Annotated in this window: 103 protein-coding genes and 3 pseudogenes; 66 read left to right on the top strand and 40 right to left on the bottom strand. The window is 74.4% G+C overall.

The genetic code is table 11. The annotated features are described in order from the left end of the window. Positions 1 to 192: 192 nt before the first annotated feature. Both ACWGJO_RS02075 and ACWGJO_RS02070 read right to left on the bottom strand, forming a co-directional pair. Positions 193 to 432 (bottom strand): hypothetical protein, encoded by a 240-nt coding sequence (locus tag ACWGJO_RS02075; RefSeq protein ID WP_452181715.1) that lies wholly within the window; start codon positions 430 to 432, stop codon positions 193 to 195. A 72-nt stretch (positions 433 to 504) separates the two neighbouring features. Next, on the bottom strand, positions 505 to 1,395 hold the full coding sequence (locus ACWGJO_RS02070; protein ID WP_452181714.1) for a DMT family transporter: 891 nt from the start codon (positions 1,393 to 1,395) through the stop codon (positions 505 to 507). Between the two features lie 866 nt (positions 1,396 to 2,261). On the opposite strand from ACWGJO_RS02070, the gene ACWGJO_RS02065 reads away from it, so the two are divergent. After that, entirely contained in the window at positions 2,262 to 2,834 is a 573-nt protein-coding gene (locus ACWGJO_RS02065; RefSeq protein ID WP_452181713.1) for a hypothetical protein, read from the top strand. Positions 2,835 to 3,388: 554 nt separating this feature from the next. Further along, positions 3,389 to 5,050, top strand: coding sequence for an APC family permease (locus tag ACWGJO_RS02060; RefSeq protein WP_452181712.1), 1,662 nt, complete (start codon positions 3,389 to 3,391; stop codon positions 5,048 to 5,050). A gap of 60 nt (positions 5,051 to 5,110) precedes the next feature. Here the strand turns inward: ACWGJO_RS02060 and ACWGJO_RS02055 are convergent, their stop codons facing one another. After that, positions 5,111 to 6,736 carry an FAD-dependent oxidoreductase gene (locus ACWGJO_RS02055; RefSeq protein WP_452181711.1) on the bottom strand — a complete coding sequence of 542 codons (1,626 nt, stop codon included), beginning with the start codon at positions 6,734 to 6,736 and terminating at the stop codon, positions 5,111 to 5,113. Positions 6,737 to 7,039: 303 nt separating this feature from the next. On the opposite strand from ACWGJO_RS02055, the gene ACWGJO_RS02050 reads away from it, so the two are divergent. The 9 genes from ACWGJO_RS02050 to ACWGJO_RS02010 all read left to right on the top strand — a co-directional run bounded on the left by ACWGJO_RS02050 (position 7,040) and on the right by ACWGJO_RS02010 (position 13,846). Beyond that, positions 7,040 to 8,215 carry a SchA/CurD-like domain-containing protein gene (locus ACWGJO_RS02050; RefSeq protein WP_452181710.1) on the top strand — a complete coding sequence of 392 codons (1,176 nt, stop codon included), beginning with the start codon at positions 7,040 to 7,042 and terminating at the stop codon, positions 8,213 to 8,215. A gap of 27 nt (positions 8,216 to 8,242) precedes the next feature. After that, positions 8,243 to 8,668, top strand: a complete 426-nt coding sequence (locus ACWGJO_RS02045; RefSeq protein ID WP_359912324.1) for a cupin domain-containing protein — start codon at positions 8,243 to 8,245, stop codon at positions 8,666 to 8,668. After that, positions 8,665 to 9,921: a beta-ketoacyl-[acyl-carrier-protein] synthase family protein gene (locus ACWGJO_RS02040; RefSeq protein ID WP_452181709.1), complete on the top strand. Its 1,257-nt coding sequence runs from the start codon at positions 8,665 to 8,667 to the stop codon at positions 9,919 to 9,921. Before ACWGJO_RS02045 ends, ACWGJO_RS02040 begins: the two co-directional genes overlap by 4 nt. A 5-nt stretch (positions 9,922 to 9,926) precedes the next feature. Beyond that, positions 9,927 to 11,165, top strand: a complete 1,239-nt coding sequence (locus ACWGJO_RS02035) for a beta-ketoacyl synthase N-terminal-like domain-containing protein (protein ID WP_452181708.1) — start codon at positions 9,927 to 9,929, stop codon at positions 11,163 to 11,165. Positions 11,166 to 11,194: 29 nt separating this feature from the next. Continuing rightward, positions 11,195 to 11,455 (top strand): acyl carrier protein, encoded by a 261-nt coding sequence (locus ACWGJO_RS02030; protein ID WP_359912333.1) that lies wholly within the window; start codon positions 11,195 to 11,197, stop codon positions 11,453 to 11,455. A 1-nt stretch (position 11,456) separates the two neighbouring features. After that, positions 11,457 to 11,912, top strand: coding sequence for an SRPBCC family protein (locus tag ACWGJO_RS02025; protein WP_452181707.1), 456 nt, complete (start codon positions 11,457 to 11,459; stop codon positions 11,910 to 11,912). Next, a complete protein-coding gene (locus ACWGJO_RS02020; protein WP_359912339.1) occupies positions 11,909 to 12,238 on the top strand; it encodes a TcmI family type II polyketide cyclase in 330 nt (109 codons plus the stop codon). Before ACWGJO_RS02025 ends, ACWGJO_RS02020 begins: the two co-directional genes overlap by 4 nt. 344 nt (positions 12,239 to 12,582) lie before the next feature. Beyond that, positions 12,583 to 13,050 carry a hypothetical protein gene (locus ACWGJO_RS02015; RefSeq protein ID WP_452181706.1) on the top strand — a complete coding sequence of 156 codons (468 nt, stop codon included), beginning with the start codon at positions 12,583 to 12,585 and terminating at the stop codon, positions 13,048 to 13,050. A gap of 103 nt (positions 13,051 to 13,153) precedes the next feature. After that, positions 13,154 to 13,846, top strand: a complete 693-nt coding sequence (locus ACWGJO_RS02010) for a class F sortase (RefSeq protein ID WP_452181705.1) — start codon at positions 13,154 to 13,156, stop codon at positions 13,844 to 13,846. Between the two features lie 113 nt (positions 13,847 to 13,959). Here the strand turns inward: ACWGJO_RS02010 and ACWGJO_RS02005 are convergent, their stop codons facing one another. The 3 genes from ACWGJO_RS02005 to ACWGJO_RS01995 form a co-directional block, all read right to left on the bottom strand. Continuing rightward, positions 13,960 to 14,994: a methyltransferase gene (locus tag ACWGJO_RS02005; protein ID WP_452181704.1), complete on the bottom strand. Its 1,035-nt coding sequence runs from the start codon at positions 14,992 to 14,994 to the stop codon at positions 13,960 to 13,962. Positions 14,995 to 15,143: 149 nt separating this feature from the next. Next, complete coding sequence (locus tag ACWGJO_RS02000) at positions 15,144 to 16,226, bottom strand: right-handed parallel beta-helix repeat-containing protein (RefSeq protein ID WP_452181703.1); 1,083 nt, start codon at positions 16,224 to 16,226, stop codon at positions 15,144 to 15,146. 385 nt (positions 16,227 to 16,611) lie between these two features. After that, positions 16,612 to 18,051: a cytochrome P450 family protein gene (locus ACWGJO_RS01995; RefSeq protein WP_452181702.1), complete on the bottom strand. Its 1,440-nt coding sequence runs from the start codon at positions 18,049 to 18,051 to the stop codon at positions 16,612 to 16,614. 222 nt (positions 18,052 to 18,273) lie between these two features. Here ACWGJO_RS01995 and ACWGJO_RS01990 point away from each other — a divergent pair, with 222 nt between their 5' ends. Next, positions 18,274 to 19,272, top strand: a complete 999-nt coding sequence (locus ACWGJO_RS01990) for a deoxyribonuclease IV (RefSeq protein ID WP_452181701.1) — start codon at positions 18,274 to 18,276, stop codon at positions 19,270 to 19,272. A 42-nt stretch (positions 19,273 to 19,314) separates the two neighbouring features. On the opposite strand, the gene ACWGJO_RS01985 is transcribed toward ACWGJO_RS01990, so the two are convergent. Continuing rightward, positions 19,315 to 19,530: a hypothetical protein gene (locus ACWGJO_RS01985; protein ID WP_359912359.1), complete on the bottom strand. Its 216-nt coding sequence runs from the start codon at positions 19,528 to 19,530 to the stop codon at positions 19,315 to 19,317. Positions 19,531 to 19,970: 440 nt separating this feature from the next. On the opposite strand from ACWGJO_RS01985, the gene ACWGJO_RS01980 reads away from it, so the two are divergent. The 8 genes from ACWGJO_RS01980 (at position 19,971) to ACWGJO_RS01945 (ending at position 28,094) form a co-directional block, all read left to right on the top strand. Continuing rightward, positions 19,971 to 21,371 carry an amino acid permease gene (locus tag ACWGJO_RS01980; RefSeq protein ID WP_452181700.1) on the top strand — a complete coding sequence of 467 codons (1,401 nt, stop codon included), beginning with the start codon at positions 19,971 to 19,973 and terminating at the stop codon, positions 21,369 to 21,371. A 189-nt stretch (positions 21,372 to 21,560) separates the two neighbouring features. Next, positions 21,561 to 22,208, top strand: coding sequence for an HNH endonuclease family protein (locus tag ACWGJO_RS01975; protein ID WP_452181699.1), 648 nt, complete (start codon positions 21,561 to 21,563; stop codon positions 22,206 to 22,208). 100 nt (positions 22,209 to 22,308) lie between these two features. Beyond that, positions 22,309 to 22,701, top strand: a complete 393-nt coding sequence (locus tag ACWGJO_RS01970) for a hypothetical protein (RefSeq protein WP_452181698.1) — start codon at positions 22,309 to 22,311, stop codon at positions 22,699 to 22,701. 137 nt (positions 22,702 to 22,838) lie between these two features. After that, a complete protein-coding gene (locus tag ACWGJO_RS01965) occupies positions 22,839 to 23,027 on the top strand; it encodes a YegP family protein (protein ID WP_387688102.1) in 189 nt (62 codons plus the stop codon). Positions 23,028 to 23,136: 109 nt separating this feature from the next. Continuing rightward, entirely contained in the window at positions 23,137 to 24,354 is a 1,218-nt protein-coding gene (locus tag ACWGJO_RS01960; RefSeq protein WP_452181697.1) for a glycosyltransferase family 4 protein, read from the top strand. After that, positions 24,351 to 25,697 (top strand): glycosyltransferase, encoded by a 1,347-nt coding sequence (locus ACWGJO_RS01955; RefSeq protein WP_452181696.1) that lies wholly within the window; start codon positions 24,351 to 24,353, stop codon positions 25,695 to 25,697. Before ACWGJO_RS01960 ends, ACWGJO_RS01955 begins: the two co-directional genes overlap by 4 nt. After that, positions 25,678 to 26,556 (top strand): SGNH/GDSL hydrolase family protein, encoded by an 879-nt coding sequence (locus ACWGJO_RS01950; RefSeq protein WP_452181695.1) that lies wholly within the window; start codon positions 25,678 to 25,680, stop codon positions 26,554 to 26,556. The genes ACWGJO_RS01955 and ACWGJO_RS01950 overlap by 20 nt, the downstream gene beginning before the upstream one ends. A 386-nt stretch (positions 26,557 to 26,942) precedes the next feature. Beyond that, positions 26,943 to 28,094: an NUDIX hydrolase gene (locus tag ACWGJO_RS01945; protein ID WP_452181694.1), complete on the top strand. Its 1,152-nt coding sequence runs from the start codon at positions 26,943 to 26,945 to the stop codon at positions 28,092 to 28,094. Between the two features lie 106 nt (positions 28,095 to 28,200). On the opposite strand, the gene ACWGJO_RS01940 is transcribed toward ACWGJO_RS01945, so the two are convergent. From ACWGJO_RS01940 to ACWGJO_RS01920, 5 genes are all read right to left on the bottom strand, one after another. Next, positions 28,201 to 28,575, bottom strand: a complete 375-nt coding sequence (locus ACWGJO_RS01940) for a hypothetical protein (RefSeq protein WP_359898244.1) — start codon at positions 28,573 to 28,575, stop codon at positions 28,201 to 28,203. Between the two features lie 90 nt (positions 28,576 to 28,665). After that, on the bottom strand, positions 28,666 to 29,061 hold the full coding sequence (locus ACWGJO_RS01935) for a roadblock/LC7 domain-containing protein (RefSeq protein ID WP_387688112.1): 396 nt from the start codon (positions 29,059 to 29,061) through the stop codon (positions 28,666 to 28,668). Between the two features lie 82 nt (positions 29,062 to 29,143). Continuing rightward, positions 29,144 to 30,280 carry a hypothetical protein gene (locus ACWGJO_RS01930; protein WP_452181693.1) on the bottom strand — a complete coding sequence of 379 codons (1,137 nt, stop codon included), beginning with the start codon at positions 30,278 to 30,280 and terminating at the stop codon, positions 29,144 to 29,146. A gap of 4 nt (positions 30,281 to 30,284) precedes the next feature. Beyond that, positions 30,285 to 30,668 (bottom strand): hypothetical protein, encoded by a 384-nt coding sequence (locus ACWGJO_RS01925; protein WP_359898247.1) that lies wholly within the window; start codon positions 30,666 to 30,668, stop codon positions 30,285 to 30,287. A 656-nt stretch (positions 30,669 to 31,324) separates the two neighbouring features. Continuing rightward, complete coding sequence (locus tag ACWGJO_RS01920; protein WP_452181692.1) at positions 31,325 to 31,933, bottom strand: TetR/AcrR family transcriptional regulator C-terminal domain-containing protein; 609 nt, start codon at positions 31,931 to 31,933, stop codon at positions 31,325 to 31,327. A 203-nt stretch (positions 31,934 to 32,136) separates the two neighbouring features. Between ACWGJO_RS01920 and ACWGJO_RS01915 the strand changes: the two genes are divergently transcribed. After that, on the top strand, positions 32,137 to 33,783 hold the full coding sequence (locus ACWGJO_RS01915) for an amidohydrolase (protein WP_452181691.1): 1,647 nt from the start codon (positions 32,137 to 32,139) through the stop codon (positions 33,781 to 33,783). A gap of 172 nt (positions 33,784 to 33,955) precedes the next feature. Continuing rightward, positions 33,956 to 35,521: an APC family permease gene (locus ACWGJO_RS01910; protein ID WP_452181690.1), complete on the top strand. Its 1,566-nt coding sequence runs from the start codon at positions 33,956 to 33,958 to the stop codon at positions 35,519 to 35,521. A 120-nt stretch (positions 35,522 to 35,641) separates the two neighbouring features. On the opposite strand, the gene ACWGJO_RS01905 is transcribed toward ACWGJO_RS01910, so the two are convergent. Both ACWGJO_RS01905 and ACWGJO_RS01900 read right to left on the bottom strand, forming a co-directional pair. Then, positions 35,642 to 36,649, bottom strand: a complete 1,008-nt coding sequence (locus ACWGJO_RS01905) for an LLM class flavin-dependent oxidoreductase (protein ID WP_387688299.1) — start codon at positions 36,647 to 36,649, stop codon at positions 35,642 to 35,644. 71 nt (positions 36,650 to 36,720) lie between these two features. After that, positions 36,721 to 37,422: a DUF2269 domain-containing protein gene (locus ACWGJO_RS01900; protein ID WP_452181745.1), complete on the bottom strand. Its 702-nt coding sequence runs from the start codon at positions 37,420 to 37,422 to the stop codon at positions 36,721 to 36,723. Between ACWGJO_RS01900 and ACWGJO_RS01895 the strand changes: the two genes are divergently transcribed. Continuing rightward, positions 37,362 to 37,493: a hypothetical protein gene (locus ACWGJO_RS01895; protein ID WP_452181689.1), complete on the top strand. Its 132-nt coding sequence runs from the start codon at positions 37,362 to 37,364 to the stop codon at positions 37,491 to 37,493. The genes ACWGJO_RS01900 and ACWGJO_RS01895 overlap by 61 nt on opposite strands. Positions 37,494 to 37,579: 86 nt before the next feature. On the opposite strand, the gene ACWGJO_RS01890 is transcribed toward ACWGJO_RS01895, so the two are convergent. Then, positions 37,580 to 38,773 (bottom strand): peptidoglycan-binding protein, encoded by a 1,194-nt coding sequence (locus ACWGJO_RS01890; protein ID WP_452181688.1) that lies wholly within the window; start codon positions 38,771 to 38,773, stop codon positions 37,580 to 37,582. Positions 38,774 to 39,132: 359 nt separating this feature from the next. Here ACWGJO_RS01890 and ACWGJO_RS01885 point away from each other — a divergent pair, with 359 nt between their 5' ends. The 14 genes and pseudogenes from ACWGJO_RS01885 (at position 39,133) to ACWGJO_RS01820 (ending at position 56,029) form a co-directional block, all read left to right on the top strand. Next, on the top strand, positions 39,133 to 40,500 hold the full coding sequence (locus tag ACWGJO_RS01885; protein ID WP_452181687.1) for a DUF6271 family protein: 1,368 nt from the start codon (positions 39,133 to 39,135) through the stop codon (positions 40,498 to 40,500). Further along, a complete protein-coding gene (locus ACWGJO_RS01880) occupies positions 40,497 to 40,994 on the top strand; it encodes a GNAT family N-acetyltransferase (protein ID WP_452181686.1) in 498 nt (165 codons plus the stop codon). The genes ACWGJO_RS01885 and ACWGJO_RS01880 overlap by 4 nt, the downstream gene beginning before the upstream one ends. Before the next feature lie 148 nt (positions 40,995 to 41,142). Further along, a complete protein-coding gene (adhP, locus tag ACWGJO_RS01875; protein WP_452181685.1) occupies positions 41,143 to 42,156 on the top strand; it encodes an alcohol dehydrogenase AdhP in 1,014 nt (337 codons plus the stop codon). 71 nt (positions 42,157 to 42,227) lie between these two features. After that, on the top strand, positions 42,228 to 43,541 hold the full coding sequence (locus tag ACWGJO_RS01870; protein ID WP_452181684.1) for a hypothetical protein: 1,314 nt from the start codon (positions 42,228 to 42,230) through the stop codon (positions 43,539 to 43,541). A gap of 349 nt (positions 43,542 to 43,890) precedes the next feature. Next, a complete protein-coding gene (locus tag ACWGJO_RS01865) occupies positions 43,891 to 44,943 on the top strand; it encodes a hypothetical protein (RefSeq protein WP_452181683.1) in 1,053 nt (350 codons plus the stop codon). A gap of 134 nt (positions 44,944 to 45,077) precedes the next feature. Beyond that, positions 45,078 to 46,685 (top strand): annotated as a pseudogene (locus ACWGJO_RS01860) (AMP-binding protein); the annotation flags it as partial. A gap of 36 nt (positions 46,686 to 46,721) precedes the next feature. After that, entirely contained in the window at positions 46,722 to 47,105 is a 384-nt protein-coding gene (locus tag ACWGJO_RS01855; protein ID WP_387728216.1) for an acyl-CoA thioesterase, read from the top strand. An 88-nt stretch (positions 47,106 to 47,193) separates the two neighbouring features. Next, positions 47,194 to 49,569, top strand: coding sequence for an oxidoreductase (locus tag ACWGJO_RS01850; RefSeq protein WP_452181682.1), 2,376 nt, complete (start codon positions 47,194 to 47,196; stop codon positions 49,567 to 49,569). A 9-nt stretch (positions 49,570 to 49,578) separates the two neighbouring features. Next, positions 49,579 to 50,550 carry a carbon-nitrogen hydrolase family protein gene (locus ACWGJO_RS01845; RefSeq protein ID WP_452181681.1) on the top strand — a complete coding sequence of 324 codons (972 nt, stop codon included), beginning with the start codon at positions 49,579 to 49,581 and terminating at the stop codon, positions 50,548 to 50,550. Beyond that, the gene (locus tag ACWGJO_RS01840) at positions 50,547 to 51,686 is read left to right on the top strand and encodes a cupin domain-containing protein (RefSeq protein ID WP_452181680.1); all 1,140 of its coding nucleotides are present in this window, start codon (positions 50,547 to 50,549) and stop codon (positions 51,684 to 51,686) included. Before ACWGJO_RS01845 ends, ACWGJO_RS01840 begins: the two co-directional genes overlap by 4 nt. A gap of 17 nt (positions 51,687 to 51,703) precedes the next feature. Further along, entirely contained in the window at positions 51,704 to 52,636 is a 933-nt protein-coding gene (locus tag ACWGJO_RS01835; protein ID WP_452181679.1) for a fumarylacetoacetate hydrolase family protein, read from the top strand. Positions 52,637 to 52,668: 32 nt separating this feature from the next. Then, positions 52,669 to 53,421, top strand: a complete 753-nt coding sequence (locus ACWGJO_RS01830) for a maleate cis-trans isomerase family protein (protein WP_452181678.1) — start codon at positions 52,669 to 52,671, stop codon at positions 53,419 to 53,421. A 92-nt stretch (positions 53,422 to 53,513) separates the two neighbouring features. Beyond that, positions 53,514 to 54,356, top strand: a complete 843-nt coding sequence (locus ACWGJO_RS01825) for a PaaX family transcriptional regulator (protein WP_452181677.1) — start codon at positions 53,514 to 53,516, stop codon at positions 54,354 to 54,356. Next, on the top strand, positions 54,353 to 56,029 hold the full coding sequence (locus tag ACWGJO_RS01820) for an amidohydrolase (protein WP_452181676.1): 1,677 nt from the start codon (positions 54,353 to 54,355) through the stop codon (positions 56,027 to 56,029). The genes ACWGJO_RS01825 and ACWGJO_RS01820 overlap by 4 nt, the downstream gene beginning before the upstream one ends. A gap of 7 nt (positions 56,030 to 56,036) precedes the next feature. On the opposite strand, the gene ACWGJO_RS01815 is transcribed toward ACWGJO_RS01820, so the two are convergent. Both ACWGJO_RS01815 and ACWGJO_RS01810 read right to left on the bottom strand, forming a co-directional pair. After that, positions 56,037 to 56,555: a universal stress protein gene (locus tag ACWGJO_RS01815; protein ID WP_452181675.1), complete on the bottom strand. Its 519-nt coding sequence runs from the start codon at positions 56,553 to 56,555 to the stop codon at positions 56,037 to 56,039. Positions 56,556 to 56,649: 94 nt separating this feature from the next. Then, positions 56,650 to 57,267, bottom strand: coding sequence for a hypothetical protein (locus tag ACWGJO_RS01810; protein ID WP_452181674.1), 618 nt, complete (start codon positions 57,265 to 57,267; stop codon positions 56,650 to 56,652). A gap of 599 nt (positions 57,268 to 57,866) precedes the next feature. Here ACWGJO_RS01810 and ACWGJO_RS01805 point away from each other — a divergent pair. From ACWGJO_RS01805 to ACWGJO_RS01785, 5 genes are all read left to right on the top strand, one after another. Further along, positions 57,867 to 58,574: a DUF1062 domain-containing protein gene (locus ACWGJO_RS01805; RefSeq protein ID WP_452181673.1), complete on the top strand. Its 708-nt coding sequence runs from the start codon at positions 57,867 to 57,869 to the stop codon at positions 58,572 to 58,574. 115 nt (positions 58,575 to 58,689) lie between these two features. Beyond that, positions 58,690 to 58,851: a hypothetical protein gene (locus ACWGJO_RS01800; RefSeq protein ID WP_452181672.1), complete on the top strand. Its 162-nt coding sequence runs from the start codon at positions 58,690 to 58,692 to the stop codon at positions 58,849 to 58,851. Positions 58,852 to 58,896: 45 nt separating this feature from the next. Then, entirely contained in the window at positions 58,897 to 59,538 is a 642-nt protein-coding gene (locus ACWGJO_RS01795; RefSeq protein ID WP_452181671.1) for an alpha-ketoglutarate-dependent dioxygenase AlkB, read from the top strand. A 121-nt stretch (positions 59,539 to 59,659) separates the two neighbouring features. Beyond that, positions 59,660 to 60,418 carry a VOC family protein gene (locus tag ACWGJO_RS01790; RefSeq protein ID WP_452181670.1) on the top strand — a complete coding sequence of 253 codons (759 nt, stop codon included), beginning with the start codon at positions 59,660 to 59,662 and terminating at the stop codon, positions 60,416 to 60,418. A gap of 207 nt (positions 60,419 to 60,625) precedes the next feature. After that, on the top strand, positions 60,626 to 61,237 hold the full coding sequence (locus ACWGJO_RS01785; protein ID WP_452181669.1) for a DUF7691 family protein: 612 nt from the start codon (positions 60,626 to 60,628) through the stop codon (positions 61,235 to 61,237). Positions 61,238 to 61,348: 111 nt separating this feature from the next. Here the strand turns inward: ACWGJO_RS01785 and ACWGJO_RS01780 are convergent, their stop codons facing one another. The 3 genes from ACWGJO_RS01780 to ACWGJO_RS01770 all read right to left on the bottom strand — a co-directional run bounded on the left by ACWGJO_RS01780 (position 61,349) and on the right by ACWGJO_RS01770 (position 64,806). Further along, the gene (locus ACWGJO_RS01780) at positions 61,349 to 62,173 is read right to left on the bottom strand and encodes a carbohydrate ABC transporter permease (protein WP_359907610.1); all 825 of its coding nucleotides are present in this window, start codon (positions 62,171 to 62,173) and stop codon (positions 61,349 to 61,351) included. A gap of 137 nt (positions 62,174 to 62,310) precedes the next feature. Next, positions 62,311 to 63,288: a carbohydrate ABC transporter permease gene (locus tag ACWGJO_RS01775; RefSeq protein WP_452181668.1), complete on the bottom strand. Its 978-nt coding sequence runs from the start codon at positions 63,286 to 63,288 to the stop codon at positions 62,311 to 62,313. Between the two features lie 207 nt (positions 63,289 to 63,495). Beyond that, on the bottom strand, positions 63,496 to 64,806 hold the full coding sequence (locus ACWGJO_RS01770) for an extracellular solute-binding protein (protein WP_401055121.1): 1,311 nt from the start codon (positions 64,804 to 64,806) through the stop codon (positions 63,496 to 63,498). A gap of 326 nt (positions 64,807 to 65,132) precedes the next feature. Here ACWGJO_RS01770 and ACWGJO_RS01765 point away from each other — a divergent pair, with 326 nt between their 5' ends. Next, positions 65,133 to 65,939, top strand: coding sequence for an IclR family transcriptional regulator (locus tag ACWGJO_RS01765; RefSeq protein ID WP_359907558.1), 807 nt, complete (start codon positions 65,133 to 65,135; stop codon positions 65,937 to 65,939). 286 nt (positions 65,940 to 66,225) lie between these two features. Beyond that, positions 66,226 to 66,948 carry an alpha/beta hydrolase family protein gene (locus ACWGJO_RS01760; RefSeq protein WP_452181667.1) on the top strand — a complete coding sequence of 241 codons (723 nt, stop codon included), beginning with the start codon at positions 66,226 to 66,228 and terminating at the stop codon, positions 66,946 to 66,948. A 40-nt stretch (positions 66,949 to 66,988) separates the two neighbouring features. On the opposite strand, the gene ACWGJO_RS01755 is transcribed toward ACWGJO_RS01760, so the two are convergent. Further along, positions 66,989 to 67,516, bottom strand: coding sequence for a universal stress protein (locus ACWGJO_RS01755; RefSeq protein WP_452181666.1), 528 nt, complete (start codon positions 67,514 to 67,516; stop codon positions 66,989 to 66,991). Between the two features lie 211 nt (positions 67,517 to 67,727). Continuing rightward, positions 67,728 to 68,465 carry a TetR/AcrR family transcriptional regulator gene (locus tag ACWGJO_RS01750; RefSeq protein WP_452181665.1) on the bottom strand — a complete coding sequence of 246 codons (738 nt, stop codon included), beginning with the start codon at positions 68,463 to 68,465 and terminating at the stop codon, positions 67,728 to 67,730. Between the two features lie 144 nt (positions 68,466 to 68,609). On the opposite strand from ACWGJO_RS01750, the gene ACWGJO_RS01745 reads away from it, so the two are divergent. Further along, positions 68,610 to 69,428 carry an MOSC domain-containing protein gene (locus ACWGJO_RS01745; RefSeq protein ID WP_452181664.1) on the top strand — a complete coding sequence of 273 codons (819 nt, stop codon included), beginning with the start codon at positions 68,610 to 68,612 and terminating at the stop codon, positions 69,426 to 69,428. A 181-nt stretch (positions 69,429 to 69,609) separates the two neighbouring features. On the opposite strand, the gene ACWGJO_RS01740 is transcribed toward ACWGJO_RS01745, so the two are convergent. After that, positions 69,610 to 70,002, bottom strand: a complete 393-nt coding sequence (locus ACWGJO_RS01740) for a ribonuclease (RefSeq protein WP_380356563.1) — start codon at positions 70,000 to 70,002, stop codon at positions 69,610 to 69,612. Between the two features lie 235 nt (positions 70,003 to 70,237). Here ACWGJO_RS01740 and ACWGJO_RS01735 point away from each other — a divergent pair, with 235 nt between their 5' ends. Together ACWGJO_RS01735 and ACWGJO_RS01730 are read left to right on the top strand one after the other, a co-directional pair. After that, a complete protein-coding gene (locus tag ACWGJO_RS01735) occupies positions 70,238 to 71,827 on the top strand; it encodes a carboxyl transferase domain-containing protein (RefSeq protein WP_452181663.1) in 1,590 nt (529 codons plus the stop codon). A 566-nt stretch (positions 71,828 to 72,393) separates the two neighbouring features. Beyond that, positions 72,394 to 72,768: an aggregation-promoting factor C-terminal-like domain-containing protein gene (locus ACWGJO_RS01730; protein ID WP_452181662.1), complete on the top strand. Its 375-nt coding sequence runs from the start codon at positions 72,394 to 72,396 to the stop codon at positions 72,766 to 72,768. 295 nt (positions 72,769 to 73,063) lie between these two features. On the opposite strand, the gene ACWGJO_RS01725 is transcribed toward ACWGJO_RS01730, so the two are convergent. After that, positions 73,064 to 73,522 (bottom strand): HD domain-containing protein, encoded by a 459-nt coding sequence (locus tag ACWGJO_RS01725; RefSeq protein WP_452181661.1) that lies wholly within the window; start codon positions 73,520 to 73,522, stop codon positions 73,064 to 73,066. Between the two features lie 286 nt (positions 73,523 to 73,808). Between ACWGJO_RS01725 and ACWGJO_RS01720 the strand changes: the two genes are divergently transcribed. After that, positions 73,809 to 74,735 carry an AEC family transporter gene (locus ACWGJO_RS01720; RefSeq protein ID WP_452181660.1) on the top strand — a complete coding sequence of 309 codons (927 nt, stop codon included), beginning with the start codon at positions 73,809 to 73,811 and terminating at the stop codon, positions 74,733 to 74,735. A gap of 10 nt (positions 74,736 to 74,745) precedes the next feature. Here ACWGJO_RS01720 and ACWGJO_RS01715 read toward each other — a convergent pair whose 3' ends face one another. After that, positions 74,746 to 75,201, bottom strand: a complete 456-nt coding sequence (locus ACWGJO_RS01715) for a MarR family winged helix-turn-helix transcriptional regulator (protein WP_380356556.1) — start codon at positions 75,199 to 75,201, stop codon at positions 74,746 to 74,748. A gap of 164 nt (positions 75,202 to 75,365) precedes the next feature. Here ACWGJO_RS01715 and ACWGJO_RS01710 point away from each other — a divergent pair, with 164 nt between their 5' ends. Beyond that, a complete protein-coding gene (locus tag ACWGJO_RS01710) occupies positions 75,366 to 76,235 on the top strand; it encodes an alpha/beta fold hydrolase (protein ID WP_452181659.1) in 870 nt (289 codons plus the stop codon). Between the two features lie 133 nt (positions 76,236 to 76,368). Beyond that, entirely contained in the window at positions 76,369 to 76,692 is a 324-nt protein-coding gene (locus tag ACWGJO_RS01705) for a hypothetical protein (protein ID WP_452181658.1), read from the top strand. Positions 76,693 to 77,062: 370 nt separating this feature from the next. On the opposite strand, the gene ACWGJO_RS01700 is transcribed toward ACWGJO_RS01705, so the two are convergent. Beyond that, positions 77,063 to 77,326, bottom strand: a complete 264-nt coding sequence (locus ACWGJO_RS01700; RefSeq protein WP_380546048.1) for a dsRBD fold-containing protein — start codon at positions 77,324 to 77,326, stop codon at positions 77,063 to 77,065. A 267-nt stretch (positions 77,327 to 77,593) separates the two neighbouring features. On the opposite strand from ACWGJO_RS01700, the pseudogene ACWGJO_RS01695 reads away from it, so the two are divergent. Continuing rightward, positions 77,594 to 78,433 (top strand): annotated as a pseudogene (locus ACWGJO_RS01695) (DMT family transporter); the annotation flags it as partial. Between the two features lie 308 nt (positions 78,434 to 78,741). Next, positions 78,742 to 79,311: a DUF6629 family protein gene (locus tag ACWGJO_RS01690; RefSeq protein ID WP_452181657.1), complete on the top strand. Its 570-nt coding sequence runs from the start codon at positions 78,742 to 78,744 to the stop codon at positions 79,309 to 79,311. Between the two features lie 19 nt (positions 79,312 to 79,330). Here ACWGJO_RS01690 and ACWGJO_RS01685 read toward each other — a convergent pair whose 3' ends face one another. Together ACWGJO_RS01685 and ACWGJO_RS01680 are read right to left on the bottom strand one after the other, a co-directional pair. Next, positions 79,331 to 80,689 carry an MFS transporter gene (locus ACWGJO_RS01685; protein ID WP_452181656.1) on the bottom strand — a complete coding sequence of 453 codons (1,359 nt, stop codon included), beginning with the start codon at positions 80,687 to 80,689 and terminating at the stop codon, positions 79,331 to 79,333. Beyond that, on the bottom strand, positions 80,686 to 81,303 hold the full coding sequence (locus tag ACWGJO_RS01680) for a helix-turn-helix domain-containing protein (RefSeq protein ID WP_452181655.1): 618 nt from the start codon (positions 81,301 to 81,303) through the stop codon (positions 80,686 to 80,688). Before ACWGJO_RS01680 ends, ACWGJO_RS01685 begins: the two co-directional genes overlap by 4 nt. A 279-nt stretch (positions 81,304 to 81,582) precedes the next feature. On the opposite strand from ACWGJO_RS01680, the gene ACWGJO_RS01675 reads away from it, so the two are divergent. Further along, complete coding sequence (locus tag ACWGJO_RS01675; protein WP_452181654.1) at positions 81,583 to 82,287, top strand: sensor histidine kinase; 705 nt, start codon at positions 81,583 to 81,585, stop codon at positions 82,285 to 82,287. A gap of 76 nt (positions 82,288 to 82,363) precedes the next feature. After that, positions 82,364 to 84,094, top strand: coding sequence for a DNA polymerase/3'-5' exonuclease PolX (gene polX, locus ACWGJO_RS01670; protein WP_452181653.1), 1,731 nt, complete (start codon positions 82,364 to 82,366; stop codon positions 84,092 to 84,094). 9 nt (positions 84,095 to 84,103) lie between these two features. On the opposite strand, the gene ACWGJO_RS01665 is transcribed toward polX, so the two are convergent. Together ACWGJO_RS01665 and ACWGJO_RS01660 are read right to left on the bottom strand one after the other, a co-directional pair. After that, positions 84,104 to 84,982, bottom strand: coding sequence for a carbohydrate kinase family protein (locus ACWGJO_RS01665; RefSeq protein WP_452181652.1), 879 nt, complete (start codon positions 84,980 to 84,982; stop codon positions 84,104 to 84,106). A gap of 3 nt (positions 84,983 to 84,985) precedes the next feature. After that, the gene (locus tag ACWGJO_RS01660; protein WP_452181651.1) at positions 84,986 to 86,008 is read right to left on the bottom strand and encodes a pseudouridine-5'-phosphate glycosidase; all 1,023 of its coding nucleotides are present in this window, start codon (positions 86,006 to 86,008) and stop codon (positions 84,986 to 84,988) included. Positions 86,009 to 86,089: 81 nt separating this feature from the next. Between ACWGJO_RS01660 and ACWGJO_RS01655 the strand changes: the two genes are divergently transcribed. Together ACWGJO_RS01655 and ACWGJO_RS01650 are read left to right on the top strand one after the other, a co-directional pair. Then, a complete protein-coding gene (locus tag ACWGJO_RS01655) occupies positions 86,090 to 86,308 on the top strand; it encodes a hypothetical protein (protein ID WP_452181650.1) in 219 nt (72 codons plus the stop codon). Positions 86,309 to 86,489: 181 nt separating this feature from the next. Beyond that, the gene (locus ACWGJO_RS01650; RefSeq protein WP_452181649.1) at positions 86,490 to 88,154 is read left to right on the top strand and encodes a peptide-N4-asparagine amidase; all 1,665 of its coding nucleotides are present in this window, start codon (positions 86,490 to 86,492) and stop codon (positions 88,152 to 88,154) included. A gap of 364 nt (positions 88,155 to 88,518) precedes the next feature. Here the strand turns inward: ACWGJO_RS01650 and ACWGJO_RS01645 are convergent, their stop codons facing one another. Continuing rightward, complete coding sequence (locus tag ACWGJO_RS01645; RefSeq protein ID WP_452181648.1) at positions 88,519 to 89,208, bottom strand: response regulator transcription factor; 690 nt, start codon at positions 89,206 to 89,208, stop codon at positions 88,519 to 88,521. 88 nt (positions 89,209 to 89,296) lie between these two features. Here ACWGJO_RS01645 and ACWGJO_RS01640 point away from each other — a divergent pair, with 88 nt between their 5' ends. After that, on the top strand, positions 89,297 to 90,880 hold the full coding sequence (locus ACWGJO_RS01640; protein WP_452181647.1) for a purple acid phosphatase family protein: 1,584 nt from the start codon (positions 89,297 to 89,299) through the stop codon (positions 90,878 to 90,880). Positions 90,881 to 91,049: 169 nt separating this feature from the next. Here the strand turns inward: ACWGJO_RS01640 and ACWGJO_RS01635 are convergent, their stop codons facing one another. Next, on the bottom strand, positions 91,050 to 92,321 hold the full coding sequence (locus tag ACWGJO_RS01635) for a sensor histidine kinase (protein ID WP_452181646.1): 1,272 nt from the start codon (positions 92,319 to 92,321) through the stop codon (positions 91,050 to 91,052). Between the two features lie 240 nt (positions 92,322 to 92,561). Here ACWGJO_RS01635 and ACWGJO_RS01630 point away from each other — a divergent pair, with 240 nt between their 5' ends. Next, positions 92,562 to 93,143 (top strand): hypothetical protein, encoded by a 582-nt coding sequence (locus ACWGJO_RS01630; RefSeq protein ID WP_452181645.1) that lies wholly within the window; start codon positions 92,562 to 92,564, stop codon positions 93,141 to 93,143. A gap of 178 nt (positions 93,144 to 93,321) precedes the next feature. Further along, complete coding sequence (locus ACWGJO_RS01625; RefSeq protein ID WP_452181644.1) at positions 93,322 to 94,071, top strand: (2Fe-2S)-binding protein; 750 nt, start codon at positions 93,322 to 93,324, stop codon at positions 94,069 to 94,071. A gap of 40 nt (positions 94,072 to 94,111) precedes the next feature. On the opposite strand, the gene ACWGJO_RS01620 is transcribed toward ACWGJO_RS01625, so the two are convergent. Both ACWGJO_RS01620 and ACWGJO_RS01615 read right to left on the bottom strand, forming a co-directional pair. Next, positions 94,112 to 94,933 carry a cache domain-containing protein gene (locus ACWGJO_RS01620; RefSeq protein WP_452181643.1) on the bottom strand — a complete coding sequence of 274 codons (822 nt, stop codon included), beginning with the start codon at positions 94,931 to 94,933 and terminating at the stop codon, positions 94,112 to 94,114. 51 nt (positions 94,934 to 94,984) lie between these two features. Then, positions 94,985 to 95,737: a FadR/GntR family transcriptional regulator gene (locus tag ACWGJO_RS01615; RefSeq protein ID WP_452181642.1), complete on the bottom strand. Its 753-nt coding sequence runs from the start codon at positions 95,735 to 95,737 to the stop codon at positions 94,985 to 94,987. Positions 95,738 to 95,978: 241 nt separating this feature from the next. Here ACWGJO_RS01615 and ACWGJO_RS01610 point away from each other — a divergent pair, with 241 nt between their 5' ends. The 3 genes and pseudogenes from ACWGJO_RS01610 to ACWGJO_RS01600 all read left to right on the top strand — a co-directional run. Beyond that, positions 95,979 to 97,502, top strand: a complete 1,524-nt coding sequence (locus ACWGJO_RS01610; protein WP_452181641.1) for an APC family permease — start codon at positions 95,979 to 95,981, stop codon at positions 97,500 to 97,502. Continuing rightward, positions 97,499 to 98,764 (top strand): CoA transferase, encoded by a 1,266-nt coding sequence (locus tag ACWGJO_RS01605; RefSeq protein ID WP_452181640.1) that lies wholly within the window; start codon positions 97,499 to 97,501, stop codon positions 98,762 to 98,764. The genes ACWGJO_RS01610 and ACWGJO_RS01605 overlap by 4 nt, the downstream gene beginning before the upstream one ends. Next, a pseudogene (locus ACWGJO_RS01600) lies at positions 98,761 to 98,982 on the top strand (acyl-CoA dehydrogenase family protein); the annotation flags it as partial. The gene ACWGJO_RS01605 and the pseudogene ACWGJO_RS01600, both read left to right, overlap by 4 nt. A gap of 146 nt (positions 98,983 to 99,128) precedes the next feature. Here ACWGJO_RS01600 and ACWGJO_RS01595 read toward each other — a convergent pair. The 5 genes from ACWGJO_RS01595 to ACWGJO_RS01575 all read right to left on the bottom strand — a co-directional run bounded on the left by ACWGJO_RS01595 (position 99,129) and on the right by ACWGJO_RS01575 (position 105,909). Further along, positions 99,129 to 100,190 (bottom strand): hypothetical protein, encoded by a 1,062-nt coding sequence (locus ACWGJO_RS01595; RefSeq protein ID WP_452181639.1) that lies wholly within the window; start codon positions 100,188 to 100,190, stop codon positions 99,129 to 99,131. A 191-nt stretch (positions 100,191 to 100,381) separates the two neighbouring features. After that, a complete protein-coding gene (locus tag ACWGJO_RS01590; RefSeq protein ID WP_452181638.1) occupies positions 100,382 to 101,986 on the bottom strand; it encodes an alpha-amylase family glycosyl hydrolase in 1,605 nt (534 codons plus the stop codon). A gap of 235 nt (positions 101,987 to 102,221) precedes the next feature. After that, positions 102,222 to 102,965, bottom strand: coding sequence for a bifunctional 4-hydroxy-2-oxoglutarate aldolase/2-dehydro-3-deoxy-phosphogluconate aldolase (locus ACWGJO_RS01585; protein WP_452181637.1), 744 nt, complete (start codon positions 102,963 to 102,965; stop codon positions 102,222 to 102,224). Then, entirely contained in the window at positions 102,962 to 104,608 is a 1,647-nt protein-coding gene (locus tag ACWGJO_RS01580) for an N-acyl-D-amino-acid deacylase family protein (protein ID WP_452181636.1), read from the bottom strand. Before ACWGJO_RS01580 ends, ACWGJO_RS01585 begins: the two co-directional genes overlap by 4 nt. Further along, a complete protein-coding gene (locus ACWGJO_RS01575) occupies positions 104,608 to 105,909 on the bottom strand; it encodes an amino acid deaminase (RefSeq protein ID WP_452181635.1) in 1,302 nt (433 codons plus the stop codon). Before ACWGJO_RS01575 ends, ACWGJO_RS01580 begins: the two co-directional genes overlap by 1 nt. 230 nt (positions 105,910 to 106,139) lie before the next feature. Here ACWGJO_RS01575 and ACWGJO_RS01570 point away from each other — a divergent pair, with 230 nt between their 5' ends. The 4 genes from ACWGJO_RS01570 (at position 106,140) to ACWGJO_RS01555 (ending at position 109,379) form a co-directional block, all read left to right on the top strand. Further along, positions 106,140 to 107,279 (top strand): sugar kinase, encoded by a 1,140-nt coding sequence (locus tag ACWGJO_RS01570; protein ID WP_452181634.1) that lies wholly within the window; start codon positions 106,140 to 106,142, stop codon positions 107,277 to 107,279. A gap of 31 nt (positions 107,280 to 107,310) precedes the next feature. Beyond that, the gene (locus tag ACWGJO_RS01565) at positions 107,311 to 108,060 is read left to right on the top strand and encodes an IclR family transcriptional regulator (protein WP_359907796.1); all 750 of its coding nucleotides are present in this window, start codon (positions 107,311 to 107,313) and stop codon (positions 108,058 to 108,060) included. A 34-nt stretch (positions 108,061 to 108,094) separates the two neighbouring features. Beyond that, positions 108,095 to 108,523, top strand: coding sequence for a RidA family protein (locus tag ACWGJO_RS01560; RefSeq protein WP_359907799.1), 429 nt, complete (start codon positions 108,095 to 108,097; stop codon positions 108,521 to 108,523). A gap of 136 nt (positions 108,524 to 108,659) precedes the next feature. Next, positions 108,660 to 109,379, top strand: coding sequence for a DUF2470 domain-containing protein (locus tag ACWGJO_RS01555; RefSeq protein WP_452181633.1), 720 nt, complete (start codon positions 108,660 to 108,662; stop codon positions 109,377 to 109,379). A 64-nt stretch (positions 109,380 to 109,443) separates the two neighbouring features. On the opposite strand, the gene ACWGJO_RS01550 is transcribed toward ACWGJO_RS01555, so the two are convergent. After that, the gene (locus ACWGJO_RS01550; RefSeq protein WP_452181632.1) at positions 109,444 to 110,994 is read right to left on the bottom strand and encodes an APC family permease; all 1,551 of its coding nucleotides are present in this window, start codon (positions 110,992 to 110,994) and stop codon (positions 109,444 to 109,446) included. Positions 110,995 to 111,185 lie beyond the last annotated feature (191 nt).

The following is a 111,185-nucleotide window of genomic DNA, read 5'->3' as shown; positions in this document are numbered from 1 at the left end:
CGGGCGCGGCGCGGTCCGGGGCCGGCGCCGGGGCGCCCCGCGCCCGGGGGGGGGGGTGGGCCCCGGACGGCCCGGGGCCGGGCGCCCGGCCCCGGGCAACGCACGGCCGAGCGCACCGGCCTCAACCGAGCACTCCGGCTTCAGGAGCGCCGTCGTCGTACCCTGCGCCCGGGGCGGGGCACCGGACCGCGCTCACTCCTCCCCGGGCCGCGGATCCGGGTTGATCGCCTGGCCGTCGATGGGCTGGCCCCAGCCGTCCTCACCGGCCGCGTCGACGCAGTAGCCGCTGCCCTCGACGTGCCCGCCCGCGCTCCGGCACGTGCCCGCGGTGACGTCCCGGCGCCCGCTCGCCGCCGCCGGACCGGCGGCGGCGGTGAGCAGGAGGACGGAGGCCGTCGCGGCGGCCACCCGGGCCGGGAGTGAGCTGTTCATGCGGACCACGACAGCACGCCGCCGGGCTCCCGGCGACCACGGGACGCCCGCCCGGGTGGCCGCCCGCCCCGGCTACTCCCGCGCCAGCACCGCGATGGCCGCGAGCAGCAGCGCCGAGCCCGCCAGCAGGCCCGCCGTCAGCGGCTCGCCGAGGAACAGCACGCCGATCACCGCCGCGGTCGCGGGCTCCAGCAGGACCAGCACCGCGGCCGTGGTGCCGGGCACGGCGGTCAGGCCGGTGAAGTACCAGCGGTAGGCGAACAGGGTGGGGACCGTACCGAGGAAGAGCAGCGCCACCGCGGTCACCACCGGGTCCCCGCCCGTCGGCAGGACGCCCTGGGCACCCTGGACGGCCGCGAGCGGGAGCAGGCAGAGCAGGCCGGTGGTGAAGGCGCCGGTGCCGGCCCGGGCCGAGCCGGCGCCGCGGGCCCAGAGGGTGAGGCCGCTCTGGCCGGCGCCGGCGAGGACGGCCAGCGCGACGCCGAGCGCCGGGCGCGGGCCCGCCGCCGGGGTGGCCACCAGGAGGGCGAGCCCGGCCAGGGCCAACGCCACCGCGGCCGCCGCTCGACGGGTCAGTCGCTCGCCGAGCAGCAGGTGGGCGCCGAGGCTGGTGAACACCGGCCCGGCGCCGATGGTGATCAGGGTGCCCAGCCCGAGCCCGGCGTACCGCACCGAGCCGAAGTAGGCGCACTGGCTGACCGCCAGGCCGAGCCCGGTCAGCACGGCGGCGCGCCACCGGGCGGCGCCCCGCTCACCGCCCCGCTCGCCGCGCGGTGCACGGTTCGGCAGCAGGGCCAGGCAGAGCGCGGCGACGCCGAAGCGCCAGCAGGAGACGCCCGCCGGGCCGAGCCCGCCGGTGCGCATCAGCAGCGCGGACAGGGCGCCGCCCACGCCCCAGGCGACGGCGGCGGCGGAAATGGACAGGAGGCCGTGCCGGAAGGGCACGGCGGCGTACGAGGTCATGCGTCGGTACTCCACGATGAGTTGCCGGTTCGGGTCCGCTGGGTGCGCGGGCGGCATTCATCGCCCCGGCCGCGGACTGGTCCGTCGGGCCGGAGTGGGTGGAGTTCGCCGCCCGCTAGCGGACCGGCGGCGGGAGGATCACGAGACGCATGGGAACAGCCTACGCCGCCGTTCGGTGATCGTTTCCGGCCCGCTCGGGCCGACTACGAGACACCACGGACCAGCCGACCTGCGACGAGATCGAGTCCCCCGGGCGTCGGACCCCCGTCGAGCACGCCGCTTCCACCGCGTCGGCCGCGCTGGACCAGGTGGACGGCGGGTGCATCGCCGTCCGGCTCCGCGGATCCGACGCCGATCCGTCGAGGCTGGTCGAAGTAGTCCGCTGAACCGTCAACCCTCCTGACGCCGAGAGCGACGTACGAGCACCGCGCCGATGGCGGCCCGCGCGGGCGGGTCGGAACCGGCGGCCTCCCCGAGGGCGGCAGCGGCGGGCACTCCCCGCGGCCACCCGACCCGGCACAGCCCCTCGGCGCGAACCTCGGTGCCCGCGATTTGGCATGCCGTCATTCCGGTCCGGCCACCGCAGACGAGCCGGCAGCACTCCAAATGAGCGAGCCGGCCCGGGCGCAATCTCACCGACCTCGTCCGAACCGTCAACTCGTCTTGGAATCAGGGGATTTGAGAAAACGTGACAGCCAGCCAAATCGACTGGGGAGGCAGTTCGATAGCGCATCTGACCACCCATTCGGCCCCCAGCGTCAACCATTTGGCGCGGATTAATATGACAGGCAGTTAGTCCGCCGATACGTTCATTCATGTCGGCACCAAGCCGATCCAGTCCAGAACAGGAAACCAGGAGAAGGTCCATGAAGAACATGACCACCGCCATTGTCCTCGCGGCGTCGGCGGCCGTGGCCGTGACCGGCATCACCTACGCGTCGGCCGCTTCCGAGCCCGTGGCGGCGGCCCCGGTCGTTCAGAAGGCCGCCCCGGCGGCCGCTCCCGCCCCGGCGGCGGCTCCCGCCCCGGCGGCCGCTCCCGCCCCGGCGGCCGCTCCCGCCCTGGCTCCGCTCGACGGCGGCACGAAGGGCAACGAGGGCAAGGACGAGGGGCGTCGCGAGCACCGCGGCATCATCCACGTCAACGAGCGGTCGTACTCCGCCGACGACTTCGGCTGCATCACCGTGATCAGCGGCCTGGGCGCGAAGTCGCTCAACGTCCGCAACGACAGCCACCGGACCATCGAGCTCTTCAGCGGCGCGGTCTGCGACAACGGCGCCCCCATCGCCACCGTCGGGCCCCACAGCTCCAGCGACGGTGTGCGCCCGCACCACCACGGTGAAGGCATCGAGGTCGAGGACGGCGTCGTCGGCAGCTTCCGGGTCGTGCACCACGGCTTCGGCTTCGGCGGCGGGCGCGACTACGACAGGAAGAACTGATCCAACGGCATAAGTGGAGCCCCGGCCCGCCGTAATCGGGCCGGGGCACCTATATGGGCATCCTCCCACAGGTCCACGCGCCCTGCCCGCGAACGATGATCACTGCGGCGGCGCAGCAGCGACCGCCCCGTGACCCGGAGAGCTGAACCCAGCACGTCCACGGCACATCGGGGCAACACTGCGTGGAGGTCCCGCGATCCGGTCGATCGGATCGCGGGACCTCTTCACGCCCACCCGCAACCGTCGCTCGACACCCACCGACCCACGTCCGCCGACCGGCATGACCATGCGGAAACCGTCACTTCCATGCATGGGCGCGTGCTCCATATTGCCGGAGCCCGAGAGGGAAGCTCAGTTCACGCTCAAATGGTGAACCTACTCACCAGTCACGTAACAGACAACTGAACAGACAGCCTCCTACCTGCAGGGACGTCCAGAAAAGAATGTAAATATTCAGTAATGAAATCTGTGCAGGGGCCGCTGAAAAGTCCTACTGTGTGGCAACTCTCATCGCTCCGCCCACCTCGGGGCCCCCACCCACAGAGAGATCGTTCATGGCTTCCCTCAACCAGATCTCCCCGCCCGATCAGGGCACCGGCTCCGAATCCGGGACCACCCACCGGTCGCTCAAGCGGCACGTCGGACTCATCGGCCTCATGTGGGCCTCGGTCGGATCGATCATCGGCTCCGGCTGGCTGTTCGGCGCGAAGGAGGGCGTCATGGCGGCGGGCCCGGCCGCCGTCCTGTCCTGGGGCATCGGCACCGTCGCGATCGTGCTGCTCGCGCTCGTGCACGCCGAGCTCGGCAGCATGTTCCCGGTCTCGGGCGGCACCGCGCGCTACCCGCACTACGCCTTCGGCGGCCTGGCCGGCATGTCCTTCGGCTGGTTCTCCTGGCTGCAGGCGGCCACCGTCGCGCCGATCGAGGTCGAGGCGATGATCGGCTACGCCCGGCACTGGTCCTGGGCGGGCGGCCTGCTCAACGACAACAACACCCTCACGGCCAGCGGCTTCGCCGTCTCCACCGTGCTCATGGCGGTGTTCGTCGCGGTGAACTTCCTCGGGGTGCGCGTCCTGGCCCGCACCAACAACATCGCCACCTGGCTGAAGATCTTCGTCCCGCTGCTCACCATCTTCGTGCTGGCCGCGACCAACTTCCACGGCTCCAACTTCACCTCGCACGGCTTCGCGCCGTTCGGCGCCCAGGGCGTGCTGGCGGCGATCAGCACCAGCGGCATCATCTTCGCCCTGCTCGGCTTCGAGCAGGCCATCCAGCTCGCAGGTGAGAGCCGCAACCCCAAGCGCGACATCCCCCGCGCCGTGCTCGGCTCGGTCGCCATCGGCAGCCTGATCTACACCCTGCTCCAGGTCGTCTTCATCGGCGCGCTGCCCGTCAGCGCCTTCGCCAACGGCTGGGACAAGCTCGACTTCCCCGGCATCGACGGCCCCTTCGCGGGCCTCGCCACCGTGGTCGGCCTCGGCTGGCTGGCGTGGGTGCTCTACATGGACGCCGTGATCTCCCCCGGCGGCAGCGGCCTGATCTACACCACCTCCACCTCGCGCATCTCCTACGGCCTGAGCCGCAACGGCTACGCCCCGCAGAGGTTCGAGGAGCTCGACAAGAACGGCGTGCCGTGGTTCGGCCTGGTCATCGCCTTCGTCACCGGCGTGATCTGCTTCCTGCCGTTCCCGAGCTGGCAGGAGCTGGTCGGCTTCATCACCTCCGCAAGCGTGCTGATGTACGCCGGCGCCCCGCTGGCCTTCGGCGCGATGCGCCGCCGCCTGCCCGAGCACGAGCGCCCCTACCGGCTGCCGGCGGGCGAGCTGATCTCCCCGGCCGCGTTCGTGGTCTCCAGCCTGATCATCTACTGGTCCGGCTGGCACACCCTCTCGCGCCTGGGCATCGCGATCGTGCTCGGCTACGTCCTGCTCGGCAGCTACGCCGCGTACGCGATCAAGAAGGGTCTGCCGAACGCGCCCCGGCTGAGCTGGAAGTCCGCCCAGTGGCTGCCGCCCTACCTGGTGGGCCTCGGCCTGATCTCCTGGCAGGGCAGCTTCGGGGACGGCACCGGCAACATCCCGATGTGGGCCGACATGGCCCTGGTGTCGGTGTTCTCGCTGGTCATCTACTACTGGGCGATCCGGGTGGCGCTGCCGACCGACGCGATCGAGCAGGAGATCGCCGACGTCGAGGTGGTCGACGAGGGCGGCCACTGACCGCCGCCGACCGACAGGAAGGGCCCGCCGGCCGTGCGACCGGCGGGCCCTTCCGCGTCCTCAGAGGCTCAGCACCGTCCGCAGCGCCGTGACGAGCTCGGCCTCCGCGTCCTGCGCCGGACCGGGCGAGCGCCAGGCGACGAAGCCGTCCGGGCGGACCAGCACCGCCCCCTGCGGGCCGATGCCGTGCAGCGCGGCGAAGTCCGCGCCCGGCTCCGGCGCCAGATCGTCCTCGGCGCCGTCGCCGATCCGGAAGCCGTCCAGCGGGACGGCCAGCCGGTCGGCCGCCCGCCTGCCGCCCGCCTGCCAGGCCCCGCCCTCGGGGCCGGTGAGCAGCACCATCGCCTGCTCGTACAGGTCCAGCGTGGAGAGCTTCACGCCCGCGCGCCGCAGCCACTGGTGCGGGGCCCGGCTGCCCGGTTCGCCCGCCGACTCGAACTGCTCGGGGACCACCGGCCCGGCCCGGTCCGCGCCGATCACCGCGCCCACCGGGTAGCGGTAGCCCAGCGCCACCGCCAGCACCCCGGCCTGCCGGCCCACGCCCGGCGCCACCGCGTAGCCCGGGTGGCTGTGCTCGGCGGACCGGGCCGAGGCCCGCTCTCCGGTCACCCGGGCCACCGGGAGGCGCTCCTGCCCGTACGTCTCCAGCAGCCGCGGCCCGGCCCAGCCGCACAGCACGGCGGCGACCTTCCAGGCCAGGTTGTGGGCGTCCTGGATGCCGGTGTTGGAACCGAACGCCCCGGTCGGGGACATCTCGTGGGCGGAGTCCCCGGCGAGGAAGACCCGCCCGGCGCCGTACCGCTCGGCCACCCGCTCGGCGGCGTGCCAGGGAGCCCGGCCGGTGACCTCGACGTCCAGCTCCGGCAGGCCGACGGCGGTGCGGATGTGCCGCTCGCAGCGCTCGTCGGTGAAGGCCTCCAGCGGCTCGCCGTCCTCCGGGTGCCAGGGCGCGTGGAAGACCCACTCCTCCTGGTTGTCCACCGGCAGCAGCGCGCCGTCCGCCTCCGGGTTGGTCAGGTAGCAGGCGATGAAGTGCCGGTCGCCGACCACCTCGGCCAGCCGCTTGGCCCGGAAGGTGATGCTGACGTTGTGGAACAGCTCGCCCTTGCCGGACCGGCCGATGCCCAGGCTCTCCCGGACCGGGCTGCGCGGGCCGTCCGCGGCGATCAGGAAGTCCGAGCGCACCACCCGCTCCTCGCCGCTCTCCCGGCAGCGCAGCACCGAGGTGACGCCGTCCGCGTCCTGCTCGAAGGAGATCAGCTCGGTGCTGAACCGCAGGGCGCCGCCCAGCTCGCGGGCCGCCCGCCGCAGCACCGGCTCCAGGTCGTTCTGGCTGCACAGGCACCAGGAGCTGGGGCTGAACCGGGCCAGCCGGCCGCCCGGGTCGATCTCCCGGAACAGCCACTCCTGCTCGGCGCCGGTCAGCGAGGGCGCCTGGAGGATGCCGTGGTTGGGGGCCAGGATCGAGGCCGCCTCGCGGATCGCCGGCTCGATCCCGGCCACCCGGAACAGCTCCATGGTCCGCACGTTGTTGCCGCGCCCCCGCGGGTGGTGCGAGGTGTCGGCGTGCTTCTCGACCAGCAGGTGCCGGACCCCGAGCCGGCCGAGGAAGAGTGAGGCCGACAGCCCGACCAGCGAGCCCCCCACGATCAGGACCGGCACCCGGTCGTCAATCTTCGGATTCATCGATTGCTCCGCCCTGTCAGGGGATTCCGCGGCCCGGCGACTGGGCTCGGCGCCGCCCTCGACGGGCCCGCTCAGCCGGGGCCCGGCTCTTCCATCCCCCGCCGGAGGCGGCCCGTGCCGCCCCTTCGCCCGGATGGCCCGCAAATCTCGCGCCGCGCCCGGTGCGCCGCCCACGATCGACCTCAGGCCTGGCGCCGACTCGCCCGGCCGAACCGCCGTCGCACCGCCCTCCCAGGCCGGGGAGCACCCGCCGGGCACGGCCGACACGGCCCGCAGCGTGCGGCCCAGAGCAGAAAGTGGATCATGACAACTCTGTCCGAACCCCAGCCGAAGCAGCAGGACGAGGCCGACACCCGGCTGCGAGTGGTGCTGATGCTGGAGATCCAGGACGGCGCCCAGCAGCGCTTCCTCGACGTGTACGAGCAGTTGCGCCACCAGGTGGCCTCGGTCCCGGGCCACGTCAGCGACCAGCTGTGCCAGTCGATCAACGACCCGCGCCAGTGGCTGATCACCAGCGAGTGGAAGGACCAGGAGACCTTCCTGGAGTGGGTGGACAGCCCGGCCCACCGGGAGATGGTCAAGCCGATGCACGGCTGCGTCAGCGACAACTTCCGCTCGCTGCGCTACGCCGTGCTGCGCGAGACCTCCGCCGCCGGCTCCACCGGCACCCGGGCACCGATGGAGGTGCCGCCCGGGCTGCCGCGCACCACCCCGGCCGGGCACGTCGGCCCGCCCAAGGCCCCGCCGGGCCCGGACGGCGTGGTCCGCCACGCGCTGACCTTCACCGTCAAGCCCGGCAGCGAGCCCGAGGTGGCCCGCATCCTGTCCGGCTATGCCTCCCCCCGGGCCGAGGTCGACGAGCACACCCGGCTGCGCCGCACCTCGCTGTTCATGCTCGGCAACCGGGTGGTCCGCGCCGTCGAGGTGGTCGGCAACCTCGGCGACGCGCTGCGCCACGTGGCGATGCAGCCCGAGGTGCGGGCCGTCGAGGAGGCGCTGAACCCGCACCTGGAGGAGGCCCGGCAGCTGGGCGACCCGCAGGCCGCCCGGGCGTTCTTCGCCAGGGCCGCACTGCCCGCCCGGCACCAGGCGATCGCCAGCTCCCCCGCCTCCGGCCGGCTGCACCGGCACGCCGTGCTCTACCCGGTCCGTCCGGGCCGCGGACAGGACGTGGCCGAACTGCTGGCCGAGCACGACAACCTGGCCACCGCCGACCCGACCGGGCCGGTCGCGGCCGCCACCGTCTTCCACCGCGAGGACGTGGTGGTGCGCCTGGTCGACCTGCGGGTGCCGGCCGAGGCCGACCCCGCCGCCGCCCTCGGCGTGGCCGACGACCGGCAGGCCGCCGTGCTCGCCGGACTGCTGGACCTCGGACCGCAGAGCGACCTGCGCACCGCCACCGGGCTCGGCGCCTTCCTCGCCGCCCGCGCCATGAACCCGGTCACCGACCGCAGTTCCGCCGACCCGATCAACAACTGACGCTCCGTCATCTCACGGGAGAACTCCATGACCACCCAGTCCCCACGGATCGTCAGCGTCCACGACGCGCCGGAGAACCGCCGCCACGGCGCCGAGCTGCGCACCATGCTCACCCCGACCAGCTGCGGCGCGACCAGCGGCTTCATGGGCCTGGCGATCGTCAAGCCCGGCGAGCGGATCCGCGAGCACTACCACCCGTACTCCGAGGAGTTCGTGTTCGTCGTCTGCGGCGACCTTGAGGTGGACCTGGACGGCGAGCCCCATCCGCTCAAGCCGGACCACGGCCTGATGATCCCGATCAACATGCGCCACCGCTTCCGCAACGTCGGCGACACCGAGGCCCGGATGGTCTTCCACCTCGGCCCGCTCGCCCCCCGCCCCGACCTCGGCCACGTGAGCACCGAGGGGACCGCGGCGTCCGGACCGCCGGAACACGCCAAGGTGGGCTCGTGACCCGGCGCGTCGCCGTCACCGGGATCGGTGTGGTCGCTCCCGGCGGGGTCGGCGTCCCGGCGTTCTGGGACCTGCTGACGGCCGGCCGCACCGCGACCCGGGGCATCACGCTCTTCGACCCCACCGGGTTCCGCTCCCGGATCGCCGCCGAGGTCGACTTCGACCCTGCGGCCCACGGACTGGGCCCGGCGGACGTCCAACGGGCCGACCGCTACGTGCAGTTCGCGATGGTCGCGGCCGACGAGGCGCTCGCCGACGCCGGCCTGGACCTGGCCGCCGAGGATCCGTGGCGGATCGCCGTCTCGCTCGGCACCGCCGTCGGCGGCACCACCCGGCTGGAGCACGACTACGCCCTGGTGAGCGCGGCCGGAGCCCGCTGGGACGTCGACCCCGGGCAGGCCGAGCCACAGCTGCACCGGGCCTTCGCACCCAGCACCCTGGCCTCCGCGGTGGCCGAGCGGACCGGCGCGCACGGCCCGGTGCAGACCGTCTCCACCGGATGCACCTCCGGCCTGGACGCGATCGGCTACGGCTTCCAGGCGGTCGAGGAGGGACGCGCCGACATCTGCGTCGCCGGTGCCTCCGACTCCCCGATCTCGCCGATCACCGTCGCCTGCTTCGACGCCATCAAGGCAACCAGCGAGCGCAACGACGACCCGCAGCACGCCTCCCGCCCCTTCGACGCCGGCCGGGACGGCTTCGTGCTCGGCGAGGGCGGCGCCGTCCTGATCCTGGAGGAGCTGGAGCACGCCCGCCGCCGCGGTGCCCGGATCTACGGCGAGATCGGCGGCTTCGCCACCTTCGGCAACGCCTACCACATGACCGGCCTCACCAAGGAGGGGCTGGAGATGTCCCGGGCGATCGACCACGCGCTCGCCCACGCCCGGGTGGACCGCACCGAGGTGGACTACGTCAACGCGCACGGCTCGGGCACCAAGCAGAACGACCGGCACGAGACCGCCGCGGTCAAGCGCTCGCTGGGCGCGCACGCCTTCAGGACGCCGATGAGCTCGATCAAGTCGATGGTCGGGCACTCGCTCGGCGCGATCGGCGCCATCGAGGTCGTCGCCTGCACCCTGGCGCTCGCCCACGGCGTCGTGCCGCCGACCGCCAACTACGAGACGCCGGACCCGGAGTGCGACCTCGACTACGTGCCGCGCACCGCGCGCGAGCTGCCGCTGAGCCACATCCTCTCGGTCGGCAGCGGATTCGGCGGATTCCAGTCCGCCGTCGTGCTCAACAGAACGGGGTGAGATCCATGACGTCACGTCAGCAGGGCCGCCGGGCGGTGGTCACCGGCCTCGGCGTGGTGGCACCGAACGGGGTCGGGGCCGATGCCTTCTGGAAGGCCACCCGGCAGGGCGTGAGCGTCCTCGACCGGATATCCCGCGAGGGCTGCACCGGGCTTCCGCTCCGGATCGCGGGCCAGGTGAACGGGTTCGATCCGCAGTCGACGATCGACAACCGATTCCTGGTGCAGACCGACCGTTTCACGCACTACGCGATGGCCGCCGCCGACCTCGCGGTGGCGGACGCCGGGTTCCGGCCCGACCCGGAACAGCCCTTCGCGGTCGGCGTGGTGACCGCGGCCGGCTCCGGCGGTGGCGAGTTCGGCCAGCGCGAACTCCAGCAACTCTGGGGCCAGGGACCGAAGTTCGTCGGCCCTTACCAGTCCATCGCCTGGTTCTACGCGGCCAGCACCGGCCAGATCTCGATCCGCGGCGGCTACAAGGGCCCCTGCGGAGTGGTCGCCAGCGACGAGGCCGGCGGGCTGGACGCCCTCGCACACGCCGTCCGCGCGATCGAGCGCGGCACCGACGCGGTGGTGGCCGGCGCCGCCGAGGCCCCGCTGGCGCCGTACTCGATGGTCTGCCAGCTCGGCTACCCCGAACTCAGCCTGGCCGAGCGGGCCGAGCTGGCGTACCTGCCGTTCACCGCGCAGGCCTGCGGCTTCGCCCCCGCCGAGGGCGGCGCGATGCTGCTGCTGGAGGACGAGCAGGCGGCCCGCCTGCGCGGCGCCCGGGTCCGGGCGCTGCTGGCCGGGCACGGCGCCACCTTCACCGGCGCCTCCCGCTGGGCGGAGTCCCGGGAGGGGCTGGCGGCCGCCATCCGGATCGCGCTGGACGAGGCCCGCATCGCGCCTGAGGAGATCGACGTGGTCTTCGCGGACGCCCTGGGGGTGCCGGCCGCCGACCGGGCGGAGGCCCTGGCGCTGGCCGACGCCCTCGGCCCGGCCGCCGAGCGCGTCCCGGTCACCGCACCCAAGACCGGTACGGGGCGGGCCTATTGCGGCGCCCCGCTGCTCGACGTGACCGCCGCCGTGCTGGCCATGGAGGACGGCGTGCTGCCGCCCACCCCCAACGTCACCGAGGTCTGCCACGACCTCGCCCTGGTGACCGGCCGCGCCCGCCCGGCCGAGCTGAACACCGCCCTGGTGCTCAGCCGCGGGCTGATGGGCTCCAACTCCGCGCTGGTCGTCCGGCGCGTGCGGCCCTGAACCACCCACACCTTCGAAGGGACACCCCTGTGAGCAACACCCTCAGTTATCCGGAACTCGCCGAGCTGCTCAAGGCCCGGGCGGGCGTCGCCGTCGACCCGGGCGACCTGGCGCGGCCGGGCGCGGAGTTCGACACCTTCGGCGTCGATTCGCTCGGCCTGCTCGGCGTGGTCGGCGAGCTGGAGAACCGGCACGGCCTCAAGGTCACCTCGGGCGCCGAATCGGCCAAGACCCCGGCCGAGTTCCTGGAGCTGATCAACTCCTCCCTCGCCACGAAGGCTGGTGCCTGAGATGCCCGGACACACCGACAACGAGATCGTCATCGCCGCTCCGCTCGACCTGGTCTGGGAGATGACCAACGACCTGGAGAACTGGCCGCAGCTGTTCAGCGAGTACGCCTCGGTGGAGGTGCTGGACCGGCAGGGCAGCCTCGTCCGGTTCCGGCTCACCATGCACCCCGACGAGAACGGCCAGGTGTGGAGCTGGGTCTCCGAGCGGGAACCCGACCGGGAGGCGCTCTCGGTGCGCGCCCGCCGGGTCGAACCCGGCCCGTTCGAGTTCATGGAGATCCGCTGGGAGTACGCCGAGGTGCCAGCCGGCACCAGGATGCGCTGGATCCAGGACTTCGCGATGAAGCCGACCGCCCCGGTCGACGACGCCGGCATGACCGGCCACATCGACCGGAACTCGAAGATCCAGATGCAGCTGATCCGGGAGAAGGTCGAGAAGCGGGCGGCGGAGCTGTGACCGGCGTCCACCGGGCGCTGATCGTCGCCCGGATGAAGCCCGAGGCCGCACCGGACATCGCCGAGGTGTTCGCCGAGTCCGACCAGGGCGAGCTGCCGCACCTGATCGGCGTCACCGGCCGCAGCCTCTTCCAGTTCGGCGATGTCTACCTGCATCTGATCGAGGCCGACCGCCCGCCGGGCCCGGCCGTCGCCAAGGTCGTCGGGCACCCGGACTTCCGGACCGTCAGCGACCGCCTGACCGCCTACGTGCAGGCGTACGACCCGGCCACCTGGCGGGAGCCCAAGGACGCGATGGCGCGGGAGTTCTACCGCTGGGACCGCTGACCCGGCGCCTCCCCGATGGGCCCGCCCCCGGCCGTGTGCCGGGGGCGGGCCCACGCATGCCCGGCGGGACCGCCCCGCCGCGGACCCGGCCGTCTCGGACCCCGCTCCGCTCGGAGCCCCCGCCCCGGGTTCGCCCGACTCGGATTCACCCGGATCACCCGGCCGTACGAGTGAACACACCCGCGGACTCCACCCGAAAAGCTCACTCTCCGTACCGACAATGTCACGCTCCGATGGCAATCGGCCCCACGGTGGATGACTGTGGATCAGGCGCACCCCTGCGACTCCCCTTGCCCGGCACCGTGCCGGCAGTCGCGGTCGTGTGCACCGGAAGGATCATCCTCATGCGTTCTGCACGCACACTGCTCGCCGGGGCGGCCGTCGCCGCCGTACTCACTGTCGGTACCCCCATGGCCTTCGCCGACGGCGCCGCCAACCAGGCCAAGAACCTGACCTGGCAGGAGAAGCAGGACAACCCCGAGAAGATCTCCGAGGACCACAGGGGCAACGACGAAGGCAGGGGCAACGGCGAAGGCCGGGGCAACGGCGAAGGCCGGGGCAACGGCGAGCACAAGGGCAACGACGAAGGCAGGGGCAACGGCGAAGGCCGGGGCAACGGCGAAGGCCGGGGCAACGGCGAAGGCCGGGATGAGGACCACAAGGGCCCGCACGGCGGCGTGCACACCGGTGGTGGCGGCATGGCGCTGGCCGGCGGCGGGCTCGCCTCCGGCGCGGTGCTGCTGATCGGCGGCCTCGGGGCGGGCGCGTACGCCCTGCGCCGCGGCCGCCGCGCGTCCGGCGCGGTCGCCTGACGCCAAGCCCTCTGATTCCACCGCCTCCGGGCGCCTCCCCGCCCGGGGGCAGGCGCACCGGGGGCGGTGGGCCGTCGTGGAACAGATCGAGCGGAGGACAGGAATGACGGGCGGTCCCACCTCTGGAGCATCCCGGCTGCTGCGCGCGGGGATGGGCACGGCAGCGGTTGGGCTGCTGCTGATCTACAACTCGGTCGGCACCGGCACGGACTTCGGCGCGGAGGACGGCAGGCCCGTTCCCCCGGCGGCCACCGCGCCGGCCGTCCCCGGTCCTGCGGGCGCCGCGGACGCGGACGCGGACGCGGACGCGGCATCGCGCACGCCGGCGCTCGGACGCGCCAAGCCGACCCGGCTGCGGATCCCGCAGATCGCCGTGGACGCGCCGTTCACCGAACTGACCGTCAACCCGGCCGGCCAACTCGACGCGCCACCACCGAACGACAAGAACCTGGTGGGCTGGTACCGGGACGGCGTCACCCCGGGAGAGCGCGGCAGCGCGGTCCTGGCCGGGCACGTGGACACCACCACCGGCCCGGCGGTGTTCCTGCTGCTGAGCTTCCTGCAGCCGGGCAACAAGGTCGAGGTGAGCCGCGAGGACGGGACGGTCGCGGTGTTCTCGGTCGACTCGGTGGAGACCTTCGCCAAGAACGCCTTCCCCGACGTCAAGGTGTACGGCAGGACCCCTGACGCACAGCTCCGGCTGATCACCTGCGGCGGCGCCTACGACAAGAAGCAGCGGGACTACCTGAACAACGTCGTGGTCTTCGCCCACCTGGAGTCCTCGCACCCGGGCTGACCGGCGCACACGACGACCGCCGGCCCCCTTCGCTCGGGGCCGGCGGTCGTGCGTGCCGGTGGCCGTACCGCCGTACCGTCATACGGCGGATGGCGGTGGCGGGTGGCGGTGGCTCAGCCCGTCACGACGGCCTCGAAGGCGTGCAGGTAGGGGTTGACCGGGCGGACCGCGGTGACCGTCAGCCCGGCCTCCGCCATCAGCCCGACCATGCTCTCCTCGGAGTGCTTGGCACCGCCCACGTTGAGCATCAGCATCAGGTCCATCGCGGTGGTGAACCGCATCGAGGGGCTGTTGTCGACCAGGTTCTCCACCACCACGACGCGGGCACCGGAGCCGGCCGCCTTGACCACGTTGGCGAGGGTGCGGCGGGTGCTGTCGTCGTCCCACTCCAGGATGTTCTTGATGATGTAGAGGTCGGCGCGGACCGGGATCTCCACCCGGCAGTCGCCCGGCACCAGGCGGGCCCGGGCGGAGAAGGCCCCGCCGTCCTGGAGCCGCGGGTCGGCGCCGGCCACCACCTTGGGCAGGTCCAGCAGGGTGCCGTGCAGCGCCGGGTGCCTCTCCAGCAGGCTGGCCAGCACGTGGCCCTGGCCGCCGCCGATGTCCGCCACCGAGTCGATTCCGGTGAGGTCCAGGTACTCGGCGAAGTCCTCGGCGGACTGCCGGCTGGAGGTGGTCATCGCCTTGTCGAAGACCTTCGCCGAGTCGCCGGCGTCGCTGTGCAGGTAGTCGAAGAACTCCTTGCCGAACAGCTCGGGGAAGACGTTGCGGCCGGAACGCACGGCCTCGTCCAGCCTCGGCCAGGCCTCCCAGGTCCAGGGCTCGGTGCACCAGAGGGAGATGTAGCGCAGCGAGTTGGGGGCGTCCTCGCGCAGCAGCCGGGACATCTCGGTGTGCTCGAAGCGGTCGTCGCCGCTCGCCTCGAAGATGCCGTAGCAGGCGAGCGCGCGCAGCAGGCGGCGCAGCTGGCGGGGCTCGGTGTCGAGTGCGACGGCGAGGTCGGTGACGGTGGTCGGGGTGTCGCCGAGCACGTCGGCGACACCGAGCCGGGCGGCCGCGCGGACGGCGGCGGCGCAGGCGGCGCCGAAGACGAGTTCGCGCAGGCGCATCGCGGCCTGAGGGCTGGTATGGACGGGTGCGGTGGTCATGGCGGGTTCCTCGGGTCCTTGGGGGTTCCTGGGGCGGCGGGCGGCGAGGGGCGACGGGCCGGCGGCGGGAGGCGGGCGGCCGAGGGCCGGCGGCGCGGGTGGGAAGGGGGATCGACGGGCCGGCGGCCTGGGTGAGGGGGCGCCGGGGCTCAGCAGCGGCCGGCCGGCTCGGAGCGCTCGCAGGTGTTGCGGGCGAAGGTGTTGTCGGCGCCGGCGTCGCGGTCGGCGAGGTCGGCCGGACCGTTGCCGCTCAGTTCGTTGTCGGTGATCACGGCGCGGGCGTTGGAGACGCCGACGACGCTCCGGAAGAGGACGATGCCGCCGGAGAAGTCCGAGGTGCCCGTGTTGTCGCGGACCTCGTTCTCCGTCACCCGGGTGTCCTCGGTGCCGGTGAGCACGATGCCGGCGCCCTGGATGGCGCCCAGGCGCGGGTTGGCCGGGCAGAACTTGTTGTTGCCGACGACGGTGTTGCGCCGGACGTCGAGGTTCCCGGCGCGGGGCACGCCCTCGTCGCCGACCACGAAGACGCCGGCGCAGTTGCCGCTGATCCCGTTGTCCTGGACGGCCAGCCCGCGCAACCGGCGGACGGTGACGCCCACCCGGTTGCCGGTCAGCTCGTTGCGCTCGACGACGGTGCCGCCGGTGTCGGGCGAGCCGCCCTCGCGGTTGGCGTAGTTGGCGAGGAAGACGCCGGACTGGCCGTTGTCGGTCGAGCGGTTGCCGCGGATGACGGCCCGGGTGGACATCTCCTGGCTGATGCCCTGCTGGGCGTTGTCGTGGACGTAGGTGCCGCTGACGGTCAGACCGGTGGTGCCGCTGGCGTCGATGCCGTTCTTGCGGAAGCCGGTGACGGCGAGGCCGTGGACGGTGACGTCGGACAGCGGGTGCTCCTCGGTGCCGACCACGCAGATGCCGTGGCCGGCGGCGGCGCAGGCGTTCTCGGTGCCGTCCCCCGGGACGATCACGCTGTCCCGGCCGGCGCCGCGCAGGGTGATGCCGGGGGTGGTGATGCGGACGCTGCCCCGGTAGGTGCCGGGGAACAGCTGGACGGTGTCACCGGGCCGGGCGGCGTCGACCGCCCGCTGAATCGATTCTCCTGGCCGGACGTGGTGCAGCGGGAGGCCTCCGTCGGCGCGGGCCGCGGGGGCGGCGGCCAGGGCGGCGAGGACGGTGGTCAGGGCGGTGGCGGCGGCGGTGGCCGCGGCGAGGTGGTGGACCCGTCGCGTGGACATGAGTGGTGACCTGTTTCTTTCGGCGCGCGCGGTGTTTCGTGCGGGTGTCGTGGTCCCCCGCACGGGCCGGCGGTGTGGGCTGACGCGCTGTGCGCGGGCGGTGACGGCCGGTGGGTGCGGCCGTGTCGACGGTACGGGCGGCCGGATGGGCCCGCCACCAGGGCTGGGCTACGGGACTGACGGGGCGTCGACCGGACGTGGGACGGCCCGGCGTGGCGCGGGGTGGTGGGGGGCGGGGTGGTGGGGGGCGGGCGTGCCGTGCGGCGGGTGGGCGGCTGCGGCAGTCGTGGCGACGCGCCCGACCACGAGGGCGGTCGGGCGCGTCGGGCGCTTCGGCAGCGGCGCTTCGGCAGTGGCGCTTCGGCAGCGGGCTCGGCGGCCCGGGTCAGCCCGCGGCCGGGGCCTGCGGCCCGAGGCGGACGGGCAGCGCGGCGAGATGCCAGGCGGCCGGGTTCGGTCCGCGCTCGACGGCCTCCGGGCCGACCGCGAGAGCCAGCTGCGGGTACGTCCGCAGCAGCGTGTCGAAGGCGACGACGGCCTCCTGGTGCGCCAGCACCGAGCCCAGGCACCGGTGGGTGCCGTGGCCGAAGCCCAGGTGCGCCTCGTGGTGCCCCGCGCGGTCCGGCGCGCTCGCCCGGCGGACGTCCAGACGCTCCGGCTCGGCGTAGGCCCGCGGGTCGTGGTTGGCCCCGGCGAGGATCGGCATCACCGCCTCGCCCTTGCGGATCGGGGTGCCGGCCAGCGTGAGGTCCTCCGTCGCGTAGCGCGGCACCCCGCCGATGGTCGGGCCGCACCAGCGCATCAGCTCGTCGACGGCGGCGGGCAGCAGGCCCGGGTCGGACCGGACCAGTGCCAGCTGTTCGGGGTGGGCGAGCAGCGCGGCCGTGCCGTTGCCGATCAGGGTGGCGGTGGTCTCGTGCCCGGCCACGATCAGGTTGAGGATCAGCGAGACGGTCTCCACCGGGGCGAGGGTGTCGCCCTCCGCGGCGGCCAGCCGGGAGAGCAGGTCCTCGGCCGGTTCGGCCCGGCGGCGCCCGACCAGGTCGCGGGCGGCGGTCACCATGGCGCGCAGCGCCTCGTCCAAACCGGGCCCGGCGCCCCGGCCGAGGTAGGAGCTCCAGCGGCGCCACTGCGGGCGGTCGGCCTCGGGGATCCCGAGCAGCTCGCAGATCACCGTGACGGGCAGCGGGTAGGCGAAGTGCGCCACCAGGTCGACCACGCCGTCCGGGCCGGCGTGCCGGGGCAGCGCCCGGGCGTACTCCTCGGCGAGCCGCTCGATCCGGGGCCGCAGGCGCTCCACCGCACCGGCCGTGAAGGCGGGGTGCACCAGCCCGCGCATCCGGCGGTGCCGGGCGCCGTCCGCGCCGAAGACCCCGGCGCGCAGGTACTTCGCGCACTCCGGCGGCATGCCGCGGGCGCACCAGACCTGCTCGGTGCGGTGCGCGGGGGCGGGTGCGGGGGCGGCGGGCTCGTCCGCCGGGCCGGACGGGTCGGTGGCGGTGCCCACGGTGCCGACGGCGCCGACGGCTTCCGCGGCGATGACGTCCGTGGTGGCGTCCGTGGTGACGGCGGCGGTGGCGAGCTCGTCGGCGGGCTCGTCGGCGACGGGGCCGTCGACGGCGTTCACGTCGTTGACGAAGCGCGGGTCGGACAGCACGGTGCGGACGTCCTGGTAGCGGACGGCGATCCAGAAGGGCTCCACGCCGGGGATGGTGGCGCGGGCGAGCGGGGCGCGCTCGCGCAGGTCGGCGAAGGCCGTGAAGGGGTCGCGGATCAGGTGGTCGGCGCGCAGGTCGACGGTCTCGACCGGTTCGGCGGTGCTCACGGCTGCCTCCTCAGGAGTCGCGAAGTCCATCTGGTCACGGATCGTGACGGAGGTGGGGTGGGGTGGTCCCCGGGTTCCGGCCCGGATTCACTCGATCGAGCACAGCGAATCGTTTCTCCGGACCCCGGCCGACCCTCCCGGGCCACCCCGACCCGGTCACCCCGCTCCGCCCGGCCCGGCCCGCCCGACACCCCGGTCCGGGCGCGTGGCATGCTCGGGACCATGACCACCGTGCACGTACCGCCCGTCGCCGCTCTCCGCAACCCGATCGGTGCCCACGTCCCGGTGGCCGCGCGCGGACTCGCCGGCACCGGCCTGGCGTACGCGGCCCGGGTCGGCGCGGAGACGGTGCAGGTGTTCGTGGCCAACCCGCGCGGCTGGGCCACTCCCCCGGGCAACCCGGCCCAGGACGAGGAGTTCCGCACCGCCTGCGCCGAACAGGGCGTCCCGGCCTGGGTGCACGCGCCGTACCTGATCAACTTCGGCTCGGACAACCCGGCCACCCGCGAACGCTCCGCCGAGTCGCTGCGGCACTCGCTGCGCCGCGGCCACGCCATCGGCGCGCTCGGCGTCGTCCTGCACACCGGCTCGGCGGTCGGTACCGCGCCCGGCGGCGGATCGCGCCGGGCCGAGGCGATGGCACAGGTCCGGACGGACGTCCGGCCGCTGCTGGAGGAGCTGGACGCGCTGGGCGACGACGCGCCCTGGCTGCTGCTGGAGCCGACGGCGGGCCAGGGCAGCTCGCTCTGCTCGCGGCTGGAGGAGCTGGCCGCGTACATGGCGGCGCTGGACCATCACCCGAAGGTGGGGGTCTGCCTGGACACCTGCCACGCCTTCGCCGCCGGGCACGACCTGGCGGAGCCCGGCGGGGTGACGGCCGCGCTGGACGCCCTGGCCGCCGCGGCCGGTCCGGGCCGGCTGCGGCTGATCCACGCCAACGACTCCGAGGACGTGGTCGGCGCCCGCAAGGACCGGCACGCCAACATCGGCGCCGGGATGATCGGCGCCGAGCCGTTCCGCGAGCTGTTCGAGCACCCGGAGACGGCCGGGGTGCCCCTGGTGGTGGAGACCCCGGACCGCAAGCACGGCGGGGACGGCACCGGGCACGCGATGGACATCGCGGTGCTGAAGGAACTGCGGGACCGGGCGCGGGCGGCGGTCCGCGGCCCCGGAACCCGTCCGACGGACCTGCGGGAGCCGGCCGCCGCGGGACGGCCGTGAGCCCGGAGGCCGACGGGCGGCCTCCGGGCTCGGGGGCGGGGATCAGCAGCCGCAGTCGCTCTCGCTGTGCTCGGAGTAGTTGAACCAGGTGGCGTGCGGGCCGACCAGGCCGACGCCCGCGGAGCCGGACTCCAGGTGCTGTCCCTCCGACTGCGTCGGAGCGAAGCCCCCCGCCATGGCCGAGGTCGGGACCGCCACCACGGCACCGGCCACGGCGACGATCACGGCGAGCTTGCGGATCTTCCCACGAAGCGACATCTGATGTCCTTTGGTTCGTCTCTGGTCCTCAACCCGCGCCCCCGACCGGCCTGTTCGGCCGCCCGACGGGCCGGGCGGCGCCCCACCGGGGGCGCCGCGCCAACGTTGGCACACGAACGCGCGGCTTCGGGCGCGCGCCGCAACCGGGCTGAGGCGTTTGGGTGAGGCAACTCCCCCGGCCGGGCGAATCCGGGCGTACGTCGAGGAATACGGGCGTACCCGTGTGAATCCGGTCGAACGGCCGGACGGAGGGGGCCGGACGAGTACCCGTCCGGCCGTCCCGCGGCCGCAAGTCTTGCGGCGATGGACCGGGCGAACTGAACAAATCCCGGCGATTTGGTGCAAGGTGCCGCCCGGTCCGAGCATGAACGGTCGCTCCATGACGCTCCACCGAGCGCGAGCGCCAGCAGGAGCAGCACCACGAAAGGCGCACCACCCTCATGCAGACCAGTCCCGCCGCACCCCGGCAGGCGCCCCGACCGAGCGGCCCGGAGACCCTGGGACCGGTCGGCTCCCCGCCGGACGGCCCCGCGCCCCGGACCACCGGCCGCCGCTTCGGGCTGCTGACCGCCACCGCCCTGGTGATGGGCAACATCATCGGCGGCGGCATCTTCATGATCCCCGCCGCCGTGGCCCCGTTCGGGACGGTCAGCCTGGCCGCCTTCGGAGTGCTCACCGTGGGCGCGATCGCGCTGGCGCTGGTCTTCGGGCAGCTCGCCCGCCGCAACCCGCGCACCGGCGGGCCGTACGTCTACGCCCGCGAAGCCTTCGGGGACTTCGCCGGCTTCCTGTCCGCGTGGTCGTACTGGATCACCACCTGGGTCAGCAACGCCGCGCTCGCCGTGGCCGCCGTCGGGTACCTGGACGTGCTGCTGCCGCTCCACCACTCCATCCCGCTGGAGATCACCGCCGCGCTGGCCTTCCAGTGGCTGCCGGCCCTGGCCAACCTGGCCGGCACCCGCTACGTCGGGGCCGTCCAACTCGTCTCCACCGTGCTGAAGTTCATTCCGCTGCTGCTGGTCTCGGTGGGCGGCCTGTTCTTCTTCGACCCGAAGAACCTCGGGCCCTTCGACGCCACCGGCCACGGCTGGGCGGGCGGCATGACCGCCGCCGCGGCGATCCTGCTGTTCAGCTACCTGGGCGTGGAGTCGGCCGCGATGAGCGCCGGCAAGGTCCGCGACCCGGAGCGCAACGTCGGCCGGGCCAGCGTGCTCGGCACCGCCGGTGCGGCGGTGGTCTACCTGCTCGGCACCATCGCGGTGTTCGGCACCGTGGCGCACCAGCAACTCGTCCACTCCGCCGCGCCGTTCTCGGACGCCGTGGACGCCATGTTCGGCGGCGGCTGGGGCGGCACGGCGATCGCCGTCGCCGCGCTGGTCTCGATGACCGGCGCCCTCAACGGCTGGACCCTGCTCTCCGCCCAGGCCCCGTACGCGGCCGCCAAGGACGGCCTGTTCCCGGCCGCCTTCGGCAAGGAGCGGCGCGGGGTGCCGACCTTCGGCGTGCTGGTCAGCGTGGCACTGGCCTCGGCGCTGACCGTGGTCAACTTCGCCAGCGGCGCGAAGGGCGCCTTCGACATGCTGGTGCTGGTCACCACCTTCACCGCCACCGTGCCGTACCTGCTCTCCACCGCCGCCCAGCTGTACTGGCTGGTGCGCGGGGCGGGCGAGAAGGTCGACCGCGGGCGACTGGTGCGCGACGCCGTCCTCGGTCTCGGCGCCTTCGCCTTCTCGCTCTGGCTGCTCGCCGGGGCCGGCTACGCCGCCGTCTACCAGGGCGTGCTGTTCCTGTTCGCGGGCATCCTGGTCTACGTCTGGATGGCGGGCCGCCGCCGCGACTGAATCCCCCGGCGGCAGCCGGAAAACCGGACACACCACCCCGAACCCCCGTGACGTACGCCGGACTTGTCCGGTGCACGTCCGATGTGCACGAGGATTTCACTTCCCGGGTCTACCCGCGTAGGTGACCGGATCGCCACACTGGCGCACGCAATTCAGCAGTTCTTCCGATCTGATGATGGAGCGTCCGCCATGGCCCCCACCGCACCCGTGCGCCGGTTCCTGTCCTGCATACCGGCTGCCGCCGCCCTCGCCGCCGCGACCGTGCTCACGGCCGGCACCCCCGCCCAGGCCGCCCTGCCGACCCCGATCTCCGCGGCCACCGCCCGCAGCTACCTCGCCGCGATGCCCGCCACCGCGGAGACCCACGGGGACACCTACGACCGCACGCTGTTCCCGACCTGGATCACCATCAGCGGCACCTGCGACACCCGCGAGTGGGTCGTCAAGCGGGACGGCAGCAACGTCGCCACCGACACCTCCTGCAAGGCGACCAACGGCAACTGGTCCTCGCCGTACGACGGCGCGACCACCACCAACGCCTCCTCCTTCGACGTCGACCACCTGGTGCCGCTCTCCGAGGCCTGGGCCTCCGGCGCCTGGGCCTGGACCACCGCGCAGCGCCAGGCCTTCGCCAACGACGTCACCCGCCCCCAGCTGCTGCTGGTCTCCGCCAGCAGCAACCGCTCCAAGGGCGACCGCGACCCGGCCGAGTGGCTCCCCCAGGCCTCCTACCGCTGCACCTACGCCCGCGCCTGGGTGCAGGTGAAGCAGTACTACGGCCTGGGCGTGGACAGCGCCGAGAAGACCGCGCTCACCGGCATCCTCGACAACTGCTGACCCGAAACCCCTGCGGCCCGGCGCTCACCCCGCGCCGGGCCGCAGTGCCGCGCACGGGCGCGGCGATGGCGCCGGGCGCGCGGAGCCGGGCCCGGCCGCCGTGGCGCGGGCCTTCGCCACCACGCTCGCCGCCCGCGGGATGTTCTGCGACCTGCTCGCCCACGCCCCGCTCAACCTCGAACGCAACGTCTCGCTCGACGCGGTGCGCGACTTCAAGCTCGCCACGCTCGCCGCCCGCGAACCGATCGGCGCGGCTGTCCGCGAACAACTGCCCGCACTGGACGACCAGGACGTCACCGACCTGATCGCCACCGCCGTCTCCCTCGCCGGGGCCTTGTGGCAGATCGCGAACCCGGGCACCGAGATCGCCGCCCTCTACCGCACCGACCCCCGGCTGGCGCACGCCGTCATCGAGGTCGAACCCCGGCTCGCCCGCATCCTGACCGCCACCGTCGCCGGGCTGGCCGCCGGCCGGGCCGAACCGCGCGGCTGAGCCGCCCGCCCGGCCCGTCCGGCCCGCGCCAACTCCCCTTCCAGTGCACTCGGATGGATCATCTGACGTGCCGCACAAGGGATTTGACCCTAGGTTCCGGTGCCAGGGGGTCAACCGAGCGGAAGGCTGTTTCTGGCATGGCTGGCAAATTCGAGCTGTACGTGGACGAGGGCGGCATGCACCGGTTCCGGCTCAAGGCGAGCAACGGGACGATCGTGGTGACCGGCGACCCGCAGGAGAGCAAGGACGACTGCCTGAGGAGCATCGAGTCGATCCGCAAGCTCGCGCCGTACGCGGAGCTCAAGGAGACCGCCGGGTCCGTGTGACCGGACGCGAACCGCGCCGCGGGTCGGCGGTGCAAATCGCCGACCCGCGTTCTCCTCTACGACAGATCCCTTTGGCCGGGTGCACGCCGGACGCGGACAGAACACTGGCATGCGCGTCGCCATCGTCACCGAATCCTTCCCGCCCGAGGTCAACGGAGTCGCCCACAGCGTGCTGCGGACGGCCGAGCACCTGGTCCGCCGGGGCCACCGGCCCCTCGTCGTCACCCCCGCACCGGCGCGGGGCGCCGATTGCCCGCCGGAGACCTTCGGCAGCACCGCGGCGGGCGAGATTCCCGTGGTGTGCATCCCGTCCGTCCCGCTGCCGGGATACCCGCAGGTGCGGATCGCCCTGCCCAGCCGGCAGCTGTCGGCCGCGATCGCCGGGCACCGGCCGGACATCGTCCACCTGGCCAGCCCCTTCGTGCTCGGCGCGCGCGGGATGCAGGTCGCGGCGCGGCTCGGGGTGCCCGCCGTGGCCGTCTACCAGACCGACCTGGCCGGCTACGCCCACGCCTACCGGGCCGGGCGGGGGCTCGGGGAGGCCGCCGCCTGGCGGCGGATCCGGGCCGTGCACCGGGCGGCCGCCCGCACCCTGGCGCCCTCCACCCCCGCCGCCCAGGACCTGACCGCGCACGGGGTGCCGCGGGTGCAGCTGTGGCCGCGCGGGGTGGACCCGGTGCGGTTCCACCCCCGGCACCGGGACGAGGCGCTGCACCGGGCGCTCGCCCCCGGCGGGGAGGTGCTGGTCGGGTACGTCGGACGGCTGGCCCCGGAGAAGCGGGTCGACCTGCTGGCCGCGGCCTCGGCGCTGCCCGGCGTACGGGTGGTGGTCGTCGGGGACGGCCCCTCGGCGCCCGGACTGAAGGCCTCCATGCCGGGCGCGGTGTTCCTCGGCCGGCGCACCGGTGACGAACTGGCCCGCTGCTTCGCGACCCTGGACGTCTTCGTGCACACCGGCCCGCTGGAGACCTTCTGCCAGACCATCCAGGAGGCGATGGCCAGCGGCGTACCGGTGATCGGCCCGGCGGCGGGCGGACCGCTGGACCTCGTCGCCCACCACCGCACCGGCCTGCTGGTGCCGCCCCGGGACGGCACGGCGGTGGCCCGCGCGGTGGCCGAGCTCGCCGCCGACCCGGCGCGGCGGGCCGGGTACGGGCAGGCCGGCCGGGCCGAGGTGACCGCACGCACCTGGGAAGCGGTCGGGGACCTGCTGCTGCGGCACTACGCCGAGGTGCTGGCGGAACACCGCGGGCTGCCGCTGCCGGCCGCCGCCCCCGCGCCGGTCGAACCGGTGGCGCCCGTCCTGCCGGAGGAACTGCCGGCATGACCCCCGTTCCCGACGACAGCGCACGGACGACCGGCGGGGATCGGCCGGCCGGCGGGGCTTCTCGGCCGGCCGGCGGGGCTCCTCGGCCTACCGCAGGGGCGCCGAGGGCCGACGACCCGCCGCGGCCGAGTGAGGCGCCGAGGGCCGACCACGCGCCCAGGGCCGGCGAGGCGCTGACGATCGTCCGGCTGGCCAACTTCGTCACCCCGGTCTCCGGCGGCCTGCGCACCGCGCTGCGCCACCTCGGCGCCGGGTACCGGGCGGCCGGGCACCGTCCGGTGCTGATCGTCCCCGGGGAGCGGCGCTCCGAGGAGGAGACCGAGCAGGGGGTGATCGTCACCCTGCCCGGGACGGTGCTGCCGGCCGCCGGCGGCTACCGGCTGCTCACCGACCGGCGGGCGGTGGCCGCCGAACTGACCAGGTTCTCCCCCGACCGGCTGGAGGTGTCCGACCGCACCACGCTGCGCTGGACCGGCGCCTGGGCACGGCGGCACGGGGTCCGGTCGGTGATGGTCTCGCACGAGAGCGCGGCCGGGGTGCTGCGCACCTGGGGCCTGCCCGGCCCGCTGTCGGGCGCGGCGGCCGACCGGCTCAACGCGGCCACCGCCCGCGCCTACGACGCGGTGCTCTGCACCACCGACTGGGCTGCCGCGGAGTTCCGGCGGATCGGCACCCCGAACCTGGTCCGGGCCCCGCTGGGGGTGGACCTGGAGACGATGCGACCGCTGCCGCCGGCCGCCCGCGCCGCCGAGCGGGCCCGCTACGCCGCTCCGGACGAGACGCTGCTGGTGCTCTGCTCGCGGCTCTCGGCGGAGAAGCGGCCCGAGCGGGCGATCGAGGCCCTGGCCGACCTGCGTGCACGGCGGCGACCCGCGGTGCTGGTGGTCGCCGGGACCGGCCCGCTGCGGGAACGGCTGGCGGCCCGGGCCGCACGGCTGCGACTGCCCGTACGCTTCCTCGGGCACCTGGGCGGGCGTGCCGAGCTGGCCCGGCTGCTGGGCTGCGCGGACGTGGTGCTCGCGCCCGGGCCGGTGGAGACCTTCGGCCTGGCCGCGATGGAGGCCCTGGCCTGCGGAACCCCGGTGGCGGTCAGCCGCTCCTCCGCGCTGCCCGGCCTGATCGGGCTCGCCGGAGCGACGGCCGTCGACACGGGCAGTGGACTCGCCTCCGCGGTACGGCAGTTGCTGGGGCGGCCGGAGGACCTGCGGCGGGCCGCCGCCCGGGCGCAGGCCGAGCGGTACGGCTGGCCGGCGGCGGTGGCGGCGTTCCTGGCGGCGCACGGCGCGCACCACGACGAGGCGGTGGACGGGGGTCGGGACGAGCATGCTGGAAGCCGGGCGTGACCGGGCGGCGCGGGAGCGCCCCGCGGCGGGCGAACCACTGCGCTTCGTCGCACTCGGGGACTCGCTGACGGAAGGGGTCGGGGACCGGGTCGGCGAGGGCTGGCGCGGCTGGGCCGCCGTCCTGGCCGATGCGCTGGCACCCGAGGGGCGGGCCGCGGAGTTCACCAACCTGGCGTACAGCGGGGCGCTCACCACGGACCTGACGATCCGTCAACTTCCGCAGGCGCTGGCGCTGCGGCCGCAGCTGGCGGCCGTGGTGGTCGGCGGCAACGACACCCTGCGCACCGGCTTCGACATCCGGCGCGCCACGCTGGAACTCGACGCCACGATGGGGGAACTGTCCGGCCACGGCGCCAGGCTGTTGACCGCCTGCCTGCCCGACCCGGGCAGCCTGCTCCGGCTCCCGGCACCGCTCGCCCGGCCGCTGGCGCGCCGGATGCGGGCGGTCAACACCGTGGTGCACGCCCTCACCGAGCGCCACCGGGCGATACACCTGCACATCACCGAACTGCCGTGGCCGGCCGAGCGCCGGCTGCTGAGCGTGGACCGCCTGCACCCCAGCGCCGAGGGCCACCACCTGATCGCCCTGCGGTTCCACGACCTGCTCGCCGAGGCCGGCCACCCCCTCGGCCCACCCCCGGCCGCCGCCCCCGCCGCGGCCCCGCCGGGCCTGGCCGCCGACCTCTGGTGGATGGCCACCCGGGGCACCCGCTGGCTCGCCGCCCGCAGCACCGACCTGCTGCCGGGACTGCTCGCCCTGGCCGCCACCGAGGGCGTCTCCCGCCTGCGCGGCGGCAGCGGACGGCACGACGAACAGATGGCGCGCGCGGCGGCACAGGCGCTGGCCTCCCTGGGGTGAGGGGCCCGCGCCGGCCCCGGAACGACGGCTGGTCGAGGAGGAGTTCACCGGCCCCGGAAGGTGGAACCGCGCGTGGTCCGAGGAGGAGCGCGCGACACTGCGCGGAATCGTCGGGAGCAACCCCTGCCGGGCATCCGGCGGACACCCGGAGGAGCCGCACCACCTGGGTCCGGGCGGGAGCCGGGCTCCACGAGGCCGACGGGGCCCGAGTGCCGGTGACCACGCCGGACGGCACCGGAGTACCGCCGTGGGCCGACTCGGACCGAACGCCGCGAACGACCGGACCGGGCGGCGCCGGGCCTCCCGATCCCCCGATCGTGGAGGGTCGGGGGCGCCGTCCGGTGGGAACCGTAGAGGTGGGCCCGGTTGTCGTGTCCGGGGAGAACATGACGGAGGGAGTCGGGGTGGAGAGCGCGGGCACGGCCGGTCGGGAGGTCCTGGCGGCGGCGGGGGTGCTGTTCCCGGACGGGGCCGGGCGGGTGCTGGTGGTGCGGCTGCCGTACGACCGGAAGCATCCGGTGGCGATCCCGGGCGGCGGGTGGGAGCCGGCGGACCGGTCGCCCCGGGAGACCGCCCTGCGGGAGATCCGGGAGGAACTGGGCTTCACGCCCCGGCTGGGACCGCTGGCCTGCGTGGACTGGGCGCTGCTGCGCCACGGCGACCTGCCGATCGTCGCGTACCTGTACTGGGCCGAGCCGCTGACGGCGGCGCAGGCGGCGGCGTTCCGGCCGGACGCGGCGGAGGTCGGCGGCTGGACCTGGCTGACGACGGAGCAGGCCGGGCACGCGCTGCCGCCCCGGCTGTCGCGCCGGGTGACGGCCTGTCTGCTGGCGCCGCGCGGCGACGGGCCGCTGGAACTGGAGGACAGTCGGCCGGTCGGGCACACGCTCCGGTGGCTGCCCGCCGACGGGCCGGTGCCCGCGTACGCCGGGCTGGCCGCGGCGCCGGGGCTGACGCCGCCGACCGAGGAGCGGCCGGAGCCGCCGATGGACCGGGAGACCTACTACGCCACCCGGCCGCGCATCCGGGCGAAGGCGCGGGCGCTGTTCACCGATGCCGCCGGCCGGGTGCTGCTGGTGCGGCTGCGGCCGTGGGACGGGCCGCGCGGGCAGGTCCCGTACTGGACGCTGCCGGGCGGCGGGGTCGAGGCGGACCGGGAGATGCCCCGGGCGGCGGCCCGGCGGGAGATCCGCGAGGAGCTCGGCTGGGAGGTCGAACCGGGGCCGCTGCTGGCGCTGGACTGGCAGCCGGGTGCGGCGGCCGACCCGGCGGCGGACCCGGCGACCGGCCGGGACACCGCCGTCCTGGTGTACGTGTTCGACGGCGGCACGGTGACGGAGCGGATGCTCGACTCGATCGCGCTACCGGAGGAGGAGCTGGTGGAGTGGCGGCTCTGCGATCCGGCCGAGGCACGGACGCTGCTGACCGGCCCGTCCTGGGACCGGACGGCCGCCGCGCTGACCGCCCGGGAGCGGTCGGGCGGGCCGGCCGAGCTGGTGCGCGGGCAGGCCGCCGGGCCGGACCTGCCCCGGGGGTGAGCCCTGCCGGACGGAGCCCGGCGGTGGCCCGAACCACCGCCGGGGCCTCGCCCGCGACCCGCGCGCCCGCGGCCCGCGCGCCCGGGTGACGCGCCGGGGCTGCGCGTCAGACCTCCAGCTCGGCCTCGATCCGGCCCAGCTGGTGGCGGGCCATCGCGAGGTTGGCGCGCGCCTTGTCCAGCGCGAGGTAGAGGAACAGGCCCTTGCCGGTACGGCCGGTGAGCGGGCGGATCAGGTGGTACTGGCTGCTCAGGGTGATCAGGATGTCCTCGATCCCGTCCTGGAGGCCGAGCATGTCCATGGTGCGCATCTTGGCGCGGACCACGTCGGTGTTGCCGGCGGCGGCGACGTTGAGGTCCAGGCCGCCGGGGCCGTCGAGGGTGGCCAGCGCCATGCCGCTGTTGTAGTCCACCAGGGCCGCGCCGATGGCGCCCTCGATGCTGGTCATGGCCTGCTTGAGCGCGCCGGGTGCGTCGGTCATCTGGGTAACTCCCGTTCGGTGATGGGTTGTTCGGGTTGGATGGGGACGATGGTTCGGTGGTCGGCCCGGGTCGTCCCGGGTCGTCCCGGGTCAGCCCGCGTCGCGCGGATCCTTGGGCACGAGGGCGTCGTTGAGCAGCCCCGCGATGCGCTGGGCGCTGCGGCGGGCCTCCAGGTGCAGCCGGCCGACGTTGACGTCGGGGTGCGCCAGCAGGGTCAGCACGCAGCTGCCGCCGGCCGCGTACGTGGCGACGTAGCCGTTCTCGCCGCGCACCAGCGACTCGCGGAACTCGCCCTGACCGGTGGTGTCGGCGAGCCGCTGGGCCAGCGAGAGCGAGGCCGCCGTCATCGCGGCCAGTCCCGAGGGTTCGGTGCCGTGGGTGTCGTGCGCGACCAACAGGCCGTCCACGCTGGCCACCAGACCACCCGCGAGGTGCGGTACGCGGTGCTTGACGGCACGCAGTTCGGCGAGCAACTCGGTCTCCAAGGCGATCAGTTGTCTCCTTCCGACACGCTGCTTGAGTGCCCGCCTCATGGCCGGAACGACGGGGTCGCGGGCGGGGAATGGGTCAAAGTCGGGCCTCCAGAAGGTCTCGGATCCGGGTCAGCAGCGCGACGTCCGGATCGGGAACGGCCAGCGGGTGGGCCGCTGCCGTGATGGGCGGGCGTTCGGGGCACGTGGGGGCGTCGGTCCCGCTGCGGGCCGCCTCGGGGGCGGAGGCGGGAATGGAAGCGGCGGCGGGGGCGGGAACGGCCGTGACCGGGGTGCCGGGGAGGTCGGCGCCCCGGAGGCTGGCGCCGGGGACCCGGCGGTGCAGCCCTCCGGCCGGTCCGCTCACGGCCGGCGGGGGGACTTCCGGCCGGGGAGCGGTCGTCGGCCGCGCCTCGGGCACCGGGGCTGCCGCCGGGGCCTCCGGCGCCGCGGGTGTCGCGGGTGCCGCAGGTGCCGCGGCGGGCGGGCGCGGCACGGCGGACGGGCGCGGCACGGCGGACGGGCGCGGGGAGTCCAGCAGTCCGGCGGCGGCCAGTCGACGGACATCGGCCGTCACCCCGAAGCCGGAGCGGCCGAGCAGCCGGGCCAGGTCCGCCGGGGTCCTGCGACCGTCGGCGTGGTCCAACAGCTCACGTCGCCGGCGGCCGCACGAGCGGTGGGACGACCGCCGGCCGCACTCGGCCGGGCGGACGGGCGCAGTGTCGAGCTGCGCCCACGGCCAGATCCCGTCGAGCAGTTTCCGGCGGCGTTCGACCTCGCGGCCGATCCGGGCCGGGTCGACCTCCGCGACCGGCCCGAGCCAGTGCCGGGCGTCGGCCTCGAACCGCCAGACGCCGCCGGCCGGGTCGGCCAGCACGAAGAACGCGGCGTCGAACAGCGTTCCCAGGTGGCCGAGTTCGAGCTCTCCCCGGGTGAGCAGCCGCCGTTCGACCAGCGCCTCGCCGACCCTCGACCCCGGGCCGTGAGCCCGGAGCAGTTCCGCCCAGTCCTCGGGGGTGGTCCGACCGCAGCCGATGAGCAGGTCAGCCAGTCCGGGCGCCCGGAGGGACTCGGCGGCGGCCACCCGCCCGTCGACCAGGTGGAGGCTGCCGAGCGGCCCGCGCAGGGCGCCGGTGGCGCGGCGGTCGGCGAGCAGGGCGAGCGCCTCGCCCGGGGACCTCGGGGTGGCGACCTCCGCCGGGGGCGGCGGCGCGGTGCCGGTCGCGGCGGTCACGCGCTCACCCCAGCACCAGCTCCTCGGCGAGTGCCTGGAGGCGGAAGCGGGCGGCGGCGAGGTTGCCCTCCGCGCGGTCCAGCCAGAGGTGGAGGACGAGCCTGTTGTCGAAGACGGTGTCGATGAAGCGGATCAGGTGGTAACTGCGGCCCGCGGTGACGATGATGTCCTCCAACGGGGCCCGCCGGTCCTCCGTCACGGTGAAGGTCTGGCTCTCAACGGCCGCCCGCACCAGGTCGGTTGCCTCGGCGGCGGAGGTCTCGTGCTCTCCGGTCGGGCTGTCACCGAGGCTGCCGAGGGCGAGCCCGCTGCTCCAGTCGACCAGGCTCGCGGCGCGGGCCCCGTGGATCGCCATCGCTCCGGAGAGGCATTCGTCGATACCGGGCACACCGGCTCCTTCGCGGGGTCTGGGCGGCCGGGCGCAGCGCGGCACCGGCCGGTTCACCACCAGCAGTGGCTAGTTCGACACGGAAGGCTACTGCCGGATTCCATATGACGAACATTCCAATGGCATATTCACATCAGCAACAGCCAGTTCCAGCCAAGAACTGACGACACATCAGACCGGATGCAGCCTCGACCCCACGGGTGGACCAGGGGGGTTGGAGTGCCGTTTACCGGCCACCTGGCACGGCACCTTGGCCGGTATCAAACCCCGAGGGAGGGTTTCGAGCCCGAAAGTACGATAAGAGGGCGCGGGTACGAAAGGCGAACACGACGAAGGGGCCCGTTCCGCTGGACGGAACGAGCCCCTTCGATGGGAGCGCCAGGCCCGGATCGCACGGACTCTCCCTACTGAAAGTAGGGCGTGCTCTGGTAGCACCGCTGACGCCTGTTCGAGATTCCGTTTCCTGGAAGATCACTTCCTCTCGACGGGATGAACACTAGCAGGACATCACGCCTGGTCAGAAATCGTGGCCGGGCGAACGGCAGCGACCCCCGGGCGAACGGCAGCGACCCCCGGGCGAACGGGGCGAGGCCAGGCCGCGGGGGCGAACCGGGGCCGGAGCGGGGCCTTGCGCCGGGGCCGGACCGGGGCCCGGGTCAGCCCAGCAGCGCCCGGTAGCCCTCGATCAGGGCGGTGAGCCCGAGCCCGAAGGCCCGGTCGGCGCGCTCGCGCCCGGCGGGGACGGCGTCCAGGGCGTCGGCCAGCCGCGGGGTGGCGTCCCGGTCGACGGCGTCGACCATGACGTCCGGGGCGACCAGGTCCAGCGCCGAGCCCAGGACGAAGCTCTCCAGGGCGGTGATCAGGCCCATCACGTCCTGCGCGGCGAAGCCCGCGTCCTCCAGGGTGGCGACGGCCCGCTCGTACAGCTCGTGCATGAACGATTCGGCCAGCGGCGCGGTGGCGAGCAGCCGGACGATGCCGGGATGTTCGGCGAAGGCGTCCCGGTAGGCGTGCGCCCAGGTGCACAGCGCGGCGTCCCAGGGCTGGTCCCACATCGACTGCTCGCCGATCGTGCGCACCAGCTCGGCGCGCATCAGGGCGACGATCTCGGCCCGGCCGGCGACGTGGTGGTAGAGCGCGGAGGGGCTGACCTTGAGCGCACCGGCCAGCGCGGGGATGGTGAGGTCCCCCGCCTCGTCGACCAGCCGCAGCGCGGCGCCCACGATGCGCTGCCGGTCCAGCAGGGGTGTGCGCGGCCTGGGCATGCCCGGTTCCTCACCTTCGGGGTCGCCGAGCGGCCCGTCGGCACCGGCAGACCAGAATCGTCGTTATCCAAGCGTTACTGAACGGCTTTCAGTAAAACTCTTCCGCACCCGCCGGTGCCGCGCCTACGGTAACCGAACCCCATTCGGTCAGGCAGGCCGCGCACCCGTCGGCCCGCCCTGCCCCGGAGAGGACGCGCCCCCGCATGCGTGCCGAAACGATCTTCACCGGCGGCCGGATCCACACCGGAGACCCCGCCCTCCCCCGCACCCACGCCCTCGCCGTCGGCGCGGGGCGGATCGCCGCCCTCGGCGACGCCGCCCTCGCCCTGCGCGACGAAGGCACCGAGACCGTCGACCTCGACGGCGGCGCCCTGCTGCCCTCCTTCGGCGACGGACACGTCCACCCGCTGCTCGGCGGCATCGGCCTGCGCGGCGCGCCGGTCCGCGACTGCACCAGCCTGGAGCAGGTCGTGGCGGCCGTCCGCGACTGGGCACAGCGCCACCCCGAGGCCGAATGGATCACCGGCGACGCCGTCGACCCGTGGCTGGCCGAGGGCGGACTGTTCGACGCCCGACTGCTCGACGCCGCCGTCCCGGACCGCCCGGTGCTGCTGCGCACCATGGACCACCACACCGGCTGGGCCAACAGCGAGGCGCTGCGCCGGGCCGGGTACGGGCCGGACACCCCCGAGCCGGTGGGCGGCGAGATCGTCCGCCGGCCGGACGGCAGCCCGCTGGGCACCCTGCGCGAGTTCGGTGCGCTCAACCCCGTTCTCGCGCTCGTCCCGCCGCCGCCGTTGGCCGAGCAGGTCGCCGCACTGCGGGAGAGCACCGCCGCGCTCGCGGCCGCCGGGATCACCTGGCTCCAGGACGCCTGGGTCGAGCCCGCGCAGGTGGACACCTGGCTGGCGGCCGTCGCCGAGGAGGGCCTGCCGGTCCGGGCCGGGCTCGCCCTGCTGCTCGAACCGGACGGCTGGCGCGAGCGGCTCCCCCGCCTGGCCGCCGACCGCGACCGGGTCGAGGCCGCCGGGCACGGGCGGCTCACCGCGCGGGCGGTCAAGTTCTTCGCCGACGGGGTCATCGAGTCCGGGACGGCCGCGCTGCTGGAGCCGTACAGCGACTGCCCGCACTCCCACGGCGTCGCCAACTGGACCGGCGCCGAACTGGCGGAGGCCGTCACCGCCGTGGACGCGCTGGGCTTCCAGCCGCACATCCACGCGATCGGCGACCTCGGCGTACGGATCGCGCTGGACGCCGTCGAGGCCGCCGCCCGCCGCAACGGACCGCGCGCCCGCCGACCGGTGATCGCACACGTGCAGCTGGTCCACCCCGACGACCTGCCGCGCTTCGCCGAGCTCGGCGTGATCGCCAACTTCGAGCCGCTCTGGGCCCAGACCGACCCGCTGATGACCGAGCTCACCCTGCCCCGGATCGGCCCGGAGCGCGGCTCCCGGCAGTACCGGATCGCCGCCCTGTTGCGCGGCGGCGCCCGGGTGTCCTTCGGCAGCGACTGGCCGGTCACCCGCTACGAGCCGCTGGCCGGGCTGGCCACCGCCGTCACCCGGCAGACCCCGAACGGCCTGCCGGAGGGCGGCTGGCTGCCCGAGGAGCGGATCGGACTCACCGAGGCGCTGGCGGCGTACTCGGCGGGCGTGGCGCACCAGGCCTTCGAGGAGGCCGAGTGGGGCGTGCTGCGGCCGGGCATGCGGGCCGACCTGGTGCACCTGGCCACCGATCCCTACGCGGTGCCGACCGGTGAGCTGGCCTCGATCGAGGTGGCGGGTACCTGGCTCGGCGGGCGGCGCACCCACGGCGGCCCGCCCGGTGGCGCCGACCGCTCGACTCGCTGAGGCGCTCCGCTCACCCCGGCCACCCCGGCAAACCCCAGCCGCCCCGACGGACTTCCCGACCGGTTCCGGCCGTCCCCCACGGCGGCCGTGCCTCGTTCCCCGGTCGACGGCCGACGCGTGTTGGCCGCCGACCGTCGCTTCCTCGTCCGCACGACCTCAGGAGAGCTCCCCCATGAACCCGCCCTCCGACGCGGCCTCCTCCTCCGCGCTCCGTCCCCCCGGCTCCGCCGCCGCTTCCGGCTCCGCCACCTCCACGTCCGTCTCCCCCGGCGCCCTGGGCACCCCGGGCTCCCCCGGTGGCTCCGGCGGCTCCGGCGGCCTGGGACGCGGGGTGCTCGGTACCGGCGACATCGTCTTCTTCGTCGTGGCCGCCGCCGCGCCGCTGACCGTGATGGCCGGCGTGGCACCGTTCGCGATCTCCTTCGGCGGCATCGGCACACCGGTCGCCTACCTGGCCACCGGCGTGGTGCTGGCGCTCTTCGCGGTCGGGTTCACCGCCATGACCGCGCACATCCGCAACGCCGGCGCCTTCTACGCCTACGTCACCCGCGGCCTCGGCCGGGCCGCCGGGCTGGGTGCGGCGCTGCTCGCGGTGCTCTCGTACAACGCCATCCAGATCGGGATGTTCGGCGCCTTCGGGTTCTTCGCCCGCACCACCGCCGCCGACCTGCTCGGGCTGGACCTGCCCTGGCCGGTCTGGGCGCTGTTCGGGGTCGCGGTGGTCTGGTTCCTCGGCTTCCGCTCGATAGACCTCGGGGCCAAGGTGCTCGGGGCGCTGCTGATCGCCGAGACCGGCATCCTGCTGGTGCTCGCGGTAGCGGTGCTGGTCAAGGGCGGGGCGCACGGGCTGAGCCTGTCCTCGTTCGCCCCCGGCCACGTGTTCTCCGGGGGGATGGGCGGCGTCCTCGGACTCTCCTTCGCCGCGTTCATCGGCTTCGAGGCCACCGCGATCTACCGCGAGGAGGCCCGGCAGCCGCACCGGACCGTGCCGCGCGCGACCTATGCCGCGATCGCCTTCCTCGGCCTCTTCTACACGTTCGTCACCTGGATGATCGTGCAGGCCTTCGGCGACACCGAGGCCGTCGCCGTCGCTACCGCCGACCCGGCCGGGATGTTCTTCACCGCGATGACCGACTACGTCGGCGGCTGGGCGACGGAGGCGCAGCGGGTGCTGATCGTCACCAGCCTGCTCGCGGCGCTGCTCGCCTTCCACAACACCATCACCCGGTACGGCTACGCGCTGGCCAAGGAGCAGGCCGCCCCGGCCGCCCTCGGCCGGGTCCACCCGCGCCACGGTTCGCCGTGGATCGGCGGCATCGCGCAGTCGGTGCTGGCGGCGGTGGCCGTCGGGGTGGCGGCGCTGATCGGGGCGGATCCGTACAACCAGTTCTTCCTCTGGGTGAACTCCCCCGGGGTGGTGGGCATCCTGGTGCTCCAGGCGCTGGCCGGCCTCGCCGTGTTCGCCTTCTTCCGCCGCAACCGGGCGGCCGCCGCGAGCGCCGGGGTGTTCCGTACGGTCGTGGCACCGCTCGCCGCCACCGTGCTGCTGTGCGGGGCCACGGCGCTGGTGGTGTGGCGGCTCGACCTCTTCACCGGCGCCGGCCCGGAGGTCAACTGGCCGCTGGTCGCGATCGTGCCGGTGGTCTTCCTGATCGGCGTCGGGATCGCCCTGCGGCTGCGGGCCCGGCGGCCGGAGGTGTACGCGCGGCTCGGGACGACCGAGGTCGACGCGGGCTGAGCCGCGGGCGACGGGCCGGGGGCGGGCGGGCGGCGGGGCCCGGTGACGACCGGGTGACGGACCGGCTCCACCCCTGCCCGGACCTCCCCCCGACCCGGCCCACCCCCGGCCCTCGCCTGGTCAGATCTGGCCGACGGCCTCGGCGAGGAGCCGGTAGGAGTCGAGCAGCGCGGTGCGGTCGTAGGTGCTGGTGGTGACCAGGAACTCGTCCGCCCCGCTGCACTCGACCAGCTTCGCCAGCTCGGCGGCGGCCTGCTCCGGGGTGCCCGCGATGTGGCCCTTGAGCGACTGCTCGAACGCGGCCCGCTCCCGGGCGGTCATCGCCCGGGCCCGGATCTCGGCGGCCGAGGTCAGCGGCGGGAACTCGCCGTGGGTGCGGGAGTACGCGCCGGACCAGGCTTCAGGGACGAGCAGCTCGCACGCCCGCTCGGCCGTGTCGGCGACGGCCACCGTCCCCGAGACCACCACGTACGGCTCGGCGGCCTGCGCGGAAGGACGGAAGCGGGCCCGGTAGCGGTCGATCGCCTCCAGCATCCGGTCCATTCCTCGCGGGGCGGCGATCACCAGCGGCAGTCCCGCGTCGGCGGCCAGGTCGGCGCCCGTGCCGGTGGCCAGGACGAAGGCCGGGACGTGCAGGCCTTCGGCAGGCCGGGCGTGGACCCCGCGGTTCGCCGGCTGCGAGCCGTCGAAATAGCCGAGCAGTTCGGCCAGCTGGGCACCGAACGCGTCCGCGGCGTCCTTCTCCCGCCCCAGCGCCCGCCGGACACCGTCGGTGAAGCCCACCGAGCGCCCGAGCCCCATGTCGATCCGACCCGGGAACAGTGCGGCCAGCACCCCGAACTGCTCGGCCACCACCAGCGGCTGGTGGTTGGGCAGCATCACCCCGCCGGTACCGACCCTGATGCGCGTGGTGGCGGCCGCCACCGCCGCAGCGAGCACGGTGGGAGCCGACCCGGCCACCCCCGGCACGCCGTGATGCTCGGAGACCCAGAACCGGTGGTAGCCGAGCCGCTCCACCTCACGGGCGAAGGCCACGGTGCTCCGCAGCGCCTGGGCCGGCTCCTCGCCCTGTCGGGTCCGGGAGCGGTCGAGCACGGAGAGCCTGGTCGTGGGCGCGGCAGTGGTCACGTCGTTGGACAACGCCTGCGCCCCGCACGGGCATTCCCCGTGCGACCGGGCCGCGGCCGACGGCCTGCCGGTCAGTCGCCCGCTCCGGGTATTCGGCCCGGACGGGTGTCCGTGGCCTCGGCTGCAGCCTCGGCCCTGACCGGGTCCCTGACCGGGGCCGGTGCCGGGGCCGTGAGCTGGGCCGGGGCGGTGACTTTGGCATGGGCCTTGCGACGGCCCCAGGGCTTGTACACCGACAGGATCACGTTGAACAGGTAGAGCGTCAGCGCCACCGCCGGAACGATCACCGTGTTGTAGCGGACGAAGCCGAGATCCGCCACCGTGATCGGGCCGGTTGGATGCGCGTCCACCACCCGCACCGCGTCGTGCAGCCGGTCGGTGAGGGCGAGGACGGAGGCCGTCATCGCCCCGAGTGTCAGCCAGAACTTGGTGCTCACCCAGTAGTACCGGAACAGCCCCCAGGACGTGCCGAGCCCGAGCGCCACCCCGCTCAGGAAGGTGAGCAGGCTCAGCGGCAGGATCAGCGCGTCACCGAGCAGGCCCATCGCCCGGTAGGCGGTGCGCAGCCGGTCGGCGTCCGCGGTCGTCAGGGCCGTCACCGCCAGGGTGAGCAGGCAGAGCATCACGGCCAGCCAGCTCACCGAGGCGACGACGTGCAGGACGACCAGCGGTTTGCGCACCGGCGGCGGCAGGCGGCGGCCCCCGGACGCGGGTGCCGCCACCCGCCGTGGCGTCGGTTCGGACGCCGCGACGGCGCCGGTGGGCGAGCGCACGGGTACCTCCTTCGAATCGGGTCACCAGGACGGCCCCAGACTCTCCCGTCCCTGCCTCATCCGGCATCTGACGGAGGAAGTAACCTCGCCTACTCCCGGGCGAGTACACGGCCTCGGCGCGGCGCCGGCCACGCCTCCCCCGGGAGCAGCACCGCCCTCAGTCGGTCACCGCGAACCCCTGCGCCGCACCCAGCCGCTGCAGCGAGGCCGGGCCGGGGATCCCGTCCGCCGCCCCCGCCTCGTACCCGCAGCTCCGCTGCCAGGCCGCGTACGCGGCGACCGTCCGGCTGCCGAACGAGCCGTCCACCCAGCGCTGGTCGAGCAGTCCCTCGTCCACCAGCGCCTGCTCCACGATGGCCGCCTCGGCCGGGTAGGTCAGGTGCCCCTGCTCGGCCCCCGGGTCGGTCCGGGCCGCCTCGATCACGTGGGCCACCGAGACCGTCCGCTGCCCGGGCAGGTAGCCGAGCAGCCGGCGCAGCGAGCCCGCGCCCGGGACGCCGTCCGCCGCCTGCCCGGAGTAGCCCAGACTCCCCTGGTAGTCCGAGTAGTTCTCGGTGTCCGCGTCCGTCCAGTTCGGGCCGGGGCCGGAGCGGTAGTGGTCGCCGAAGCCGTTCGCGACCAGCGCCCGCCCGACGGCCGTCACCTGGTAGCCCTGGGCCCCGTAGCCGTACGCCAGGCCGTTGATGCTGACCTGGTAGCGGGCGGGCGCGGCGGGGGGCACCGGGTGCTGCTGGGAGGGCGGGATGTCCGGGGAGCCGGGCCCAGCCGTGAAGTCGGGCCAGGAGCCCGGATCGGTGTGGTCGTTGTAGGGCACGTGGGCGTGCGCGTACCAGCCGCCGAAGGCCTCCCAGGTCCGCTCGTCGCGGTGGCCGGAGAAGTCGGTGGGCCGGCCCATCGGCCAGATGTCGGACACGCCCCAGGAGGAGATCCAGGCGTGGATGCGGTCCCAGCCCGCGCACGGGGTGTCGACCAGCCGCGGGTAGACGCCGCCCTGGTAGCGGCAGTAGGGGAAGAAGACCGCCTCGATCTGGATCACCACCCGCCCGGCCCGGTTGGTGCGGGTCGGGCTCTCGGCGGGGCTGAGCAGGCTCTTCGAGCGGGAGTCGGCCGGGAACAGCTGCGCCGTGCGGCCGCTGAACGGGTCCCAGACCAGGTGCGGCGCGCTGCCGGCGCCGCTGCCGGTGAAGTAGCCGACCAGGTCCTCGTAGGAGCACCAGTCCTGCGGTGCGGCGGCGGTCGCGTTGCGGTCCCAGGTGATGTGGGCGATGGCCTTCGGCGGGTACTGCTGATCGGTCGGCGCGTGGTCGCCGAGGTCGTGGATCTCGGCACCGGGCAGCCACGGTTCGGGCATTGCGGGCTCCTCCGAACGGCGTAAGGGCATCACCTCCGGTATCGGCAGGTACGGCTCGCGGATTGACCCCGACGGCGCAAATGCCCGGCGATGAACCCCCCGCACCCGTCCGGACGTTCGACCCTGCAGGGGGTGTTCGCCCCCGCGTGCGATTTCCGGCGCCCGTGCGGGGGCGGTGGATCGCGCGGGAGGGGGCGTATTGCACCCCGTCGGGGCGCCGCTGTCAATCGTTGACATCAAAAGTGGTCTAGTCCACGGTAGTCCGGCGGACCGGCACCAGCCCGCGCCCGGGGCCTCCCTGTGCGCCCAACTGGCCTCCGTGGAACCGAATCTGACGATCCGATGGAGAAATCCGCACCATGCAAAGAGTCTGCCTCGCCCTGCCCACCATGCGGCCCTGCCCCGAGACCATCGCGGAACTCGCCGAGGAGGCGGCCTACGCCGTCGCGACCTTCGGGGTCGAGGTGCACCTCCTCGTCCTCGACACCACCGACGCCGTCGGGTTCGCGGAGAACGCGGGCGCCGTGGCCGCGCTGGAGCCGACCCCCGGCGTGGCCGTCCACCACCTGAGCGAGGCGGGGCAGCGGGAGTTCCTGCGCCGGGTGTCCGAGCGCTCCGGCGCCGCCGACCCCGAACTGCTGCTCGACCTGATGCTCCCGCGGGCCGTCGCGTACGGTTCCTGCGTCAACCGGCTCTTCCTGGGCGCCGCCGCCCTGGGCTGCACCTCGGCACACCTGCGCAACGACGACGCCGACTTCCAGGTCGTCGACGGCCGGAAGGTCTTCCCGATCCACCACGAGCTGCTCTCGATCGGCCGCCCGGCCGGCGAGGCGGTGGCCGGCGTGTCCCGCTCCGAGCTCGACCCGGCCGACGCGGACAAGCCGGTCATGCTGGTCAGCGGCTCCTTCATCGGCGAACTCAACGTGGACATCAGCGAGATCCACGAGATGGACCCGGCCGTCTACCGCGACGTGGTGCGCCTGTGGACCCCGCCGGTGTGGTCGGAGGAGGAGAGGGACGCGATGGTGGACGTCTCCTTCAAGGGCGCCGGCTCCGAGCCGTTCAGCACCGACGAATCCGTCCTCGGCGTGCCCGACATCTGGGACGTCTACATGTGCAACATCGCCCTGGACCACCGGGCCTACGAGGTGCTGCCGCTGCTGCCCTCGATCGAGACCATCGGCAGCGACTACGCCCTGCTGCACGCCATGGTCCACTCCCGGCTGCCCGGCGTCGTCCACAACCGCCACATCGTCAACTACTACACGCCCGAGCGCCGCACCGGCACCGGCTTCGTCTCCTACCAGATGCGGTTCGTCAAGTTCCTGCTCTCGATGCTGTACCTGTACCCGGTCTACGGCGGGATGATCGACCTCGGCCGCGGGCTGCTGGACGAGCGGCACGGGCTGAAGGTCGAGCCGATCCTCGACCTGGTGCGGGGCAGCGTCGACTGGGACCAGGCCGGGAACGTGCACTGCCTGGACGTCCTGGACCGCTCCTACCGCAAGCTGGGCGGCAAGTACGCCGAGCTCGCGGACGTGGTGGCCGGGCAGCGGCAGCAGCTCCTGGACGAGGCCCGGCAGGACGCCGAGCGGTGGGCGGTGCTGCTGGAGGCCTGGGCTCCGATGGTGGCCGCCGCCCGCGCGGAGGGGCTCAACGCCGGCGCGGAGGGCCTCGACGCCGGCACGGACGGCACGGACGCCGGCACGGAGGCGCCGGCTCGGTGAGCGAGGACCTCCGGATCCGGCAGCTGGCCGACGACGACTGGGACGCCGTGGTCGCGCTGGAGCACGACGCCTACGCGGCCGACGACCTCTCCGAGGGCCGGGAGGCGCTCCAGTCGCGCGCCCACAGCTCGCCCGGCACCTGCTTCGTGCTGGAGCAGGACGGCGTGGTGCGCGGCTACCTGCTGAGCCTGCCCTACCCGCCGCTGCGCTGCCCGGACCTCAGCCGCCCGGAGGAGCAGGCCTTCCGCTCGACCAACCTGCACGTGCACGACCTGGTGATCGCCGAGGACCTGCGCGGACGAGAGGTCGCGCTGGGCTTCATCCGGCACTTCCGGGAGCACGCGAGCGGGCAGGGCTACGAGCGGATCTCGATGGTCGCGGTGCGCGGGGCGGACATCCTGCTCCGGCTGCTCGGCTACCGGGCGCACCGGGAGGTGCCGGTACCCGCCTGCTACGGGCGACGGGCGGTGTACATGTCGATGCCGGTGCGCTGACCTGCGCGGATACGCGGACGGATGATCACTCGTTCGGCCTAGTTCGACCGGCGAAGATCACCCCGTCGGGTGAAGCTGATGGCGGCTGCGCCCCCGCGCAGCCGCCGGCAGTACCCCCGTACCCGGCCGTACGCCCGAGGAGCAGCGCATGAAGGCCGCCGTCGTCCGCGATTTCACCGCACCGCTGGTCGTCGAGGACCACCCGGTACCCGAGCCGGCCCCGCACCAGGTCCGGGTCCGGATCGAGGCCTCCGGCCTCTGCCACACCGACATCCACGCCGCCCACGGCGACTGGCCGGTCAAGCCCAGCCCGCCGTTCGTGCCCGGGCACGAGGGCGTCGGCACCGTCGAGGCGGCCGGCGACCTGGTCCGGCACGTCCGGGTGGGCGAGCGGGTCGCCATCCCCTGGCTCGCGGACGCCTGCGGGCGCTGCGACCACTGCGTCTCCGGCTGGGAGACCCTCTGCCTCCAGCAGCACAACAGCGGCTACTCCGTGGACGGCGCCTACGCCGAGTATGCGCTCGCGCACGGCGACTACGTCGTCCCCGTCCCCGACGGCATCGACCCGCTGGACGCCGCGCCGCTGTCCTGCGCGGGCGTCACCACCTACAAGGCGCTCAAGGTCTCCGGGGCCGGGCCCGGCACCCGGGTGCTGGTCTCCGGCATCGGCGGGCTCGGTCACCTGGCACTCCAGTACGCCCGGGTCTTCGGCGCCGAGACCATCGCCGTCGACGTCACCGACGACAAACTCGCCCTGGCCCGCGACCTCGGTGCCGACCACGTCCTCGACGCCCGCACCCAGGACGTCGCCGCCGAGGTCCAGGCCCTCGGCGGCGCCCACGCCGCGATCGCTCTCGCCGTCAGCAACGCCTCCTTCCAGGCCGCCTACGGCGCCCTGCGCCGCGGCGGCAACCTCGTCCTGGTCGCCCTCCCGGCCGGCGGCAAGCTCGAACTGCCCGTCTTCGAGACGGTGTTGAACGGCACCAAGGTGATCGGCTCGATCGTCGGCACCCGCGAGGACCTCGCCGAGGTCTTCCGGCTGCACGCCCTCGGCCGCACCCGGGTGATCCGCGAGACCCGCCGCCTCGACGACGTGAACGCCTGCTTCGACGAGGTGCTGAGCGGCAAGGTCTCCGCCCGCCTGGTCTTCGACCTGCGCTGACGGCCCCCGGCCCGCCGCCCGGCCGGTCGATTCGGCGGCGCGCCCGGCCGGGCGGCGGGCACAATGCCCGGATGCCGCCACTGCTGCACGCCGCCGCCCGCAACCCCGCCCTGCCGCCCGACCTTCTCGGGCGGCTGCTCGACGCCGCCGACACCGACGAGGAGCTGGCCGACGCCCTCGCGGACCGGCCGGACCTCGACCCGGCGCAGGCCCGTCGGCTCGCCGGACGCGACGAGGACACCGCCGTCCGGCTCGCCCGCGGCGGCACGCTGCGCACCACGGACGCCAACCCGGTCACCCGCCCGCTGGTCGCGCTCACCCTGCTGGACGAGGGACGCGGAGATCCGGCGTGGGCCCGGCAGCTGGCCCGGGACCCGGACCCGTACGTCCGGATGCGGCTCTGCTCCTGCCCCGGGCTGCCGGACGAGGCCGCCGATCTCCTCGCGACGGACGAGGACACCGCCGTGCTGGCCGAACTCGGCCTCCACACCCGCCGGTCGGACCTGTTGGCCCGGCTCGCCGCCCACCCCGAGGCCGAGGTCCGGCGGTGGGTCGCGGCGAACGAGACCGCTCCACCCCGGCTGCTGACGGCACTCCTGGCCGACGAGGACGTCCGGACCCGCGGCCAGGCGGCGGGCAACCCCACGACCCCGGGTGCGGCGGCCGCCCGGCGCGTCGACGACCACCCGCTGGTCCGGCAGCGGCTCTCCGAACACCCCGCGCTGCCCGTGGAGACCTACCACCGGCTCGCCGAGGACCCGGCCCTGCGGGTCCGGGGCAGCCTCGCCGAGAACCCCGGGATCGATCTGCCGCTGATGCACCGGCTCGTCGACGACGAGGACCCCGACGTCCGACGCCGGCTCGCCCGCCACCCGCACCTCCCGCTCGACCTCCTCCAACGGCTCGCCGTCGCCGTCCGGATCGGCGCCGCCCTGCTCCCCCGGATCGCCCGCGCCGCCCCGGACGAACTCACCGCACTCGCGGGCTCCTCGGAACCCCGGGTGCGGATGCTCGTCGCAGAGCACCGCAGCCTGCCCGCCGCCGTACGTGACCGGCTCGCCGCCGACCCGGACGCCGCCGTCGCGAAGGCGGTCGCCCCGCACCCCGGCCTCACGTCCGCGCAACTCACCGCCGTGCTCGACCGGTTCGGCACCAAGGTGGCCACCGCCCTGGCCGCCAACCCGGCCGCCCCGGCCGCCCTGCTCGACCGGATCGCCGCCACCGAGCCCGTCCCCATCAAGGCCCTGCGGGCCATCGCCGCCCACCGCCACGCCACCCCCGGCGTCCTCGCCCACTGCCTCGCCTCCCCCGACCCCCGCACAGCCGAGGCCGCGGCGGCCAACCCGGCCCTGCCCCCGGACGTACTGAGGGCTCTGGTCGGCTGACGCGCGCCACCCGGGCCCGTCCGGATCAGGCCGCGACACCGGTGTGCGCGCAGCACGAGGCGCAGGTTGGCCCCCTACCGACCCAGGACCGGGGCAGGGCCACCGCGGCCGGGGCCCGCGCGGCCGCCGGGCCGGGAGCCGAACGCGAGCGAAGACGGGGGAAGACGGGCGAAGACGGGCGAAGGCAACGCCGGGGCACGCTCCCGGCCGTCACCACCGGCCACGCCACGGCGCCCCGGTTCGTCCGGGTGGGGTTGCAGTTGCGTCTCCGTTCCGTTCGGCGTGGGTACGAAGTGGCCGGCGGTCCGGGATCGTGGGGGCAACCACTCGTGCGGCAGGGGGAGTTGCCATGGGGGACGGCCGGGGGCCGGCACCGGATGCGGTGGCGGCGGCACTGCTGGGCGACGGGCCGCACCAGGCGGTGGCCGATGTCGTGCGGGCGCGGCTGCGGATGGTGCCGGAGGGCGCCGGGGCGCTCGCGGCGGCGCAGGCGAGCCCCGCGGACGCACAGGCGCGGGCGCTGCTGGCCGCCGCCGTCGCGCACCTGCTGGCCACGGACCCGGCGTTCGCGCAGTACCTGGCCACCACCGCGCTCGGGAAGCCGGACGATCCACCGACCGTCCACCTGCGGAGCGAGCCCAGCACCGTGCAGCTGCGGGTCGGCCCGCCGTCCGCACCGCCGCCGAAGGGCCCGAGCACCGTGCAGCTGCGGACCGGCCCCGCGGCCGCCCGTGCCCGGGCGCTCGCCGCCCGGCGGAGCAGCGCCGGGATCGTGGCGGCGCTCGTCCTGGTGCTGATCGCCGCACTGGTCGCGCTCGGCGTCCACCTGGGCTCGCGCCCGCTGCTGAAACCGGGCGGGCCCGGGCTGGCGCACGCCGCGCAGCCCCTGGGCGATCCGGCGCTGGTCCGGGGCGTGCTGCCCGACGAGGGGGCGATGCCGCGCGGGTGGCGGGTGCAGCGGGGGCCGGAGTCGGGGACGGGCCCGACCGACGCGGTGCCGTGCCTGCTGCCGGACGCCTGCGACCGGCAACTCGCCTCGGCCAGCGTGACGTTCGGCGCCGCGTCGGTGCAGACCGTGGAGTTCGACGTGGTCGCCTTCGCCTCCCCCGAGGCGGCCGCCAAGGCCTTCGACAGCGCACTCGAACGCACCGGCGGCGTGGAGTCGACGGCAGTGGCGATCCCGCGGATCGGCGACCGGAGCGCCACCCGGACCGTCGGTTCCTCGTCGGCGGTGGCGCTGGTCCAGGTCGGCGGCGTGCTGCTCCTGGTGCGGGACGACGGGCCGGGAGCCGCCCTGACCGCGCCCGGGCTGACGGTGTTCGCCCGGCTGCTCGCCGACCGCGCCCACCAGGCCCAGGAGGGCCGCACTCCCGACGCCTCCGCCCGGGGGACGACGAGCTGACGGTCGGCGCCCCCGGCGCCCGGAGCGGGCGGGGAGCCGGGTCGTCGCCCGAATGCATGTATCGCTCCCTTGACTGGCGTCACGGACGCGCCATACTGGCCTCACTCCCCGCTCGCACAACGAGGTGCCCGCCCATGGAGCTCTCACCCTCCGCGCACGTGGACACGTTCTGCCGAGACCACCTCCCACCCTTCGAGCAATGGCCCGAACTCCTATTCGAACTCCCGGAGTTGGCCTATCCCGATCGCCTGAACTGCGCCGCCGCCCTGCTCGACGACACCATCGAGCGCCTCGGCCCCGACCGGCCCTGCCTGCTCACCCCCACCGAACGGTGGTCCTACGGCGAACTGCGCGACCACGCCGACCGGATCGCCCGCCTGCTGACCGAGGACCTCGGCCTCGCCACCGGCAACCGGGTCCTGCTGCGCGGCCCCAACACCCCCTGGCTGGCGGCCTGTTGGCTCGGCGTACTGAAGGCCGGCGGGGTCGCCGTCACCACCATGCCGCTGCTGCGCGCCGCCGAGCTGACCGAACTGCACGGCATCGCCCGGCCCGTCCTCGCCCTGTGCGACCACCGCTTCCTGGACGAGCTGCACCGGGCACGGACCCCGGGGCTGCGCGTCCTCGGCTACGGCGGCCCCGGCCCCGAGGACCTCACCGCCCGCTGCGCCGCCAAGGCCGCCCGTTTCCCGGCCGTCCCGACCGCCGCCGACGACGTCGCGCTGATCGCCTTCACCTCCGGCACCACCGGCCACCCCAAGGCCACCCTGCACTTCCACCGCGACGTGCTCGCCATCGCCGACACCTTCTCCCGCCACCTGCTCCGCCCCACCCCCGAGGACCTCTTCGCCGGAACCCCGCCGCTCGGCTTCACCTTCGGCCTCGGCGGCCTGCTGGTCTTCCCGTTGCGGGCGGGCGCCGCCGGCCTGCTGCTGGAGCACGCCACCCCGGAGCAGCTCGCCGAACAGGTGCGCCGGCACCGGGTGAGTGTGCTGTTCACCGCGCCGACCGCCTACCGGGCCATCCTGGCCGCCGGGCTGGCGGACCGGCTCTCCGAGGTGCGGCACTGCGTCTCGGCGGGCGAGCCGCTGCCCGCCGCCATCTGGCGGGCCTTCCACGAGGCCACCGGACAGCGGTTGATCGACGGCATCGGCGCCACCGAAATGCTGCACGTGTTCGTCTCGGCCGCCGGCGGGGACATCCGGCCCGGTTCCACCGGCCGGCCCGTCCCCGGCTTCCGGGCCGCGGTCCTGGACGGGCAGGGCCGTCCGGTGCCGGACGGCGAACCCGGGATGCTGGCGGTCAAGGGCCCGACCGGCTGCCGCTACCTGGACGACGAGCGCCAGCTGGACTACGTCCGCGGCGGCTGGAACCTCACCGGCGACACCTACGTCCGGGACAGCGACGGCTACTTCTGGTTCCGGGCCCGCAACGACGACATGATCGTCTCGGCCGGCTACAACATCGCCGGGCCCGAGGTCGAGCAAGCGCTCGCCACCCACCCCGACGTGGCCGACTGCGCGGTGGTCGGCGCGCCGGACGAGCGGCGCGGCACGGTGGTCAAGGCGTACGTGGTGCTGCGCCCGGGCGTCCCGGAGGGTCCGGAGACGGCGCGCGGGCTCCAGGAGCACGTCAAGCGCACCATCGCACCGTACAAGTACCCGCGGGCGGTCGAGTTCGTGCCCGGGCTGCCGCGCACCGCGACCGGCAAGCTGCACCGCGCCGAGCTGCGCCGACGGGCCGAACCGACCCCGGCCAGCGTCACCGTCGAGCGCCGGGTGGAGTGGTTCGACACCGACGCCGCCGGGCACTACCACTTCTCCGCCGTGCAGCGCTGGGCCGAGGCGGCGGAGGCGGCCCTGCTGCGCCGGCTCGGACTGGCCGACCTGTTCGGGCGGATCCCCCGGGTGCACTTCGAGGCCGACTACCGCGAACGGCTCTGGTTCGGCGACCTGGTCCGCACCGAGCTGCGGGTGGTCCGGGTCGGCGGCTCCTCCCTGCACTACGCCTTCGAGGTGCACGGCCCGCACGGGCTGGCCGCGAAGGGGCGGATGTCGGTGGTGCACTCCGGACCGCACGACGGGGGCGCCGAGCCGTGGCCCTCACAGGTCCGCCGCACGCTGGCGGAGGCCGGGCCGCAGCGCCCGGAGGTGGCCGCGTGAGCCCCGGGACGGCCGCCGGCGCCGGGGCGGCCATCGCCCCCGGGCCGTCCGTCGGTCCCGGGGCGATCACCGACCCCGAGGCGGCCGCATGAGCCGCGCACGGGACCGTACCCGGATCGCCGTGATCGGCGGCGGCCCGGGCGGGCTCTACTTCGCCGCCCTGGCCAAGCAGCTGGCGCCCGACCGGGAGCTCACCGTCTTCGAACGGGACGGCCGGGACGACGAGTTCGGCTTCGGTGTGGTCTTCTCCGACGAGACCCTGGACGGCATCGCGAACGCCGACCCGCACGTCTTCGCCGCGATCGGCGCCGAGTTCGCCTGCTGGAGCGACATCGACATCCGCTTCGCGGGCGAAGTGCGCACCAGCGGCGGCCACGGTTTCGCCGCCCTGGACCGCAACCGGCTGCGCGCCGTCCTGCAACGGCGCTGCGCCGAGCTGGCGGTGGACGTGCGCTACCGGACCCCCGCCCCGCCCGTGGACCGGCTGGCCGCCGAGTACGACCTGGTGGTGGCCGCCGACGGCATCCGCTCCGGCACCCGGTCCGCCTTCCCGGAGAGCTTCCGCCCCGATCTGGACGAGCGCCACTGCCGCTACATGTGGCTCGCCACGGACAAGGTCTTCGAGGCCTTCACCTTCATCGTCGAGCGGTTCGACTTCGGCGTCCTCCAGGTGCACGCCTACCCGTACAGCGCCACCCGCTCGACCTTCATCGTCGAGGCGGCCGCGGACGCCTGGCGCCGCGCGGGCTTCGAGGCCCTCGCCGCACGGGAACCGGCGCGCGGCGAGAGCGATCTGGCGAGCGTGCGTCGCTGCGCGGAGCTGCTCGCCGGGCACCTGGACGGCCACCGGCTGATCCCCAACGCCTCCCGCTGGATCCGCTTCACCACGGTGCGCAACGCGAGCTGGCGCCACCGCAACGTGGTCCTGCTCGGCGACGCCGCGCACTCCGCGCACTTCTCGATCGGCTCGGGCACCAAGCTCGCCCTGGAGGACGCCCTCGCCCTGGCCGCCGCGCTGAGCGAACAGCCCACCCTGGACGATGCGTTGGCCGCTTACGAGGCCGAGCGGCGCCCGGTGGTGGAGTCCACCCAGCGTGCCGCGCAGGCCAGTCTGGAGTGGTTCGAGACCATCGGGCGGCGGACCGGGCAGGACGCCGACCGGTTCGCCTTCAACCTGCTCACCCGCAGCCGGCGGGTCACCTACGGCAATCTGCGGGCCCGCGACCCCGCCTTCGTGGACGCCGTGGACACCGCCTTCGGCGGCTCTCCCGGAGTGCCGCCGATGTTCCGGCCGCTGAAGCTGGGCGCACTGGAGCTGCGCAACCGCGTCGTGGTGCCGCCGCTCGCCACCTTCACCTCCCCCGACGCGCTGCCCAGCGGCTTCGACCGGGCCCAGCTGACCGGGCACGCGCTCGGCGGCGCGGGGCTGGTGCTCGCCGGGATGACCGCGGTCGGCCCCGAGGGCCGGGCCACCGACCGCTGCCCGGGCCTGTGGACCGACCACCAGGAGGCCGCCTGGCACCGACTCGTCGGCGCCGTCAGGGCGGTGAGCGACACCCCGCTCGGCATCCAGCTGACCCACGCCGGCCGCCGGGGCGCGACCACCGCCCCCGGGCCGGACGGCATCGGCCGCCCGCTCACCGAAGGCTGGCCGCTGATCGCCCCCTCGGCCCTTCCCTGGGACGCCGACAGCCCCGTTCCGCACGAGGCAAACGACATCCAACTGGACGCCGTCACCGCGGACTTCGCAGCCTCCGCCGAGCGGGCCGCCCGGGCCGGCTTCGACGTGCTGGAGCTCCAGTTCGGCCACGGCCACCTGCTCTCCTCCTTCCTCTCCCCGCTCACCAACCGCCGCACCGACCGCTACGGCGGCCCGCTGGCCCACCGGCTGCGGCTGCCACTGGAGGTACTGACGGCGGTACGGGCCGTCTGGCCGGCCGGCCGCCCGCTGCTGGTGCGGATCTCGGCGAGCGACTGGGCGCCCGGCGGCACCACCGAGGAGGAGGCGGTGGCGATCTGCCGCGCGCTCGCCGGGGCCGGGGCGGACGCGCTGGACGTCTCCACCGGCGAGGTGGTGGCGCACCAGCGGCCGCCGTACGGGCGCGGCTACCAGACGCCCTTCGCCGAGCTGGTCCGCGCCGCCACCGGCCTGCCGACCATCGCGGTCGGCGCGATCTCCGGGTTCGACGACGCCGACTCCGTGCTGCTGGCCGGGCGGGCCGACCTGGTCGCGGTCGGCCGCGCCCAGCTGTACGACCCGCTCTGGACCCTGCACGCCGCCGCCGAGCGGGGCCACACCGGGCCGGGCGCCCGCTGGCCCGGGCCGTGGATGGCGGGCAGCCGCAGGCCGCCGGGCCCGAACGCCGACCGGGTCGCCCCGCGCCTGCACCTGCTGCGCGAGCCGCCCGCGCCCGTCCACCGCCGCTGGTCACCGCCTTTTCCTTCCGACACCGCCGAGGAGTGACGAGGAGCCATGCCCCACCTGCCCCGCTTCACCGCCGCCGCCGTCCAGGCCGCCCCGGTCTACCTGGACCCGGCCGCCACCGTCGACAAGGCCGTCGCGCTGATCCACGAGGCGGCCGGGCACGGCGCCGAACTGGTGGTCTTCCCCGAGGTCTTCGTGCCCGGCTACCCGTACTGGAACTGGACGATGAACCCGGTCCAGGGCTCGCCCTGGTTCGAGCGCCTGTACCGGGCCTCCGTCGACGTCCCCGGCCCGCACGTCGACACCCTGCGGGCCGCCGCCCGGCAGGCCGGCGTGGTACTGGTGATCGGGATCAACGAACGCGGCGGGCCCGGCCTCGGACTGCTGTACAACACCCTGCTGATCATCGACGCGGACGGCGAACTCATCAGCGTCCACCGCAAGTTGATGCCGACCTGGGCCGAAAAACTGACCTGGGGCCAGGGCGACGGGAGCACCCTCACGGTGCACCCCACCGCCGTCGGCCCGCTCGGCGCGCTGGCCTGCGGCGAGAACACCAACCCGCTGGCCCGCTTCACCCTGCTGGCCCAGGGCGAACTGGTCCACGCCGCCTGCTACATCGCACTGCCGGTGGGCCCGGAGGACTACGACATGGCGGACTCGATCGCGCTGCGCACCGCCGCGCACTGCTTCGAGGGCAAGGTGTTCTCCGTCGTCTCCTGTTCCACCCTCTCGCCCGGGATGGTGGACCTGATCGCCGGCGACGACCCGCAGGTCCGCAAGCAGCTCGCCCGCCCGCACAGCGCCCTGTCCGGGATCTTCGGTCCGGACGGCCGCCCCGTCACCGAACCGCTGGTGGACGAGGAGGGCATCGTCTACGCCGAGATCGACCTCGGCCGCTGCATCCAGCCCAAGCAGATGCACGACATCGTCGGGCACTACAACCGCTTCGACGTCTTCCGGCTGCACGTGGACAACCGCCCGCTGCGGCCGCTGACGCTCCCCGAGGAGGAGGCATGACCAGCCCCGAGAGCACCCCCGGCCACAACGCTCACGACGACGACCGGATCGGCCGGGCCCGGGTCACCGACAGCCCCGAACTGATGGCCTACTACAAGGAGTTGGCCGAGCACGAGGCGGGCGCCCTGTGGACGGTCGCGAACGAGATCGAACCCTGGTACCCGCAGCCGAGGTCCGTCCCGGTGCTCTGGCGCTACGCCGACCTCCGCCCGCTGGTGCGCAAGGCGCTGCCGCTGGTGAAGGCCGACGACGCCGGCCGCCGGGTGGTGATGCTGGTGAACCCCGGCCGCCGCGAACTGAGCGCCGCCGTCGGCCTGTTGTACACCGGCCTGCAGATCATGGGGCCCGGCGAGGCGATGACGGCGCACCGCCACCAGGCCTCCGCGCTGCGCTTCGTCCACGAGGGCACCGGCGCCTGGACCGTGGTGGACGGACAGAAGCTGAAGGTCGGCCCGCGCGACTTCGCGATCACCCCGAACAACACCTGGCACGAGCACGGAAACGAGGCCGACGACGCCCCGGTGATCTGGCAGGACGGCCTGGACATCCCGCTGGTCAACACCCTCGACGCCAACTTCTACGAGGTCCACCCGGAGCTGTACCAGCGACCGGGGCCGGTCACCGGCTCCTCGCTGCTCAGCTACGGCGGCAACCTGCTGCCGTACGGCGTCGAGAAGTGGACCCGGCCGTACTCCCCGCTGCTCGGCTGGCCCTGGGAGCCCAGCTACCACGCGCTGCGCCGGCTCGCCCGCGCCACCGAGGGATCGCCCTACGACGGCGTGACCATGGAGTACACCAACCCGGTCACCGGCGGCCCGGTGATGCCGACCATGTCCGCCCACCTGCAACTGCTGCGCCCGGGCCAGGCCACCCGCGCCCACCGGCACACCGGCTCGGTGGTGTACACCGCGGCCAAGGGACGCGGCGCCTCGGTGATCGCCGGGCAGCGCTTCGCATGGCAGCAGGGCGACATCTTCGTCGTCCCGTCCTGGGCCTGGCACGAGCACGAGAACCTCGACCGGGGCGAGGACGCCTGCCTGTTCTCCTTCAACGACTTCCCGGTGATGCGCGCGCTCGGCCTCCACCGCGAGGAGGCCCATCCGGACGGGCAGCAGCCCACCGTCACCACCGCCTGACCAGGAGCCCCACCACCATGCACCTGCTGACCTTCCGCACCCACGACGACGCCGGCCCCGCAGGCCGCACCGGGGACGACGGCCATGACGACACCCCGCGCCTCGGCGCCCGGATCGACGGCGACCGGGTCGTCGACCTGACCGCCCTCGCCACCGCCGCCGGGGTCCGACTGCCTCCCGACCTCCTCGGGTTGATCCGCGCCGGAGAGCCGGCCCTGGCCACCGTCCGCGACCTGCTGGCCGGGGCACCGACCGGCCGGCCGCTCGCCGAGGTCTCGCTGTGCGCGCCGCTGCGCCCCGGCAAGATCGTCGGCGTCGGCCTCAACTACGTGGAGCACGTGGCCGAGTCGCACCGCACCCTGGACACCGACCGCGAACTGCCCGACCGGCCGGTGCTGTTCGGCAAGCCCTCGACCGCCGTCACCGGCCCGGGCGGCCCGATCCTGCACAACGCCGACCTCACCAAGCAGCTCGACTGGGAGTGCGAACTCGCCGTGGTGATCGGCGCACCGGCCTTCCGGGTGGCCGAGGCGGACGCGCTGCGGCACGTGTTCGGCTACAGCATCGTCAACGACATCAGTGCCCGGGACCAGCGCCGCTCCGGCCAGTGGTTCTTCTCCAAGGGCCAGGACAGCTACGCGCCGTTCGGCCCGGTCGTGGTGACCGCCGACGAGATCCCCGACCCGCAGCGGCTCGACCTCTCGCTGACGGTCAACGGTGAGCTGCGGCAGGACTCCAACACCCGCCACATGCTGTTCGGTGTCGCCCGGCTGATCGCCGACATCTCCTCCGGCGTCACCCTGGAACCGGGCGACGTGATCTCCACCGGTTCCCCCTCCGGCGTCGGCGCCGGGATGGTGCCGCCGCAGTTCCTCCAGCCCGGCGACCTGGTCGAGGCCACCATCGAACGGATCGGCACGCTCGCCAACCCGGTGATCGACGCCCGCTGACCCGCCCCGGACCGGAAAGGACCGTCCACCCGATGACCACCCACCGGATCGGCCAGATCGTCCCGAGCTCCAACGTCACCATGGAGACCGAGGTCCCCGCCCTGCTGCGGGCCCGCGAGGCGGTCGCCCCCGAGCGGTTCACCTTCCACTCCAGCCGGATGCGGATGACCAGGGTCACCCCCGAACAACTGCGCGCCATGGACGCCGAGTCCGACCGCTGCGCCGCCGAGCTGTCGGACGCCCGGGTGGACGTGATCGGCTACGCCTGCCTGGTCGCCGTGATGGCCACCGGCCCCGGCTACCACCGGCAGGCCGAACGGCGGCTGCACCTGCGCACCGTCCAGAACGGCGCCCCCGCGCCCGTGGTCACCAGCGCCGGCGCGCTCGTCGCCGGGCTGCACGAACTCGGGGCCGCGAAGGTCGCCATGGTCACCCCGTACCTGCGACCGCTGGCCCGGACGGTGGTCGAGTACCTCGCCGCGGAGGGCATCGAGGTGCTCGACCACGCCGCCCTGGAGATCGCCGACAACCTCGACGTCGCCGCCCACGACCCGGCCCTGCTGCCCGCCATCGCCCGCGATCTCGCCCACGCCGAGGCGGACGCGGTGGTGCTCTCGGCCTGCGTGCAACTGCCCTCGCTGTCCGCGGTCGAGGAGGCCGAGCAGCAGTTGGGCAAGCCGGTGGTCTCGGCGGCCGTCTGCACCACCCACCAGCTCCTGCGGGCCCTTGGCCTGCCCGCCTTCGCGCCCGGCGCCGGACACCTGCTCTCCGGTGCCTACGCGTAGCCCCCCGGGCGCCTTGGGAACGCAGGATTGCGCGCCCTCGGACCGGCACTCTCGTTATGATCGCCACCACCACCGGGGAGGAGGGCCCGCGCATGTCCGAGAACACGTCCCGGCCGAGCTCCCTGATCCACACCGTCTACGGCGAGTTCGTCCGCCGCCTCGGCGGCTGGATATCCATCGCCGACCTGATCGCGCTGCTGGCCGAGCTGGACGTCGACGGCCCGGCCGTCCGCTCGGCGATCTCGCGGTTGAAGAAGGCCGGCACCCTGCTCCAGGAGCGGCGCGCGGGCACGGGGTACCGGCTCGCGCTCGCGATGGAGCCGGTCTTCGAGGAGGGCGACCGGCGGATCTTCCACAGCCTGGAGCCGGCCGAACTCGCCGACGGCTGGGTGGTGGCGGTCTTCTCGGTGCCCGAGTCCGCCCGCGCCCACCGCCACCAGCTGCGCTCCCGGCTGAGCTGGCTGGGCTTCGGCAACGCCGCCCCCGGGGTCTGGCTGGCACCGGCCCGGCTGCTGCCGGACGCCCGTCGGTTGCTGGACCGGCTCGGGCTGAGCGCCTACGTCCATCTGTTCCTCTCCGCCGAGTACGCCGGCTTCGCCGATCTCCGTACAGCGGTGGCGAGTTGGTGGGACCTCCCGGCGATCGGGGCACAGTACGGGGCCTTCGCCGATGCCTGGCACCCGGCCGCCGAGGAGCTGCGCGGACGGTCTCCGGTCGACCCGGCCGAGGCCTTCCGCGACTACGTGCCGATGCTCACCCGGTGGCGTCGGCTGCCGTACCTGGATCCGGGGCTGCCCGCGCCGCTGCTGCCCGCCGACTGGAACGCGGTACCGGCGCGCGCGGTGTTCACCGAGTTGCACGGACTGCTCGCCGAGCCCAGCCTCCGGTACGTCGAGAAGGTCACCGGACTGTCCCGCCCCCAGGAGCCGCAATGACCGACCCCGACGATCCGGTGATCCGACCCGCCTCCGCCGTTCCGGCGGCCCGCCCCACCCCCGCGGACCTGCTGATCCGCGCCGCCGCCGTGCACACCCTGGTGCCCGGCGAGCCGCCCCGGCGGGCGGTCGCCGTCACCGGTGGCCGGATCACCGCGCTCTCCGCCGCGCCCGACGGACTGGACGCCCTGATCGGCCCGGGCACCGAGGTGGTGGACGCCCCGGGCTCGACCGTGCTGCCCGCCTTCGACGACACCCACACCCACCTGATCCTGGCCGGACACAGCGTCCACGGCGTGCCCGTCCACCGGGCCCGCGACCTCGCCGGATTCCTCGGCCTGATCCGCGAACGCGCCGCCCGCACCCCCGCCGGGGAGTGGATCCGCACCACGGTCAACTGGCAGGAGGTCCTGCTGACCGAGCAACGGATGCCCACCACCGGGGAGTTGGACACGGCCACCGCCGAACACCCGGTACTGGTGCGCCGCGGCGCGTACAACATGGTGCTCAACTCGGCCGCACTGCGGCTGGCCGGGATCACCGACGCCACCGAGGCGCCGCCGGGCGGCGTGATCGAGCGCGACGAGCACGGGCGGCTCACCGGCCGGCTGATCGACCGGGCGGTCGAGCTGGTCGAGCGGGTGCTGCCGAGCCCGACCCTCACGGAGCGGATCGAGGGACTGCGCGCCGCCTCCGCCGACTTCGCCGCCACCGGGATCGGCACCGTCCGCGACTGCCTGGTCCCGGCCGAGGACCTCGACGTCCTGGACGCCGCCCGGGCCGAGGGCGCCCTGGCCGTCCGGGTCCGCGCGCTGGTCTCCGGTTTCGCCGCCCGCACGCCGGCCCAGGTGGACGCACTGCTGGACCGGATGGACGACTGGCGGGCGGCCGGCCGGGACGACGACCGACTGCGGATCTGGGGCGTCAAGTTCGGGATCGACGGCGGCTTCGAGGCGGGCGCGGTGGAGGAGCCGTACCAGGGGCAGCCCTGCTACCACGGCCGGCTGCTCTGGGAGCCGGACGAACTGCTCGCGGCGGTGGAGCGGGTGGTCGGGCGGGGCCGGCGGGTCGGTGTGCACGCCTGGGGCGACCGCGGGCTGCGGGTCCTGCTGGACGTCTTCGAGCAGGTGGTCGAGCGCCACCCCGGCCTGCCGCCAGGCACCCTGGTGGTCGAGCACGGCGGCCTGGCCCGCTCCGAGCAGCGTGCGCGGGCGATCGCGCTGGGCATCCCGGTGACGGTCCAGCACCCACTGCTGCACGACGGCGCGCTCACCCAGCAGCGGGCCTGGGGCGAGGAGCGCACCGCCGCGCTTTTCCCGCTGCGCGAGTGGCTGGACGAGGGCGCGCTGATCACCGGCGGCTCGGACTTCCCGGTCGGCCCGTACGGCGGGATGGTGTCGGTGTGGGGCATGACCACCCGGGGCACCACGGCCGGCGTGGTCGGCCCGGAGCACGCGATCGGCCGGTCCGAGGCGGTCGCGCTGCACACCGTGAACGCGGCCAGGCTGACCTGCGAGAGCGCGGTGCGCGGCAGCCTGCGGCCGGGGGCGTTCGCCGACCTCACGGTGTGGCCGGTCGATCCGCTGGATCCGTCGGCCTGCCCGGTGGACGCGCTGCGCGAGCTGCGCCCCACCCGTACGGTGGTCGACGGCCTTACCGTGCACCGCGCCTGACGGACCGTCAGACCGCAGCGAGCTCCCTCAGGTCGATGCCGCGGTGCAGCGCACGCAGATCCTCGTGCAGCGTGGACGGCGGAACGGCGAGCACCCCGCAGCGGGCCCGGTTCACACAGCGCCGGGCGATCGAGCGGCGCGTCAGCCCGCGCAGCCTGACCCGCAGGCCGCCCTGCTCGCCGGTGCTGACCACCAGCAGGTCGCCCGGGCGGTCGGCCAGCCCGGTCAGCACCGTCGCGACCTCGCCGCGCACGACCAGCGGCTGCACCGGCACCCCGATCGGCAGTCCGCCGAACGCCTGCTCCAGCGCGCTCTCCATTCGCGCCTCGGCGAGCTCCTGCCAGGCGCGCAGCAGCGGCGGGCAGGGCCGGGCGCGGTAGTTGCGCTCACCGCCGACCGGCGTCCAGGCGAGCACCGGCACCAGGACGGCCCCCCGGGCCCGGGCCTCCTCGGCCGCCCGGTGCAGGGCGGTCAGGCTGTGCAGTGAACCGCTGACTCCGACGATGACGCGGGCGCCGTCCGACATGATCCTTCACTTTCCGATGCCAAAACTCTTCAATGTCTGCAATTAGATTGCCACATCCTCTTTTGGCCTGCAAATCTAAGGCATTCACTGAATATCACCTTGCATCGCCCGGCATATCCATGCCCTGGCCGCCGCTCGGACGGACCTCCTGGAGCAACCCCCAGGTGAAGTCGGCCTCGCACGGGCACAGCCGTCCATCGGCATCCGGGACCACGAAGTCCAGCCGGAACCTGGTCGGCGCACTGCCCTCGCGCGGCACCGCGGACGGAAACGCGGCCCCGACATCGCCCACCACGCAGCTCCACGGCGCGAGATCGGCCGGCGTGCGCAGCACGGGCGGCGGGGAGCCCGCCGCCCGCACCAGCCACTCGTTCAGCAGCGGCCCACCGATCTCCGCCGGGCCGAGCAGGATCTCGAAGCGCAACTCGGGCCAGAGCGGCAGCACCCACTGGCGCGCCACGCAGTCGAGATCCCCGATCCGACGCGGCACACTCCCCCCGGCCGGCCCGAGCACGGCCGCGTACCGGGCCGCACCGCGCGGGAAGCCGGGCGCGCGGACCATCGCCTGCCAGCGCTTGCTGGCCTCCCGCATCGAGGCCCGGGTGGCGCCGAGCCGCCGCACCGCCCCCTCCACCAGCACGGCCTGGAAATCGGCCATCCGGCGCAGCAGCACCAGCTGGAACTCGGTGACCCCGAAGCCGTTGATCGCCATGTCCGAAGCCTAGACGGGAGCGGGCAACCGGCCGCTCGACCGACCGGCGGCCGCCCCGGCGCCGTCGGCGGCACCCGGACGCCCTGCGCCCTGCGGCCTGCGACCTGCGACCTGCGACCTGCGACCTGCGACCTGCGCGAAGCTCGGTGTCGGCTCGCGCGGGGAGCTGGCGGCGCCGGCCCGACGGCGCTGGTCCGAAAAAAATCGGTTGCGGGGGAGCGCGGCCCAGATCACGATGTGCGGCATGTACCTGTGCTGACGACTGCCACGTAGCAACTCATCCCTACGCGATCGACCTCTGCGCCGGGCCATCGGCCGCGCGCCGAGTCGATGACACGCGCGCTCACGCGATCGACCGCCCTTGGCGCTCGGCCATGCCGCCATGTGGCCATGTCCCGAGGCGATGAGACGCGCTGTCGCGAGTTGCCACGGAGAGACACGACCTGTCGCGCGATCGACCTCGGGACGCCCGCCATGCGGCCATCCGCCCCGAGGCGATGACACGCGCCTTCATGAGCACTCGTCAGATACCAGGAGCCCCGGCCGATCCAGCCGATCCGGTCCGCGCGCGTTCCTGATGAACCAGGAAACAGACCACCATGCATACCGAACGCAAGGCCCGCTGGGCCGTGCGCCAGTCCGCGCTGCCCACCGTCGTCCGCAGCTGCCCGGACTGCTACAGCACGCGGCACCGGCCCTCGGGCAAGATCCGTGTCAACGCCAACGGCAAGCTCCTCGACGTCTGGCTGCTGCTCAGCTGCGCGGGCTGCGACCGGACCTCGAAGGTGCCCGTCCACGAGCGCGTCCACACGTCGTCGCTGGAACCCGCCCGCAGGGAGGCGTACGAGAACAACGACCTCGCCGTGGTGCGGGAACTGACGATGAGTGCGTCGCTCGCCGCCAAGAACGGCTACAGCCTGGACTGGAGCGGCACCTGGGAGCTGGAGGCACGCACGCCGCTCCACGCGATCGACGATCCGACCCCGCTGACGGTGCTGGTGAGCTTCGAGCTGCCGGTCCCGGTCCGGGTCGAACGCCTGCTCATGTCCGGCCTCGGCCTCAGCCGCAGCCGGGTCCGCCGGATGGTCGCGGACGGCCGCATCCGCCTGCCGCTCGCCCCGGACGCCAAGACACGCCGCGACTTCGAGCTGACGGTCCACGCTCCGGCGGCGACCCTGGCTCAGCTCGCGGCTCCGGTCGCGACGGTGCGGCGGGAGGCGGTGCGGCGGGAGGCGGTGCGCGAACTCGGCGCCGCCGACGCCGTCGAGGCGCCGCTGCGCCTGTCGCGCGCGGTGTCCGGGGCGTAGGCCGACGGCTCGGTGCGGGGCGGTACCCGCGCGCGGCTCACGGACTCGCCGTTCGTGAGCCGCGCGGCGGGCTCCCGCGTGATGGGTCCAGCCTCCTCCGACGACGCAGTCCGGGGTGTCGCAACGGTGGCTGCCGGCCACCGTTCCCGACGGCCGCACCGTGATCGCCTCCGGCGCCGTCACGGCCCACGATCCGCCGACCCTGTTGGAGCTGGACCTCGACCCGCACGGGCGGGTCCGGTTCGACCTGACCGACGAGGGCGGCGGCACGGCCTGAAACTCGGTTCGAGCACATGTTCGAATCGAGGCGTACGCTGGCCCCATGCACGGCACCGTCCACCTCCAGCCCTCGCTGTTCGACGACGCGGACCGCGGCGGCCTCCGCCTCGGCCCGCTCACCGGCCTGCGGCGGCAGCCGCTCGGCGACGGCGCCTGGCTGGACCTGCTCCCGGGCTGGCTGCACGGAGCCGACGAGCTGTTCGAACAACTGGCCTCCGACGTGCCGTGGCGGGCCGAGCGCCGCGAGATGTACGAACGGACGGTCGACGTCCCGCGCCTGCTGGCCTCCTACCCGGCGCAGGCCGAACCGCCGCACCCGGTGCTCGGCCTGGCCCGGACGGCGCTGAGCCGGCACTACGCCCAGGAGCTGGGCGAGCCGTTCCGCACCCTCGGCCTGTGCTACTACCGGGACGGCCGGGACAGCGTGGCCTGGCACGGCGACCGGATCGGGCGCGGCGCCCGCGAGGACACCATGGTGGCGATCCTCTCCGTCGGCGAGCCGCGCACCCTGGCGCTGCGGCCCCGGTCCGGCGGCGGGCCGGCCGTCCGCCACCCGCTCGGGCACGGGGACCTGGTCGTGATGGGCGGCTCCTGCCAGCGCACCTGGGAGCACGCGATCCCCAAGACGGCCCGCCCGGTGGGCCCGCGGATCAGCATCCAGTTCCGGCCGCACGGAGTGTCCTGATCCCCCGCTTGCCGCGCACCCGCCGGGCGCGGAGGCTGGCGGGTGGGGCCGGTGGCGACGAACGCCGAACGCCGAATGCCGAATGCCGGGCACCGGGCACCGGGCCCGCCAGGAGGGTCGCATGCCGAAACCGGGCAACTACCGTGCCGGGGTGCCGTGCTGGGTTGTTCTCACCACGCCGGACATCGCACGGGCGGAGGCCTTCTACGGCGCGCTGTTCGACTGGGAGTTCGTTCCGACCGGTCCCGCCGAGGCGGTTGCCACCCGGTACGGCGCCCAGGTCGCGGCCGTCGAACGGGCCCGGCCGACCGACCCGCCCGCCACCTGGACCACCTTCCTCGCCTGCCCCGATCCGCCGCGCACCCTTGCCGCGGTCCGGGCCGCCGGCGGCCGCCTCGCCCGTGAGCCGTACGAGGTGCCCGAGCAGGGCCGCGCCGCGCTCGCCGTCGACCCGCTCGGCGCCCGCTTCGGACTCTGGCAGGCCGGCACCATCGACGGCGCCGGCCTGGTCGACGAGCCGGGCGCGCTCGCCTGGAACGAGCACCTCTCCCCCGACCCCGACACCGCCCGGGCCTTCTACCACCGGGTCCTCGGCTACGGCTACGACCGGCCACGGGAGGGACACACCCTCGCCCGGGTGGCCGGCCTGCCCGCGTGCAGCATCGGCCCCGCCGGCCCGGGCGCAAAGGCGCGCTGGCTGGTCCACTTCGCGACCGGGGACACCGACCGTACGGCCGACCGGCTGCGCGCCCTCGGCGGCACGGTCGTCACGGGGCCGACGCCGGCGCCGTTCGGCCGCACCGCGCTGGTCCGGGACGACGCCGGCGCGGACTTCGTGCTGGTCGCCGTCCCGACCCGGGACTCCGCGGCGGCGGCCTGAGCCCGCCCCGGCCGAACCGGCCACCGATCCACCCGTCCGCACACCCGCACACCCGCACACGGGCATACGGGCGGGCACACGGGCCCGGAGCGCCGGCTCCCGTCCGTCAAGTTGCCTTCCTGGCAAGACCGTTCGGCGCACTCGCCGGTGTCCGAGGACGACCGACCCGCCGAACCCGCTGTCCGTTGCGACCGCTACCGTGCTGCCATGAGTTCCTTCCTGCGCGCGTACCTGGTCGACCCCGCGGAGCTCCGTGTCCGCGTCGGCAGCGGCAACGACGGGGCGCTCGACGAGGCCCTCGCATACTTCGGCCCGTCCCTGGACAGGTCCGACGAGCACTTCGCCGACGAGATCGCGCTGGGCGCGCCGACCGCCCTGGAGGCGCTGCGCGCCGTGGTGCACGGCGGCCCCTTCTCCGCGGACGCGGACCACGCCTTCCAGTACGGCTACGCGTACCGGCGGCTGTGCTGGCTCGTCGGGCAGCCCCTGGAAGTCGACTCCTTCGGACCCTTCCGGGGCAACTGGCTGGAGGTGGTCGACGACGGCCTGAAGGCGTACGGGATCACGGCCGTCTCGGTCGCGGACTTCCAGTACGGCGGCGGACTTCCGGCCGAACTGCCCTCCTGCGATGTGCCGTCCTGCAGCACCTGGCCGGCCGAGGACTGCCGGAGGGCACTGGAGCAGTTCGGACGGGCCGAGCACGAGGGCCGCGCCCCGGCGCCGGAGCGCGAGGTGGCCGAGGCCGTCGCGGAGGTCGTCGGCTGGCTCCGGCTCGCGCAGCGCCGGAAGGGTACCGACGTCGTCGGCTTCGTCTCCTGAACTGCCGGACCTCCTCGGCCGCTCGGCCTTCTGCCCCTCCCCTCCCGGGCCCGGACGGCCGAGGGAGTCCCGCCGACGGCGGGACTCCCGGGTGCGCGGCCTCGGCGGACGTCAGTCCTTCACCGCGCCGGCCAGTCCGGAGACCAGCTTGCGCTGCACCGCGATGAAGAAGATCAGCACCGGCACGGTCATCAGCGTGGACGCCGCCATGATGCCGCCCCAGTCGTTCTCGTCCGGCTTGAAGAAGACCAGCAGCGCCGAGGGCAGCGTCTGGTTCTGGGTGGCGCTGATGATGAAGGTCTTGGCGAAGACGAAGTCGTTCCAGGCCGCGATGAAGGAGAACACACTGGTCGCGGCGAGTCCCGGCGCCACCAGCGGCAGCAGGATCCGCCACAGGATGCGGGTCCGGCCGGCCCCGTCGATCTGCGCCGCCTCCTCGATCGAGACCGGGACGGCCGCGACGAAGCCGCGCATCATCCAGATCCCGAACGGCAGCGAGAACGCCAGCTGCACCAGGACCAGCGAGGCCAGGGTGTTCAGCCCCACGCCCGGGGCGAACCGCCCGGCGTCGCGGAACATGAAGAACAGCGGGATGGTCAGCGCCTCGACCGGGATCATCTGGGCGATCAGGAACATCACCATGATGGTGGTCCGGAACTTGAAGCGGAACCTGGTCACGGCCACCGCCGCCAGGAAGACCACGATCGCCGACAGCACCACCACCGACAGCGCGACCACCAGGCTGTTCACGAAGTAGCGGCCGAATCCGTCGACGCTGAGCACCTGCCGGAAGCTCTCCAGCGTGGGGTGGGCGGTCCACGGCCTGGGGTCGAGGGACTGGATCTCGCCCTTGGGCTTGAAGGCCGAGAGCACCATCCAGAAGATCGGGAACGCGGTGACCACGGCCAGCACGATCGCACCGGTGTTGGCGGCCAGCCGCCAGCGGCCACGGGCGCTGCGACCGCGGGGATTCCGGCCGCGGGCGTTGCCGGCCGACTTCACGGCGGCCGACTTCACGGCGGCCGGCTTCACGGCGGCCGGCTTCACGGCGGCCGGGGAGGAGTTCGCCGGGCTCACAGTTCGTTCCCCGTCCGTCGCAGCGTGCGGATGTACAGGACCGTCGGGATCACCAGGATCAGCAGCATGATCACGCCGATCGCCGCGCCCAGCCCGTACTGCGAGGAGGCGAACGCCTTCTGGTACGCGTACACGTTGAGCACCAGGTTCTGGCCGGCGATGCCGCCGCCCTCGGTCATCACATAGATCTGGGTGAATACCTTGAAGTCCCAGATCACCGACTGGATGACCACGATGGTCAGGATCGGCCGCAGCATCGGCGCGGTGATCCGGCGGAAGGTGGTCCAGGTGTTGGCGCCGTCCAGGGCGGCCGCCTCCATGATCTCCTCCGGGATCGCCCGGATGCCCGCGTAGAGGGTGACCATCACGAACGGGTAGGAGTGCCACACCACCACGGCGCCGACGATCAGGAACGCCGTCCACTTGTCGTAGAACCAGTTGAACTCGTGGAAGCCGGAGAGCCCGAGCCCCTCCAGGGTGTGGTTGACCAGACCGAGGTTGGTGTCGAACAGGAAGCTCCACACCGTCGAACCGGTCATCGCCGGCGCCGCCCAGGCGGCCATCGCCGCGGTGGTCAGCACCAGCCGCGGCCACCGGCCGACCTTGGTGAGCAGCACCGCGAGAGTGGCGCCGACGGCCAGGGTGGCGACCACGCAGAACGCGGCGAAGCCGATGGTCTGGAACAGCACCGTCCAGAACTGCTCGTCCTCCAGGATCTTCGTGTAGTTGCCGAAGCCGACGAAGGAGGCCGGGACGCCGCCGGAGGCCTGGGCCTGCCCGAAGTCGAGGACGGACAGCAGGCCCAGCTGGTAGATCGGGTAGGCGACCAGCGGGATCAGGATGACCGCGGCCGGCAGGAGCAGCAGCAGCGGGGGCCGCCGGCGCCGGCCGCCCGGGGGTGCGGCCGGCGCCTTTCCCCCACGGCGCCTCTGCGGGGAAGGCGGCGCCGGGGCGGTCGAGGTGGATACGGACACGTGCGGGACCTGCTCTCTGAGACGAACCGGGAGGGGGGCCGTCCGTGCGCGGCCGGTGGCCGACGGTGCGGTGCGCCGGGGGCCGACGGTGCGGTGTGCCGGTGCCCGACGGCGCGGTGCCTGCGGCTCGGTGCCTGCGGCGGCGCGGTTCGGGTCACCGCGCACGGGGCGCGGTGGCGGTGGCGCGCCGCCGCCGGCGGCCGGCCGTCAGTGCGCGGCGAAGGCCGAGGAGATCTGCGCGGCGGCGTCGGCCGAGGCCTTGGCCACGTCGGCCTTGCCGGTGACGACCTGCTGGAGCATCGTCGGGATCACCGACTGGGCGTCGATCTGCGCCCACGCCTGGTCGAGCGGGACGAACCTGGTGCCGGCCGCGATGGTGTCGGTGAAGGGCTTCAGGAACGCGTCCTTCGCCGCCACCTTGCCGCTGACGGACTTGAGCGTCGGCAGGTTGCCCATCGCGTCGTACATCTGCTCCTGGTACGCGGGGCTCGCCAGCAGCTCGGCGAACTCGACGGCCAGCGTGCGGTGCTTGGCCGCCTTCATCACGCCCAGGTTGTTGCCGCCGGCGAAGGCCGGGGCGATCGAACCGGGCTTCTCGCCGGGCAGCGGCACCACGCCGTACTTGCCCTTGACCGCGCCCGCGTCCACCTTGCTGCGGTTGGAGTTGAGCAGCACCGCCATCGCCGACTTGCCGGCCGCGAACAGGTCCACGGTCTTGCCACCGGTCAGGTCCGCGCACTGCTGGGCGGGGCAGCCGTCCGCGCCGAACAGGTCGGTGTAGCGCTTGATCCCGGCCTGCGAGGCGGGCGAGGCGATCGCCGCCTTGAACGTGGCGCCGTCCTTGGCGGCGATGTCGCCGCCCGCGTCCCAGACGAAGGGCAGCGCGGCGAAGGTGTACTTGCCGCCGACGGCGATGCCGAAGGTGTCCGGGTGCGCGGCGTGGATCTTCTGGTTGGCCGCGACCAGCTCGGCGTACGAGGTCGGCGGGGTGAGGCCGGCCTCGGTGAACAGGTCGGTGCGGTAGTACAGCGCGCGCACACCGACCCACCAGGGCAGGCCGTAGGTCTTGCCGTCCACCACGGCGGTCTTGGCGATCGCCGGGTCGAGGTCGCCCTTGTCCTGCCACTTGTCCAGGTCGGCGGTGATGTCGGCGAGGCCGCCGGCGGCGACGTAGCCGGGCAGGTCGGTGTTGCCGAACTCGACCAGGTCGGGGGCGCTGTTCGGGTCGTTGAAGGCGCCCTTCATCTTGGCGGCGCGGGCCGAGGCGTCGGTGTCGATGTAGCTGACGTTGACGGTGGCGCCCTGGTGGGAGGCCTGGAACTCGGCCACGGCCTTGGAGATCACGGCCTCCTTGGCCGCGTTGCCGGCCTCGTTGTACAGCCAGACCTGCACGGTGCCGGTCCGGTCGTCGGCGGCCTTGTCGCTCGCCGGCGCGGCGGTGCCGGGGGCACAGGCGGTGGCGGCCAGGCAGCCGGCGGCGAGCACGGCGGCTGCGGCGGTCCGTCCGATGAGTCGCATGGTGGAGACCTCCCCTCCCGACAGCTGCCGCTGAGACGTCCGCCGCCGGGGACGGGCACGTCGAAGCAGGCCCTGACCGGGGCCGATGGTGGGTGAAGTGGTGGGGGTACGGCAGGGCGCAGCGCTCGGGTGGGGCGTCGTCGCCTGCTCGATGGCAGGGACGTTAGGCGGGGCCGATCGGCGCCAACAAGAGGGAGTTGGTGAAAGTTTTGCACTGCACAACGTTGTATCGAAGATGCGGCGATCGGGTCGCGAACGGGTACGTTCTGACAACCGCCGCCGACCTGCGGGGGAACACCGGCAGAACGACACCAGGGAACGGACCCATGACGGAGACGGCGCCCAAGAAACCCGCGACCGAACGCAACCAGTCCTCCTCGCTGCGCCGCGCCCTCGCCGTCCTCGGCTACGTCCGCGACCACGGCGACCGGCGCGGCGTCCCGCTCGCCCAGCTCGCCGACGGCCTCGGTCTCAACAAGAGCACCGTGCTGCGACTGGCCGGCCCCCTCCTGGACGAGCACCTCCTCGACCGGGACCGCGAGACCGGCTGGTTCCGGCTCGGCCACGGCTCGCTGCGGCTCGGTCAGGCCTACCTGACCACCCTCGACCTGCGCAGCGTCGCCGCCGAGCACCTGCGCCGGCTCCAGCGCGAGGCCGGCGAGACCGTCCACCTGACCGTCTGGCAGGCCCCCGGGATCGTCTACCTGGACAAGGTCGAGGACGAGACCAACGTCCGGATGGCCTCCCGGGTCGGCAGCCGGGCTCCCGCCTACTGCACAGCCACCGGAAAGGCGATCCTGGCCTGGCTGCCCGAGGAGGCCGTCGCCGAGGTGGTCGCAGCCGGGCTGCGCCCGGTCACCGCCTGGACCATCGCCGACGAGCCCCGGCTCCGCGCCGACCTCGCCCGCATCCGCGCCCGCGGCTACTCGATCGACGACCGCGAGAACGAGCCCGAGGTCCGCTGCGTCGCCGCCCCGATCTTCGACCACACCGGCGAGGTCACCGCGGCCCTCTCCGTCTCCGGCCTCACCTCACGGATGACCGCCGCCCGGGTCCGCGCCCTCGGCCCGGTCGTCGCCCAGGTCGGGCTGCGGATCTCCCGCGAACTCGGCTCCGACCGCCAGCCGTCCTGAACGCCGGGCCGCAGCCGGCCCCTGCCGGCCCTCGCCCGGCCGCAGTCAGCCCCTCGCCCGGCCGGGGTCCGGCCCCCCGGAAACGCGGACAGGGCCCGGCGCCGCTTGCACGGCACCGGACCCTGTCCGATTTCGGAGCGCCAGGCCCGGGTCGCACGGACTCTTCCTACTGAAAGTAGGACGTGCTCTGGTAGCACCACTGACGCCTGAGGAGGAATCGCTCCCTCGCAACGAGAAGTACAGTACCAGCTCCGTGATCATTCAACGAATCGGAGGGAAATCCCGGATGACGAACGCTCGGCTCCGGACGGTTCCGTACACCGCCGGACGACTGACGGACATCCACCTTCCGGCCTCCGGCGCCACCGGGCCGGCCCCCGTCGTGCTGCTCTGGCACGGCAACGGCCCGAACGAGCGCGATGTGCTGCGGCCGCTGGCCCAGGAGGCCGCCGGGCTGGGGCTGCTGGTGCTCGTCCCGGACTGGGACGCGACGCAGCCGGACGGCGGCAGTGCCGAACTGCTCGCCTCGCTGGCCCGGGCCCGCCCGATCGCCACCGAGCACGGCGGGGACCCGACGCGCCTCGTCCTGGCCGGCTGGTCGATGGGCGGCCGCGAGGCGATCGCGGTGGCCACCCATCCCGGCACCCCCGCCGAACTGCGCCCCGCCGCCGCGGTCGGCATCGCCTCCCACTACTCGACCAGGGCCGTCACCACCGGCGAGGCCCCGCTCGACCACCTGGCGGCCACCCCCTCCCCCGTCCCGCTCCGGCTGGTCCACGGCACGGCGGACGAGATCGTGGACGTCGAGCACACCCGGCAGTTGAGCGCTGCTCTTACAAAGCAGATGTCGGCGGTACGGACCCTCGAACTCCCCACCGACCACGCCGGCGTGGTGATGACCGCCTACCGTCCCGAGGCCCGCCGCTGCCTCCCGGCCACCGATGCCGCCACCCTGGCCGCCGGCCGACGGACCGCCGCCGTCCTCGCCGAGGCGGCCGGACTGTCGTAGGCCCGCCCTCGGGCTCCCGCCCGCGGGGCCACGCGGGCCGCTAGCCGTTCCCCGCCGCCGGCTCCCGCAGCCCATGGCCGCGTTCCAGCGCCTCCAGGTCGCGCTGCAGCGGTGGGCGCGGGACGGCCAGGACCGGGCAGGTGGCGTGCCGCACGCAGTAGGCGGTGACCGAGGGGTGCACCAGCCGGGCGAGGCGGCCGCGCTCCCGGCCGGCGCCGAGGACGAGCAGGTCCCCGGGCCGGTCGGCGCACCGCACCAGCGTGTGGCCGGTGTCGCCGCGAACGGTCTGGCAGCGCAGGCGGACGCCCGCGTAGCGTCCGGCGAAGGCCTCGTCGAGGGCCTGCCGCAGCCGGGCCACGGCGGCCTCGCGGCCGGCCTCGATCAACGGCGGGCACGGGGTCCGGCGGTAGCCGAGTTCGTCGCCGGGCGGGGTCCAGCAGAGCACCGCGAGCACCTCGACGTCCGTCCGGCGGGCCTCGGCCACCGCGTGGTGCAGCGCGGCGAGGCTGCCGAGCGAGCCGCTGATGCCGACCACGATCCGGCCCTCGTCGGTACCACTGTCCGCCATGGTTCCGCCCCTGCCTCTCCGTCCGGCCGCGCGCGGATGCCCTGGTGCCAAGGTGCCCGGGTGCCCTCGCACTGGACCGTGCCGCACCGGACCGCGCCGATTTCACCCCAGCAAAGCGGTCCGCGCCCGTACGGCACCGCCCGTTGACGCGGCTCTGACGTGGGGCCCGCCGTTCCGTACGCGTCCCTGATGCCGCGCGGGCGAGGCGCGCTCAGCGCTCGGGCGACTCCGTCCGCTCCGGTTGCTCCTGCCGCCCCGGTTGCTCCTGCGACTCCGGCCGCTCCGGCGACCCCGCTTCCCAGAGGTCCGCGAACATCCGGTCCAGGTGCTCCTCCCCGATCGGCGGGACCGGCAGCGGGTGGGCGGCCCGGGCGCGGAAGCCGTCGAGCTGGAGGGCGAGGTAGCGGCGCCAGAGGTCGGGGCGCAGCTCGGTGGCGGCGGGCAGGGCGCGGCAGAGCGGGCCGAGGAGGAAGAGCAGGTCCATGGTGACCACGTCTCGGCGCATGGCGCCCTGCTCCTGGGCGCGGGCGATCAGGGCTCCGACGGTGGCGGCGTGCCGGCGGCTGATCTCGATCATTCCGGGGATGGCCGGGATGGCCTGGGTGACCAGGTCGTTGATGCCCCGGTCGGCGGCGACCAGCTCGAAGATCCGCCCGAAGTACCGTTCGAGGCCGCTCCAGGCGTCCTCGGCGGCGAGCGCCTCCTCACCCGCGGCGGCCAGACCGCCGCCGGCGTCCTCGAACACCTCGGCGATCAGCGCCTCGCGGGTCGGGAAGTGCCGGTAGAGGGTGGCGTTGCCGACACCGGCCTCCTTGGCGATCTGGTCCAGCGGCACGTCGAGGCCGTGCCGGGAGAACATGTCGCGGGCGGCGGCGAGCAGCTGGTCACGGTTGCGCTGCGCGTCCCGCCGGAGCCGCCCCGGGGGGTTCGCGCTGCTCGGTGGTGCCATGCCCCGACCCTAGCAAGCGCCGGGCTCGCCCACCGGGCACCGCCCACCAGCCCCAACGAGCCGCTCAACTACCCTGTGGGGTCGACGAGATGGACGGTACGCAGACGCAGAACGGTGCGCCTGCACGAAGGGGGCGACCAAGCGATGGCCACGGTGACGGAGCTGCGGTACTACCCGGTCAAGGGCTGCGCCGGGGTGACGGCCGCGCAGGCGGAGCTCACCCGGGCCGGGCTGGCCCATGACCGGGAGTTCATGGTGGTGGACGAGGAGGGCGTGTTCCGCTCCCAGCGCCGGGACCCGGTCCTGGCCACCGTCCGCCCGGCGGTGACTCGGGACGGCCGCTCACTGACGCTGACCGCCGCCGGCATGGAGCCGGTGTCGGTGACGGTGGACACCGAGGGCCCGCGCCGCGAGGTGCGGATGTTCGACCTGCCGTTCCTCGGCATCGATCAGGGCGAGGAGGCCGCCGACTGGCTGTCCGAGGTGCTGGGCTCGCGCGGCCGGCTGGTCAGGGTACCGCCGGAGCACGACCGGGTGACCACCGGAGTGACTCCGGGCACCTCGGGCTACGCCGACAGTTGTGCCGTGCTCCTGGTGTCGCACTCCTCACTGGAGCACTTCAACGGGCTCTCCGACGCTCGGCCGGTGCCCATGGACCGGTTCCGCGCGAACCTGGTGGTGGACGGCTGGACCGAACCGCACACCGAGGACCTGGCCCGCAGGATCGAGGTGGGCGGGGCCGAACTGGGCTACGCCAAGCTGGCGATCCGCTGCGCGGTGACGACGCTGGACCAGTGCAGCGGCACCAAGGCGGGGCCGGAGCCGCTGCGCACCCTGGCCCGGTACCGTCGGGCGGCTGCGGGCGGGGTGGCGTTCGGCAGCAAGTTCGCGGTGCTGCGGCCCGGCACGCTGCGGGTGGGGGACGAGTTGACGGTGAGCGCCTGGGGGCCGTCCGAGCTCTGAGCCCGGCACGACCGTCGCCGCGGCAGCCTCGGCCTCGGCTTCGCTTCGCTCTCGGCTTCGGCTATGGCTCCGGCTTCGCTCTCGGCAGTCGGTGCGGCCGCACGGCGGTGACCTCGGCGGGGAAGCGGGCCGGGGCCACCGTCGCGCCGGAAGCGTTCCGGGACGGTCGGTCAGTGGAGGTTCAGCAGGTCTGGTCGATCAGCGAGAACGTGGCGTAGTGGTCGCCGGTGTAGTAGTCCTCCTGGTAGGACCGACCGGTCACGATCCGGCGGGCGCCGCGGGTCGGGGAGCCCGGGGTGATGACGGTGTACTCGTGGTAGTAGCCGTAGGACTCACCGGGCAGGACGCCCTCCCGGTTCTGGAAGACCACACCGTCCTGGGAGTAGGGGAAGGGGCCGCCGGAGGCGATCAGGTCGAGGGTGTCGGCGGCCTGCGACGGGAGGGCGGAGAGGCAGACCGTTCCGCTCACGTCGGCGTGCGCGTCGGTGGCGACGGCGACCGGGGCGAGGGTCATCAGGGCGACGGCGGTGACGGCGGCGGCGCGGGACTTCCACGCGCGTAGAGTGCGAGTCATGCCCCTCAGTGTGGCGGGACACCGTCAACTCTGGAAGCCTTCGGAAAAACTATTAACCAGTGAGTAACCCCCCTTTACCTGCGGAGACTTGAGCCGTACGCCGACCACCGCACCCCACCCCCGGGGCCACCCGCACGACGCCCACGAACCGCCCGGCCGACACAAGGGTCGACCGTCATCGAACTCAAGTCGGAGCTGTCTCGCCCGGACCGCGCCGCATAGAGTGCCCCGTAGCGTGGCGGATCACGGCAAGGCCGGAACGATCTCTGACGGGGTGGTCATGGGTACGGGCTCGGGCACGGCACTGACGGCCCACCAGCTGATCGGACTGCTGGTCGACCCCGACGGCTTCCACAGCTGGGACGAGCCGCCGGCCGACGACCGGGCCGATCCCGGCTACCGCGCCTCGCTCGACCGCGCCCGTGAACGCACCGGCCTGGACGAGGCCGTCCTCACCGGCCTCGGCCTGATCGGCGGCCGGCCGGTCGCCCTCATCGCCTCCGAGTTCGGCTTCCTCGGCGGCTCGATCGGCGTCGTCACCGCCGAGCGGATCACCCGCGCCGTCGAACGCGCCACCACCGAGCGGCTGCCGCTGCTCGCCCTGCCGGTCTCCGGCGGGACGCGGATGCAGGAAGGTTCGGCGGCCTTCCTCTGCATGCTGCGGATCACCGCCGCCGTCCAGGCGCACCGCGCCGCCGGCCTCCCCTATGTCACCTATCTGCGCAACCCCACCATGGGCGGGGTCTTCGCCTCCTGGGGCACGCTCGGGCAGCTGGTCCTCGCCGAGCCGGGCGCCCGGCTCGGCTTCCTCGGCCCGCGGGTGTACGAGGAACTGCGCGGCGTGGAGCTGCCGCCGGACGTCCAGCGGGCCGAGACACTCGCCGGCCAGGGGCTGGTGGACGCCGTCGTGCCGCCGCAGGAACTGCGCGAACTGCTCCGCCGCGCGCTGACCGTGCTCGCCGCCGCACCGCCGGCCCCTTCCATCGGCCCCGAGTCCGCGCCCGCTCCCACTCCCACGCCCACTCCCGAGCCCGAACCCGGCCCGGACGCCCCCGGACACCCGGACGCCTGGGACTCCGTCCGCCGCACCCGTCGCCCCGACCGCCCGGGCGCCCGCGAACTGCTGCGGCACACCACCGAGGAACTGGTGCTGCTGGACGCCCCCGGCGGGCGCGGCGGCGCGCTGGTCCGGGCACTGGCCGTGCTCGGCGGGCGGCCCGTGCTGGTCGTCGGCCAGCAGCGGCAGACCCCCGAGCACGAGCGCCCCTTCACCGCCGCCGACCTGCGGGCCGTACGGCGCACCGCGCGCCTGGCCGAACAGCTCGGGCTGCCACTGGTCACCGTGGTGGACACGGCCGGCGCCGAGCTGTCGGCGCGGGCCGAGTTGGACGGCATCGCGGTGGAGATCGCCCACTGCCTCACCACCCTGCTCGCGCTGCGCACGCCCGTCCTGGCCGTACTGCTCGGCCAGGGCTCGGGCGGCGGGGCGCTCGCGCTGCTCCCGGCGGACCGGGTGATCGCCGCCGAGCACGCCTGGCTGGCACCGCTGCCGCCGGAGGGCGCCTCGGCGATCGTCCACCGGGACGGCTCGCACGCCGCCGAGCTGGCCCGCTCCCAGGGGATCGGGGCACGTCACCTGGCCGAGGTCGGGCTGGTCGACGAGGTGGTTCCGGAGCTGCCGGATGCCGCCGAGGAGCCGGAGGCCTTCTGCGCCCGGCTCGGGCAGGCGGTCGGCGCGGCGCTCGGCGCCCTGGCGGCCGCCGCCGAAACGGACCGGCTCGCGGCCCGGGCCGCCCGGCACCGGCGGCTGGGCGACCTGCGCTAGCCGTCCACCACGGCGGCTCGGCTCCGGTCCCGCCGCGACCGCGTGACACCGGCATCGGCACGGCCAGGGCGGTGTGGCGCCGGTCTCAGCACCACGGTGTGGCCCCGGTCTCAAGGCAGCGTTGATCATCTGCACCCACCGTGCGGCCGCCGGACCGGCGAGTGACGCCCCCCGCCCCCCGAACGGTGAGTGTGCTCACACGTGATCAACGACTACGACGGACGGTAGTGGACACCCCGGCTGCACCCGCGCCACCCCGGCATTCCCCGCGTTCCCGCAGCTCAGCGCCGGTCGGCAGGCTTCGCGCGACCGCCCCTTCGAATCCACGGCGTCCCGTTCCGTACGACCGCGAGTCGTACCGAGCGGGTCTTGGCGACGGCCGATCCGGTCTGGCAACAATGGCTTCCATCGCCAGCCGCACCGGCTCCTGTCCCTCCGGTGGACGGCTTCCTGATCGCGTCGCACCCCGCAACCGTTCGGCCTCTGTCGGGCCGTGGTCCTGAGCGGGGAGCGACCGGCCCAACCCGATTGAGGTCCTGTTCTTCATGCCCGCTTTCAAGCTCCGCATGCGCACTTCCGCCGCGATTCTCGCCGGCGCCGCCGGTCTGACCGCCCTGGGCGCGGGTGTCCTGCCCGCCACCGCGAACGCCGCCACCGCCTCCCCGCAGGCCATCGCCGCCCAGATCGTCCCGGCCAACCAGCTGGCGTCCTTCAGCCAGATCATCGCCCACGAGTCCAGCTGGAACGTGACCGCGACCAACCCGAGCTCGGGCGCGTACGGGCTGGCCCAGGCACTGCCGGGCTCCAAGATGGCCACGCACGGCGCGGACTGGAAGACCAACCCGACCACCCAGATCAAGTGGGCGCTGGACTACATGAACACCCGCTACGGCAGCCCGAACGCCGCCTGGAACTTCTGGCAGACCCACCACTGGTACTAAGCCGACCCCGTCGGCCCACCGACCACCGCCCGTCACCTGACCACTCCCCCTCACCCCGGGGGTCGGACAGGGACCACCGGGGTGCCCGAGAGGGCCCGGACCCGCGCGACCCGCGTGGTCCGGGCCCTCTCCTGGTTCTCCGGCGGCGGCCCACGCCGTGGACCGCGCCCGCCGGGCCACGGCGTGGGCGCCACGGCGCGTGGAGCCCCGCGCGGGCTTCGCGCTCGCGGGCTTCGCGGCCGCGGGCTCACGGCGTGCGGGCTTCGCGCTCGCGGGGGGCACGCCGGCGTGCGGGCTACAGCTCGCCGGTGAGTCCGAGCAGCTCGCGCATCCGCGTGTACTTGGCGGCCAGCCGCTCGGCGGTCGCCGGGTCCAGGGTGGCGAGGCGGGCCGGATCGGAGTTGTGCGCCAGGTCCGCGCGCTTGACCAGCAGCGCGCCCGGCGTGGCCAGGATGCGCGCGGTGTACTCCTCGACCGGCTCGTCCGGGCGCCGGGTGAGCGCGTCCACGATCGCCTTGGCCTCCTCCGGCAGCGCGGCCCCGGCCAGCCACTCCCGGCTCAGCCTGTCGTCCTCGACGGTGTCGTGCAGCCAGCCCGCCGCGATCTGCGCCGCACTGCCGCCGCGCGCCGCCGTCCCCCGGGCGACCGCCGCGATGTGCTCTCCGTACGGGTGGCCGTTCTTGTCCACCTGCCCCTGGTGGGCCCGGCGTGCGATCGCCTCCACCTCGGACAGGCTCAGGTACTGGTCCTCCATCGGGCCATCGTAGGCCCGGGCGATCGGCCGGGCTCGGGCTCTCGACGCCCGGCCGGCCGGCCGGGCGCCGGCCCCTCGGCCCCGCCCCCCTGCCGGCCGACACCGTCCCGGACGGCCCGACTTGCTGGCGTGCTCGCGACAGACCCACTGATCGCCGCGCCCGCGGCCACTGGTTTACTGCCCCGGGGGTTCATGGGCTTCGGGGGGTCACCGCGCTCGGAAGTCGGCGCCCCCGACGGGACACCCCCGTCGCACCGGCAGACCCGTCCGAGCGATCCGAGGAACCATGCCAGCCCTGCATCCCCTGCTGTCCGCCTTCGCGCCGATCTGGGCGCTCACCGGCGTCGGCTACGTCGTCGGCCGCGCCGGGCTGCTCGGGCCGCACGCCGAGACGGTGCTCAACCGGTTCGTCTTCCACGTGGCGATGCCGGCCGCGCTGTTCCTGATGATCGCCCGCACCCCGCTGGACCGCTTCGCCAACGCCTCGATGCTCGCCTTCACCGCGGGCACCGCGGTCGCGATCGGCCTCGGGCTGCTCGCCGGGCGGCTGCTGTTCCACCGCAAGCCCGGCGAACTGGCCATCGGCGCGATGGCCTCCGGCTACGTCAACTCGGCCAACCTCGGCATCCCGGTGACCATGCAGGTCCTCGGCGACGCCTCTTTCGTGGCGCCCGTGGTGCTGTTCCAGATCCTGGTGGTCACCCCCGCCGTCCTGGCCGTCCTGGACGGCGGCGCGGCCGGCCGCCGGGCGCTGCTCACCCTGCCTGTCCGCAACCCGATCCTGCTGGCCACCGCGCTGGGCGCGGTCGTCTCGGCGACCGGCGTGCACCTGCCTGCCGAGCTGAATCGTTCCTGCGAACTGCTCGGCGGCGCCGGCGTCCCCACCGCGCTGATCACCCTCGGCCTCTCGCTGCACAACCGCCCACCGGCGGACGGCCGGCCGCGCCGCACCGAGGTCGGGCTGATCGTCGTGCTCAAGACCCTGGTCCAGCCGCTGGCCGCACTCGCCGTGGCCGGCCCGCTGCTCCACCTGCCCGCCCACCAGCTCCTCACCGTGGTGCTGTTCTCGGCGCTGCCCACCGCGCAGAACGTGTACACCTACGCACGCGAGTACCAGCGGGGCACCGCCCTCGCCCGGGACGCGGTGCTCTGGTCGACGCTCCTGTCGATGGCGACGCTGTCCGTGATCAGCTGGACCCTCGGCCCCGCGTAGTTCCGGCCGTTCACCTCTCCCTGGCGGCCGACACCACCTCGGTCACGGCCGCCAGGAAGCGCCGGGCCGTGTCCAGCTCCCCCGGCTCGAACCGCCGCATCGCCGCGACCAGATCGCCGATCAGCCCGCCGAAGAATCCCTCCCCCAGCTCCATCGCCCGTTCCTCCACCAGCAGCCGCACCCGGCGCCGGTCCTGCGGGTCGCGCTCGCGCCGGATCAGCCCGAGCCGCTCCAGCCGGTCCACCAGGCCGGTGGTGCCCGCCGAGTTCAGCCCCAGCGCCTCGCCGAGCCGGCCCGGGGTGACGACCTCCCCGGCCCTGGCCGCGTCCAGCAGGTGGATCAGCGCCCGCAGATCGGTCGGGTGCAGACCGTTGCGGGCCGCGAACTCGGCTCCGAACAGGTCGAGTTCGACCGTCAGGCCACGCAGCAGATGGACCAGCCGCATCGGCTCGGCAACCTCGGACACCCTGTCGTCCTTCCTCGGGGAGGGCATGTGCGATTATTCTCTCGCTCAGCGAGATAATTGCTCAGCGAGATGCTTGTTCAGCGCGATACATGTTCGGCGCGATACGTGTTCGGCGAGTGGTTCAGCCGACCCGGCCGCCATCACACCACACCCGCGGAGGCCCCATGTCCACCCGCACCGCCCCCTTCCTCGCCGCCTACGACGCCCTGCTCGCCCGCTGGCCCGTCCCGGTCGAGGCACTCACCGTCCGCACCGCCCACGGCACCACCCGGATCAACGCCTGCGGCCCCGCCGACGGCCACCCGCTCGTCCTGCTCCACGGCGGCGGCGCCACCTCCACCATGTGGTTCGCCAACGCCGGCGCCTGGGCCGAGGCCGGACACCGCGTCCTCGCCGTCGACCTCATCGGCGACCCCGGCCGCAGCGTCCACGACGGCGCCGCCCTCGACGGCGTCCCCGGCCTGCTTGGCTGGCTGGACGCCGTCCTCGACGGACTCGACGTCCCGCGGGCCGACCTCTGCGGCCACTCGTACGGCGGCTGGATCGCCCTGGAGTACGCCCTGCACGCCCCCACCCGGGTCGGCAGGCTCGCCCTGCTCGACCCCACCCAGTGCTTCGCCGGCTTCCGCCCCGGCTACCTGCTGCGCGCCCTCCCCCTCTTCCTGCCCCGCCGCACCCCGGCCCGCGCCCGCTCCTACCTCGACTGGGAGACCGGCGACACCCCGCCCCTCGACCCCGCCTGGCGCGAGCTCTACGCCCTCGGCTACGCCGACTTCCCCGCCTCCCCCGTCGTGACCGGCCCCCGCCCCTCCCCCGAACGCCTCCGCACCCTCGCCATCCCCGTCCTCGCCCTCCTCGCCGCCCACAGCCGAACCCACGACCCCCACCGCATCGCCCGGACCGCCCGCCGCACCCTCCCCGGAGCAGAGGTCGCCGTCCTCCCGGGCGTCTCCCACCACAACCTCCCCATGGCCGCCGCCCAGGACCTCAACCCTCGCCTCACCACCTTCCTCGCCCCCACCCACCAAACCTGACCACCCCCACCCGCACAAGAAGTCGGCCCACCCGACTTCTCGTGCCGCAGGGTTCGGGCACGTAGGGGACTTCGCGGAGGAGGAGCCGGTCATCGCCCGCCGGGGTGTGCCGCACGGCTCCGGGCTCGGAGCCGTGCGATGGGTCGTCGAGCGGCGGCCGGCCACGGCCCTCGGGCCCCGGGCCGTCGAGGCGGTCCGGGTCGCGGCGCTGCCGCTCTCCCTGGTGGTGCTTCCGGCGTTCTCGGTCGTTGCCGCTCTCGACGGCCGCTCCTGGACGAGCGTGTTGATGTGCGACGTCGACACCGGCACCGGCCGGCAGCGCGCCCGGCTGGTCGAACTGGACCGGCAGGCCGCGGGCGTCGTCGGCTGGGACGTCCCGGCGCACGAGGTGGTCAGCGGCACCAACTGTGCCGTCGACCCGGACGACGTCCTGCGCGCTCCCTGGTGGCGCCGGTAGGAGCGCCGACCGGATCCGCCCGTGCGGCGGCCGTCCCGAGCGCCGCAGAGGGCCGGGGCCGTGACACCGCGGGGGACGGCGGACGTGGTGTGGCGGCGCCTCCACTCGGGCCGGACCGAGGCGGAGCGCGCCTGCGTGGACGCCGTCGGCCGCGAGCACCCTGTCGAGCGCATGGCCGCCGAGCTGCTCGAAGCCATCGCGGCTCGGGAGGAGTGGCTCCGCTCGGCGGCGCGACGGTCCGGCGGCGCGACGGTCCGGCGGCGCGACGGTCCGGCGGCGCGACGGTCCGGCGGCGCGACGGCGTGCCGTTCCCGGTCCGGTAGCCGTGCACGGGCCGCCGCGGCCTACGGGGGTTCGGCTGCCGGTGGGCTCAGTAGATCAGGTACCCCGGGCGGTGCCCTTCGTCGTCGATCTCCCCGGTGGCCTGGGCCCGCAGCTTGCGGGACAGGTCCTCCAGGGCCCGGGCGGCCGCGACCTCCTCGCCGATCCTGGCGAGCGGACGGTCGTCCGCGCTTTTCACGGATTCGCCGTGCGCGCTCAGGCCTGGCGCCCTGGCGCCGGTCAGCCTGGCCTCGCACGCCGTGTGCACGCCGTCTTCCTCGAAGCTGAGCTCCACGTCCCACTGGTTGTGCATGCCACACCTCCTGGCGCCGGCCCCCGTCGCGCCTGTCCTGACCGGCACGGACGGTGGCCCGTGGCGGCCGCTCACACCAGCGTGCGCCTGCCCCGCCGGTGGCGGCAAGCGCTGCCGGACGGCCCGGTGCCCGCCGCGCCGCGCGCGTGTCGTGTGCCCGGCCCGGGCACCGGCCCGGCGGTAGGCTGGCGGGAGCGGCCGCGACCTCCGACCCACCTCTCGGAGCCGTCGGCGCGGCGCGGGCAGCGACAACCTGGTGGTCCCTCCGTGGCGGTCTTCCTCCTCGCTCTCAGTGCGGCCTGCTGTCTGGGGCTCGGCTTCGTCCTCCAGCAGCACGCGGCGCAGCAAGCCCCGCGCTCCGATCTGCTGCGCTGGCGGCTGCTGCTGGACCTGATGCGGATGCCGCAGTGGCTGCTCGGCACCGGGTTCATGGTCAGCGGGCTGATCCTCTCGGCGTTCGCCCTCAACCAGGGCGAGGTGTCGCTGGTCGAACCTCTGCTGGCCACCAATCTGATCTTCGCCATGGCACTGGCCCGGGTGTTGACCCGTCAGACCCTGGGCCGCTCCGGGTGGGCCGGGGTGCTGCTGCTGGCCCTCGGGGTGACGGCCTTCATCGTGGCCGGGCAACCGACCGGCGGCGGGGCGCCCGCCGGGGAACTGCGGCACTGGCTGGTGGTCGGCACGGTGGTCGGGCTGGTCGTGCTGCTGGTCTCGCTGGCCCGGCGGCTGCCGCTGTTCGAGGAGGCGACCCTGCTGGCGCTCGCCGCCGGGCTGCTCTACGGCCTCCAGGACGCGCTGACCCGGACCACCACCCTGCGCCTCGACCACGAGGGCCTGTCCGCGGTGCTGCGCAGTTGGCAACCGTACGCGGTGGTGGTGGCGGGCGTGGTCGGGCTGCTGCTGGTGCAGAGCGCCTTCGAGGCGGCGCCGCTGCGGATGTCCCTGCCGGCGCTGACCGCCGCCCAGCCGGTGGCCGGGATCGCCTGCGCGGTCGGGTTCCTCGGCGACCGGCTGCGGGTGACCCCGGCGGCGCTGGCCTGGCAGGCCGCCGGGCTGGTCGCGATCGTGATCGGGGTGATCGTGATCGGCCGCCATCCGGCGATGCCCGGAACCGTTCGCGACACCCTGGAGAGCATCGGGGCACCGCCGGAGGACGGAGCGGAGCCGCGGGAGGGCGGGGCGGAGCAGAAGTCCGGGGGCGGGCCGGAGGACCGACCGGACGACGAGCCGAAGGGCAGTCCGGACGACAATCCCAAGGACGAACCGACGGGCGGGTCCGCGGAGCACGACCGCCCCGGGAGCACCGGTTAGGCCCCGATGTGCTGGAGTGCGCAGGCGGACGCCGTGGCCGGTGGGCTGGTCACGGTCGCGGGGGTGGCGTGCCTGGTCCGCGCCCACCGGGCCGGCCGGAGCGCTTGCCGCTCGCCGCGCTCCCCCTGCTCCTGGGCGTGCACCAGCTGATCGAGGCGATGGTCTGGCTCGGCACCGACGGCAGGCTGCCGGACGGCCTCGCCGGAGCGGCCCGCACCGCCTGGGCGGTGGTCGCCCTGGCGCTGCTGCCCGTTCTGGTCCCCGCCGCCGTGTGGTGCGCGACCGACGGCCCGCGCCGACGGCTGCTCGCCGCGCTCACCCTGCTCGGTGCGGCGGTCGCCGCCCCGCTGGCCGTGGCCATCGGCTCCCACCCGGTGGGGGCAACCGTGCACGGCCACACCCTCGGCTATGCGGTGGGCATCCCGTACCCGGCTCTCCTGCTGACCGGCTACCTCCTCGTCACCGTCGGCTCCCTGCTGGCAAGCGGCGACCGGCTGCTCCGCCGTCTCGGTCTCCTCACCGGCGCGGGCGCCGCCGCCTGCGCCCTGCTCTGGCACCTCGCCGTCGTCTCCACATGGTGTGCCCTCGCCGCGCTGACCAGCCTGCTGCTGCTCCAGTGGGCGGGCCACCGGCCGGCGGGCCGGCCAGCCCCTGCCGAAGACCGGGCCGGGTAGGGCGTGTCCTGGGGGCTACCTAGGCGCAGTGCGCCGGTTCCGAGTCGTCGGCCGCGTCGGCCGCACCGCCCGCCTGGACCGCGCTGCCCGCGTGCCCTCGGAAACGGTCCATCTCGCGCCACTCCGGGCGCAGCCCGGCCAGGGTCGTGGTCGCGAAGTAGAGGGCTCCGCCGGCGATCAGGCCGGGTATCAGCCCGACCGTCGCGACCGCCGCACCGGCGACCAGTCCACCGAGCGGGATGCCGGCCCAGGAGAGGGAGTCGCCGAGGGCGTGGACGCGGCCCAGCAGGTGGCGGGGCACCCGTTCGAAGAGGACCGCGCCGAGGATCGGGTTGAGGAAGCCGGCGCCGAAGCCGCCGATCGCGAAGACCGTGAGCACCAGCCACATCGGCGCGTCGAGGGCCAGCACCAGGAAGCGTGGCGCGCCGCACAGCAGGAAGCCGGCGAAGAACACCGTCCGGCGGGGCAGTCGGGAGGCGACGGCCGCCGCTATCAGGCTGCCGACGACCGCGGTGGCGCCCATGACGGCCGCGGCCAGGCCGATGGCGGCCGGACCGTTGCCGGACTCCCGCGCCCAGACCGGGACGAGGACGGTGGTGAACCCGGCGTCGATCAGGTTGGTGATGCCGATCATCACGATCACGGTGAGCAGCAGCGGCTCCGAGCGCAGGAAGGTGAAGCCCTCGCGGAACATCCGCCAGTAGCCCGCGGGCTGCTCCTCCGCCGAGGGTTCGGCTGCCACGGCGGGCACCGCCGGGCGCCCCATGCCGCGCGGGAGCGCGACCGCGATGATCAGCGACCCGAGCGCGAAGGTGGCCGCGTTGACCGCCAGCCCGGCCAGCGGCCCGATCAGGGCGACCAGCCCGCCGCCGACCGCCGGACCGATGGTGGAGGCCAGCCGCTCGGTGACCCCCGACAACCCGGTGGCGCGCTCCATCGGCACCCGGGCATGGTCGGCCGCCTCCGGGACCATGACGGACTTGGCCAAGTCCCCCGGGCCGCGCATCGCCCCGATCACCGCGACCATCACCAGCAGTGCCCAGAACGGGAGCAGCCCCCGGGCGTGCAGCAGCGGGACCAGCCCGGCCGTGACGGCGCTGACCGCGTCCGTCGTCCAGGACACCACGCGCGGCCCGAGCCGGTCCACCAACGGCCCGGTCAGTGCCTTGACCGCCACGTACGGCGCCATTTCGGCGAAGGCGACCAGGCCCGTCATGGTGGCGCTGCCGGTGGTGGCCAGGATGAACCAGGGCAGGGCGATGGCCGAGACACGCGTGCCGGTCACGGAGACGACCGTGGCGGCCAGCACCCCGGCCAGCGGGCGGAAGCTGCGCCCGGGCGCGTCGACGGCGGCGGCACCGGTGCCGGTGGTGTTCATGCGGTTTCCCCCTCGGTCGTGGTGGTGCTCGTGTCCGGCAGCACGTGGACGATCACGGAGACCTGCTCGGTGCCCTCCGGGGCCGGCTCGCCGTGGTCGATCTGCCGGTAGCGCCGGACCACCTCGAACAGCTCGCCGGAGAGCCGCTCGGCCTCGGCGGGGGTGAGCTGGAGGACCCGGTCGCTGAGGTCCGTCACCCGGCGCCACTCGCGCGGCATGGTCTCGAAGGCGTCCAACGCGCGCTGGGCGGTCAGGGTGTGCGCGGCCAGGACGGACCGCAGGAAGCCGGCGGCCGTGTCGAGGTCGTCGTCCGCCATGTCGTCCACCGTCCAGACGGTCAGCGGGTGGGCCGAACGCCACCAGCGCTCGCGGGCGTTGCCGCGCTCCTCGTCCTCCTCGACGAAGCCCGCGGCGGCGAGCTGGCGCAGGTGGTAGCTGGTGGCTCCGGAGTTCAGCCCCAGCTGTGCGGCGAGCCTCGTCGCCGTCGACGGGCCGTGCTTGCGCAGGAGTCCGACCAGCTGCATGCGCACGGGGTGCGCCATCGCCCGCATGTTCTTGGCGGTGATGGCGATGTGCGGGTCGTCGCTGTGCTTCCAGCCGCGCTCTTCGGTCATGGCAGGAGACTAGAACCGCAAAGACTTCTTTGCAAAGGGTTTTTTGCGAAGAAGTCTTCGCGATTGCTCGACGCGCAGCAGGCCGCGCCTCCGGGGCCCCGCCGGTCGGCGGGTGCCCGACCGGCCGCTCGGCGGGGGCCCCGGAGCGGACCGCGGCCCGGAGCGGGATTGTCACCCGGGCGGGCGAGGCGCAGGCTGGCAGGAAGGGCCCGGTAGTCGGCCCGTCCCGGTCGGCCGCGGATTCGATGACGGCCGCCGGGGAGCACGAGGGGCAGGGCGATGGCACGCGGGAGGCTCTGGAGCTACGTCGCGTCGGGGGCCCGGGCGCTCGGCGCGTTCGGCGGCGCGGGCGGCACCGGCCACCGGAGCGGGTCCGGGCGCGCGGGCGCGCCGGCGACCACCGAGGCCGAGGAGGGACTCGGCCCGTTCTCACCGGGCGTGATGGCCGCGCCCAGGCCGCTCTCCCGCACCGAGCTGGAGCGGCTGCGCTGGACCGGCCGGCAGGACGGCTGCGAGCCGACGGCCCGGCACGTCCAGGTGGCCGACCTGGTCCGCCGGGTGGTGCGCGGCGGTGGCCGGGCGGCGGCCGTCACGGTCCGGGTGGCGCCGGGGCTGCCGGTGGTGGCCGGGGACGCCCGCCGGCTGGAGACCGCCGTCGCCGGGCTGGTCGACCAGGCGATCCGGCGCAGCCCGCCGGGCGGCCGGGTGCTGGTCCGGGCCGACGTGGCGGGTGGCGCGTCCGCACCGCGGGCGTCCGGACGGGCGGCGGCGACCCGCGCCCGGGTGGAGATCCGGGTCTGCGACCGGGGCTCCTCCGAGCCGACCGGCGCGCGCGAACGGCCGATCGCCGGTGTCCCGACGGACGGCGTGGTGGGGCCCGCCCTGCACAGCCTGGTCGACGCCGCCGGCGGCCGGCTCGCGGTGGAGCCCACCCCCGGAGGCGGGCTGACCGTCGTCCTGCTGCTGACCGTCGCGTACGACTGACGGAGTACCGCGGCGTCCGGGGCCGGACCGGGGCGCGCACCCGGCGGATTCGGCCCACGAAACCTAGACTTGCCCCATGCCCCGGCTCAACGACCAGGTCAGGGAGCTGCTCCAGGAGTACGCCGACCTGATCAACATCACCGGCGGGGACGCCTTCCGGGCCCGCGCCTACGAGAAGGCCGCCCGGGCGGTCGGCGGCCACCCCGGGGACCTGGCCGGCCTGGACGTCAAGGGGCTGCAGCAGATCCCCGGCGTCGGGAAGTCCACGGCCGAGAAGATCGCCGAGTACCTCGCCACCGGGACCGTGCCCGCCCTGGAGGCGCTGCGCGCCGAGATCCCGTCCGGCGTACGGGAGATGATGGCCGTCCCCAGTGTCGGGCCCAAGCGCGCCCTGGCCCTCTACCGCGACCTCGGGATCTCCTCGGTGGACGAACTCGCCACGGCCGCCCGCGCGGAGCGGCTCACCGACCTGCCCGGCTTCGGCGAGCGCAGCGGCGAGAAGATCCTGCACGGCATCGAGCTGATGCGGCAGTCCGGCGGCCGCACGCTGCTGGACACCGCCACCGAGCTGGCCGAGCAGCTCGTCGCCGTGCTCTCCGCCGTCCCCGGCTGCACCCGCTGCGCGTACGCGGGCTCGCTGCGCCGGATGCGCGAGACGGTGGGCGACATCGACGTGCTCGCGACCGCCGAGGACTCCGCCCCGCTGATGGCCGCGCTCACCGGCCTCCCCTCCGTCGCCGAGGTGATCGGCAGCGGGAGCACCAAGACCTCGGTCCGTACCACCCAGGGCGTACAGGTGGATCTGCGGGTCCTCCCGGAGGAGGACTGGGGAGCGGCACTGGTCTACTTCACCGGCTCGAAGGCGCACAACATCAAGCTGCGCACGATGGCCGTCCGGGCCGGGCTGAAGCTCTCCGAGTACGGGCTGTTCGAGGTGGACGGCGGCGCCAAGGTGGTCTCGGAGACCGAGGACGAGGTGTACGCGGCCCTCGGACTGCCGTGGATCCCGCCGCCGCTGCGCGAGGACCGGGGCGAGATCGAGGCCGCGCTGGACGGCGGACTCCCGGACCTGGTCCAGGAGTCCGACCTGCGCGGCGACCTGCACACCCACACCGACCTGACCGACGGGCTGGCCACCCTGGAGGAGATGATCGACACCGCGGCCGCCCGCGGCTACTCCTACTTCGCCGTCACCGACCACGCCCCGGACCTGGTGATGCAGCGGATGACGGACGAGAAGATGCTCGCCCAGCGCGAGCAGCTGCGCCGACTCGCCGGCCGGCACAGGAAGTTGCGCCTGCTGCACGGCACCGAGCTGAACATCGGCCCGGACGGCGGGGTGGACTGGCCGCCCGCGTTCCTGGCCGGCTTCGACGTCTGCGTGGCCTCCGTGCACTCGCACTTCACCCTGGACCGGGCCGCCCAGACCCGTCGGCTGATCCGCGCCTGCGAAAACCCGTACGTGCACGTCATCGGGCACCTCACCACCCGCCGGATCGGCCGGCGCGGGCCGATCGACGTCGACCTGGACGCGGTGTTCGAGGCCGCCGCGCGCACCGGCACCGCGATCGAGATCAACAGCTCCCCGCAGCGGCTCGACCTGCGCGACGAGGACGTCCTGCGGGCCCGGCGGCACGGCGTGCGCTTCGCGATCGACAGCGACGCCCACGCCACCGGCCAGCTCGGCTACCCGCGCTACGGCATCGGCACGGCGCAGCGCGGCTGGCTCACCGCCGAGGACGTGGTCAACACCTGGACCTGGCAGAAGCTGAAGCACTTCCTCCGCAAGGACGCGGTGCCCGGGTAGCCCCGAACGTCACTCCCCGCCGCAGGAGGCCCCGGGCGAGGCCAGTACCCGGGCCGCGCTGCGGTGCCCGAGCCCGGCCGCGCGCCCGAGGTCCCCGGTGTCCAGGAAGCCGGCCAGGAACCCCGCCGCGAAGGCGTCCCCGGCCCCGGTGAGATCGCGCACCCCGGCCACCGGCGGCACCGGCACCATGACCAGCGGCTCACCGGGCACGTCGACCGCGGTCGCCTCGGCACCCGCCTTGGTGACCACCGTGGTGGCTGCCAGCCGGGCGCGCTCCGGCCCGGGCAGACCGCCGACCAGCAGCCCGAGGAACTCCGACTCGGAGCGGTTGGCGAACACGAAGGTCGGCGCCGACTCGGCCAGCAGACCGAGGAAGCGCTCCCGTCCGAACCGCTCCAGCATGCCGGTCGAGGAGGCGTCCACCGAGGTGGTGCCGCCCGCCCTCCGGACCCGGGCGAGCGCGTCCACCGCCGTGCCGCCGACCGGCTCTCCGTCGAAGGAGTAGGCCGGCACGTGCAGGTGGGTCAGTCCGGTCAGCCACTCGTCCGGGACCCGCTCCAGCAGGGTGGCGGCGCCCCGGTCGGGCAGCATGGTCCGCTCGCCGTCCTGGTCGATCAGCACCACGACGCTGCCCGTCCGGCCGCGCCGGGAGACCCGCACGTCGACGCCGTGGCCGGCCGGTTCGGCGACCATGCCGTCCCCGACCGCGTCCTCGCCGACGCAGCCGAGGAAGCGGGCGGGGTGCTGCCCGGCGGCGAAGCAGGCGACGTTGGCCGCGCTGCCGCCGCGCCGCCGGAAGATCCGGGCGCCGGAGTCGGTGCCGTGCCTCAGCGGGCCGTCCGCCCAGACCACGATGTCCTCGACGAGGTCGCCGAGCACCCCCAGCACGGCTCAGGCCCCGGTGTCGGCGACGGCGGCCGAAGCGGCGTCACCGGCTGCGGCGTCACCGGCTGCGGCGCCCGCACCGTCCGCAGCGGCGTCACCCGCCCCCGCAGCCAGCGCGGTCGCGATCTCCCCGCCGAGCCGGACGTTGCCCCGGTACACCTCGACGTTGACCTCCAGGCTGCGCCCGCCGGTGTCCCGCTGGATGAAGTCGAGGAGGAACGGCGTGGCGGCGTTGCCGGTGACGCCCCGGCGCTCGGCCTCCGCCCAGGCGCGGGCGAGGATGCCGTCCAGTTCCTCGGGCGGCAGCTGCTTGGCCGGGTCGACCGGGTTGGCGATCAGGACGGCCTGCGGCAGTTCGAGCCGGTCCCGGGACTCGATGATCCTGGCGGCCTGCTCGGGCGACTCCACGCTGAAGTTGATCTCGTGGCCGGAGTCGGTGACGTAGAAGCCGGGGTACTTGCGGGTGCGGTAGCCGATGACCGGGATGTTGTAGGTCTCGAAGCGCTCCAGGGTGGCCCTGATGTCGAGGATGGACTTCACCCCGGCGCTGATCACGGTGACCGGGGTGGCGGCCAGGGTGGTCATGTCGGCCGACTCGTCGAAGCTCTCCGAGGCGCCGAAGTGCACGCCGCCGAGGCCGCCGGTGGAGAAGACCCGGATGCCCGCGCGGTGGGCGAGGAAGGCGGTGGCGGCGACGGTGGTGCCGCCGTGCCGGCCGAGCGCGGCGACCACCGGGAGGTCGCGCAGGCTCACCTTGTCCAGGCCGTCGACGGCGGACAGTTCGGTGATCTGCCCGGTGCTCAGCCCGACCGTGGGCACCCCGGCGTGCACCCCGATCGTGGCCGGGACGACGCCCGCCGCCCGCAGCTGCCGCTCGGCCTCCAGCGCGACGGCCAGGTTGCGCGGCCGCGGCAGTCCGTGGGTGAAGATGGTCGACTCCAGGGCGACCACCGGCCGGCCTTCGGCGAGGGCCCGGGCGATCTCCTCGGAGACCTGGACGGCGGGAGCGGTGGGGCGAAGTCCGGTCATGATGCGAACTCTCTGTGAGGCTGCCACTGCGGTGGGGCAACGTGCTGCCCAACGTATGGACGGCTCGCATCGGAATCCAGAATGAGTCCCGAGGTTTCCCTGCTCGCCCGCAACCGCGCCTTCTCACTGGTACCCGGCTCGATGACCGGCCACCTCACCGAGGACGTGGCCACCGTACGGCTGGAGGGGCGGGCCACCCTTCCGCTGGAGATGCAGTGGCGGACGGACGACCGGCGGCCCCCGCTGGCCTCGCTGCGGGACCTGATCCGGCAGGAGGCCGCGGAGCTGGAGGACGTCTGACCCGCCCCGTCGCGCGACCTGAGTCCGGGTCCGAATCCGAATCCGAGCCCGGGTCCGAATCCGAATCCGAGCCCGACCGACGGGATCCTTGACGCTAGCATGCCACCACCGGAAGGATTCCCGGATCATCCGACCGGCCCACGGCACCCGCCCGCGGGCCGCCGAACCCCGGGAACCCGCCTTGGCCCTACGCCCGTTGCTCCGCCGCGCCGCCGGTCTGATCGGCGCCGCCGTCCTCACCCTGGCCGGCACCCTCACCGCCGCCGGTCCGGCCCACGCCGACTTCGGCACCGACTACCACGACCCGGTCACCGCCACCAAGCCGCTCACCCGCCCCGACACCCGCTCCTGCACCGTCGAGGCGATGCACGAACGCGAGTTCCGCAACGGGTACGGCAACCCGCCGGACACCCCGTACACCACCACCCTCACCCCGCCCGCCGACTGCGCAGGCCCCTGGTCCGCGGTGGTCCTGGACCTCCACGGACAGGTCGCCGGACGGCAGTTCGACCGGATCTTCAGCGTCCGCGTCGGCGGCGTCCAGGTGCTGCTCTCCTCCACCCCCGAGCCGTCCAAGGACGGCATCGCCTGGAACGTCGAGCACGACGTCACCCGCTACACCCCGCTCTTCACCGGCGGCCCGCAGGAGTTCTCCTTCGACCTCGCCAACGTCACCGACGCCACCTACACCGGCGTCTTCACGATCAGCGCCAACCTGACCTTCTACACCGCCGACGCCCACTGGCCGGCCGCCCGCGCCGCCGACCGGCTGCTCACCACCGGACCGTTCGGGCTCACCGGCACCTCCCCCGCCGCCGGGCGCGACCTCACCTTCCCGCAGAACCTCGAACGCCTCACCGCCGAGGTCTACGCCCGGGGCGGCGGCGCCTGCGAGGAGTTCGCGTACGCCTCCGCCCCGGACGCCTTCTCCGCCGCCAACCCGGGCAGCGGCATCTGCGGCAAGGGCCCGTTCCGCGAGCTGCGACTGACCGTGGACGGCCGGGTGGCCGGCGCGGTCTGGCCGTACCCGGTGATCTACACCGGCGGATGGGACCCGCTGCTCTGGCGGCCCGTGCCCGGCGTCTTCGCCTTCGACCTGCCCGCCTACCGGCTCGACCTCACCCCGTACGTCGGACTGCTGCTGGACGGCCGGCCGCACGCCGTGGGCGTCACCCTGAACACCGCCGAGGCGCAGAGCAACGACATCTGGACCGGCCAGGTCAACCTCTTCGCCGAGACCGACCACGGCGCCGCCCGCACCACCGGACAGCTCACCGACCACCGGGTCGCCCCGGAGGCCACCGTCGCGACCGACCTCGCCGACCACGGCGGCGGCAGCGGCGACTGGACGGTCACCGCCGCCCGGAACGACCTCGCCCGGGGCTGGGTGCAGACCTCGCACGGCCGGATCACCACCGAGGTCCGCGACGAACTCGCCTTCCGCTCCACCCAGCGACTGCGCGACGCCGGCAACGACGTGACGCTGCACAACGGCACCGACCTCACCCGCACCACCGCCACCTGGGGCGGCGGCCCGCACCGCACCACCACCGTCCACGAGGGCGAACCGCTGGACGTCAGCTACCGGGTGAGCCGCGACGCGGCCGGCAACACCGACCAGACCACCGCCATGGACCTCGGCTACCACCGCGACACCACCGCGGCGACCGGCGGCCATGTCACCGAGCGCTCCACCGTCGACCACACCCTGCGCCCCACCGCCACACGGCACGACGGGGACCGCACCGTCCGGACCGGCAGCAGTGCCGAGGAGTACCGGAGCACCGGTCCCGAGGGGCCGTACCGTCGGACGCTGAGCTTCGTGGACGGCTGGCCGCGGCCCTGACGGACGGCCCGCACCACCCCTCGCCGCCCCTCTGCGGCACGTCGACGCCCGAGTTGCGAAATTGGTCGGATTCATGCCGTTCACCCCTGGTGCACGGCCCGTAGGAGGCGCATGATGGGAGGTGGACCTGCGAGGTAGCTGAAGGAAGTTCGACCGCAGGAGGCAGTGGCGACGGATCGAGACGGATCAGGGTCTGCCGCTGGGACTACCTCGGTCGACGATCGAACTACCGGCCGGAGGACGTGACGTCCGGAGGCCACCCCCACCTCGTAGGTTCCGCGCGTCCACGGAGCATCCCCTCGGCCTGTGGACGCGCACCCTTTCCCGCGCGCCGCGCCTCCCGCATCCTGTCCCCGCGCCCCGGCTACCGCGCGCCCGCCCAGCCCATCTCCCAGGCGTGCACCGCGATCCCGACCCGGTTCGCCACCCCGAGCTTGCGCTGGATGCTGGCGACGTGGGTCTTCACCGTTCCCGGCGAGATGAACAGCTCCGCGGCGATGTCCGCGTTGGTGCGGCCCGCGGCGACGTGCCCGGCGATCTCCACCTCCCGCTCGGTCAGTGGCACCACCGGCGCCGCCCGCCGGCGCTCCGGGCGGCGCGGCTGCGTCACGTGCCGCAGCAGCCGGACCGTGACCGACGGGCTGATCAGGCTCTCCCCGTCCGCCGCCGCCCGTACCGCCTCGGCCAGCAGGGACGGGCCGGAACGCTTCAGCAGGAAGCCGGACGCCCCGTGCTGCAGGGCCGGGTACACGTACTCGTCCAGGTCGAAGGTGGTCAGCACCACCACCCGCACCGGCTCCGCCACGTCCGGCCCGGCCAGCCGCCGGGTCAGCTCCAGTCCGTCCATCCGCGGCATCCGGATGTCCACCAGCGCGACATCCGGCCGCAGTTCGGCCGCCAGCTCCAGCGCGGCCAGCCCGTCCGCCGCCTCGCCCACCACCTCGATGTCCGGCTGGGCCGTCAGGATCCGCCGGACACTGCGCCGGACGGCCTCCTGGTCGTCGGCGATCAGGGTGCGGATCACCCGCCGGCCCCCACCGTTCGCACTCGTCACGCCCAGCAGTGTGGCGCACGGGTGGCGGACGGGAAAGTTCACGCGGTGGAACCGGCCCGGTTCACCTTCGTCCGGTGAGCTGGCCGCCATGAACGATTCCAGTGGACGTCCCTCCGTCAGCAGGCGCGGGCTCCTGGCCGGCGCGACCGGTGTCGGCCTCGGCGGTGCCGTGTCCCTCGCCGGCGTCCAGGCCACCCCCGCCGCCGCCTCCCCGGTGCTCTGGCAGCGCCCGGACCGCTCCGGCGCGCCCCGCGTGGCCGGCCTGCACCTCCAGTTCGGCTCGGACGCCTCGCGCGAGGTGGTGGCCTCCTGGCACACCACCAGGTCCGTCGGCAACCCGCGTGTGATGTACGGGACTTCGAACAACGGCTTCGGCCGGACGGTCCAGGCCTCGACCCGCACCTACCGGGACGCCGCCTCCGGCACCGAGGTCCAGGTGCACCACGCCCGGCTGACCGGCCTGCACCCCGACACGGACTACGTCTACGCCGCCCTCCACGACGGCACCACCCCCGAGCTCGGCACCGTCCGCACCGCCCCGCGCGGCCGGTCCGCCTTCACCTTCACCAGCTTCGGCGACCAGGGCACCCCCACCCTCGGCAGGAAGACCGCCAACGGCTACGTGAACGACAACCTCGGCAGCCCCGCCGCCGGCGACACCACCGCCGGGGTCGAGCGGATCGCCCCGCTGTTCCACCTGCTCAACGGCGACCTGTGCTACGCGAACATCGCCACCGACCGGGTCCGCACCTGGTCCGACTGGTTCGAGAACAACAGTCGCTCGGCCCGCCACCGCCCCTGGATGCCCGCGGCCGGCAACCACGAGAACGAGAAGGGCAACGGCCCGATCGGCTACGGCGCCTACCAGGCGTACTTCGAGCTGCCGGACGCCCGCTCCGACGCGGAGACCCACGGCCTGTGGTACTCGTTCACGGCCGGCTCGGTACGCGTGATCAGCCTCAACAACGACGACGTGGCGTACCAGGACGGCGGCAACAGCTACGTCCACGGCTACTCCGGCGGCGCCCAGCAGCGCTGGCTGGAAAGGGAGTTGATCGCGGCCAATGCGGACCCGGGGATCGACTGGATCGTGGTCTGCATGCACCAGGTGGTGATCTCCACCGCCGACAGGTTCAACGGCGCCGACCTCGGCGTCCGCGAGGCCTGGGTGCCGCTGTTCGACAAGTACGGCGTGGACCTGGTGGTCTGCGGCCACGAGCACCACTACGAGCGCTCGCACCCGATCCGCGGCCAGCAGCCGACCGACACCCGCACGCCGATCCCGGTCTCCACCGGCACCGAGACCATCGACACCACCAAGGGCACCGTCCACATGGTCATCGGCGGCGGCGGCACCTCCGCCCCGTCCAACCAGCTCTTCTTCAGCCCCGCCAAGGCGCGGGTGATCACCGGCGTCGGCGCCGTCGACCCGGCCACCGGCAAGCGCCCGCCGGTGTACGTGATCGAGGACGCCCCCTGGTCCGCCTTCCGGGACGCCGACAACCCGTACGGCTTCGCCTCCTTCGACGTCGACCCGGGCGGCCGCAACGGGCAGACCACCATCGGCGTCACCTACTACTCCGTCAGCAGCCCGTACGGGGACCTCGTCCCGGTCGACCGCTTCACCCTGACCCGCCCGCGCGGCACCCGCGGCGGCGGCCGGGGTCACTAGGGCGGAGTCACTAGGGCGGGGTCACCGGGCGCACTCGGCGGCATGCCGTCGGGCCGGCGGAGACGTCCACGCCCGTACGCCCCACCCGGTAGCCCCTCCGCCGCGCACGCACGCACACGGCGCACGGACACGGCGCCGACTCGGTCGGGTCGGCGCCGCGGGGCGCGCCTCAGCGCCCCGGCAGGGAGCAGCCGACCCGCCAGCCCGCGGGCGTGCCCGGGCCGGCGGTCAGCGAGCCCCCGTGGGCGGCGGCCCGGGCGGTGAGTCCGGCCAGGCCGGTGCCACCGGCGCCCGGACGGCGGCGCAGCAGCGGCTTGCGGGCGGGGCCACCGTCGTCGGTGACGGCCAGTTCGACGGCGCCGCGCTCACCGGGGGCCACCCGGACGGTGACCTCGGTGGCCTGCGGGGCGTGCCGGCGGATATTGGTCAGCGCCTCCAGGACCACGGCGTACGCGGTCGCCTCGGCCTCGGCGGAGAGCCGGCCCGCGGTGCCGGGCGCCAGCTCGACGGTGGCGCGCAGGGCGCCGGTGGTACCGAAGCGGGCGACCAGCTCTGGGAGGTCGGCCAGGCCCAGCCGACGCGTGGTCGCTCCGCCCGCCCGGTCCTCCCGGTCCGACCCGTCGGAGCTGTCGCTCTTGCCGTCCCGAGCCTCCCGGCCTTCCCGGCCGCTCGGCTCGCGCAGGGCGCCGACCATCTCGTCCATCGAGTCCAGTGCCCGCAGCCCGGCCTCCTCCAGGCGGCGCAGCAGTGCGGTCGTCTCCTCCGGTTCCTGGCCCGGGAGTTGGCCGGCCTGGGCCTCCAGAACGATGCCGGTGATCTCGTGGGCGACGAAGTCGTGCAGTCCCCGGGCCACCTCCAGCCGCTGTTCGCGCCGCGCCCGGGCCACCGCCCGCTCCCGGCGGGCATCCAGGACGCGCAGGTAGAGGGCCGCCCCCGCGACACCGAGCAGTGGCAGCAGCGAGAGCAGCACCCCGACCACCGGCCCGGCCGCACCGCCCTGCGGCGTCCGCAGGGCGAACCGCAGCGGCAGCAGCACCGTCGCCAGCCCCACCAGCCCGCCGACCGGACCGGCCGACCGGTCGGGCAGTCGCCGGACGGCCCTGAAGAGCAGTCCGAGCAGGGCGAGCCACTCGAACGGCAGCCAGAACGCGGGCAGCCGGTACGGCCCCGGGTAGACCGCGTCGACCAGCAGCGAGGCCCCGGCCACCGCTCCGGCGGCCGCACCGAGCGTGATCCGCCCGGCGGGCCAGGGAAGCAGCGCCGCCACCGCGGCGAGCACCGCCGTCAGGGCGAGCAGCGCGGCCGCTCCCCGGGCGTCCGGTTGCGCCAGCAGGACGGGCGCCAGCAGGGCGAACGCGGAGACGGCGGCGAGCGGCCGACGGATCCGGGCCGGTCGCGGCCGTGCGGGATCGGGGTGAACGAAGGGAGAGTCGGTGGGCACCCGGCCGAGCCTACGGGCAGCTCTCCCTGGGGAGGCGCGGTCCTCCTCAGGAGGGATCGGTCCGCCGTCAACTCCCCTCCGCAGCGGGAGGTCTGCGCGACCGGGCGGGAGCATGATCGGTGGCATCGGAACACCCGCAAAGGACGCCCGCACCGAACGCCCGAACCGGCCGCCCACGCCGGACACCCGCACGGGAACAGTCACCCGGGAACACCAGCGCCGAAGGAGACCCGAACTCCCATGAACCGCCGCCTCGCCACCGCCGCACTCTCGCTGCTCCTGCTGGCCGCGACCGCCGCCACCGCCGCACCGGCCGCCGTCGCGGAGCCGGCCCCCGCCGCACCGGTCACCGCCCCGGAACCGGCCGCCCCAGCAGGCGACTTCGGGCCGGTCGGTGTACGCGGCACCGGCAACACCGTCCTCACCGCCGGGTTCCAGGGCTTCGAGGGCGACCCGGTGCGGATCTCGGTGGACGCCCGTGCCACCACCAACACCGATCCGCGCGGCACCACGGGCCACTTCCACGTCCGTCACGTGCACACCGACGGCCGGCTGGTCGCCGACTTCGAGGGCGACCTCACCTGTCTGGCCGTCGGCGGCCGGGAGGCGATCGCCACCGGGGTGGTCACCAAGGGCGAGGCGCCGTGGTTCCCGGGCCTGGAGCTGATCGGCCAGAAGGTCTCGCTCTCGGTGGAGGACGACGGGCGGCGCGGGGACCGGATGGGCTGGGTCTGGGGCGCGCTCGGCCAGCCGGTGTCGGACTGCCAGGGCACGGTACCGTTCATCCGCACGACCGGTGGTGACTTCTCCGTGCGCAGCTGACACCCGGCCGACCGGGCCGACAGGACCGGTCGGGGCCTCCCGGGCGAACCGGGCGACGGCCGGGGCTGCGCACCGCCACCCGAGCACCCGCAGATCTGGAGGCCCCGTTGTCCCTCGACCGTCCGACCGCTCCGCCACCGGCGGGCGCGGGGTTCAACGACCTGACAGGGGAGGGCCGTTGAACCCCGCGCCCGACCGGCATTCGCCCGACTACGCCCGGCTCGCCGCCGTCGGGCCGTACTTCGCGCTGGACACCTCGCCGACCGGCCGGCCGCCGGAGGGCTTCCGGCCGCTGGCCGAGCTGTACGGCACCGGACCGGACGCGCCGTTGGCGGCGCGGCTGCGGGTGGTGGCGCGGCGGCTCGGCACCGGGGAGCCCCGGGTCGCCGCCTCGATCCTGCACCTGGGGCTGGCCGCCCGTTTCTGGTCGGTGGGGCTGGGTTCGGCGGTCCTGCTGGGGACGGTCCCGACCTTGGAGCACGCCTGGGTGCGGATCCCGGACCAGGGCCCGCTCGACCTGTGGGCACCGCCGGAGCCCGCCCGTCCGGACGCCGGCTCGCTCGCCGACCAGCTCCACGAGGCCGTCCTGCTGGGACAGCTGACGCCGCTGGCGGAGGCCGTCCGGGCCGCCGCCCCGCTCTCCCGCCGTCTGCTGCTCGGCAACGCCGCCTCCGCACTGGCCGGGACGCTGCGGGTGCTGGACGCCCACGCGCCGGACGCCGCACGGGCGTTGGCCGCGGAGCTGCTGGACCGTCCGCCGCTGGCCGGGTCGGGCATCCTGCGCGCCGGGCCGGGTGGCACGGCGTTCCGGCGGAACAGCTGCTGCCTCTACTACCGGGTGGGTCCGGGTGCCGGGCTCTGCGGGGACTGCTGCTTCAGCACGCCGCCCGGCCGCGGGGAGCCCAGCCGCGGGGAGCGGAACGAGTAATACCTTCACAAATGAAGGTCATATAGATCTCCGGCCGCCGTCAGCCGCGCACCACCGCCCAGTCCACCGCCGCGGACGGCACCCCGGCCCGCCCGGCCACCGGGTCCGCGAGCAGTCCGCGCGCCAGCGAACCCACCGGCAGGGCCGGGGTGGTGGCGGCCAGCACCCTGCCCTCGCCGTCGAGCAGCGCCGCGTCGCCGGACAGCGCCCGCAGCGGGGGCACCAGCAGCCGCTCCAGCGCGGCCAGCGGGACGTCCCCGGCCACCACCCCGACGAAGCCCGCGCCCGGGACGACCACCGGCCGGGCGCAGCACAGCACGTACCGGTCGGCACAGAGCAGGTCGACCTGCGGCCCGGCCACCGCGGCCCGCCCCTCGTCCCGGGGCCGGGCGAACCAGGGCAGCACCCGGTAGTCGTAGAACTCGGCGTCCGCCGGGTCGAGCGCGAGCCGCAACCGCCGCTCCCCCGCCCCGCGCGCACCGCGGTACCACCACTCCACGTGCAGGTCGGCGTCGGCGAGCGCGCCGGGCGCCACGACCGCTCCGCAGCCGAACCAGCGCGAGCCGGGCCGCGCCAGCAGCTCGCTCACCACCCCGTGCACCACGGCGAGTTCGGCCGCGGCGGGCCGGCGCCCCTCGGCGTCCGCCCGGGCCCAGCAGCCCGCCGCGGCCGCCCGCAGGCCGTCCAGTTCGGCGAGCACCGCGTCGACGGCGGCGGCGATCTGCCGGGCGCACCGCTCGACGGCGGCCGAGTCACCGGCGGCGGGCTCACCCAGGACGGGCTCGCCGGCGGCGGACTCACCGGCAACCGGCACACCGGCGGATCGGGCCACGGGCAGGGTGGTGCTGAACGCGCTGGTCATGACGGCTCCGGCGGCGAGGGAGGGATCCGGGAACGGTGGCGCGGCCCCGGCTCAGCCGTCGTCCGCCAACTCCAGGTGCCGCCGGACCAGATGGTGCACGCAGGCCACGGCGTGCGTCTCGGCGGCGGCCCGGGCGCCGGCCGCGTCGCCGGCCAGCACGGCGACCAGGATCTCCCGGTGCTGCTCGGCGAAGCGCTCCTGGTCCGGCCCGTGCGGGGCGGGCAGCCAGAGCAGCGGGCCCAGTTCGGCCTGGAGCCTGACGGCGAGCTGGGTGAGCCGCACCGACTGGGCGGCGACGGCGAGTTCGATGTGGAAGCGGGCGTCGGCGCGGCACTGCTCGGCGGGCCCTGCGGCGTCGCGCAGGTCGTGCACCAGTCGGGTGAGCCGGGGGCCGAGGTCGGCCGGGGCGCGCTCGGCGGCGAGCCGGGCGGCGGTGCCGAAGACGGCCAGCTCCTCGTCGCCGAGGTCGCGCAGGTCGACGGTGGCGAGGTCGCGCAGCCGGGCGAGCTGGAGGTGTTCGGAGCCCTCGGCGGGGGTGCGGACGAAGCTGCCGCCGTTGCGGCCGCGCCGGGTCTCGATCAGCCCGGCCTCGCGGAGCAGGGCGAGGGCCTCGCGGACGGTGCCGTTGGCGACGCCGAGCTGGTCGGCCAGGTCGTTCTCGCTGGGCAGCTGGTCCCCGTCGGCGACCAGTCCGAGGGCGATCGCCTCGGTGATCCGGCGGGCCACCGCGTCGGCGCGGCCGAGGTCGGCGAGCGGCGCGAGGACGGCACTGAGCAGCGGGGTCGCACTGCCGATGGTCGTCACGCCGTTCCCCTCCCCGATCGCCGTCGCCGGATCGCCTCCGGATCGCCGCCCGATCACTGCCCGATCGCCGCCGGATCCTCACCCGATCACTGCCCGACCGGATGTTTCCCGCAGGGTACCTCCAGGTCCGACGCGCACTCTTGCCCGTAGAAACTCAATCTCGTATGTTTTCCCGCAACCTCGGCCCGAGCCGCACCCCGCAGTGCCCCCACGCATCACGACACGTTCCCAGGAGCAGGTCATGACCGATGCCAGTGCACGTGCCACCGTCCACTCCCCCGACCCGGACGCCGAACGGCTGGCCGCCCTCGGCTACACCTCCGAGTTCAAGCGCGACATGAGCCTCTGGGCGAACTTCTCGCTCGGCTTCACCTATCTCTCCCCAGTCGTTGGCGTGTACACACTCTTCGCCACCTCACTTCAGACCGCCGGGCCGCCGATGGTCTGGAGCTTCCTGATCGCGGGCGTCGGCCAGCTGCTGGTGGCCCTGGTGTTCAGCGAGGTGGTCGCCCAGTTCCCGGTGGCCGGCGGAGTGTACCCGTGGGCGCGCCGGCTCTGGGGCCGCACCTGGGGCTGGCTGACCGGCTGGACCTACCTGCTGGCACTGATGTCCACCATCGCGGCCGTCTCCTACGGCGCCGGCCCGTACGTGGCCGCCCTGCTGGGCGTCGAGCCGAGCACCGCGACGACCGTCTGGTGCGCACTGGGCCTGCTGGCGCTCGCCACCGTGATCAACCTCGGCGGCACCCGGGTGCTGTCGGCGGCGGCCGTGTTCGGCTTCGCCGCCGAGTTGCTCGGCGCCCTGGCGGTCGGCGCCTGGCTGCTGCTGACGCACCGCTACCACGGCCTCGGCGTGGTCCTCGACCGCTTCGGCGCGGGCGGCGACGGCGACTACTCCGACGCCTTCCTGGCCGCCGGGCTGATCGCGGTCTTCCTGTTCTTCGGCTTCGAGGCCTGCGGCGACGTCGCCGAGGAGGTGCCGGACCCGGGTCGACAGATCCCCAAGTCGATGCGGCGCACCATCTACGTGGGCGGCGCTGCGGCGATCGGGGTCAGCCTGGCCCTGGTGATGTCGATCCAGGACATCGGCGCGGTGGTCTCCGGCGACGACAAGGATCCGGTCGCCAAGGTGCTGCACGACGCCTTCGGCGCGGTCGGCGCCCGGGTGGTGATCGGCGTGGTCCTGATCTCCTTCCTGTCCTGCGTGCTCAGCCTCCAGGCGGCGGCGAGCCGGCTCGCCTACTCCTTCGCCCGGGACCGGATGATCGTGGGCAGCCGGCTGCTGGCCACCGTCTCGGACCGGCTGCGGGTGCCGCCGTACGCGCTGCTGCTCGCCGCGGCGCTGCCCGGTGTGATCATCGTGGGTGCCTCGGCGCTCTCCGAGGGCGCCCTCACGAAGATCATCTCCTTCTCCAGCATCGGCATCTACCTGGCCTTCCAGATGGTGGTGCTGGCCGCCCTGCGGGCCCGGCTGCGCGGCTGGCGCCCGAGCGGGGACTTCCGGCTCGGCCACTGGGGCCTGGCGGTGAACATCGGCGCGCTGGTCTACGGCCTCGCCGCGATCGTCAACATCTGCTGGGGCCGCACCCCGGACGCCGCCTGGTACGACAACTACCTCGTGCTGCTCTCGGCGGTGATCGTGCTCGCGGCCGGCGGCCTCTACCTCCTGCTCGCCCGCCCGCACCTGCGCGGCGACGCCCCCTCGGGCGACGCGACGGCCACGCCCGGGGCCACCTCCGCCGAACCGGCCCGGGGGCGGGCATGACCGGGCTCCCGCTGGACGGCGTCCTGGTCGCCGACTTCGGCCGGGTGCTCGCCGCGCCCTACCTGACCATGCTGCTGGCCGACCTCGGCGCCGACGTGATCAAGGTCGAGCAGCCCGGCACCGGCGACGACACCCGCGCCTGGGGCCCGCCGCACGCCCAGGGCGAGGCCACCTACTTCCTCTCCGTCAACCGCAACAAGCGCTCCCTCACCCTCGACCTGCGCGAACCGGCCGACCATGCCCGCGCCGTCGAACTCGTCCGCCGCGCCGACGTGCTGGTGGAGAACTTCCGCCCCGGCACGATGGCCCGCCACGGCCTCGGCCCGGACCGCGCCCAGGCCCTCAACCCGCGGCTCGTCTACTGCTCGATCACCGGCTTCGGCCCCGGCAAGGGCGCCGAACTGCCCGGCTACGACCTGCTGGTGCAGGCCGTCGGCGGACTGATGTCGGTGACCGGCCCGGCCCCCGGCGAACCGGCGAAGACCGGCGTCGCGCTGGTGGACGTGCTGACCGGGCTGCACGCGGCGGTCGGCGTGCTGGCCGCACTGCGCGAGCGCGAGACCACCGGCCGGGGCCAGCTGGTGGAGCTGAACCTGCTCTCCACGCTGCTTTCCGGCCTGGTCAACCAGTCCGCCGGCTACACCCTGGCCGGCGCGGTGCCGGGCATCCTCGGCAACCGCCACCCGTCCATCGCCCCCTACGAAGTGTTCACCGCCGCCGACCGCCCGCTGGTCGTCGCGGTCGGCAACGACCGGCAGTTCGCCGCGCTCTGCCGGGGCGTGGGCGCTCCCGAGCTGGCCGCCGACCCCCGCTTCGCCACCAACTCCGACCGGGTCGCGCACGTCACCGTGCTGGCCCGCGAGCTCACCGCCCGGCTCGAACGCCGCACCGCCGCCGAGTGGTTCGCGGTGCTCACCCCGCTCGGCGTGCCCTGCGGCCCGGTCAACGACCTGGCCGAGGCCTTCGACCTCGCCGACTCGCTCGGCCTGCGACCCCGGGCGCCGCTGCCCGGCCCGGACGGCCGCCCGCTGGACCTGGTCGCCAACCCGATCGGCCTCTCCCGCACCCCGCCCCGCTACCAGCTGCCCCCGCCCCGGCTCGGCGAGCACACCGCCGAACTCACCGCCTGGCTGGACACCCCGCACGACCGGCCGCCGCACGGCGGGTCTCCCTACGAGCAGCCTCCGCACGAGCAGCCTCCGCACGACCGGCCGCCGCACAACCCTCCCCCGCACGACCAGGGCTTCGAGGACCGCCCATGAGCACCCCGCACGGCACCGGCACCGCCATGTCCGACCCGCTCGACCTGATCGACTTCGCCACCCTCCTCACCGAGGAGGAGCGCGAGATCCGGGCCACCGTCGCCCGGTTCCTCGCCGACCGGGTCCGCCCGCACCTGCCGGAGTGGTTCGACAACGCCCACTCCGCCCGCGAACTCGCCTCCGACCACGGCGCGTTGGGCCTGCTCGGCATGCACCTGGAGGGCTACGGCCGCGCGCCCCGGGCACGCCCCCCGGGACGCGCCGAGGCCCGCGTCCGGCTTGTCCAGAGCCGGGCGCGGGCCGCCCCGTTCCCACCCGGTACCAATGCCCGTGGCGCCGGGTGGAGTCCCTACGGGGAGTCCGGTCAGACCGCGACCGTCTCCTCCATCTCCTCCTCGGCCTCCTCGGCCTCCTGCGGCGCCTCCACCGGACGGCGCCCACGCCCCTCGTACATGGCCGCGGCCACCAGGGCGGCCCCGCCGAGCAGCAGCCAGACCAGCAGGGTCACAACGTGCCCGCCGAGGCCCGCGCCGCCGTCGAAGTACATGATGCTGCGCGCGCCTTCCAGGAAGCCCGCGCCCGTCCAGAAGCCGTGCAGGCCACCGAAGAACCCGTTCTGCAGCTCGGGCCGATAGATGCCGCCGGAGGAGGTGAAGTTCAGCATCACGAACAGCACCATCAGGGCCAGTGTGGTCCACTTCTTCAGGAAGCTGTGCAGGCCGATGCCGATCAGCACGATGCCCGCCGAGTAGAGCCAGCCGAGCGCCCAGATCGCCGCGCAGTCGTGGTCGACCACGTGGAAGACCGGCCCGGCGGTGACGATCCCGATCACGCTGACCACCAGCGAGACGGCCACTCCGACCAGTGCCCGGATCTTCACGCTCAGCCCCGCGCCGGCCGCGCCGATCGCCGCGACGCTGGCGTAGGAGCCGATGCTCAGCGCGACCAGCAGGAAGAACAGGCCCTGTCCGGTCGGGTCGCCCTTGGCCGGGGTGGTCAGGTCGGTCACGTGCAGCGGCACGCCCTGCCTGTCGGTGACGTTGGTGAACACCGCGGTGGCGGCCACCACGGAGGTGTCCGAGTTACCCTTGGCGACGATCAGTTCGGGGCTCTTGGCATCCGGGACGAAGGCGCCCACCAGGTCCCGGTCGCGCAGCTGCTGCTCGGCGGCGGCCCGGTCGTCCACGGTGCGGACGTCGAGCGCGTCCCCGGCCTTGCCCTGGATCGCCTGCGCCAGGCCCTGCGCCTGCGGCGTGGTGCCGACCACGGCCACCTTGAGGTGGTGCGGCTCGGGCTGGTGGAAGGCGCCCTGGTAGGCGAGCGCCATGCCCAGGCACATCAGCAGCGGGGTGATCAGGTGGATGGCCAGGTGCTTGAGCGAGTGCCCCAGGGTGGGCGCTGCGGCGGGGTTCCGGGGTGTGCTCATGGCGTTCGTACCGTCCTCCGGTGGTGTCTCTCGGTGACGAGAAGGTGGTAAATACAACCAATGCAGATGGTAAATGCAACCATCTATCGATGTAGCTTACAACTGTCCGACATCATTCGGAAGCCTGGCCGCCGACCGGCCACCGACCGGCCACCGACCGACCGGCGGCCAGGCCCTGCCCGGGGCGACCGTCAGCCCAGCTCGAACACCCCGTACGAGAACCCGTCCGCCCGCAGCTCACCGTCCACCAGCCGCACGCCCTGCACCTCCAGCGGCCGGACGCCCCGCGCCCACCGGTCACCCTCCGGCAGGCCCGGCAGCCGTACGGACGCCGGCTCCCGGCCCGGGTTGACCGCCACCAGGTACCGCCCGGCCCGGGTGTACACCAGCGGGTAGCCGGCGTGGCGGACCTCCAGCCCGCCGGCCGCGCCAAGCCCCGGGTGCGCCCGGCGCAGTGCGATCAGCCGCCGCACGGTGTGCAGCAGCGAGGTCGGGTCGGCGCGCTGGGAGAGCACGTCCGGGCGGTGCGGGTCCGGGTCCACCGGCAGGTACAGCCGCTCGGGCGGGGCGCTGGAGAAGCCCGCGGTCGGGCCGGGCGTCCACTGCATCGGGGTGCGCGAGCCGGCCCGGTTGAACCGCGGGCCGAGCACGCTGCCCTCGGTGTCGGGCAGGCCCGGCAGGTAGCGCATACCGATCTCGTCGCCGTAGTAGACGGCCGGGAGGGTGGGCCAGGTGAGCAGGAAGGCGAAGGCCGGGGCGAGTTGCTCCGCGCCGCGCGGGCCGGTGGCCAGGCGGGAGAAGTCGTGGTTGGCGGTGGGCAGCACGATGTGCCCGCCGCCCTCGGTGAGTTCGGCCGCCGAGCGCCAGGCGTCCAGGAAGGGCTGCGGGGTGCCGCGGCCCTCGGCCTCGAAGTAGCAGGCCTCCTGGTGCCAGAACTCCTCGACCGTCCCGCCGTTGTTGTTCCAGAGCGAGCGCAGCGGCAGCCCGTGGTCCTCCCCGCCGAAGTGCAGGAAGAAGTCCGCGTGGAAGCCCGCCGCGACGGCGGCGGCCGGGTCGCCCCACTCGGCGAGCAGGGCGGCCTCGGGGTGGCCGCGGTCCAGCCAGTCGCGCAGCTCGGTCCAGAGCTTGGCGGTCTCCGCCTTGCCCGGGTCGTCCTTGACCAGCGAGTACGCCATGTCCACCCGGAAGCCGGACACCCCGAGGCCGAGCCAGTGCGCCATGATCGCGCGCAGCGCCGCCCGGTTGGCGCGCGGGCCGTCCGCGTCCACCGCCTGCCGCCAGGGCTCCTCCGAACTGCTGCGCGCGTAGCCGAAGTTGAGCGCCGGCTGACAGTCGAAGAAGTTCGGCCGGTACCAGCCGGGGCGGCTGCCGGGCGAGGCCACGAAACCGTCCACCGGGCGGTCGGACCAGATGTAGCGGTGGTCGGACGGGTCCTCGGCGGAGACCAGGAACCAGGGGTGGCGGTCGGAGGTGTGCCCGGCCACCAGGTCCAGCAGGACCCTGATCCCCCTGCGGCGGGCGGCCTCGACCAGGGCCACCAGGTCATCGGTGCCGCCGTAGCGCGGGGCGGGGGCGAGGTAGTCGGTGACGTCGTACCCGGCGTCGCGGAACGGCGAGGCGAAACAGGGGTTGAGCCAGACGGTGTCGATGCCGAGCCAGGCGAGGTGATCCAGGTGCCCGGCGATGCCGGCGAAGTCGCCTATGCCGTCGCCGTCGGAGTCGGCGAAGCTCTGCGGGTAGATCTGGTACAGCACGGCGTCGGCGAGCCAGTCGGGGCCGGGGCGGGTCGAGGTCATGGGTGGTTCCTCCTGCCGGGATCCGGGGGCCCGGGGCTGGCCGGGCGGGGCTGAGCCGGGACGGGCTCGGCCGGGGCCGAGCCGGGTGCCCCCGATTCTCGTCCAATCCCGGCCGTCCCGACAGCCCGCCTCGCCCCGTCACCGCCTTCTTCACGGGGCCCGCACCCGCGCTGCCTTCTTCACGGGACCCGCATCCGCGCTGCGTTCTTCACGGGACCCGCGGCGACGGCGCCCCCTACGAGGCCGCCGCCGCGCAGGCCGACGTGAACGCCCGGGCCCGCCGGGTGATCTCCGCCCAGTCCCCCGCCGCGACCACGTCCGGCGGCACCACGTCCGTCCCCGCGCAGACCGCGAGCGCGCCGTGCGCCAGGAACTCGGCGGCGTTGCCCGCGTTCACCCCGCCGGAGGCCACCAGCGGCACGTCGGGGTAGGGGCCGTGCAGGTCCTTGAAGTAGCCGGGGCCGAACGCCCGGGCCGGGAAGATCTTGACGGCGGCGGCGCCGAGGTCCACCGCGTGCGCGACCTCGGTCGGGGTGAGCGCCCCGAGTACCACCGGCACCCCGGCGGCGGCCGCCGCCTCGGCGACCTCGGGCCGGCAGCCGGGGGTGACCAGGAAGGCCGCCCCCGCCTCGACCCCGCGCCGGGCCTGCTCCGCGGTCAGCACCGTCCCGAGGCCGACCCGCCAGCCGGCCTTCGACGCCTTCTGTAGATGGTCCGTCACATTCGGTGTGGTGCAGGTGAATTCGGTGAGGTTGATGCCTCCCTCGGCGAGGGCGGCGCAGAGCGCGGCGGCGTCCGGGATCCGGGGTGCGCGGACCACCGCGATCACCGGGTCGTCGCGCAGGAAGGAGCAGCCGGCAGCGGCGGCGGAACCGGTCGCGGAAAGATCGGCGGTCGCGGAAAGATCGGTCGCAAGCGGACCGGTCGCGGACGGACCGGCCGGGGCCGGGAGATCGGTCGGGGCGGAGAGCTCGGTCATATGGCCAGGGTTCCTCGATCGGTGCGGCGCAGGGCGCGCCCGGGCCGGGCGCCGGTGGTGCGACCCTGCCGGACGACGGCGGTGCCGTTGACGTACACGTACTCGATGCCCTCGGCGGGCAGCCGGGGGCGCTCGAAGGTGGCGGCGTCCCGGACCTTGTCGGGGTCGAGGAGCACCAGGTCGGCGTGGTGGCCGGGGGCGATCCGGCCGCGCCGGTCCAGCCCCAGCCGGGCGGCCGGGCGGCCGGTCATCCGGGCGATCGTCTCCTCCAGCGTCAGCACGCCCAACTCCCGGCTGTAGTGGCCGAGGTAGCGGGGGAAGGTGCCCCAGGCCCGTGGGTGCGGCCGGGCCCCGACCAGCAGTCCGTCGCTGCCGACGGTGTGCGCGGGGTGGCGCATGATGGCCCGGACGTTCTCCTCGTGCCCGACGTGCTGGAGGATCGTGGTGGACAGTTCGTCCCGGCGCAGCAGGTCCAGGAACACCTCGGTGCCGGTCCGCTCCTCCTCCTCGGCCAGTTCGGCGACGGTGCGGCCGACCGCGCCGTCGAGCACGGCCGAGCGGACGCCGGAGATCTGGATCGTCGTCCAGTCGGTGACCACGCCGTGGCAGCCGTCGCTGCCCTTCTCCTCCACCTCGTACCGGATCCTCGCGCACTGCGCGGGGTCGGCGAGCCGCGCCAGCGTCGCGGCCGGGCCGCCCTCGGTGGCCCAACTCGGCAGCAGGGCGGCCAGGGTGGTGGATCCGGGCAGGTAGGGGTAGCTGTCCAGGGTGAGGTCGACGCCGTCGGCGAGCGCCCGGTCGAGAAGATCCAGCAGCTCGCCGGCCCGGCCCCGGTTGACCCCGAAGTTCATCGTGGCGTGGGTCAGGTGCAGCGCGCAGCCGCTCCGCCGGGCGATCTCCACCATCTCCGCGTAGCCCTCCAACGCCCCGGCACCGTACGAGCGTTGGTGCGGGGCGTGGAAGCCGCCGTAGGCCGCGACGACGGTGCACAGCTCGATCAGCTCGGCGGTGTCGGCGTACATCCCGGGGGTGTAGCTGAGGCCACTGGACATGCCGACCGCGCCGTCCAGCAGGCTCTTCGCCAGCACCTGCCGCATCCGGTCGAGTTCGCCCGGGGTGGGCGGACGGTCGGCCCACCCCATGGCGAGCATCCGCAGCGTTCCGTGCGGGACGAGGTAGCAGGCGTTGACGGCCGTACCGGTGCGGTCGATCCGGTCCAGGTAGCCGGCGACGTCCCGCCAGTCCCATTCGAAGCCGTCCGGATCGCCGTTCCAGCCCGCTATCTGGCGGCGCAGCGCGGGCAGCGTGACGTCGTCCACCGGGGCGTAGGACAGGCCGTCCTGGCCGAGGACCTCGCAGGTGACGCCCTGGGTGACCTTGGCCGGGTGCTCGGGTTCGAGCAGCAGGGCGAGGTCGGAGTGGGCGTGCATGTCGATGAAGCCGGGGGCCAGTACCAGGCCGTCGGCGTCCACCTGGTCGGGCGCGTCGAGGCCCTCGCCGATTTCGGTGATCAGACCGTCGGCGATCCGGACGTCGGCCCGGTAGCGCTCCGCGCCGGTGCCGTCCACCACGGTGGCACCCCGGAAGACCGTCGCGCCGCCGCCGTCCCGCCCACGCCTGGAGCCCGTTCTCTCCCCGGACATCAGAAGAACGTCCTGACCAGGCCGGTGACCTTCGGCTCGGCCGCGTCCGCGGAGTCCAGCACCGGGATCGCCGTCCACTTGTCGAAGGCCGTGCACGGGTGCGAGACGCCCAGTCGCAGCACCGCGCCGATCGGCGCGAGGTCGCCCGCGTCGCGCAGGAAGGCGTGCTGGTCGTTGAGCGCGGTGACCCGCGCCGCCGTTCCGGTCAACTCCGCACCGCCGCGGACCCGTTGCGGCTCGGGCAGGCCCTCGTCGAAGGGCAGGTCGCGCTTGCCGGCGTCCAGCAGCGCGAGCTGCGGCTCGGGCCGGGACACCACCCGGGCCCAGCCGTGCAGCGCGCCGCGGAACGGCGTCCGCCCACCGTCCCGGGCGAGCGGCGAGATGCCCCGGTAGAAGCCGTCGTCGTGGGCGATGTACGCGCCCGAGCGCAGCACCGTGAACGCCTCCGGCAGGCCCGCCAGCTCCTCGACCACCAGGTCGAAGTAGGCGCTGCCGCCGGCCGAGACCACCGGCCGGGTGCCGTCCGGGTAGGCGCTCGCCAGCCGGCCGTGCAGGTCGCCCAGCTCCCGCAGGTAGCGGCGGACGGCGGCCAGCCCCTCCGCCGAGGCGTCGTGCGCGATCGCGCCCTCGTAGCCGCCGACGCCCGCCAGGCGCAGGGTGGGGGCGCGCAGCACGGCGGCGGCGACCTCGACGGCGGCGTCCACCCCGCGGGCTCCGGTCCGTCCGCCGGGGCCGCCGAGCTCGACCAGCACCTCGACCGGCCGCTCGGCGCCGGCGGCGCGCAGCGCCTCGTCCATCAGCCGGACGCTCTCGGTGGAGTCGACCCAGGACAGGAAGGCGAAGTCCGGGTCGGCGGCGAGTTCGTCGGCGATCCAGGCGAGGCCGGCCGGGTCGAGCAGGGTGTTGGCGAGCAGGATGCGCTGCACCCCGAAGGCCCGGGCGACCCGCACCTGGGGCAGGTTGGCGAGGGTGATGCCGTGGCTGCTGGCGTCGAGCTGCGCCTGCCAGAGGGCGGGCGCCATGGTGGTCTTGCCGTGCGGGGCGAGCGCGACGCCCGCCTTGGCGCACCAGTCGGCCATGGTGCGGACGTTGTGGTCGACGGCTGCGCCGTCGAGGGTGAGCATCGGGGTGCCGAGCGAGGAGAGGGTGGGGCCGGTGGCGAGCCATTCCCGGGTGCTGCGGCCCCACGACTGCGGTGGAGCGGCTTTGAACCGCCAGTCGAGCGGTTCGTCGGCCAGGGCGGCCACCGCGCCACGGGCGATGCCCGGTCCGGTGACACTGCTTGCGAAGGTCTGCTCCACCGTGTTCCTCCATCCGCACAGGTTGCAACATGCGCAACGAGGGTTGCACATGCTGGCAACACGGTTCTAGCATCGGCGCCGGATCAAGGTCAACGGACCCGACTCCCGGTCAACGGGGTCGGCTCACGTGAGCGCTCTCGGACGACGCGGCACTCACACGCTCGCACGCAGCGGAGTCGACCCGGTGGGCCCGCTCTCGACGGAACGGCCGCAGACGAGGAGCCCCGCACATGCCGCGACAGGACACCCAGGGCCCGACCCGCCCCGGCCCTCCCCCGACGGCCGTGTGCGTGGGCGAGTCGATGGCCGTCCTGCTGCCGGACCGCCCGGGCCCGTTGGAGTCGGTGGAGAGCTTCCGGCTCTCGGTCGGCGGAGCGGAGTCCAACGTGGCGGGCGCACTGGCCGCCCACGGCGTGCCGACCGCCTGGATCAGCCGGGTCGGCGACGACGGCTTCGGCCGCCGGCTGCTCGCCGAGGTGGCCGCCCGCGGCGTGGACGTCTCGGCGGTCGCGGTCGACCCGCACCGCCCGACCGGCCTCTACCTCAAGGAGGTCGGCGGAAGCACCGGCGACCACCACGACCTCGGGCCCGGCCGCAGCCGGCTGCACTACCACCGGCGCGGCTCCGCGGCCGCCGCGCTCTCCCCCGACCTGCTCGCCGACCCGGCCGCCGCCGCCCTGCTGGCCGGCGCCCGGCTGCTGCACCTGTCCGGGATCACCGCCGCGCTCTCCGACGACTGCCTCGCCCTGCTGCGCGCCCTGCTCGCCGACCGCCGACCGCACCGCCTGGTCAGCTTCGACCTCAACTGGCGCCCCTCGCTCTGGCGCGAGCGCGACCCGGCCGTGCTGCCGCCGCTGCTGGACGCCGCCGACCTGCTGCTGCTCGGCGCCGACGAGGCCGAGGCCGCCTTCGGCACCGGCGACCCGGCCGCCCTGCGCCGCCGCTTCCCCGCCCCGGCCACCCTCGTGGTCAAGGACGCCGCCCGCCAGGTGACCGCCCTGGAACGGGACGGCACGGCGGTCACCGAGCCGGCCCTCGCGGTCGAGGTGGTCGAGGCGACCGGCGCGGGCGACGCCTTCGCGGCCGGCTACCTGGCCGGCACCGTCCGGGGCCTGGACCAGCGGCGCCGACTGCGGCTCGGCCACCTGAGCGCCGCCTGCGCGCTGACCGCCCACGGCGATCAGGCCGAGCTGCCGGACGCCGCCGTGGTGGCCGCGCTGCTCGACGCCTCGCCCGCCCAGTGGGCCGCCACCCGGGTCACCGCGGAGGGCATCACCGGCCCGGCCCTGCCCACCGAAAGCGCGCGCCCCGCCGGCCGCACACCGTCCGCCGGACCGCCGCCGTCCGCCGACCGGGCCCGGGCACAATGAGCGGGAACCCCGGCCCTCGAAGCGGAGCACGATGAGTCAGACCGTCACCCGCGCCCTGCGCATCCTCGCCGAGCTCGGCGAGGGCGAGCGTTCCCTCGACCAGCTCGCCGAGGTGCTCGGCGTCCACAAGACGACCGTCCTCCGACTGCTCCAGAGTCTCGAAGAGGAACGATTCGTCTATCGCGACGCGAGCTACCGCTACCACCTGGGCGCCGGCCTCTTCGCACTCTCCGGCCTGGCCCTGGAGCAGCGCGGCGTGCGCCGGATCGCCGCCCCGCACCTGGCCGAGCTGAACGCCGCCACCGGCCAGACCGTGCACCTGGCCGCCTACGAGGGCGGCGAGGTGGTCTACATCGACAAGTTCGACTCCCGCCACCCGGTGCGGATGTACTCCCGGATCGGCCTGCGCGCCGCCCTGCACAGCGCCGCCGTCTCCAAGGTGCTGCTCGCCGACCTGCCGCTGCCCGAGCGGCGCCGGGTGGTGGCCGGGATCGACTTCACCCCGCACACCGCGCGCACCCTGACCACCCCCGAGGCCCTGCTCGCCGAGCTGGAGAAGGTCGCCGCCCAGGGCTGGGCACAGGACCACGCCGAGCACGAGGCCTTCATCAACTGCGTGGCCGCGCCCGTCCGGGACGCCAGCGGCCGGGTGGTGGCCGCCGCCTCGATCTCCGTCCCGGACGTCGTCCTGCCGTACGAGCAGGTGCTGGACCTGCTCCCGCAGCTGCTCGCCACCACCCGCGCCGTCTCGGCCGACTGCGGCCGCCCCGACCACAACTGACGAACCGTCGACACAGTTAAGGAATCCGAATCCCATGACCTCCGAGCACCTCCGGAACGGCGAGAAGACCGAGATCCGCACCGACGGCGCCCCTGCTCCCGCCTGGATGTTCTCCCAGGGCGTCCGCAAGGGTCCGATCCTCCAGGTCTCCGGCCAGGGCCCGCAGGACCCGGCCACCGGCGAGTACCTGCACCACGGCGACGTGAAGGCGCAGACCCGCCGCACCCTGGAGAACGTCAAGGCCATCGTCGAGGCCGGCGGCGCCACCGTCGAGGACGTGGTGATGTTCCGCGTCTACCTGACCAAGCGCGCCGACTTCCCACTGATGAACGAGGTCTACGCCGAGTTCATCGACGAGAACATCAAGCCCGGCGGCGTGAAGCCGTGCCGCACCACCGTCTTCGTCGAGCTGCCGCAGGAGCCGATGCTGGTCGAGATCGACGCCCAGGCCGTCGTCGGCTGACGCACCGCCGCACCGCCGCACCGAGGGGCCCGGACGCCACAGTCGCATCCGGGCCCCTCGCCCGTCCGGCGGCCTGCTTGCCACACCCCCACCCGCACATTAGGTTAGGCTCACCTAACCAACTGGAGGTCCGTTCATGAGCCTGCCCACCGGCGACACCGAGGTCCCCGAGCCCACCACCGCCGAACGGATCCACAGCCTGCTCGGCACGACCTCCTCGCTCACCGTCCGCGCCCTCGGCGAGCACCACCACCTGAACACCCCGGTCTCCGTGCACGGTTCCCGGCTGCGCCTGCGCACCGCCCTGGACGACCCGCTCACCACGGCCGTCATCGGCGCCGCCGACGGTCTCGCCGTCGTCCTCGACGTCACCGACATCGCCCCCGTCGCCGTCCGCGACCGGGTCCGCGCCCGCCTCACCCTGGCCGGCCGGCTCCACCTGGCCCACCTCGCCGACGACGGCCTCGGCGTGCACCTGCGGGTGGACGTCGCCCACGCCGTTCTCGCCACCCCGTACGGCACCGGCGCGACTACCGCCGCCGACCTCGCGCTCGCCGGCCCCGACCCGCTGGCCCGGCACGAGGCCGCGCTGCTCACCCACTTCGCCGACGACCACGCCGAGGCGCTCGACGTCCTGACCCGGCTGCTCGACCCGGCCGTGCTCACCCACGACCCCGAGGTCCGCCCGCTCGCCCTGGACCGCTACGGCCTCGTACTGCGCCTGGACCACCCGCACGGCCACCGCGACGTCCGCCTGGTCTTCCCCGAACCGGCCCGGGACACCGAGGACTTCGGCCACCAGATGCACGCGCTGCTGGCCGCCGCCCAGTACGGCCTGCCGGTCCACCGGCGCTGAACCCGGCGCACCGCGAGCGCCGCCCGGTCACCGCTCGACCGCACCCCCAGCACCACCCGCCCGGTCACCGCTCGACCGCGTCCTCCAGCACCACCCGCCCGATCCGCGCGTACAGCTCCGGCCGCCAACGGCGCACCGCCAGCGCCAGCCCGACCCCGCCCGCGAACACCCCGATCACCAGGTACGGGATCAGCCGGAACAGCAGCGTGTGCGCCGCCTCCCCGGCCGCGGCGTCCCTGTTGAGCACCAGCAGCACCACCACCCCGGCCATCGCCACCCCGCCCACCAGCGGTGCGACCAGCGTCCGGAACCAGTGCGCGGTCTCCGGGTGCCGCCCCCGCACGTGGAAGTACCCGACCACGGCGAAGGAGCAGAGCGTCTGCACGACCAGGATCGCCATCGTCCCGAGCAGCGCCAGCAGCGTGTACAGGTGCGCGTACGGGTCCATCCCGGCCGCCAGGAACCCCGCCACCAGCCCCACCGCGATCACCGACTGCACCACCGAGGCGACGTGCGGCGAACCGTGCCGCGCATGGGTGCGGCCGAGCGCCGGGTGCAGCAGCCCCTCCCGGCCGATCGCGTACAGGTACCGGGCCGCGCACTGGTGGAAGGCCATCGCGCAGGCGAACGAGCCGGTGACGACCAGCCATTGGAACACCTTCACCGCCCAGGCCCCCAGGTGTGCGCCGAGCGGGTCGAAGAACAGGCTGTTGCCGTCCTTGCCCGGCACGGCGCCGCTCGCCACCGCGACCGCCCGCCCGACCCCGTTGCCGGACACGATCATCCAGGACACGAAGACGTAGAGCAGTCCGACACCGATCACCGACACCAGGGTCGCCCGCGGCACCACCCGCTTGGGGTCGCGGGACTCCTCGCCGTACATCGCGGTGGACTCGAATCCCACCCAGGACCAGAACGCGAAGAACAGGCCGAGCCCGGCCGCCGCCGCGCCCGAACTCCCCACCCCCCTCAGCGCGTTCAGCGGGTTCACGGCCTCGACCACGATCCCGTCCGGCCCGCCGCCGGAGAACAGCACCGCGAACGAGACCGCCCCCAGCACCCCGATCTCCAGCACCAGCGCGACCCCGAGCACCTTGGCCGTCAGGTGCAGGTCGAACCAGGCCATCACCCCGATCACCGTCGCCCCGAACAGCGCGTACCAGCCCCAGCCCAGGTCCGCCCCCAGCTGCGAACGGACCAGTCCGCGCAGCGAGTACGCGAAGAAGCCGAGGGCCGAGGCTTCGGTGACGACGTACGCCAGCACCGCGAGCAGCCCCGAGGCCATCCCGACCACCCGGCCCAGCCCGTGCGAGACGTAGCCGTAGAACGCGCCGGCCGCGGTGATGTGCCGGGCCATCGCCACGTAGCCGACCGAGAACACCGTCAGCACCACGGTCGCCACGATGTACGCGGCGGGCGCGCCGGCGCCGTTGCCCTGCCCGACGATGATCGGCAGGTTGCCCGTCATCGCGGTGATCGGGGCCGCGGTGGCGAGTGCCATGAACACCACGCCGACCAGGCCGACCGAGTCCGCCTTCAGCCGGTCGACGCCGCCCGTCCCCGGCCGCTCCCGCCCGGCCCTCTCCCCCGCCACGCCCCCGCTCCGGACCGCCATCCGGCCTCCTCGCCTCCCGGACCCGCCCGACCGCCGGACCGGCCGGACGCTGACCGTCCGACAGCATGGCGCGCCGGAGCAGCCCCGTGATCGGGCCGACGGCCCGCCGGAGCGGTCGGGTTGACGCCGCGTTCGACCGGTCGAACGGCGCTCCGGAACCCGCAGGAAGGGCGGGGCGCGACCGGGCGGGT

The organism is Kitasatospora sp. NPDC054795 (genome assembly GCF_053611565.1).
This window is presented reverse-complemented; position numbering and strand designations above follow the sequence as displayed.

Coding starts and splice junctions, on each gene's coding strand:
- ACWGJO_RS02075 (WP_452181715.1), bottom strand. CDS start 432: ATGAACAGCTCACTCCCGGCCCGGGTGGCCGCCGCGACGGCCTCCGTC.
- ACWGJO_RS02070 (WP_452181714.1), bottom strand. CDS start 1,395: ATGACCTCGTACGCCGCCGTGCCCTTCCGGCACGGCCTCCTGTCCATT.
- ACWGJO_RS02065 (WP_452181713.1), top strand. CDS start 2,262: ATGAAGAACATGACCACCGCCATTGTCCTCGCGGCGTCGGCGGCCGTG.
- ACWGJO_RS02060 (WP_452181712.1), top strand. CDS start 3,389: ATGGCTTCCCTCAACCAGATCTCCCCGCCCGATCAGGGCACCGGCTCC.
- ACWGJO_RS02055 (WP_452181711.1), bottom strand. CDS start 6,736: ATGAATCCGAAGATTGACGACCGGGTGCCGGTCCTGATCGTGGGGGGC.
- ACWGJO_RS02050 (WP_452181710.1), top strand. CDS start 7,040: ATGACAACTCTGTCCGAACCCCAGCCGAAGCAGCAGGACGAGGCCGAC.
- ACWGJO_RS02045 (WP_359912324.1), top strand. CDS start 8,243: ATGACCACCCAGTCCCCACGGATCGTCAGCGTCCACGACGCGCCGGAG.
- ACWGJO_RS02035 (WP_452181708.1), top strand. CDS start 9,927: ATGACGTCACGTCAGCAGGGCCGCCGGGCGGTGGTCACCGGCCTCGGC.
- ACWGJO_RS02025 (WP_452181707.1), top strand. CDS start 11,457: ATGCCCGGACACACCGACAACGAGATCGTCATCGCCGCTCCGCTCGAC.
- ACWGJO_RS02015 (WP_452181706.1), top strand. CDS start 12,583: ATGCGTTCTGCACGCACACTGCTCGCCGGGGCGGCCGTCGCCGCCGTA.
- ACWGJO_RS02010 (WP_452181705.1), top strand. CDS start 13,154: ATGACGGGCGGTCCCACCTCTGGAGCATCCCGGCTGCTGCGCGCGGGG.
- ACWGJO_RS02005 (WP_452181704.1), bottom strand. CDS start 14,994: ATGACCACCGCACCCGTCCATACCAGCCCTCAGGCCGCGATGCGCCTG.
- ACWGJO_RS02000 (WP_452181703.1), bottom strand. CDS start 16,226: ATGTCCACGCGACGGGTCCACCACCTCGCCGCGGCCACCGCCGCCGCC.
- ACWGJO_RS01990 (WP_452181701.1), top strand. CDS start 18,274: ATGACCACCGTGCACGTACCGCCCGTCGCCGCTCTCCGCAACCCGATC.
- ACWGJO_RS01985 (WP_359912359.1), bottom strand. CDS start 19,530: ATGTCGCTTCGTGGGAAGATCCGCAAGCTCGCCGTGATCGTCGCCGTG.
- ACWGJO_RS01980 (WP_452181700.1), top strand. CDS start 19,971: ATGCAGACCAGTCCCGCCGCACCCCGGCAGGCGCCCCGACCGAGCGGC.
- ACWGJO_RS01975 (WP_452181699.1), top strand. CDS start 21,561: ATGGCCCCCACCGCACCCGTGCGCCGGTTCCTGTCCTGCATACCGGCT.
- ACWGJO_RS01965 (WP_387688102.1), top strand. CDS start 22,839: ATGGCTGGCAAATTCGAGCTGTACGTGGACGAGGGCGGCATGCACCGG.
- ACWGJO_RS01960 (WP_452181697.1), top strand. CDS start 23,137: ATGCGCGTCGCCATCGTCACCGAATCCTTCCCGCCCGAGGTCAACGGA.
- ACWGJO_RS01955 (WP_452181696.1), top strand. CDS start 24,351: ATGACCCCCGTTCCCGACGACAGCGCACGGACGACCGGCGGGGATCGG.
- ACWGJO_RS01950 (WP_452181695.1), top strand. CDS start 25,678: ATGCTGGAAGCCGGGCGTGACCGGGCGGCGCGGGAGCGCCCCGCGGCG.
- ACWGJO_RS01945 (WP_452181694.1), top strand. CDS start 26,943: ATGACGGAGGGAGTCGGGGTGGAGAGCGCGGGCACGGCCGGTCGGGAG.
- ACWGJO_RS01940 (WP_359898244.1), bottom strand. CDS start 28,575: ATGACCGACGCACCCGGCGCGCTCAAGCAGGCCATGACCAGCATCGAG.
- ACWGJO_RS01920 (WP_452181692.1), bottom strand. CDS start 31,933: ATGCCCAGGCCGCGCACACCCCTGCTGGACCGGCAGCGCATCGTGGGC.
- ACWGJO_RS01915 (WP_452181691.1), top strand. CDS start 32,137: ATGCGTGCCGAAACGATCTTCACCGGCGGCCGGATCCACACCGGAGAC.
- ACWGJO_RS01910 (WP_452181690.1), top strand. CDS start 33,956: ATGAACCCGCCCTCCGACGCGGCCTCCTCCTCCGCGCTCCGTCCCCCC.
- ACWGJO_RS01890 (WP_452181688.1), bottom strand. CDS start 38,773: ATGCCCGAACCGTGGCTGCCCGGTGCCGAGATCCACGACCTCGGCGAC.
- ACWGJO_RS01885 (WP_452181687.1), top strand. CDS start 39,133: ATGCAAAGAGTCTGCCTCGCCCTGCCCACCATGCGGCCCTGCCCCGAG.
- adhP (WP_452181685.1), top strand. CDS start 41,143: ATGAAGGCCGCCGTCGTCCGCGATTTCACCGCACCGCTGGTCGTCGAG.
- ACWGJO_RS01870 (WP_452181684.1), top strand. CDS start 42,228: ATGCCGCCACTGCTGCACGCCGCCGCCCGCAACCCCGCCCTGCCGCCC.
- ACWGJO_RS01865 (WP_452181683.1), top strand. CDS start 43,891: ATGGGGGACGGCCGGGGGCCGGCACCGGATGCGGTGGCGGCGGCACTG.
- ACWGJO_RS01850 (WP_452181682.1), top strand. CDS start 47,194: ATGAGCCGCGCACGGGACCGTACCCGGATCGCCGTGATCGGCGGCGGC.
- ACWGJO_RS01845 (WP_452181681.1), top strand. CDS start 49,579: ATGCCCCACCTGCCCCGCTTCACCGCCGCCGCCGTCCAGGCCGCCCCG.
- ACWGJO_RS01840 (WP_452181680.1), top strand. CDS start 50,547: ATGACCAGCCCCGAGAGCACCCCCGGCCACAACGCTCACGACGACGAC.
- ACWGJO_RS01835 (WP_452181679.1), top strand. CDS start 51,704: ATGCACCTGCTGACCTTCCGCACCCACGACGACGCCGGCCCCGCAGGC.
- ACWGJO_RS01830 (WP_452181678.1), top strand. CDS start 52,669: ATGACCACCCACCGGATCGGCCAGATCGTCCCGAGCTCCAACGTCACC.
- ACWGJO_RS01825 (WP_452181677.1), top strand. CDS start 53,514: ATGTCCGAGAACACGTCCCGGCCGAGCTCCCTGATCCACACCGTCTAC.
- ACWGJO_RS01820 (WP_452181676.1), top strand. CDS start 54,353: ATGACCGACCCCGACGATCCGGTGATCCGACCCGCCTCCGCCGTTCCG.
- ACWGJO_RS01815 (WP_452181675.1), bottom strand. CDS start 56,555: ATGTCGGACGGCGCCCGCGTCATCGTCGGAGTCAGCGGTTCACTGCAC.
- ACWGJO_RS01810 (WP_452181674.1), bottom strand. CDS start 57,267: ATGGCGATCAACGGCTTCGGGGTCACCGAGTTCCAGCTGGTGCTGCTG.
- ACWGJO_RS01805 (WP_452181673.1), top strand. CDS start 57,867: ATGCATACCGAACGCAAGGCCCGCTGGGCCGTGCGCCAGTCCGCGCTG.
- ACWGJO_RS01795 (WP_452181671.1), top strand. CDS start 58,897: ATGCACGGCACCGTCCACCTCCAGCCCTCGCTGTTCGACGACGCGGAC.
- ACWGJO_RS01790 (WP_452181670.1), top strand. CDS start 59,660: ATGCCGAAACCGGGCAACTACCGTGCCGGGGTGCCGTGCTGGGTTGTT.
- ACWGJO_RS01785 (WP_452181669.1), top strand. CDS start 60,626: ATGAGTTCCTTCCTGCGCGCGTACCTGGTCGACCCCGCGGAGCTCCGT.
- ACWGJO_RS01770 (WP_401055121.1), bottom strand. CDS start 64,806: ATGCGACTCATCGGACGGACCGCCGCAGCCGCCGTGCTCGCCGCCGGC.
- ACWGJO_RS01765 (WP_359907558.1), top strand. CDS start 65,133: ATGACGGAGACGGCGCCCAAGAAACCCGCGACCGAACGCAACCAGTCC.
- ACWGJO_RS01760 (WP_452181667.1), top strand. CDS start 66,226: ATGACGAACGCTCGGCTCCGGACGGTTCCGTACACCGCCGGACGACTG.
- ACWGJO_RS01755 (WP_452181666.1), bottom strand. CDS start 67,516: ATGGCGGACAGTGGTACCGACGAGGGCCGGATCGTGGTCGGCATCAGC.
- ACWGJO_RS01750 (WP_452181665.1), bottom strand. CDS start 68,465: ATGGCACCACCGAGCAGCGCGAACCCCCCGGGGCGGCTCCGGCGGGAC.
- ACWGJO_RS01745 (WP_452181664.1), top strand. CDS start 68,610: ATGGCCACGGTGACGGAGCTGCGGTACTACCCGGTCAAGGGCTGCGCC.
- ACWGJO_RS01740 (WP_380356563.1), bottom strand. CDS start 70,002: ATGACTCGCACTCTACGCGCGTGGAAGTCCCGCGCCGCCGCCGTCACC.
- ACWGJO_RS01730 (WP_452181662.1), top strand. CDS start 72,394: ATGCGCACTTCCGCCGCGATTCTCGCCGGCGCCGCCGGTCTGACCGCC.
- ACWGJO_RS01725 (WP_452181661.1), bottom strand. CDS start 73,522: ATGGAGGACCAGTACCTGAGCCTGTCCGAGGTGGAGGCGATCGCACGC.
- ACWGJO_RS01720 (WP_452181660.1), top strand. CDS start 73,809: ATGCCAGCCCTGCATCCCCTGCTGTCCGCCTTCGCGCCGATCTGGGCG.
- ACWGJO_RS01710 (WP_452181659.1), top strand. CDS start 75,366: ATGTCCACCCGCACCGCCCCCTTCCTCGCCGCCTACGACGCCCTGCTC.
- ACWGJO_RS01700 (WP_380546048.1), bottom strand. CDS start 77,326: ATGCACAACCAGTGGGACGTGGAGCTCAGCTTCGAGGAAGACGGCGTG.
- ACWGJO_RS01685 (WP_452181656.1), bottom strand. CDS start 80,689: ATGAACACCACCGGCACCGGTGCCGCCGCCGTCGACGCGCCCGGGCGC.
- ACWGJO_RS01680 (WP_452181655.1), bottom strand. CDS start 81,303: ATGACCGAAGAGCGCGGCTGGAAGCACAGCGACGACCCGCACATCGCC.
- ACWGJO_RS01675 (WP_452181654.1), top strand. CDS start 81,583: ATGGCACGCGGGAGGCTCTGGAGCTACGTCGCGTCGGGGGCCCGGGCG.
- polX (WP_452181653.1), top strand. CDS start 82,364: ATGCCCCGGCTCAACGACCAGGTCAGGGAGCTGCTCCAGGAGTACGCC.
- ACWGJO_RS01660 (WP_452181651.1), bottom strand. CDS start 86,008: ATGACCGGACTTCGCCCCACCGCTCCCGCCGTCCAGGTCTCCGAGGAG.
- ACWGJO_RS01655 (WP_452181650.1), top strand. CDS start 86,090: ATGAGTCCCGAGGTTTCCCTGCTCGCCCGCAACCGCGCCTTCTCACTG.
- ACWGJO_RS01640 (WP_452181647.1), top strand. CDS start 89,297: ATGAACGATTCCAGTGGACGTCCCTCCGTCAGCAGGCGCGGGCTCCTG.
- ACWGJO_RS01630 (WP_452181645.1), top strand. CDS start 92,562: ATGAACCGCCGCCTCGCCACCGCCGCACTCTCGCTGCTCCTGCTGGCC.
- ACWGJO_RS01620 (WP_452181643.1), bottom strand. CDS start 94,933: ATGACCAGCGCGTTCAGCACCACCCTGCCCGTGGCCCGATCCGCCGGT.
- ACWGJO_RS01610 (WP_452181641.1), top strand. CDS start 95,979: ATGACCGATGCCAGTGCACGTGCCACCGTCCACTCCCCCGACCCGGAC.
- ACWGJO_RS01605 (WP_452181640.1), top strand. CDS start 97,499: ATGACCGGGCTCCCGCTGGACGGCGTCCTGGTCGCCGACTTCGGCCGG.
- ACWGJO_RS01595 (WP_452181639.1), bottom strand. CDS start 100,190: ATGAGCACACCCCGGAACCCCGCCGCAGCGCCCACCCTGGGGCACTCG.
- ACWGJO_RS01590 (WP_452181638.1), bottom strand. CDS start 101,986: ATGACCTCGACCCGCCCCGGCCCCGACTGGCTCGCCGACGCCGTGCTG.
- ACWGJO_RS01585 (WP_452181637.1), bottom strand. CDS start 102,965: ATGACCGAGCTCTCCGCCCCGACCGATCTCCCGGCCCCGGCCGGTCCG.
- ACWGJO_RS01580 (WP_452181636.1), bottom strand. CDS start 104,608: ATGTCCGGGGAGAGAACGGGCTCCAGGCGTGGGCGGGACGGCGGCGGC.
- ACWGJO_RS01570 (WP_452181634.1), top strand. CDS start 106,140: ATGCCGCGACAGGACACCCAGGGCCCGACCCGCCCCGGCCCTCCCCCG.
- ACWGJO_RS01565 (WP_359907796.1), top strand. CDS start 107,311: ATGAGTCAGACCGTCACCCGCGCCCTGCGCATCCTCGCCGAGCTCGGC.
- ACWGJO_RS01560 (WP_359907799.1), top strand. CDS start 108,095: ATGACCTCCGAGCACCTCCGGAACGGCGAGAAGACCGAGATCCGCACC.
- ACWGJO_RS01555 (WP_452181633.1), top strand. CDS start 108,660: ATGAGCCTGCCCACCGGCGACACCGAGGTCCCCGAGCCCACCACCGCC.
- ACWGJO_RS01550 (WP_452181632.1), bottom strand. CDS start 110,994: ATGGCGGTCCGGAGCGGGGGCGTGGCGGGGGAGAGGGCCGGGCGGGAG.